This is a genomic window from Kitasatospora humi, assembly GCF_020907985.1.
Classification (GTDB): Bacteria; Actinomycetota; Actinomycetes; order Streptomycetales; family Streptomycetaceae; genus Kitasatospora; species Kitasatospora humi.
Window position 1 is genome coordinate 56,004 of the sequence record NZ_JAJJPA010000016.1, and the last position, 93,686, is coordinate 149,689.

Genomic DNA, 93,686 nt, shown 5'->3' on the forward strand with positions numbered 1-93,686 from the left:
TCCTTGGAGCGCCAGTACTGCACCACGTAGTAGGCGCGCGGCGATCCGGTCAGCAACTGGTAACCCAGCAGGCCGCTCTGCTCGTCGGCGCGCAGCTCGCGCAGCATCCGGGGCATCGACGCCAACACCGGTAGCCAGTGGTGCGGCGCCCAGAAGTGGTTGATCCGCATGCCGATCAGGAAGACGACGAGGTCGCCTTCGGCCGCAGCGGTGGTGCGCCCGCCATACGGTTCGGCGGACCTGGTCGGATTGGCGAACATCGGCTGCCCCCAGGGCCCGTGGCGTCGGCGCGTGGTGCCGTGACTGGAGCGCCGCGCCCGTCCATGATGGGATAGTGGCACTAACCAATGAGGGGCACAAGAGGATGCGCTTGGCCGAGCTGAGCGAGGCGAGTCAGGTCTCCATCGCGACCATCAAGTACTACCTGCGCGAAGGCCTGTTGGCGCCCGGACGGCGGGTCAGCGCCACCCAGGCCGAGTACGACGAGTCGCACCTGCGCCGGTTGCGGCTGGTGCGTGCGATGATCCAGGTCGGGCGGATCCCGGTGGCCACGGTGCGCGAGGTGCTGCGGCAGATCGACGACGAGTCCTTGGGCCGCACCGTCCGGCTCGGCGCCGCGCTCTGGGCGCTGCCGAGGGCCGGTGATCCGGAGCCGGCCGACCCCCATGTGCGCACTGCCGCAGCCGAAATCGACCGGATGCTCGCCGAGGTCGGCTGGTCGCACGCCGCCGAACTCAGCCGGCTCTCGCCGGTCTACCGGGAGTTGGTCGCCGCAGTGGCCTCGCTCGGCCGGCTCGGCTATCCCCTGGACGCGGCCGAACTGGCGCCCTACGCCCGGCTGATGGAGCAGACCGCGACGCACGACCTGGACCGGATGGAGCAGCAGGGCGGCGAAGTGGCGCAGGTCGAGGCCGCGGTCGCAGCCGCGGTGCTCTTCGAGCCGGTGCTGCGCTGCCTGCGCCGGCTCGCCCAGGAGCAGGAGGCCATCCGGCGGTACGGGCTCTGAGCCTCGCCGACCGGGCGGCACGACGGCGGGCCGCCCGGGCCGCGCAGAGCGGCCGCACCAGTCGTCATGTCGTCCGGAGTGTGCGGCCTAGGATGGTCGGCATGAGCGAGGGCGGGCAGGTCTTTGGTGCGAACCACGTGCGGCAGCCGGTCAGCGACGAGCAGTTGGACGTCGCGGCCGGGATCCTGGCGCTGCTCTCCGACCGGACCAGGCTTGCCCTGCTGCACCGGCTCGGACAGGGCGAGGCCGATGTCAGCACGCTCACCGAGGCCGGCAGCGCTGCCCGCACATCGGTCAGCCAGCACCTGGGCAAGCTGCGGCTGGCCGGGCTGGTGACCGCGCGCCGGGACGGCCGCCGGGTGGTCTACGCGCTGAAGCACGGGCACCTGCGCCGCTTGGTGGACGAAGCGCTGAACGTGGCGGACCACGAGATCGGCCACCTGCCCTCGCACGACTGAGCCCGGAACCGCCCGGCCGACGGGCCGACTTCCGTTTACATGTGCGCAGGTGCGCACTCATTGAGCTATCCTCGTGCTGCTGCCACGCCCGCCGACCCAAAGCGGTCATGCCCCGGTCGGCCGGGCAGTCATGCCGTCGACCCCGCCGAGGTCAGCCATGCTCGCGCTCCTGCGCCACCGCGCCTACCGCCACCTCCTCGCCGCCCAGGTCATCGCACTGCTGGGCACCGGCCTGGCCACCGTCGCACTCAGCCTGCTCGCCTACGACCTGGCGGGCGCGCGGGCCGGCTCCGTGCTCGGCACCGCGCTGGCGATCAAGATGGTCGCCTTCGTCGCGCTCGCGCCGGTGGTCGGAGCTTGCGCCCACCGGCTGCCGCGACGGGTGCTGCTGATCGGTGCGGACCTGCTCCGGGCCGCCGTGGCACTCGCCCTGCCCTTCGTCACCCAGGTGTGGCAGGTCTATCTGCTGATCTTCGTCCTCCAGGCCGCCAGCGCCTCCTTCACCCCGGCCTTCCAGTCGGTGATCCCCGAACTGCTGCCCGAGGAACGCGAGTACACCCGCGCGCTCTCCCTCGCCAGCCTCGCCTACGACCTGGAGAGCCTGGTCAGCCCGGCGCTGGCCGGCGCACTGCTCACCGTGATCGGCTACCACCAGCTGTTCTTCGGCACCACGCTCGGCTTCCTCGCCTCCGCCACGCTGGTGGCCTCCGTGGCGCTGCCCGATCCGGCGCGCGCGGTGCCACCGGGCGGGGTCCTCGCCCGGGCGACCCACGGGACGCGGCTGTTCTGGCGGGTGTCACGGCTGCGCGCACTGCTGGCACTCAACCTCGTGGTGGCCTGCGGGGGAGCGGTGGTCTTCGTCAACACCGTGGTCTACGTGCGGGACCAGTTGCACCGCGGCGCCGCCGACGTGCCGTTGGCGCTGGGTGCCTACGGTGCCGGGTCGATGACGGCGGCCCTGCTGCTGCCCCGGGCGCTGGAACGGGTGCCCGAACGCGCGGTGCTGCTCGGTGGCGGCTTTGCGATCACGGCCCTCTTCCTGCCCCTCGCGGCCGTGACCTGTGCCCCGCCGGCCGCCTGGAAGTGGCCCGCGCTGCTGGCCACTTGGGCCGCCCTGGGCGCCGCCTGCGCGGTGGTCAACGCGCCCGCGGGCCGCCTGATCCGCGGCGCCACCGCACCGGAGCACCGGGCCGACGCCTTCGCCGCGCAGTTCTCCCTCTCCCACAGCTGCTGGCTGCTCACCTACCCCGTGGCCGGCTGGCTGGGCGCCACGGCCGGCCTGCCCGTCGCCCTGGCGGCCCTCGGCGCACCGGCGTTGCTGGCAGCCGTCACGGCGGCCAGGACCTGGCGGGTGGACAGCCGCCGGGGAATGGAACACCCCGTCGAGGTTCCGGCGCCGACGCGATCGGCGGTCCGCTGACCGGGTGGCCCTGCCGAGGCTTCGGAGAGGAACCTCCAACCTCGCCTGCCGAGCGGCGATCATCAATCGGCACGCGATAACCCCCGTTGTCCGGAGGGAACATGACTTACCATCAGTTGGTTGTCCCGTGTTCCGCACCCTGCGGGAGCGAACCCGCCCCGCTGGTGGCCGCGGTGGCCCGTCGCTCCGGCTTCGGCGGTGTGCGGAACCTGTGCGGCCCCTTCCGCCGGATCGCGGGGACCACCCGTCCGCCTACCGCGAGGCGTTCGGCGAGAGGCCCTGACGCGTCCTCCCCTGGCCCAGCGCGGAGCGGTGGGCCGAGGGTGTGGTGCCGTACCGGGCCTGGAAGGCCTGGCGCAGCGTCTCGGTGGAACGGAACCCGCAGCGCCGGGCGATCACGGTAAGCGGCAGCGCGGTGGTCGTCAGCAGGGTGGCGGCGGCCTCGGTGCGGGCGGTGCGGACGTACCGGGCGGGTGGTTCGCCGAGCCGGTCGAGGAAGAGGCGTGACAGGTGCCGCTCGCTGACGTCGCTGCGGGCGGCGAGGGCGGCGGTGGACAGGTCGGCGTCCAGGTGGCCGGCGATGTACCGCACCACCTGGCGCAGCAGTCGGTGGGTCGGCGGGGCGTCCTGCACGTAGGGCGACAACTGCGCCTGGTTGCCCGGCCGTTGCATGTAGGTGACCAGCCAGCGGGCGATCGAGCGGGCGAGGTCGGGGCCGTGGTCGTCCTCGACCAGGGCCAGCGTCAGGTCCAGGGCACTGGTCACCCCGGCCGAGGTGCAGACTCCGCCGTCGACGACGTACAGCGGGCGCGGATCGACGGTGACCCGGGGGTACCGCTCGGCGAGCTTGCGGGCGTACGCCCAGTGGGTGGTTGCCCGCCGCCCGTCGAGCAGGCCGGCGGCGGCCAGCACGCTCGCGCCGGTGCACACCGAGGCCACCCGCCGGCTGGCGGCTGCCAGTCGGCGCACCTGCTCCAGCAGCGGCTGGTCGGCTGCGGCGTCGAGGTGGCCGGGGCCGCCGGCGACCACCAGGGTGTCGAGCGGGCCGCGGAGCTTCTCGAGGGCGGCCTGGCTCACCAGCGCCAGCCCGCCGGCCGAACGCACCGGGCGGCCCTGCATCGAGGCCAGCCGGACCTGGTAGCCGGGCTCCGCGCCGAGCCGGTTGGCGGCGTCCAGGGTGTCGCTGACGCAGGCGACGTCGAGGAGTTCGGACTGGTCGTAGCCGATGATCACGACCTGCCGGGTGGGGGCTGTCATGGCCGTCAGCCTATGGCCTGTCGGTCCGACGGACAGGGATCACAGGATTTCGGACATGGCGCCCGGCTCCGGCCCCGAGCGGAGCGCGGCGTGGGTGACGGTGAGTCGGGCGGCAGCACGAGCCGCCCCATCCAGCAAGCCGCATCGACACCAGGAGTCGAACCCCATGTCCCAGACCCTGACCGGAGCGAGCGCGGGCCCCGCCACCCCGATCCGGACCATCGCCTTCGTCGCCTACCCGGGCATCACCCTGCTCGACCTGGCGGGCCCGCTGCAGGTGTGCTCCGCGCTGCAGGACCTGTCGCCGGACTTTCGCACCGTGGTGCTCGGCGAGCGGATCGAGCCGATGGGCACGGACACCCCGCTCACGGTGCGACCGAGCCACACCTTCGACCAGGTCCCCGAGCCCTTCGCCCTGGTGGTCCCCGGCGGCCTCGCGCCGACGCTCACGGCACTGGCCGACGAGCACCTGCTGGACCGCCTGCGTCAGGCCGCGAGCCGGGCCCACCTGGTCGGCTCGGTCTGCACCGGTTCGCTCCTGCTGGGCGCCGCCGGCCTGCTGGACGGCCGCCGCGCCACCACCCACTGGTGGTACCGCGACCTGCTGACCCGCTTCGGCGCGACGCCGGTGGCGGAACGCTGGATCGAGGACGGCCGCTACGTCACCGCCGCCGGTGTCTCGGCCGGCATCGACATGGCGCTGCAACTGGTCGCCCGGGTGGCCGGCGAGGAGATGGCGCGCGAGATCCAGCTGCTCATCGAGTACGACCCGCAGCCGCCGTTCGGCCCGATCGACTGGGCCGGCACGGACACCGCGAGCTACCGGCCGCTCGCCCGGCAGGTGCTCGCCGGCGCCCTGGCCGGCCATCCCGAGCTGCTCGCCCGCCTCGCGGACTGAGCGGATCCAACCAGCCGGTCTCCCAGAGCTTCCGCGATCTTCGGAAGCGACTTCCCGGGCCCTGAAGGGACGGTCACGGGCGGCTCAGCTCCGCGTGACCTGGGGCCCGGGATTCGGTCGGCCCGCACGTCGGTGCCGCGTCCGGGTCAATGTCCCGGGTTTCAAGGGGCACAGCGCTGTCCGGGTGCGTCGCACTGGTGACGGGTGCGTGCGGTGGCATGGGTGTCCGCGCCGCCAGTGTCCTCGTCAGCCCTGGGAGGCGTCGGTCGCCCGGTCCGGCCCCTGCGCGCGCAGCCGCCGCACTCGCTCCAGTGATTCGCGCAACTCCCCGAGCCAGTCCTCCGAGTGCCGCTGCACCAGCTTGACGCACCAGCCGAGCGCCTCGCTGCGGCTGCGCGCCACGCCGGCTTCCACCAGGGTGTCGAGCACCTGCCGCTCGGGCTGGCGCAGCCTGGTCATCACCGGCGCCGCGACGGTGGTGAACAGCGCCCTGGCCCCCTCGCACTCGGCGCCCCAGGAGACCTTGCGCCCGAACCGGTGCTCGGCCTCGCGCGCGACGGCCATCCGCTCGCCCCTGGTGCGCTCGCGGAACTCGGCGACCCGCCCCTCCACCGCTGCCGCCCGTTCCGCCTGCGACACCTCGCCACCGATCTCGGGCCCGGGGATCCGGCCGACGACGGTGATCTCCTCACGATCCACGGCCACCTCGACCAACTCGGTGAAGAGCCCGTCCGGGAGGCGGCCAGTGAACCAGCCACGTACTGCTTCGTGATCTGATGTAATCATGTAATCAACATTACGCCGCATTTGAGCAACGGCAAGGGCGCAGCGGCCAGTCGTTCGCCCGGCGGCACCCGACCGCTTGTGCGGCGGCGAGGACCAGGCCGGTGCGGCGGCCGGGTCGCCTCGCGCCCCGACGCGGCCAACGGGTAGGCGGCCGCGCAGCGCACCCGTGGGACCGCTTCCCCGCCGTCCGTCCACCGCCGTTCTGTCGCAGAATCGTCACAACCAAGGCCTGATGGCTGACTGAGGACCACGAACTCGTGTTCTGCGCCTACTCTCCTTCCCGGCCCGTCGAATTCGTTGACGGGGCCTCACCAGGGCAAGGGGGAGCCTGTGCAAAGAGGTGCCAAGGTCGGGATAGGCGTCGCGGTGGTCTGTGCGGCGATGTTGGCGGGAGCCGGCTTCGCGGTGTCGGACGTCTTCGGCGGGGGCGGCAGCACGTCCACCACTGCCACCACGCCCGACGGCAGTACGACCGCGGGCGGGGCCACCACGCACACTCGGCGCACGGTGGTGAGCACGCCGCCGGCGCCCGCCCGGGCGAACGCCGCCGCCAAGGCCTTCCTGGACGCCTGGTCGAGCGGGAACCTGGCGCAGGCCGCCGCGTTGACGGACGATCCGGCCGGCGCGACCAGCGCCCTCCAGAGCTTCCACGACAAGCTGCAGCCCAGCGCCATGAGCTTCACGGCAGCCGCCCCGGGTGCGACCCCGCTGCCGACCTCCCCGGTGCCCTCCGCCACCGGCGGCTCACCCGCCACCGGCACCGTGCCGACCGCCGCCCCGGACGTCCCGCTGCCGGCCGGCGCCGTGCCCGTCACGTTCCAGGCCGGCATCCAGTTCGCGCAGGCCGGCTCCCCGTGGGTGTACAACGGGTCGCTCGGGGTCGAGCAGATGAGCGACGGCAGCGCGCTGGTGCACTGGGACCCGACGGTGATCAATCCGCAGCTGCGGCCCGGCGCCACGATCACCGTGCAGCCGCTGCCCGCCCCGGCGTCCGGCGTGACCGACCGAAACGGCAAGTCGCTGGCCGGCTTCGCGTCGCTGGCGCCGCTGATGGACCAGTTGAAGGCGGCGGCTCCGCCCGGCTCGGGCACCCCGGGCAGCGCCGTCGAGATGACCGTCCCGGGCCAGTCCGCGCCCGTCCCGCTGTTCACCATCACCGCACCGAAGCCGCAGCCGGCGCTCAAGCTGACCCTGGACGCCACCCTGCAGGCCGCGGCCGAGCAGGCCGTCAAGACGCAGTCCAAGGGCGGCACGCTGCCCGCCTCGCTGGTCGCCGTCGAGCCGAGCACCGGCAACGTCCTGGCCATCGCCAACGCCCCGGCCAACGGGCCCAACAACGCCTTCCTCGCCACCAACGCCCCCGGATCCACGATGAAGGTCATCACCTCCGCCGCGCTGCTGGAGGCCGGGGACACCCCCGCCACACCCGTCGCCTGCCCGCCGTCGACCATGGTCACCGGCAAGAAGGTGGCCAACGACTTCACCGACGCGCGGCCGGGCAACCTGCTCAAGGACGACTTCGCGCAGTCCTGCAACACCGCCTTCATCGACGAGGGCAACCGGCTGCTCAAGCCGAACACCCTGCCCGACGAGGCGAAGGACGTCTTCGGGCTCGGCCTGGTCTGGAAGACCGGTCTCACCGACTACGACACCACGATCCCGGTCGAGCCCAACGCGGCCGCCGCCGCCACCGAGTTCTTCGGGCAGGGCAACATCCTGACCAATCCGCTGGGCATGGCCTCGGTCGCGGCCACGGTGCAGAGCGGCACCTTCCGGCAGCCGGTCGTGGTGCCCGGCCTGCCCCAGGTCCAGGCCGCTCGCCGGCTCCCCGCCAACGTGCTGGACGAGCTGCGCTCGCTGATGTACGGCGCGACCCGCGATCCCGCGGGCACCGCCCACGACATCCCGGGCATCACCCCGGACGTGGCGTCCAAGACCGGCACCGCCGAGGTCGACGGCAAGACCGCCAACAGCTGGTACATCGGCTTCCGCGGCAACCTCGCCGTCGCCTGCGAGGTCCAGGGCGCCGACTTCGGCGCCGAGGCGGCCGGCCCGGCGGCGGTGCAGGTGCTGGAGACCGGCAACAACTAAGGTGCGGGGGCCGCGGCGGCGGAGCGCGGTGACCCGCTCGACGCCTCACCGCCGGCGGCCCGCCGGCAGCACCGCCGTCGGCGGCACGTTCTTCGTCCTGGCCCCGGCACTCACCGCCGGTGCGACGGTCACCCTCCGGGTCCGCCGGGGAACCCGCCCGGCCCGCCAACTCGCCGCCCTGGCACCGGCGAACAGCTACCTCACGCCGCCGCAGCTGCGGGCCGCCCTGGCCGGCGGGGCGCGGTTCGGCGGCCGGGTCCGCACCGGCTCGGCGCCTGCCGACGCGGCGCTGCCGCACCGGGTCGGGCGGCCGGTGCGGCGCAGGCGTGGGGCGTCCACGCGCTGACCGAGCTGTTCCCGGCGCCCCTCCGTACCAGCGCGACGACGCCGTGCGCCGGGTGCCGGCGGCGCACGGGGAGCGGTGCGGATCGTGCACCTGCCCGTCCGGGCGGCGACCTGGGCGGCCCGGGCCGGCCGGGTGCCGGGGCTGACGCCGTACGCCGTGGAGCAGGTGGCCCGAGGGGGCGTGCTCGACACCACCCGCGCCCGCGCCACCGGTTGGGAACCGCGCTGGGAGCCGGACGCGGTGCTCGGGCTGTGACGACGCGTCGGGCATCCGCGCTGCGGCCGTCACGCGTGCGGGACCGGCTCCCGCGGCAGGGGCGGAAGTGCCCCCGCCCGGTGGACAGGGGCACTCGCCGCTACGACGACTGGAGAGCCGACCGACGTGCAACTGTCCGACTGCCGCAGTTGCACAGCGCCGCGACGGCTCCCCGATCAGCGGGTGTCAGATCCAGACCTGCTGGATCGTGGCCGTGGTCGGCATGGCCGACAGCGTGGCGGCGTTGTTGAAGGTGATCTTGGTGGTGGCAACGCCGGGCTGGGCGCAGACGGTCTCCTGGATCCCCAGGAAGGTCGAGCCCGCGAACAGGTCCAAGCCGGCGCAGTTCGGCCCCCAGAGCCCGCCGTCCGGCATGCTGGTCTCGAGGTAGCCGGAGAGCTGGTAGCTGGTGCCACCGGTCGGGCAGACCGTGATCTGGCCGTCGCCGTAGCTGTTGGAGGCGGTGAAGGTGGCGCAGGACGAGGCCGTCGTGGTCGAGGTCGCCGCCAGCGAGGCCGGGGCGGCCAGCAGGGTCAGCGAACCGGCGGCGGCGGCCACGGCCAGCGAACGAGCAAGGCGCTTCAATTGTGCTCCTTGATGTGTTTCGAGTGGGAAGGCCCGGGAGGCACCCGCCCCGCGGGGGCGTCACGGAACCTGACGCGTCATCTACTGTCCAATGACAGCGCCTCGTTGACGTAATCACTGCCACGTCGAAAATCGCTAGGGAATGCCGTCGGCGTGTTTCTGAACACCCGTGGGGAATCCAGCCCGTTGGTGCACATCCATTGCCACAGGATGTGGGAACGGTCATTTTGGAAGGTTGTGCTTTCGGCGACCGTGGTAGAGGTTGGTCGGAGGTGTCGGATGAGCGGCATGCGGCTAGGTCTGGACGCGGGTGGCACCAGGACCCGTGCGGTGCTGGTCGACGGCGTGGGCGAGGTGCTCGGCCGCGGTACGGCCGCGGGTGCGAATCCGGCCGGCTCCGACCCGGACGCCGCCCTGGCCACGCTGGCGACGGCCGTCACCGCAGCGTTGGCCACGCGGGACCCGGCGACGGTGACGGGCTGCCTGATCGGCCTCGCCGGCCACCGATCGCTGCCCGACCCCGCCGAGTTCGCCGACCGCTGCCGGGCGGCCCTCCAACTGCGGTGCCCGGTACGGGTGGTGCCGGACGTCGTGCCCGCGCTCGCGGCCGGCGGGGTGCCGGACGGCACCGGCACGGTGCTGATCGCCGGCACGGGCTCGATCTGCGTCCGGCTCGCCGGGCACCGGCCGCGCACACAACGCGGTGGACTGGGCTGGCTGCTCGGCGACGAGGGCAGCGGCTTCTGGCTCGGGCGCGGGGCGTTGCGTGCGGCGATCGAGTACCCCGCTGGTGCGCTCGCCGCCGCCGTGCGCCGGGAGTGCGCGGCCGACTCGCCGCGGGAGCTGGTGCGTTGGGCCTACGCCGGGCCGCCGCGCCGCCTGGCCGCCCTCGCCCCGCTGGTCTCGGCGGCCGCCCTGGACGGCGACCCCGCAGCCGTCGCGCTGGTCGAGACCGCCGCCGGGGAGCTGGCCGCCCTGGTCCGCGCCACCGCCGTGTGCGGTGAACCGCTGATCCTGGCAGGCTCGGTGGCCGCGGGCCCGGGGCCGATCCGCGAGCGGCTGCTTGGCGGGCTGGCCGACCTGGCACCGCGGCTCCCGGTGATCGACGCGGCCACGGCTGCCGCCCGGTTGGTGGGTGTCGGCTGACGCTCCTGCCTCCGCTGAGCGCCCGCGCCCTGCCTGCCGCCGCCCGGCCGTCGGGGGCTACTCGACGCCTGCCTCCGTCAGCGCCACGTCCAGTCGCCGGGCGCCCTCGGCCAGTTGCTCCAGGCTCTCCGCGTAGGCGTATGTCAACCGCAGGTGCGGGGCCGGCGGTTCGGCGGTGAAGTACGGTCCGCCGGGGGTCACCGCCACCCCCGCGCGCAGGGCTGCGGCGGTCAGCACCTCCGGGGCGAGCCCCGGTGGCAGGCGGACCCACAACTGATAGGCGCCATGGGCCATCTGCTGCGGCACCAACTCCGGGCGCAACCGGGTCAGCGCGGTGGCCAGCGCGGTGCGCCGTTCCCGCAGCGCCACCGCCAGGGCGCGCAGGTGCTGCGCCCAGGCCGGGGCGGCGACCAACTCCAGTGCGGTCTCCTGCAGTGGCCGGGGGACGAAGAAGCTGTCCACCGTCTGGACCGCGCGCAGTCGGGCCAACGCCGGACCGTGAGCCGCCAGCGCCGCAACCCGCAGGTTGGGTGAGGTCGGCTTGGTGAGCGAGCGGATGTGGACCACCACGCCGTCCGGGTCGGTGGCGGCCAGCGGCGCGGGCAGTGGCGGTGCGTCAGCGTGGACCAGCCGCCGTGCGTAGTCGTCCTCCACCACGAACGCCCCGGCTGCCCGGGCGATCCGCAGCACCTCCAGGCGGCGGTCGTCGGCGAGCACGGCGCCGGTCGGGTTGTGGAACAGCGGTTGACAGACGAACAGTCGGGCGCCGGTGGCGGCGAAGGCGTCGGCGAGCAGGTCGGTGCGCACCCCGTCCGCGTCCACCGGTACCGGGACCGGTCGCAGCCCGGCTGCCCGGGCGATGGCGAGTATGCCGGGGTAGGTCGGCGACTCGACCAGTACCGGCGCCCCGGGCGCGGCCAGTGAGCGCAGTGCGGTGTTGAGCGCGCTCTGCCCGCCGGCGGCGATCAGCACCTCGGAGGCGGTGAGGTCGTCGGCGATGTCCCGGGCGAACCAGGCCCGCAGCTCGGGCAGCCCCTCCACCGGCGGCCTGCTCCAGGCCCCCGGCCGCCGGCCGGCCCGGGCCAGCGCGGCCGCCAGGGCACGTTCCGGTTGGAGCGAGGGGTGCAGATAGCCGCTGTTGAGGTCGACCACCTCGGGCGGCGCCAGCGACAGGGTGCCGAGCACGCCGGTCGCGTCGGCCACCCGGGTCGGCGGCACGCCCGCCTCCGCGCTGAGCGCCACCTCCTGCCAGGAGGTGTCCCCGGCCGCAGGCGTTGAACGCGGCGCCTCGGCACGGAACACCCCGGCGCCCGGCCGGGAGACCACCAGCCCCTCGGCGACCAGGGTGGCGATCGCCCGCGAGACCGTCACCGGGCTCACCTGGTACTGCTGCATCAGCTCCCGGCTGGGCGGCAGCTTCTCGCCGGGAGAGTAGCGGACGAGCTCGCGCCGGAGGGCCTCGGCAAGCTCGGCCACCGTGGTTCGGGCCATGCGTGCCCCCATCCTTGACTGCTACGCTTGTTTATGAAGGCAAATGATAGCGCTATCTTCGCTCGATCGATAGCGGTCGGCGGCACCGCACTGGCCGCCCTGGGCGTGCTCTGCTTCTCGTTCACCTTGCCCGCCACCACCTGGGCCCTCGACGGCTTCGGGCCCTGGACGATCACCGGACTGCGGGGAGTGCTCGCAGCAGTCCTGGCCGGCGCCTGCCTGGCCGTCAAACGGGTGCCGGTGCCGGCCCGCTCCGACTGGCCCGCCCTGCTGGCCGTGGCGGCCGGCTGCGTGGTGGGCTTCCCGCTGCTCAGCACCCTGGCGCTGCGGACCTCCTCCACCGCCCACTCCGCCGTGGTGATCGGCATGCTGCCACTGGCCACCGCGGTGATGTCCGCACTGCGCACCGGCGCCCGGCCGCCCCGGCTGTTCTGGTGGGCCGCACTGGCCGGGGCCGTGGTGGTGCTGGCCTTCACCCTCCAGCAGAGCGCGGGCCGGCCGAGCCTCGCCGACGGCTACCTGTTCGCCGCCCTGCTGGTCTGTGCCGCCGGCTACGCCGAGGGCGGCCGGCTGGCCCAGCGGATGCCCGGTTGGCAGGTGGTCGCCTGGGGCGTGCTCGCGGCGTTGCCCGCCACCGTACTGACCTGCGCCCTCGCCCTGCCCACCGAGCCGGTCCGACTGACCGTGCACGGCATGGTCGGGCTGGGCTACCTCGCCGCGGTCTCCCAGTCCGGCGGGTTCGTGGCCTGGTACGCGGGCATGGCCGCGATCGGCGTGCTGCGCGCCAGCCAACTCCAGCTGGCCCAACCCCTGCTCACGCTCTGCTGGGCCGTCCTGGTCCTCGGCGAGCGGCTACCGCCGGCGGTGGCGGTGACCGCGCTGGCGGTGATCGCCTGCATCGCCGTCACCCAGCGGGCGCGGACCTGACCGTGCGGTGCCGGCCAGCCGGCCGGCATGCCGGCGCATCCGGGTGCCGAACGTGCGTCGGTCAGTGCTGCTTCGAACAGGTGTCGGCCCAACTGCTGAGGCATTGACCGGTGTTCTCCGATTCATCGAGGGCTGCGAAAGACCAGTGCCGCCTCGGACGGCGGTGGCCTCGCCAGTGTCCGCTGGGGCGACCCCGCCGCCACACGGGGCTTGCCCGTTCATGCGCCCTTCGGTGTCGTCGGCAGCGTGCCGGCGCCGCCGAGGGGCATGGCGCCGCATCAGAACTCGGTGCGCACATCGCTCCGTTCGTCCCCCGACACCAGATGGCTGTCGTAAAGACCCGAACGTGCCTTCCTGCGCCACGGGCGGGCCAAGCGCAGGGCCATCGCGACATCGGGGTCCGGCCTCTCCAGGTCGAGGGTGGCCAACGCGAGGCCGGGGCGGCTGTTGCCTGCGCAACTCGCCAGCTGCCGGCCTCCCGGCGCGATGATCCTCGCTGGCGCGGTGGTGCCGAACTGGGCCGGGACGGCGTAGCCGACCCAGTAGTTGTGGAGGATCGCATAGGCCTGGGCCAGCGCAGCCAGCCCGGCATCGTCGGCCATCGCGGACAGCAGGACGCAGTCCACGTCCAACTTCTCGTACTCGGCGAAGAGTTCGGGGAAGTTGGCTTCGATGCACAGGGCGACCCCGAACCGGATGCCGTCGATCTCGAAGACGAGTGGATCGACGCCAGGCGTGTAGAGGTACGAGAGTTCGCTGTGCGACAGGTACCGCTTGTCATAGCGGCCGACGAGCTCACCCTTGTCCGATACGACGTACAGGCTGTTGTGCGGGCGGTGCGGCGGTGTCAGCGGATGGATCGATCCGAAGGCCACCCACAGCCCCAGTTCCCCGGCGAGTCGAGCGACGGCCTCGGCCTCGGCTCGGACCACGTCCCAGGCGACCCGGCCCCAATCCGCCGCGGCGAGCGTCCCGCCGGCGCCGGATGACATCACCTTCTTGTCGGGGTAGGTGATCGCACCCTCGGGGAACTGCACCAACCGCGCTCCGCCGGCCTGCGCCTCGCGCATCAGCCGGCGGACCTCGGTGCCGCTCGCACGGAGGTGCTCGGGGTTGGTGGGATCCTCCGTCACGCTGCTCTGCGCGACCGCCCAACGCAATGTCCTCGGCATCAGCCCACGGTATGGCCGGTGCTGCGGGAGCACAGGCTCGTTCCCGGCCATTCCGTGATCGAAAACGCCCGGCGGCTCGTAGGGCGGCGTGGGACGGTTGATCACGCCCGTGACCAATCCCTGGCCGGCTGGACCGGCCCCGCAGCAGCGGCTCGATCGCGAGCACCTGGAAGAGCCGCCGTCAGGGCCCCTCGTGGTGGTCGAGGCCGACCGGATCGTCTACACCGAGCACTGGTTGCGGCGCGAGGGCTTCGCACCGCGTCAGGTCTGGCGCCGGCCGAAGCCGAGTCTGACTGGGCCTCAGCCTCTCGCCGCGCAAGGGGGGCTGGCCCCGGCTGCGGTGGTCCTGGTGCCACCGTCAGCTGAGGATTTCCCAGTACACCGTCTCGGTCGGGGCCGTTGCGTTCTTCAGCTGGTCGCCGAAGTTGCAGTCGGCTGTGGCGAGCTGCCCCGCCGACACCGCTTCGCCGTAGACCCAGTACGGCGTGCCGGCGTGGACGCACTCGATGTCGGCCCGGTAGTTGGCGTATCCGGGGCAGATCACCTCACCGCTGCTGTTGGTCCAGGACCGCTCACACGGCGGCATGGCTGCCGCCGGCCCCGCCAGCGCCAGTTGGGTGAGCCCGGTGGCCGCGAGCATCGCTCCCGCCGCGAGCAGGCCGGCAGCCCGTTTCCGAAGTGCCATCTCGTCACTCCCTTGCAGTCGTGAGCTGATGTGAATGGTTATGGAACAACGATGTACCTGAGTTGAGCCAGCGTCAATGGGCCGGCGGGAGCTCTCGGCCTCGCGCCGATGACCGGGGCCGGGACGGGCCAGATGGCGAGCGTCCGGACGAGGTGCCGAGCGTCCCTGCGCCGCGCGGTGCGGCGCAGCCAGGAGCCGATCCGCAGCGAGACCGTCTCGATCCGGCTCCTCGCAGGTTCAGCGATCCGCGGTCACCGCCGGCTCGTCCCGACCGCACGACAGAGTCCCTTGCAGCAACCGGAGTCCGATCTCGCCGGTCGATCCCGGTGCAGCACTGTAGAGCAGCAGCCAGTGACCCGAGCCGTCGGCCGGCTGCAGGGTCTCGAAGTCCAACTCCAGCGGGCCGACCACCGGATGGTGGAAGGACTTGCGGCCACTGGTGCAGTTGGCGACCGACTGCTTGGCCCAGAGTGCCGCGAACTCCTCGCTCTTCAGCAGCAGTTCGCCGGTCAGCTCGGCCAACCGCCGGTCGTCCGCATGACCGCCGGCCGCCAGCCGCAGCGAGGCCACCGCGCGCCGGGCCTCCGTGGCCCAGTCGGGATACAGCTCGCGCGTGTGCGGGTCGAGGAAGAGCATCCGCTGCAGGTTGGGCCGGTCGTCGGGGCGTTCCGGCGCGCCGCGGTCCAGGTGGCCGGCCACCAGGGCGTGCCCGAGCGCGTTCCAGGCGAGCACGTCGCGACGGCGGTCCAGCACCACGGCCGGGACCCCGTCCATCGCCTCGATCAGCTGGCGGGTCGCCGGCCGCACCTGCTGCGGACGCTCCGCCGGGCGGCGCCTGGCCCGTTGCGGGCGGGCCAGATTGCGCAGGTGGGCGTGCTCGTCCGGGGTCAACCGGAGCGCCCGGGCCAGGGCGTCGAGCACCGCCTCCGAGGCGTTGCCGCTCTGCCCCTGCTCCAGTCGCGTGTAGTACGCCGCGCTGACGCCCGCGAGCTGCGCCAACTCCTCCCGGCGCAGCCCCGGCACCCGCCGCCGGCCGCCGAACCGGGCCAGCCCGACGTCCTCCGGTCGCAGCCGGGCCCGGTGCGCCCGCAGGAACTCTCCGAGATCCGTGTCCATGCGGACGAGTATCGCGCGAACCGGCTCCCGCAGCCTGACCCTGCCAGTGGTACCAACCGCTCGGGGATGGCTGTCCTCGACGCCCCGCCAAAGACTTCCGGTGATCACAAATCCGGAGGGACTTCACGACATGGCAGTACTCGACAGGACGTCAGCCGCAGCCGCCGACCGGCTCACCAGCCGCTCCCGGTTGGTCCTGACCGTCCTACTGGTGGCCCAGTTCACCCTGGCGGTGGACTTCTCGATCCTGAACGTCGCATTGCCCGCGATCGGCCGGGGCCTGGGCTTCTCGCTCGGCCAACTCCAGTGGGTGGCGACGGCATTCGCACTCGCGGCAGCCGGATTCACCCTGTTCTTCGGCCGGCTCGCCGATCTGGTCGGACGCCGCCGGCTGTTCCTGCTCGGCCTGGCACTGCTGGGCGCGGCCTCACTGCTGGGCGGCTTCGCGGTGAACCCTGCGATGCTGCTGACCGCCCGGGTCGCCCAGGGGCTGGCGACCGCGGCGGTCACCCCGGCCGGCCTGGCGCTGCTCACCTCGGCCTTCCCGGAAGGTCCGCTGCGAGAACGGGCGTTGGGGCTCAACGGCGCATTGATGTCGGCCGGGTTCACCACCGGCGCGGTGCTCGGCGGTGTGCTGACCGACCTGCTCAGCTGGCGGTGGGCCTTCCTGCTCAACGTGCCGGTGGTGCTGGCCGTGCTGCTGATCGCGCCCCGGGTGCTGACGGAGAGCCGCGGCACGCGTGACCGGCTGGACCTGTTCGGCGCGGTCACCGTGACGACCGGCCTGCTGGCCCTCGTCACCGGACTGACCACACCTGCCCTGCGCATGGCGGGACTGTTCGCCGGATCGGTGCTGCTGGCAGCCTGCTACCTGATCGAGCGCCGGACCGCGCGCCCGCTGGTGCCGGTGCGGATCCTCCACCGACCAACTGTGCTGTGGGGAAACCTGATCGGATTGCTGGCCTTCGCCACCGAGACCTCGCTGGTCTTCCTGCTCACCCTCTACCTGCAGCGGGTGCTCGGCTTCGCGCCGCTCGCCGCCGGCCTCTGCTTCGCCGTGCTGGGCCTGGGCACGGTGACCGGCGGGGTGACGGCGGCCCGGGTGATCGGCCGGCTCGGCACCACCCGGGCGCTGGTGCTCGGCGGTGCGGTGCAGGCGCTGGCCACGGCGGCGCTGATCACGCTGGGGGAGGGGCGCGGGTGGCTGGGTCTGCTGCTGGCGGCCACCTTCGTCGGCGGCGTCGGCAACATGCTGGTGATCGTGGGGTTCATGGTCACCGCCACCTCGGGCCTCCCGGCCGCCGACCAGGGCACCGCGACCGGGCTGGCCACCATGACCCAGCAGATCGGGATCACCATGGGCACGCCCGTGATGAGCGCGATCGCGACCGCCGGTCTCGGTGGCCTGGCCGGCACGGCCGCGGTGCTGCACGGCGTCGCTACCGCCATCGCGGCCAATGCGGCACTGGTGGTCGTCGGCATCCTGGTGGCCGGGGTCGCGCTGCGCAGGCGGTAGCCAACGGCGCCGGTGGACACGGTGGTTCACCGGTACGGTGGCGGTGCGCGGGCGGTAGCCAACGGCGCCGGTGGACGGGGTGGTTCACCGGCACGGTGGCGGTGCGCGGGCGGTGGCCGATCGGGCCGGTCGACGCGGTGGTCCAGCGCAGCGGTGGCCGACCGGTTGCCGGCCGGGGCCGACCAGCAGCCCGTCACCCGACGGTGGGCCGCGCGCCCACCACCGCCACCGCCTGCGCGCCGGCCGCACACCCCGCTGCCAGCGCCCGCTGCTGGTCCGCCCCGGCCAGCAGCGCCGCCAGGTACCCGCCGGCGAAGGCGTCACCCGCCCCGGTGCTGTCCACCGCCGCGGTCGGCACCCCGGCCGCGCGGGCGACCACCGCACCGGCCCGGGCGGCGATGGCACCCGCCGCCCCGAGCTTGACCACCGCGGTGCCGGCCCACTGGCTGAGCGCGATCGCCGCCGCCTCCGGTTCGGCCTCGCCGCTGAGTAGTCGGGCCTCCTCCAGGTTGGGCAGCAGCACGTCGATCCCGGTCACGGCCGCACGGAACGCCGGCACCCCCAACTCCCCCAGGAAGCCCGTGGAGGCCGGGTCCACGCTCACCGGCACCCCGGCGGCCCGCGCAGCCGCGATCGCCGCCCGTGCCAACTCCCGTCCGGCGGGCGGAAAGAGCAGGTAGCCGGAGAGATGGAGGCGGCCGACTCCCGCCAGCAGCCCCGGATCCCAGTCCGCCAGCCGCAACCCGGACGCGGCCCCGACATCGGTCACCATGCTGCGCTCGGCCGTCTCGTCCACCAGCGCTATCACCACCCCGGTCGGCTGCTCCGGCGCCACCACCAGTTGCGCCGTCACTCCGGCGGCCGCCAGCGCGGCGCGGTGCCAGTCGGCCGAGTCGGCCCCCACCCGGGCCAGTACCCGCACCTCCCGAGCTCCCGAACGCGCCGCCCAGGCAGCGGTGTTGCCCGCCGCGCCACCGGGCATCAGGGTGATCCGGGCGGGCGTGTCGGTGTTCGGCGCCAGCGGCCCGCGATGCCGGGCGACCACATCGGTGACCACGTTGCCGATCACCAGGAGGCCGTTCACGCGCCCGCCCAGGCGGCGGCGATCCGGGCCGCCAGCCGGACGTTGCCGCGCACCGCGGCGAGATTGGCTTCCAACGAGGCGCCCTTGGTGTGCTCGGTGAGGTGGGCGAGCAGGAACGGGGTGACGGCCTGCCCGGTGACGCCCTGCCGAGCGGCGGCGGCGAGCCCGTCGGCCAGCACCCGGTCGTGCAGCAGCGGATCCAACTGCTCCTCGCGTGGCACCGGATTCGCCACCACCAACGCCGACTCGGGCCCGCCGAGGGAGTCCTGGGCCCGCATCACCGCGGCCACCTGCGCGGGCTCGTGCAGCGTCCAGTCCACCGGGTTGCCCGAACTGCTCAGGTAGAAGCCCGGGAACTCGTCGGTGCCGAAACCGATGACGCCGACTCCGAGGGTTTCCAGGCGCTGCAGGGTCGCCGGGACGTCCAGGATCGACTTCACGCCCGCGCAGACCACGGTGATCCGGGTGCGGGCCAGCAGCCCCAGGTCGGCCGACTCGTCCTGGGTGGTGGTCCAGTCCCGGTGCACGCCGCCCAGTCCGCCGGTGGCGAAGACCCGGATCCCGGCCCGCGCCGCCAGGAAGGCGGTGCCGGAGACGGTCGTGGCACCGCTGGTGCCGGTGGCCAGCGCGGGCGCGAGGTCGCGGAAGCCGAACTTGCGCAGGCCCTCCTGGTTGGCCACCCGGTCCAGCCCGACGGCGTCCAGGCCGATCCGGACGGTGCCGTCCAGCACCGCGATGGTGGCGGGCACCGCGCCGTTCGCCCGGACCAGTTCCTCCAACTCGCCGGCGACCTCCCGGTTGCGGGGGCGGGGGAGACCGTGCGCGATGATCGTCGATTCCAGCGCGACCACCGGCGCGCCCCGGTCGAGTGCGTCGCGGACCTCGGCTGAGTACTGGTGCGTGGTTGGCGTCATTCCGGATACCTGGCGTGGCGCACCGCCGCTCAAACCTGGCACTCATGCAACGGCGATCGCATGCGCACAGAAGCAATCACGAACAAACAGATTGATCGCGTGGGCACGAGTGCTTGTGTGGACTCTTGTCGACACCCTGTCAGTGCAATATCGTATGGCACTGCCGCCCCACCTGGCGGTGCGGCTGCAGCCGCGCAGTCTCCCCCATGCAGTGCCTCGTCGACGGCACCTCCCCGAGTGCTGCCCTCGTGTCCCCCACCGCATTTCCTTGCCCCCGCCCGATGCCGTCCGCGGTCGAGCCGGGTGCTTTCGCGACCCCAGAAGGAATGTGACACGTGCTCAGACATCGAGCCGGCCTGCTGCTGCGCAGTAGGCGAACCCTGATGGTCGGCCTCGCCGCCGGCCTGGCCGCAGCCGGGCTGGCGAGCCCGCTGGCCGCGATGGCCGACCCCCACCCCGCCACCCACGGAACCGTTCAGGCCCAGGCCAGGCCGGACACTCCCACCGCCCAGGGCCCGCACAAGGCCGCGGCCTTCAAGCCGCGCGCCGCCAAGACCGGACCGATCGCGACCGCCGGCAAGGGTGGCGGCAAGGTCACCCCGCAGACCGCCGACGGGGCCGACCCCGGTCCGCAGGGCGACGGCTCGGTGGCCAACGAGTACGACCTGCAGATGACTTACAAGGGCGCGCAGGACTCGGCGGGCATCGTCACCGGCCCGCCCAAGGTCTACCTGGTGCTGTGGGGCTCCCAGTGGGGCACGCCGTCGACCAACTCCAGCGGTGACGTGGTGCCCTCCGGCGACCCGGACGGCGCGGCCGCCTACCAGCAGGACTTCTTCAAGGGCCTGGGCAGCGCCGGCGACGGCTGGAGCGCCGTGCTGACCCAGTACTGCGAGGGGATCCAGGCGGGCAGCATCCAGTGTCCCGCCAGTGCCGCCCACATCCAGTACCCGCAGCCCGGCAGCGTGCTGGCCGGCGTCTGGGTGGACAACGCGGCCGCGGCCCCGCAGGCCGCCACCGAGCCCCAGCTGGGTGCCGAAGTGCTCGCCGCCGCCCAGCACTTCGGCAACCTCACCGAGGCTCAGAACCGCAACGTGCAGTACATCATCGACTCGCCGCAGGGCACCAACCCGGACAAGTGGAAGGACCTGGGCTACTGCGCCTGGCACGACTTCCAGCACACCCAGTACGGTTCGCTCGCCTACACCAACATGCCGTACCTGCCCGACGTGGCCGGCTGCGGCGCCAACTGGTTCGGTGAGAACACCGCGCGCGGCAAGCTGGACGGCTACGGCATCATCGGCGGCCACGAGTACGCCGAGACGCTGACCGACCCCAACACCCCGGGCGGCTGGACCGACGCCACCGGCCAGGAGATCGCGGACAAGTGCGCCTGGATCCCCCAGGGCGCCAACGGCGGGCTGTTCTTCGAGAACCTCTCCACCGGCTCGTTCCCGCTGCAGACGCTCTGGTCCAACAGCGACCACCTGTGCCAGTCCTCGGACCCGATCGTGACCGGGCCGACCCTCACCCTGAGCGTGATGTGCGACCGGACCGACGCTCCCAACTCCCCGGTCAACATCGGCGCGGTGGCGGCGGACAGCTCCGGCGCGACGGTCAGCTACAGCGCCACCGGACTGCCGAACGGCCTGAGCATCAACTCCGGCACCGGTGCCATCACCGGCACCAGCTCCGGCACCAACGGCTGGCAGCGGATCACCGTCAACGCCACGGACGCGGGCGGCCGCACCGCCAGCACCGGCTTCTGGGAGAACATCGGTTCCGGCCAGACCGGTTGCACCGGCGGCCCGGAGCAGCTGATCGACCCGGGCTTCGAGAACGGCTCGGCCGACGTCGACCACACCGTGATGACCGACGCGTGGAGCCCGTCCGGCTACAACATCGTCACGCCGTCCAGCCTGCACTCGGCGCACACCGGCATGTGGTACGCGTGGCTCGGCCAGAACGGCAGCGGCGCCGACGACTCGATCACCACCTCGCTGAACACCTACCCGGGCTACCGGAGCGCCAACTTCTCGTTCTGGTTGGACACCGAGTCCAGCAACACCACGGGCGGCAACCCCGACACCCTCCAGCTGATCGCCTACTCGCAGTACGACGGCCATGAGCTGGGCGTGGTGAAGACCTGGAGCAGCGCGGGCAGCCAGCCGGGCTACCAGCAGCAGTCCGTCGACCTGGCCCCGTACATCGGCCAGGTCGGCTGGGGCACGACCATCACCCTCAAGTTGGTGTCCCACGAGAGCGGTTCGACCCCCACGACCGCCTTCCTGATCGACGACGCCTCGGCTCACGAGGGCTGACGCCGCGTCAACTGCCCCTGGTCAGGCCGGTCCGGCGGCCGGCCTGACCAGGCCACCCCCACTCACTCCACTTCTGGAGCCCCCCCACATGCGTGTTCCGCTGAAACAACTCGCCGGTGCACTGGCCACCATGGCGCTCGCCGCCTCCGCCCTCACCACCCTCACCCTCGGCAGTGCCACGCCGGCGGCGGCACTCGGCAACGGCCTCGCCCTCACCCCGCCGATGGGCTGGAACTCCTGGAACTCACTCGGCACCGACGTGACCGAGCAACAGGTCCAGCAGACCATCGACTTCATGTCCGCCAACGGCCTGGTGCAGGCCGGTTACAACACCGTCACCATCGACGACGGCTGGTCGGTGGGCCACCGCGACGGCCAGACCACGGACTTCGTCAAGAACTCCTACGGTGACCTGCAGCTCTACGACGCCAACGGCAACCCGGTGTCGGGTACCGACGGCACCGGCAACGACCCCACCTCCGGTCACCTGATCCCGAACGACAACTTCCCCTCGCAGACCGTCAACGGCCAGACGATGAACGGGATCCAGTACCTGGCGTGGTACGCCCACAGCAAGGGCATGAAGTTCGGCGTCTACGCCACCGACACCTACACCACCTGCCAGGGACACCCCGGCAGCCTCGGCCACGAGACCACCGACGCGAGCGACTTCGTCTCCTGGGGCGTCGACTTCGTGAAGTACGACGACTGTCCGTACGGTCCGGCGATCACCGGACCCGACGGCCACAACTACGGCACCCAGGGCCAGGGCAAGGAGCTCACCCAGTCGATCTACGCCCGGGTCCAGACCTTCCAGCACGCGCTGGACGCCGCCTCGGCCGCCCAGGGCAAGCCCCGGGTGCTGCTGTCGGTCTCCGCCCAGCCCGTCCACACCGGCGTGCCGTACCTGCTGAACGCCAACGACCCGGCCCGCACCGACCCGGTGATCGTCGCCGCCGGCACCCCGCAGTACCAGGCGCCCGGCTATTCGCCCACCGGGGTCTGGTGCGGCCAGGTCGCCAACATGTGCCGGATCGGCGGCGACCGCGACAGCGAACTCGACGGGGTGCTCTACAACGGGCAGTTGCGGACCGCGCTGCAGTACGCGGGCAACGTCCGGCCCGGCGGCTGGAACGACCTGGACATGAGCTTCGCGGGTTGGCAGGACACCTCCGGCGTGTGGGGGGTCACGGACACCTGCACCTGCCACAAGCCGTTCACCGACGACGAATCGCGCACCGAGCTCTCCATCCTCGCCATGATGGCGGCCCCGCTGGTCTCCGGCGCCGACCTGCGCACCGCCGCCGACTCGCAGCAAACCGACAGCGGTTACACCTGGTCGACCGGCATCAACGCCTCCTCGCTGGCGATCCTGAAGAACTCCGACATGATCGCCATCGACCAGGACGCCCTGGGCAAGCCGGCCGGCCTGGTGGGCAGCGCCCCCGACTCGCCGACCGCACCAGTGATCCTCAAGCGCCAACTGGCCAACGGTGACACGGCCGTGGCCCTGGTCAACCAGGACCCGAGCAACTGGGCGATGCCCAGCACCACCCTGAGCGCCCTCGGCCTGACCGGCTCCAGCTACAGCTACAAGGAGATCTGGAGCGGTGCCACCGGCACCACCACCGGGACCATCGGCGGCAACTGGATCCCCGCTCACGGGGTGGCGCTCTACCGGCTCAGCGCGAGCGGTGGCAGCGGCGGCACCAACGGCCAGCCGCCCATCGTCGGCGACGGCAGGTACCACACCATCGCGGCGGGCGGCACCGGCGGCCAGGCACTGGAGGTGCAGGGTGGCTGCGCCGCGCCGGTGGACGGCAACACCGACATCAACGCCTACCAGAGCGGCAACCCGGCCCAGCAGTGGCTGTTCACGCCCAACGCGGACGGCACCGTGCACATCACCGACAACTGCACCACCTCGGCCCAGACGCACGCCGTGCTCTCGGCGGGCGCCCAGGCCGGCAACACCGCCTACCTGCTGAACGACTACCCGGGCAACCCCTGGCAGAAGTGGAAGGTGCAGCAGAACACCGCCGGTGCGCTCACCATCACCAACGTCGGCAACGGCATGGTGCTGGACGTCAGCGGCAGCACCGCCGGTTCGGCCGTGGTGACCAACCCGGGCAACTCCTCGGCACCGGGCCAGAGCTGGACCGTCACCGCCTGATCGGACATCGGCAGTGGTCGCGGCCGGATTCGCTGTGGCGGGTCCGGCCGGGCTGCTGATTGGATCACGGTATGAGTACTGAACTGCCTGACGGCTACGAGATCTCCACCGACCCGGCCCGGCTGGACGCGGCGCAGATCCACCGCTGGCTGTCCGAGGACGCCTACTGGGCGATCGGCCGGTCCCGGGAGAAGCAGGACAGGGCGATCGCCGGCTCGCTCAACTTCGGTGTCTACGACGGCTCGTCCGGTGCTCAGGTGGCGTTCGCCCGGGTGGTCACCGACCACGCCACCTTCGCCTACCTCTGCGACGTCTTCGTGGACCCTTCGGTGCGCAGCAAGGGGATCGGCACGGCGCTGGCCACGGCGGTGCGCGACCACCTGCTGCCGCTGGGCCTGCGCCGGATCGTGCTGGCCACCGGCGACGCGCACGGCGTCTACGCCAAGGTGGGCTTCGAGCCGCTGGCCGACCCCGGTGCCTGGATGGTCCTGAGCACGCGGTAGCAGGTCGGCGCCGGGGCGCTGCGGGGACGCGGGTGGCGCGGCATAACCAAGCGCTTGCTCGCCCCGCTCATCCTCGCCCCGCTCATCCTTGCCCCGCTCCCACTTGAGCCGTCACCCGTCGTTCAGCCGTCACCCGTCGTCCAGCCGTCACCCGCCGTCGTTCCCGCCGGCCAGCCCCAACAAGCGCCGCACCTCCTGGTCGCTGGTCTGGTCGAAGTCGTCGTAGAACTGCCCCACCGCCATGAACCCCTGCGGTGCGCTCAGGCAGACCAGGTCGTCGGCCAGCGGCCCGAGCAGCCGCAGTGCCTCCGGCGAGGCCACCGGCACCGCCAGCAGCAGCTGCTCGACCTCGCGCCGCCGCAGTACCGCCATCGCCGCCCGCACGGTGGCGCCGGTGGCGATCCCGTCGTCGACCAGCAGCACGGCCCGGCCGGTGGGATCCAGCGGCGGGCGGTCGCCGCGCAGCCGCCCGGTCCGGTCGGTCACCTCGGCGGCGGTCTCGTCGGCCAGCCGCTCCAGCCGCTCGGCGGAGATGCCGAGCGCGGTGATGATGTCGTGGTTGAACAGCCGGATCCCGCCCTCGCCCACCGCGCCCAGGGCGAGCTCGGGCTGCCCGGGCGCGCCGATCTTGCGGACCACCAGGATGTCCAGCGGCGCCTCGATCGCCCGGGCCACCTCATAGGCCACCGGAACCCCACCGCGTGGCAGGCCCACCACGATCGGCTGGTCGGCGGCCCAGTCGGCCACCCGCTTGCCGAGCAGCCGCCCGGCGTCCGCGCGGTCGCGGAACCTCATCTGGTGCTGGCCATGCGCATGGAAGACGGTCATCGCTCTCACCCACTCTCCAGCCTGCCACGGCCCCGTCACCACGGCCCTGCAACCACGGCCACGTCGCCGGGCCGGGCCCTGCCGGACCGAGCCCGGCCCGGAACGCCGAGCACCCGGCAGCGCCGAACTCACGGGGACGCCGAAGTCCCACCCACCCGGGCGGGTGGACGGGACTTCGAGCACGGGCCCGGCGAGGCCGGTCAGCCCGCCTGGGCGGGCCGGCTGCCGCGCTTGTCCAGCGAGGCGAGGTAGGCGTTGTAGGCGGCGAGCTCGGCGTCCCCGTCGCGGTCCGCCGCGCGGTCGGTGCGGGTCGCCTGCCGCTGCTCCGACTTGGCCCACTGGAAGACCAGCGCGACCAGCACCACGGCGGTCGGAATCTCACCGAAGGCCCAGGTGAACCCGCCGGCCATCTTCTGATCGGCCATCAGGTCGGTGCCGGGCGGCGCGGTGGCCATGTTGAAGGTGGTCACCAGCTGACTGGTCGCCATCATCACGGCCACCCCGAAGAAGGCGTGGAACGGCATGCCCATGAACAGTTCGAGGATCCGCATCACATGGCCGGGGCGGTGCGGTCCCGGGTCGACGCCCATGATCGGCCAGAAGAAGAGCAGCCCGACGGCCAGGAAGTGCACCATCATCGCCAGGTGCCCGATCCGCGACTGCATCAGGGTGTCGAACAGCGGCGTGAAGTAGAGGCCGTAGAGGCTCGCGATGAAGAGCGGGATGGTGAAGGCCGGATGCGAGATCACCCGCACGTACCGGCTGTGCAGCAGCGCCACCAGCAGCTCGCGCGGGCCGCGCGGCCGCCCCTTGCCGGCCGGTCGCAGCGCCCGCAGCGCCAGCGTGATCGGGGCGCCGAGGAGCAGCAGGATCGGCGACAGCATGCTGAGCACCATGTGCTGCATCATGTGGGCACTGAACAGCACCATGCCGTAGTCGTTCAATCCCGAGCAGGTGACCGCGAGCACCGTGAACAGTCCGAGCAGCCAGGCCACCGTGCGGCCCACCGGCCAGCGGTCACCGCGCCGGACCAGCCGGACCACCCCCGCACCGTACAGGCCGAGCGCCACCAGGCAGCCCACCAGGAACGGCCAGTCGGGGGACCAGGTGAGCGCCGAGTCCAGCGAGAACGGCCCGAGCATCCCGCCACCGTGGTGGTGCATCCCCGTCATACCGTCCATCGGCGGCCCTGCTTTCCTTCGTGGCGGTGGACCCCGGTGCCTCCTCAGGTCCGGTTCGTCCGTTTTTCATCGGCTCCCACAGTACGGGCGCCCGCCCGCGCCACGGTCACCGGGGTGGCCGCCTCACCGGTCGCCCGGCTCCACGGGCTGCCCGGCCACCAGGACCGCGATGTCGTCGCTCGCCGTGGTGCCGTAGGCCACCAAGTCGCTGTGCAGCCGGTCGAGCAGCGCCCGGGACGGCAGTCCGGTCCAACCGGTGATCCGCTCCAGCAGCGGATAGAAGGTGCCGGTGCGGTCCCGACTCTCGCTGACGCCGTCGGTGTAGACCAGCAGCCGGTCGCCGGCAGCGAACGGGACGGTGTCCACCGGGTGCTCGTCGCTCAGCAGCCGTGAGAGGTTCAGCGGCAGGGCGGCGGCGCTCGGCTCCAGCAGTCGCACCCCGTCGCCGCGCAGCAGCAGCGGCGGCGGATGCCCGCAGTTGACCAGGCGGGCCACCGGCTGGTCGGGCGGCACCTCCAGCAGCACGGCGGTGGCGAACCGCTCGGCGGTCTCCGACTCCGGCAGCCGCTCGGAGTAGCGGCGCATGCTGGCCTCCAGCCGGTCGACCAGACCGGGGAGGTCGGGCTCGTCGTAGGCGGCCTCGCGGAAGGAGCCCAGCAGCACCGAGGCGGCCTCCACCGCGGCCAGCCCCTTGCCCTGCACGTCGCCGACGATCACCCGTACCCCGTGAGGAGTGTGCAGTGCCTCGTAGAAGTCGCCGCCGATCCGGGCCCGGGCGGCCGCGGCGGCGTACAGCAGATCGAGGTCCACTCCGGCCAGGCGCGGCGGCAGCGGACGCAGCAGCACCTGCTGCGCGGTGTCGGCCACCGCGCTGATCTCGGCGAGCTCGCGCTCCCTGGCCTGGCGCACATGGCTGGCGAAGCAGGCCGCCAGGGTGACGGCCAGGATCACCAGCAGCCCGGTGAACATCGGGGCCAGCCGCACCGGGCCGCCCCGGGTGAAGCTGAGCAGCACCTCGAATGCGGCGGCCAGCGCGCCGAACGCGGCGGTGGCGGGCACGTTCCAGGTGGCGGCGGCGAGCGCCGGAGCGGCCGACAGCACCCGGTCGAACCGCTGCGCACCCGGCGTCGACACATCGACGACCACCGCCAGGGCGATCAGGATGAACGGGGACCAGCGTGTGATCTCTCGGGAGGAGCCCGCCCGGTGGTGGCCGGCCGGCCCGCCCCGGGGAGAGTTGCGCACCGGGTCAGGCTACCGGCCGGTCCGCCACGCGTGGCGCACCGTGCGGGCGCGCCACGCGTGGTGACGGAACGTCAGGAGCGGAGAGCGGCGGTCTCAGCTCTCGATCCAGTTGTGCTGCCGGCCCAGGCCGACCAGCGCCTTGCGGATCGCCAGGATCTGGGTGCCGGTCAGCGTCGGCGCGACGCCCAGCAGCGTCTCGGTCAGCTCCTGCTGGAACTCGGCGGTCGACAGGACGTCGCACAGGCCGTCACCCGTGGTCTCCTCCCGGGTCGTCCACGGCGGGATGACGGGGGCCGGCGGTCGCTGCACCCCGATGCCCTCCCGGGCCGGCTGGTCGACCAGTCGTACGCGCGAGGCCTTCATGCCCCGCTCGCCCTGCTCCGCCTCGAACGAGACCGCCAGGCCCGCGCGGAAGAGGTGCTTCTCCCCGAGCAGGTCGTTGGCGTGCATGAAGAGATCCTCACCCCCGCCGTCGGGGGCGATGAATCCGTACCCGCGAACCTCGTCGAACCGCAGAATGTGCCCTGTAGACGCCACAATGACCTCAATCGCCTCAGTAGACCCACACCTCAAAAGCCGCCGGCGCCAAGCTTGCCGGCGCGTGGCCCACTGTAGCGTGGCGGATGTCCCCGGGTCAGGAGATCGGGAGCACGCGGCGCCCGGGCCGGGCACTGAGCGGCCCGGGCGTGTCGTGGAGTCGACGGCGCGTCAGATGACGGTCTCGGCCTCGGTGTAGCGGTCGGCGGGGACGGTCTTCAGGTCGGCCACCGCCTCGCCCAGCGGCACGAGGTTGATCTGGGTGCCGTGCAGCGCGGTGATGTGACCGAAGGCGCCCTTGTGCGCGGCCTCCACGGCGTGCCAGCCGAACCGGGTGGCGAGCACCCGGTCGTAGGCGGTGGGGGTGCCGCCGCGCTGGGTGTGGCCGAGGATGACCGGGCGGGCCTCCTTGCCGAGGCGGTGCTCCAGCTCGTGGGAGAGCTGGTTGGCGATGCCGGTGAAGCGCTCGTGGCCGTAGATGTCCTTGGTGCCCTCGTCCCACCGCATGGTGCCGGGCTCCGGCTTGGCGCCCTCGGCGCAGACCACGATGGCGAACTTCTTGCCGCGCTCGAACCGCTCGCGGACCACCTCGGTGAGCTTGTCGATGTGGAACGGGCGTTCCGGCACCACGATGGCGTGCGCACCGGCCGCCATGCCCGCGTTGAGCGCGATCCAGCCGGTGTGGCGGCCCATCACCTCGACCACCATCACCCGCTGGTGCGACTCGGCGGTGGTCTTCAGCCGGTCCAGTGCGTCGGTGGCCACCGAGACGGCGGTGTCGAAGCCGAAGGTGACGTCGGTGCAGGCGATGTCGTTGTCGATGGTCTTGGGCACGCCGACCACGGGGAGGCCGGCGTCGCTCATCAGCTTGGCGGCCTTGAGGGTGCCCTCGCCGCCGATCGGGATGACCGCGTCGATGCCGAGGTCCGCGCAGTGCCGCTTGGCCCGCTCCACGCCGTCCCGCAGGTGGCTGGGCTGCACCCGGGAGGAGCCCAGGATGGTGCCGCCCTGGGCGAGGATGCCGCTCACCGAGTCGAGGGTCAGCGGTCGGTGGACGCCTTCGAGCAGTCCGCGCCAGCCGTCCTGGAAACCGATGATCTCGTCGCCGTGGTCGACCACGCCCCGGTGGACCACCGAGCGGATCACGGCGTTCAGACCGGGGCAGTCGCCGCCGCTGGTCAGCACTCCAATACGCATAGTTCTGCAACTCCCCTTGGGGGCTCCGCCCAGCCCCGAGGCTGGGGGAGGTTCCGGACGGCCGGACTACCACCTTTGGAAGGTCGAAGGTCAGAATCGGACAATTCTGCCGAAACTGATCGTAGCGGCCCCCACCTCCGGCCGGGCGGGAGCAGGCACGGGGGCGGCGTCGTCGGCGCGCCCGCGCGATGGTGCCGGTTGCCGAGGAGGGTTGCATCCGACGGTGCACATTGTCCTACGTTCGCGAGCCGACCGTTCGCGCCGCCGGATGCTGGACATCCGGCGGCCGGTGAACGTTCATCTCGCGGGAGCCGAGGCCCGTCAGCTCCCGATCAGGCGCCCTGGCCGACGGCGGAGATCCGTTCGGCGCGCAGCGCGTCGTACCACGTGGTGTCGGCCGCCGGCAGGGCGTTCACGTCCAGTGCCAACTTGATCAGCATGTCGGCGACCGCGGGGTTGCGGGCCAGCACCGGGCCGTGCAGGTAGGTGCCGAAGACGGTGTCCCGCCAGGCGCCCTCGGTGCCGCTCCCGTCGCCGTTGCCGTTGCCGACGGTGACCTGCGCCAGCGGCGACACACCCTGCCCCAGGTGGGTCACGCCCTGGTGGTTCTCGAAGCCGGTCAGGGTCGGCAGGCCCAGCACCGGGTCGGACTCGGCCAGCACGTCGCCGACGCTGCGGGCGCCCTCGCCGCGGGTGGACCAGACGTCCAGCAGGCCCAGGCCCGGCTCGCGCTCGCCCAGGTCGTTGATGAACTCATGGCCCAGGATCTGGTAGCCGGCGCAGACCGAGAAGACGATCGCCCCGTTGTCCACCGCGCGCGGCAGGCCGGAGTCGGCGCGAAGGCGCTCGGCGGCCAGCCGCTGCGGCCTGTCCTCACCGCCACCGATCAGGTAGATGTCACCACTGGTCGGGATCGGCTGGTCGGAGCGGATGTCGATGCGCTGCACGTTTAGCCCGCGCTGCCGTGCCCGGCGCTCGACGACCAGGGCGTTGCCCCGGTCGCCGTAGGTGCTGAGCAGGTCCGGGTAGACCCAGACCAGCCGCAGGCTGCTGTCGCTCATCCGAGAAGGCCTTCCGTACTGCTGCTGCTGCTGCTGGTGCTGCGCAGGCTGGTGCTGCGCAGGCGGCTGCGGCGGCGCCTGGTAGCCGGGCTGCGGCGGCTGCTGCTGGTAGCCGCCGCCCGGCCCGCCCTGCGGCCGGCCGTAGCCCGGGGGCATCGGCGGCTGCTGGTGCATGGGGGGCTGCTGCCCGTGACCGGGCTGCACCGGCGGCTGCTGGCCGTGGCCCGGGTGGCCGGGCTGCCGGCCGTGGCCGGGGTGCACCGGGGGCTGCTGCCCGTAGCCCGGCTGAACCGGGGGTTGCTGACCATAGCCCGGCTGCACCGGGGGCTGCTGACCATAGCCCGGCTGCCCGCCGTGGCCGCCGTAACCGGGAGGCGTGCTCATCCGGCCGCCACCACCTTTCGCAGCTGCTGGAACGCGGTGTAGTTGGCGATCGCCTCGATCCGGCCGGGCGGCGCCATCCGGACCGCCTCCTCCGCCGAGTCGACCACCTGGAACTGCAGTCCGGCCACCTCCAGGCGGACCGCCAGGTCGAGCTTGCGCTGGCCCATCACGAAGATCGGGTGGCCCTGGAGACGCTCGTAGTCCACGTCCCAGAGCCAGGAGGTGTCGGTGCCGTCGGCGTCCAGCGCGTTGACCGAGAGGATCACCGGTGCCGGCGGCCCGTCGATCAGCGAGAAGGTCTCCAGCCAGCCGGCCGGGTTCTTGGCCAGCAGCAGGCGGACGTCACGACCCAGGTAGTTGACCACGTCATAGCGGCCGGCGACGGCCGTCACCGACTGCATCCGCTCCAGCGCCACCTGCGGCGCCACGCCGAAGACCGCGGCGACCGCGGCCGAGCTGGTGGCGTTGGCCAGGTTGGCGCGGCCCGGCAGCTGCAGCTGGATCGGCCAGGCCGAGCCGTTCGGGTCGATCACATGGGTGCCCTGCAGCGCCCAGTGCGGCTGCGGGCGGCGGAAACCGCACTCCTGGCAGTACCAGTCGTCCCCGGGACGCTGCATCACGCCACCGCAGGACGGGCAGGACCAGGCGTCCTCCTTCCAGGCCTGCCCGGCGGCCACCCAGACCACCCGCTGGCAGGAGGAGGCGGCCCAGGTCACCAGCGGGTCGTCCGCGTTGGCGATGATCACCGCATCGGTGTGCTGCAGGCCCTCGCGCCACTTCTCGGCCATCATCCGGGTCTCGGCGGCCCGGTCCAGCTGGTCGCGGGAGAGGTTGAGCAGGGCTATGGCCTTGGGGCTGGTGTCCCGGGCGACGCCCGCCAGGTACTTCTCGTCCACCTCGATGACGCCGTACCGGGCGTCCGAGCCGCCGGCCAGCGCGGAGGTGATCCCGGCCGGCATGTTGGCGCCCAGCGCGTTGGAGACCACGGGCCCGGCGGCCCGCAGCGCCTCGGCGATCAGCCGGGTGGTGGTGGTCTTGCCGTTGGTGGCGGAGACCAGGACCACGTCCAGGTGGTCGGCGAGCCGGGCGAGCAGGTAGGGGTCGAGCTTGAGCGCGACCTTGCCGCCGATCACCGAGCCGCTGCCGCGGCCGATCGACTTCGAGGCGGCGGCAGCCATCCGGCCCGCGGTGACGGCGAGCTTGGATCGGGCGGGCAGTGAGGAGTCGCGCGCGCCGGTGGCCGCGGCCTCCGAATCGGTGCCTGGCATGCTCAGGGGTTCCTCCTCTGACTGACGACCTCCCGGGGACCGCGGGCCGGGTCGGACCGGCGGGCCGTCGGAAGGCTGGGACGGGGCCAGCCTAACGGCTCATCGGGACCGCGGTGAGCCGCGGGCCCCGGTCGTGACTGCTCAGCGCCCTGACGGTGGCTCGAGCCGGCCCGTCCGTCCGCCGGAACGCGCGGTGGCCGCCCCGCGCGTGCGGGGCGGCCACGGTGGTGCTGCCGGGTGCTCGCGCCGGTGCGCGCTCAGGGGCGGCCGGGCAGGCTCGGCCACGGGTCGGGCAGCTGGTCGGCCGCGCCCGCCAGGTGCGCGGTGATCACCAGGGTGCCGTCCTCCACCTGGTAGTCCAGCGGGATCCCCAGCCGCTGCATGGCGCCGATCAGCGCGGTGTTGCCGGCCTGGGTGACGGCGTAGACGGTGGCCACGCCCGCCTCGGCCGCCAGCGCGGCCATCCGGCGCAGCAGGTCGACGCCCAGGCCGCGGCGCTGCCAGGCGTCCTCCACCAGCACGGCGAGCTCGGCGCTGTCGTCGTCCCAGAGCAGGTGGGCCAGGGCGACCAGCTCGTCGTCGGCGGTCTCCACGGCGAGGGTCTGGCCGTGCCGCGGGTCCAGCAGGTGGCCCAGGTAGCGGTCGGCGTCCGCCACCGGGCCGTGGTAGCGGCGGCGCAGCGTCTCGGTGGAGCAGCGGTGGTGCATGGCCAGCGCGGCGGCCCGGTCCTCGGGCACGGCCCGGCGCACCGTCAGTTCGGTGCCGGCCGGGCCGCGCAACCGGTCGGCCACCTTGGGCACCCGCGGGCCGAGCACCCCGTCCAGGTCGATCAGGGCCTTGGCCCGGGCGAACTCGGTGGGCGTGAACGGCAGGTGCGGCCGGGAGAGCTCGATCAGCGCGCCGTCGGGCGTCGGCAGCCGCATCAGGTGGCCCGCCAGACCGGGTGACGGCTCCTCGCCGGCGCGGCGCGGGAAGTGCCGCACGGTCAGCCGGCCGAACAGCTGCCGCAGCGCCACCGGCAGTTCGGCGGCGTCCAGCGCGGTGCGGGTGGCCAGGCCCAGCACGTGGGTGGGCACGTCGACCAGGTCGTGGGCGTCGGCCGGGTCGGTCCAGATCTCCCGGCCGCCGGCCAGCGCCACCGCCTCGGTCAGCCCCGCGCGGGGCAGCTCCCGCGGGGCGCGCAGCAGGAACTCGTCCACGGTGCCCTCGGGCAGCGGATGGGTCTGCAGGGAGATGATGCTGACCCGCAGCGCGGCCAGCGCGGTGCAGACCGCGGCCAGGCTGCCGGGCGCGTCCGACACGGTCGTGCGCAGCCGCCACAGCATGGTCCCGGCTGGCGGGCCGGCCTCGCCCTCCGGCGTGGGCGGCGGCGCTCCATGGGGATGGCGATGCGCCCACCAGGCGTGGAACACGGCCGTGGCGAGCAGCGCCAGCGCCGAGGCGATCAGCAGTACCGGACCGTCGTGGCCGTGCACGACCACGTTGGCGGTCAGTTCGGCGGTGGCCACGGCGAGGAAGACGGCGGCCAGCTCGACGGTCGAGTGGCGCCAGCGGGCGCCTCTGGCCTGCCGCCGCTGGGCTCGGGACCGGGTCGTGGTGGGGGACTGGGCAGTCGAAGGCGATTCAGTCATGCCCCCACCATGACGGACCGGTGTTTCACGATCACGAATCCGTCGTGACCGCGCGGTTAATGTCTGCGAGTGCGTCCCGGGACTCGGCCAGGTCTACTGCCGGGCTGTCAGTTCGGCTGCCGCGCACCGGACTTCGTCCAGCAGGACGGTCAGATCGGCCTCGCTGGTGGCGGCGTTGATCAGGCACGCCCGGAGCGCCTCCCGGTCACCGAGCAACGTGCCCGTCACAAAGGCCCGGCCGCGCCGCTGGACGGCGAGCGGCAGCGCCCGGTTGAGCGCGTTCAGCTCGGCCTCGGCCAGGCCGGCGGGCCGGGCCCGGAAGGCGACGACGGAGGTGTCCACCGGCGCCAGCAGCTCCAGTGCCGGATCGGCGGCCACCAGCTCGCCGAGCCGCCGGGCCAGCCGGGTGCAGTGCGCGACGTCGGCGGCGATCCCGTCCCGGCCGCGGTGCGCGATGGTGGCCCACACCTTGAGCGAGCGGAACGGGCGGGTCTGTTCGATGCCGTACTCCGAGAACCAGCCGAGCCCGCCCTCCTCGTCGCGCAGGTAGGACGGCACCAGGCTGAAGGTCCCCCGCAGCTGCTCCGGGTCGCGGACCAGCGCGCAGCCGCAGTCCACCGGCACGCCCAACCACTTGTGCGGGTCCAGGGCGAGTGAGTCGGCCCGGTCCAGTCCCGCGTAGCGGTGCGCGATCGCCGGGTCGAGCACCCCGAAGGCGCCGTACGCGCCGTCGACGTGCAGCCACAGCTCCTCTTCGGCGCACAGGTCGGCGATCGGCTCGAAGGCGTCCACCGCGCCGGTGTTGACGGTGCCGGCCGAGGCGACCACCAGGAACGGCAGCCGGCCGGCCGCCCGGTCGGCGGCGACCTCGGCCCGCAGTGCGGCCGGGTCGATCCGGCCCTCGGCGTCGGCGGGCACCGCCCGCAGCTGCCGGCTGCCCAGGCCCAGCAGCTCGGCGGCCTTGCGGACGCATGAGTGGGTCTCGCCGGTGACGTAGCCGACCAGCGGCGGCAGCCCCGCCAGCCCGTCGGCCCGCACGTCGTGGCCGACCCGTGCGGCGGCCCGGCCACGGGCGGCGGCCAGGCAGACGATGGTGGCCATCGAGGTGCCGGAGGTGAGCAGGCCGCCGCCGGGACGGTGGGGGAATCCGACCAGCTCGGCGATCCAGCGCACCACCGCCCGCTCCAGGTGCACGTCGGCGTGGTCGCCGCCCGCCGAGCTGGGGTTCATCGCGGCGGCGGCCAGGGCGGCCAGCACACCGGCGGGGGCGGGGGCCGAGTTGACCCAGCCGAAGAACCGCGGATGCCCGTTGCCCATCGGGGCCGGGAGGACCTGCCCGGCGATCACGGCCAGCAGCTCCTCCAGCTCCTGGCCGGTGGGCGGCAGCGGCGCGTCCAGCAGCGCCTGCCGGGCGGCCGGGTCCATCGGCTGCCAGACCGGGCCGGCCGGCACCGCGGCCAGGTAGTCGGAGACCAGCTCGGCAGCGGCACGGGCGGCGGTGCGGAAGTCGGACATGCGGCCGATGGTATGACCGCGGGGTGCGGGTCAGCCGGGCCGTTCCACCAGGTGGTCAGTCGAGCGAACCCGACAGGTGGGCGGCCGACCGGCAGTAGCGGGCGATCTCCTCGGTGGTCAGCTTGGCGCAGAGCCGGCCCGCCGCCCCCGGGTCGGTGTAGTTGACCGTGTAGTAGCTGACCAGCCCCTCGGTGCAGGCCTTGCGCTGCCAGCCGTCGGCCGCGGTGGCGCACTGCTGGCCCGCCCAGTCCTCGCGGTCCAGGTTGTACTTCATCAGCCGCGAACCGAGCCCGCGGCTGCAGTCGTTGGCGCCGCCGCTGGCCTGCGCGTTCAGGCACCACTTGAGCGTCTGGCCGTAGATCTCCGGGTGGTTGGGGTAGTCGTGCGAGGACAGGTAGAGGGTCGGCGCGTAGAAGAAGCACGCGGACTGGAAGAGCGCGGGCTGCTGCGGGCACGGGTAGAGGGAGGCGTACAGCTTGTCGAGCGGGACCAGCGACTTGGCCTTGGCGTCCTCCTCGTCCGGGGAGAAGAGCTGCATGAACAGGCCCTCGGAGCAGGTGACGATCCGGCTCTGGCTGCCGAACTCGCTGCACAGGTCACGGGCCTTGGGCACGTCCTGGTTGGTGACGTAGATGGTGCCGTGGCCCACGCCGTGCACGCACGGCCCGCTCATCTGCGGCTCGCAGAGCTTCAGCAGGTCGTGGCTCGGATCGCTGGAACCCGCCAGCATCTCCTCGACGGCACCGTGCAGGTAACCCGCCGCGCAGGTGTCGTGCGGGAACGAGAGCACCTTCTGGAAGTCGTGGTTGTAGCGCTTCACGGCGGCGTGGCCCAGTTCGTGCGCGATCGGGTGGCAGAACCGCACGGTGTACGGCTTCTGCTTGGTGATCTTGTCCAGGTCGGCCAGGGCCACACCGGGGTCGGTCGCCTGCATCTCGGCCATCAGCTTGTTCCGCAGCGTGCTGCGGGTCCACACGGCCGGGTCGCCGGTGGGGGAGGCGGCGGCGGTGCCTCCGGCGCCGACCGGGCGGATCGCGCCGGCGGCGGGGGCGGTGACCGGCACCCACTGGGTGACGGCGGCCGCGCCGAGCCCCAGGGCGCCGATCAGGACGGCGGTCACGATCGCGAAGAAGCGCGGCTTCATGGTTGGCGGACCCCTACCGTTCTGCTGCGTACGGTTACCGTCCCATCCTTACCGTGATCGGGTGGCCACTCATCGGGGAGCTGGGCCGTCCGGGTGGCCACCGCGTGTGGCACGATGCCCGGGACACCGTGGAGATCGAACCGCCGAGGAGCCCGCCATGGTCACCGCCGCCCCCGATCTGGCCTTCCGCACCGCCACCGCGGCGGACGTCCCCGCCCTGGTGGAGCTGGTCGAGTCCGCCTACCGCGGCGAGAGCAGCCGGTCGGGCTGGACCACCGAGGCCGACCTGCTGGACGGGCAGCGCACCGACCCGGAGTCGCTGGTCGCCACGCTGGCCCGACCCGACACCGTGGTGCTGCTCGCCGAGCGGGACGGCGCGCTGCTGGCCTGCTGCACGCTGGAGCGCCGCCCCTCGGGCGCCTACTTCGGGATGTTCTCGGTCCGCCCGACCCAGCAGGGTGGCGGGGTCGGGCGTGCCGTGCTCGCCGAGGCCGAGCGGTTCGCCGGCGCCGAGTGGGGCGCCACCGAGCTGGAGATGACGGTGATCGTGCAGCGCGAGGACCTGATCGCCTGGTACGAGCGGCGCGGTTTCCGGCGCACCGGCGAGCTGTCGCCGTTCCCGTACGGCGACGAGCGGTTCGGGCTGCCCAAGCGCGACGACCTGGCCTTCGAGAAGCTGGTCAAGGCGCTCTGACGCAGGTCAGGCCTGCGCGACCAGCTCGGCGGCCGGGGTGAACGGGCGTCCGTCCAGCGTCCAGTGCGAGTCCGGGACGATGTCCAGGGCGGTGAACACATGGGCCGCCACGTCCACGTGGCGGACCGGGAGCACCGCGCCGCCCGGCACCAGGCCGGGCCCGCAGGCGGCCACCCAGGCGGTGCGCTCCTCGGTGCTGCGCCCGCCGTGGCCGCCGGCGTCGACGTGGCCGTGGTCGGTCACCACGATCACCGTCCACTCCTCGTCGGCGTACTCCGGGCGGGCCCGCAGTGCGGCCAGCAGCCGGCCGAGCCGGGCGTCCGCCGCCTCGATCGAGCGGCGGTACTCGGCACCGCAGCCGAGGAAGTGCGCGGTCTCGTCCACCGCGCCCAGGTAGACGAAGCTCGCCTGCGGGTCGTCGTCCCCGGTCAGCACCTCGACCGCCGCCGCGGTGACCCGCTCGTCGCAGACCTCCCAGTCCTCGGGGGTGTCCGCCAGCGGGGCTATGTAGGACAGCCGGCCGGGGGCGGCGAACATCGGGCCGCCCTGGCGGGCCAGGAAGAGCGGCTCCCAGCCCCCGGCGGCGAAGGTGCGGCGGCCGTGGTCGGCGGCCAGTCGGGTGGTGAAGTCCGGGAAGACGTCCAGCCGGTTGCCGCTCAGCTGGTTGCCCCACACGCCGTGCTTGGCCACCGTGACACCGGTCGCGATGGTCGCCCAGCACGGCCCGGACATGGTCGGGGTGGCGTCGTCCACCTCCACCGGGGCGAGGAAACCGGCTGCCGCCACCGCGTCGAGGTGCGGGGTGTTCAGTTCCGGCAGCAGGTCGAGGCGGACGCCGTCGATGCCGACCACCAGGACACGTCGCGGTCCGGCGGGCCAGCGGTTGGACGAGGACACGGGGGCTCCCATCAAGTTGTACGGACAACTACCTGCCCGCACCCTAACGGGACCGGGCCGGGCCAGTCGCCCCCCAACTGGCCGGATCCAGGCATCCCTTGGGGCCCGACATCGAGAATTCGCCCCGATGTCACCCGTTTTTCGCCGATTGCGGATCGATGGCCGCGCCCTCCGGATCGATGTGCGGGAGCACGCGGTCCAGCCAGCGCGGGGTCCACCAGGCGTGGCGTCCCAGCAGCACCATCACCGCCGGGACCATCAGCAGTCGCACCACCGTGGCGTCGATCAACACGCTGACCGCGAGGCCCAACCCGAGCATCTTGACCACGATGGTGTGGCTGAGCAGGAACGCCGCGAAGACGCTGATCATGATCAGCGCGGCGCAGCTGATCACCCGGGCGGTGATCCGCAGGCCGTGCGCGACGCTGTCGTGCTCGTTGTGGGTGCGCAGCCAGAACTCGTGCACCCGGGAGAGCAGGAAGACCTCGTAGTCCATGCTCAACCCGAAGACGATGGCGAACATGATCATCGGCACGTAGCTCTCGATCGGGACGTTCCCGGAGACGCCCAGGGCCGGGCCGCCCCAGCCCCAGTAGAAGACCGCCACCACCACGCCGTAGGACGCGGCGATCGACAGCAGGTTGAGCACCGCGGCCTTGACCGCCACCAGCAGGCCGCGGAAGACCGTCAGGATCACCAGGAAGGCCAGGCCGACCACCACCGCGATGATGCCCGGTAGCCGACTGGTCATCAGCTCCACGAAGTCCAGCTGGGCGGCGGTGGTACCGGTGATGTAGCCCTTGGCGGGGGTGCCGGCCAGGGCGTGCGGCAGCACCTGCGTGCGGAGCAGGTTGTACAGGCTGGTGGTGGACGCGTTCTGCGGCCGGCCGACGGGAACGGCGGTGGCCACCAGCAGCTGCCCGTCTGAGGTCGGCTGCGGCGCGCTGATGCTCGCCGCGCCGGGCACGTCGGTGAGCGCCTGCTGCACCTTGCCGGCCAGCGCCTGGCGGTCGCCGGTGGCCACCCCGCTCTGGTCGACGACGATGGTCAGCGGGCCGTTGGTACCGGGTCCGAAGCCGGTGGAGATCAGGTCGAAGGCCCGCCGGTCGGTGAAACTGGTCGGGTCGGCGCCGTCGTCGATGTGGTCGAGCCGGATCGAGAACAGCGGGATCGCCAGCACGCCCACCACGACGAGGCCGGCGGCCAGGAACCACCACGGGCGGTCGGCGACCTGCTGCGCGTAGCGGGCCAGGCCGTCGGACGGGACGGCCGGCTCCGCGTCGTCCGGCCGTTCGGGCTCCTCGGCGACCGCCCGGCGCACGGTGAACCGGTCGATGTGCGGGCCGAGCCAGCCGAGCAGCGCGGGCACCAGGGTGAGCGCGCCGAGGACCGCGGTGACCACCGTGACCGCGGCGGCCACACCGAGCTTGCCGATGAAGGCGACCCGGGAGACGTACAACCCGGCCAGCGCGATGATCACGGTGCAGCCGGAGACCAGCACGGCCCGGCCGCTGGTGCTGGTGGCGCGGGCGGCCGCCGTGACCGGGTCCCGGCCGTCCATCAGCTGCTGGCGGTGGCGGGTGATCAGGAAGAGCGCGTAGTCGATCCCGACCCCGAGACCGATCATGGTGGCCAGCGTCGGGGAGACGGTGGCGAAGGTGAAGGCGATGGCCAGCAGGCTCAGGCAGCTCAGGCCGACGATCACGCTCACCAGCGCGCTGACCAGCGGCAGACCGGCCGCGAGCACGCTGCCGAAGCCGATCAGCAGCACCACCACCGCGACCCCGAAGCCGATCGCCTCGCTGGCCAGGTCGGTGGCCTTGGGCCTGGCCAGTTCGCCGAGCGGGCCGCCGTACTCGACTTCCACGGAGGCGTTCCGCAGCGGGGCCACCGCCGTGTCCACCTGGCTCAGGTACGACTTGCCCAGTGAGGTGGGGTTGGTGTCGAAGTGCATCGTGACGTAGCCGATGTGTCCGTTCTGGGAGACGGTGGGGCCGGTCGCGGAGAGCACGTGCGGCAGGTGCTGGAGATTGGTGACCACCTGGCTGGTCTGCCCGGACACCGCGGAGAGCGGGGCCTGGGCGTCGTTCAGCACCACCTGGGCACTCGTGCCGCCGGACGCGGGCGCGTGGACCTTGAGCAGGTTCAGACCGGTGTCCGACTGGGTGCCCGGGAGGTTGAAGTTGTCGGCGTACGTGCCGCCGATGCTGTTCTGCAGGACGTGCAGGCCGGCCAGCGCCAGCAGCCAGCAGACCACCACCAGGACGAAGTGGCGGGCGCACCAGGCGCCGAGTCTGCCCAGCCGGCCGGCCGGGGGTTGCTGCGGGCTGGTCATGGAACCCCTCCGGGGGCGGTCGTCGGGTGCTGGTCCGTGCCGTGCCGGGCCGGTCAGTCGCCGAGCACCACGGTGTTGGCGAGCTTGTCGGCGAACGTCTGTTTGCGGTGGTCCCAGAGCGGCCAGAGCCAGCCCAGGAAGCAGGGGACGCAGTCCAGCAGGTGCGCCAGGTCGCGGAGGAAGGCGTGCAGCATCCCGGTCGGCCGCCTGCCCGCCGCACCGCTCAGCTCGATCTCCATCAGCTGCCGTCCCCAGCTCTGCCCGGTGCGTCCGGCCCGGTGCCAGCGGTTGTAGGCGAGCAGCAGGACCGAGAGCGGCAGCATGGCGATCTGCACCGCGTCGTCGCCGGGGTCGGCCGCGCCGGCGATGATGTTCGGCGCCAGGCAGGCCAGCATGTCGATCAGGAACGACACCGCGCGTACCGACCAGTGGGCGTAGCTCACCGCGACCGCACTCCGTTCCGACGGGCCTGCCCCCGGTCCAGCCTGCCAGCGGGGAACGGCCGCGCAACCGCCGTTGCTCCGACCGGCTGACCTGCCGTCAGGATGTGCACCGCGGCCGAGCTGCCGTCAGGACGTGCGCGCGGCCGACCTGACGGCAGGACGGTCGCCCAGGCGGTTGCCCTCGGGCGAGTCGTCGTCAGTAGCCGGCGGCGGCCCGGCTGGGCGGGCCGGCCAGCAGCTCGCCCAGATCAGCGGCCTCCGGGACGCCGAGATGACGGGCCAGCTCCAGCGCGTCCTGCAACTGCCCGGTGCCCTCGGCGTGGCGGCCGGTGCGCAGCGCGTGGCGGCCCAGGCCGGTCAGCGCGCGCACCTGCTCCAACGGGGAGCCGACCGCCCGGGCGCCGTCGAGCGCCGCCGTGAACTCCCGGTGCGCCGCGTCCGGACGGCCGGTGGCGGTCAGCAGGCGGCCCAGGATGTTGCGCACCTCGGCCTCGCCGCTCCGGTCGCCGCGGTCCTGGCAGAGCGCCAGCGCGGCCCGCAGGTGCTCCTCCGCCGCGGGGCACTGGCCCAGGGCGAGCAGCGCGTCGCCCAGGTAGGCCAGGACCCGGGACTCGCCGTGCCGGTCGCCCTGCTCGCGGTAGAGCGCCAGCGACGCCCGCAGGTTCTCCGCCGCCGCGGCTGGCCGCCCGGTGGCGAGCCGCAAAACACCCAGGTAGGCCATGGTGTTCATCCGCCCGCGTGCCTCGTCCAGTTCGTGGTACATCGCGCTGGCCTGCAGCAGGTCCTGTTCGGCGCTCTGGTACTGGCCGATGACCAGGCGCACCGCGCCGAGCGCCATCAGCCCGTTGGCCTCGCCGATCCGGTTGCCCAGGCCCCGGTAGAGGGACATCGCCTGGCGGTGCGTCGCCTCGGCCGCCTGGTAGCGGCCGCTCAGCTGCTGCAGCGACCCCAGGCTGGCCAGCGCATAGGCCTCGCCCGGCCGGTCGTCGCGGGCCCGGCACAGCTCCAGCGCCTGGTGCAGGCTCTCCTCGGCGGCCGGCAGGTCGCCGGTGAGCTGCTGGATCAGGCTCAGCTCGCTGAGTGCGGCGGTCTGCCCGGTCCGGTTGCCCAGCTCCCGGAAGAGCAGCAGCGCCCGGGTGGTGTGCGCGGTGGCCTCGGCGTACTCGCCGGTGATCCGGCCCAGGATGCCCAGCTGGCTGAGCGCCTCCGCCTCGCCGGGGCGGTCGGCCGCGCCGCGCGCCAGGTCGAGCGCCTCGGCGAACTGGTCGCGGGCCCGGGTGTTGCAGCCGAAGGTCCGTTCCAGGGCACCCAGTTGCACCAGTGCGGCCGCCTGCCCGGACGCGTCCTCCAACTGCTGGAAGAGTTCCAGTGCGAGCCGCAGATGCTCGGCTCCGGCCTCGTGCTCACCGGTGAGCCGCTGGAAGGTGCCCAGGTGGGTGAGCGCCTCGGCCTGACCGAACCGGTCGCCGGTGGCGCGGGCGGTCGCCAGGGCGATCCGGTGCAGCTCGCGGGCCTGGTTCCAGTGCCCCTGGGTGCGCAGGAAGTCGTGCAGCGCGGCGGGCAGCCGGATCGCGTGGTCGGGGTGCCCGTTGGCGGCCGCGTACTCGATCGCCGCCCGCAGGTTGCCCCGCTCGGCGCGCAGCCAGGCGGTGGCCGCCTCCTCGGTGGGCAGCTCGGCCCCGGCGATGCGTTGGGCGGGCACCCAGCGGTTGTGGCGCACTGCCAGCCGGCGGCCCGCCTCGATCACGGTGGCCAGGTAGGAATCCAGCAGCCGGCCCACCGCGGCGTGCCGCACCGAGGGGTCGTCCATCGTGCCCAGGGCCCGGGAGTGCTCGCGGATCAGGTCGTGCATCCGGTAGCGGCCGCGGACCGGCTCGTCCACCAGGTGGTGGTCCTCCAGCTCCTCCAGCAGGCGGCGGGCGGTGGCCACGTCGGTGCCGTCCAGCGCGGCGGCCGCGCGGGCGTCGAAGTGGTCGCCCGGGGTGAGCCCGAGCCGGCGGAACAGCCGGCGCTGGGCGGGCATCAGGTCCCGGTAGGAGAGGTCGAAGGCGGCGGCCACCGAGACGTCCTCGGCCCGCAGCGCCGCCAGCCGGCCCGCGGCGGCGGCCAGGTCGGGCACCAGGTCGGCCACCGACCAGGCCCGCCGGTGCCGCAGCCGGGCGGCGGTCAGGTGGATCGCCAGCGGCAGGTAGCCGCAGAGCTCGACCACCTCGACCACGGCAGGCTGGTCCGGGGCCAGATCGGGCCGCTGCGCGGTGGCGGTGAACAGCTCGGCGGCCTCGTCGGGCGGCAGCACGCCGAGCGTCATCGGCACCGCGTCGCCCAGCGCCGGCAGCCGGCGGCGGCTGGTGACCAGCACCAGACAGCCGGGGGAGCCGGGCAGCAGCGGGCGGACCTGCTCGCTGCTGCGGGCGTCGTCGAGCAGCAGCAGCACCCGGCGCCCGGCCAGCCGGCTGCGCCACAGGTTGGCCCGGGCGTCCAGGTCCGGCGGGATCTGCTGCGGCGCCACCCCGACGGTGAGCAGCAGGGCGGCCAGCGCGTCGGCCGGCTCGACGGCCGGGGTGCAGGGGGTGTGGGCGTGCAGCGGTAGGAAGATCTGCCCGTCCGGGAAGTCGGCAGCCAGCCGGTGCGCGGCGTGCACGGCGAGGGCGCTCTTGCCGACCCCCGGCATGCCGTCCAGCGCCAGGATCCGCACCGAACCGTCGGGGCGGTCGGTGCGGCAGGCCGCCAGCAGCCGCTCCAACTCCTCGTAGCGGCCGGTGAAGCCGGCCACGTCCCGCGGCAGGCCGGCGCCCGCCGCCACCGCCGGCAGCTCGGCGTCGTCCTGCACCCCGGCGGCCTGCTGCTCGGCGCGCAGGATCTCCTGGTGCGCGGCCCGCACCCGGGGACCGGGCTCGATGCCCAGCTCCTCGACCAGGGTGCGGCGCAGCCGCTGGTAGCTCGCCAGCGCCTCGGCCCGCTGGTCGGTGCGGTGCAGGGCGACCATCAGCTGGCGGTGGAAGGCCTCGCGCAGCGGGTGCTCCGCCGTCAGCCGGTTCAGCTCCGGGATCACGCCGTGCGGTCGGCCCAGCTCCAGTTCGGCGTCGAACTGCCACTCCAGGGCCTGCAGGCGCAGCTCCTGGAGCTGCTGCACATGGGGCAGTGCCTCCTCGGCCAGCGAGGGCAGGTCGGTCAGCGGGGTGCCGCGCCACAGCCGCAGCGCCTCGGCGCAGCGGTCGCTGACGGCCTGCCAGTCGCCGGCCCGGCGGGCGGCACGGGCCGTCTCCAGCAGTTCGCTGAAGACCGCGCTGTCCAGCTCGCCGGCGCCGACTTCGAGCAGGTAGCCGGGGGCGGCGGTGCGCAGCCGGCGCGGGCCGCCGGGGCCGAGCAGCCGGCGCAGCTGGACCACGTGGTTGTTGAGCGAGGTGGGTGCGGTGGCCGGGGGATGCTCGCCCCAGAGCGCCCCGGTCAACCGGTCGCGGGACACCACCCGGCCGGGTTCGAGGAGCAGCACGGCGAGGAGCGCGCGCACCTTCGGCGAGCTGACGCGCAGCGCCGCACCGGCGGCGTCATGGACCGTCAAGGGCCCGAGCAACCCGAATCGCAGCCCTGCGACAGGCTCGTCCGCGGTGGTCGGGCGGCCCTGCCGGGGCCCCTGTTGATGGTCCATTATCGGGATGTTACCCGCCCGTGAGCGGCCTGCGGCAGGCTCATGACGACCGAGCCGGACTGGGTCGGTGCCGAACAGGGGAGGGCACCGATCCAGTCGGCCTGTCGCCGCACGACGCGCCGCACGAGGGAGGACACCGCATGACCGTCAAGCGTGACACCTCCTGGACCTGAGCGTCCGCCGCATGCCCTTCGGACAACACGCCGACGTCCCGCCAGGGTGTCGCGTCGGACGGTGCAGGTCGGGTAAGTGTTGGAGACAGCAGGGGCCGCCGGGGTCCCGCAGCTGTGAGGGGTGAGGTCATGACCGACAACGCCACTGATTACGCCGTCGACGTCCGTGACGCCATGGACGACCCGGAGGACCTGGAAAGCGGCAGCGACGAGCAGCCCACCCCGCGTGCCGACCTCACCCTGGACGCCGCCGCCGACGTGGCCGACGCGGTCGAGCAGACCCGTCAGGTCCCGGTGGACGACGACGAGTACCCGCGCTGACCGGCGCCCCACCGCCGGTCAGCGCGTAGCCCGGTCCGGAGCCGGCCGCAGCAGCGCGAGCGGGGCCCGGCAGCGGCTCCTCACCCGGGCGACCACGTCGTCCGGCGGCGGCTCGGCGGCTGCCGCCCGCCGCCCCCGGCAGGCTCTTCGCCCGCCGCCCCCGGCAGGCTCTTCGCCCGCCGCCCCCGGCAGGCTCTTCGCCCGCCGCCGAACGTCTTCTCGCCTTCGGGATCCACCGTCCTGGAGACCCATCGCCTTCGGTGCCTCCCGCTTTCGGGGCCTCTCGCTTTCGGGGTCTCTCGTCTTCGGGATCCGTCGCCCTCGGGATCCGTCGCCCTGGGATCTCTCGCGCACCCGCCGCGCTGCGGGCCGGCGCGGCCGGCCGGCGCCCGTCCCCCTCCAGCGCCATCGGCCGGGCGCCACCGACCAGGCCGGGCCCGAGCGCCCGGGCCGTCGGCCGTTTCCGCTGGTCAGCCCGGGGCAAGGCGGCCCGGAGGGCTGCGCCGCACCTTCGGGCGTAGCGTGGAGCCAGAGCTTCCGGGAGCGGCCACCCGCCGCTTCCCTCGGGAACCCTCCGGTGAGGGCCGTCATGCACCAGTGGAGGCCGTCATGAAACTGCAGAACGAACTTCCCGTGGACCACCGCCTGGCCCTGGTCTACCGCTACGGCGCCGGCTTGGCCGGGCTGGCGCTGCTGATCTGGGGCTGCTTCGGGCTGGCCGGCAACGTCGGCTTCTCCAGCGTCCACGGCAAGGACATCGCGGGCATGTCCAGCAACGGCGCGCTCGGCGTTCTGTCGATCATCTTCGGCGGCATCCTGATGATCGGCGCCGTGGTCGGCGGCAACTTCGCCTCCTGGCTCAACATGATCGTCGGTGTGATCTTCTTCCTGGCCGGCTTCGTCGGGCTCATCGCGCTCGACAGCAGCTGGAACAGGCTGGCCTTCCGGATGGAAAACGTGATCTTCAGCTTCATCTTCGGGCTGGTGATCGCCACCTTCGGCATGTACGGCAGGGTCAGCGGCCGTCTACCGCACGACAACCCCTACTGGCAGCACCGGCACAGTGGGGATCACGAAGAGGAGGAGGAGATCGCCGGCCGCTGGTACGTCCCGGCCTTCAAGACCGTGCTGCGCCCGACGGTGCATCATTAGGCATGACTGATCAGCACACCGCACGGCGGGCCGAGATCGGAGTCATCGGCGGCTCCGGCCTCTACGCCCTGCTGGACGACGTCACCGAGATCACCGTCAGCACCCCGTACGGTGCGCCCAGCGACTCGCTGTTCCTCGGCGGGATCGGCGGGCGCACCGTCGCGTTCCTGCCCCGGCACGGCCGCGGGCACAAGCTGCCACCGCACCGGATCAACTACCGGGCCAACCTCTGGGCACTGCACTCGCTCGGGGTCCGCCAGGTGGTCGCGCCCTGCGCGGTGGGCGGGTTGCGCCCCGAGTACGGCCCCGGCACCCTGCTGGTCCCCGACCAGTTCGTGGACCGCACCTCCGGCCGGCTGCAGACCTACTACGACGGCCTGCCGCTGTCCGACGGCACGCTCCCGGAGGTGGTGCACGTCTCGATGGCCGACCCTTACTGCCCCGACGGCCGGGCTGCCGCGCTCGCCGCCGCCCGTTCCCAGGCCTGGGAGCCGGTGGACGGCGGCACGCTGGTGGTCATCGAGGGTCCGCGGTTCTCCACCCGGGCCGAGTCCCGCTGGTTCACCGCCAGCGGCTGGTCGGTGGTCGGCATGACCGGTCACCCGGAGGCCGTGCTCGCCCGCGAACTGGGGCTCTGCTACACCTCGCTCGCTCTGGTCACCGACGTCGACGCCGGCGTGACGGCCGGTGAAGGGGTCACCCACGCGGAGGTCCTGGAAGTCTTCGCGCGGAATGTCGACCGGCTGCGCGGGGTGCTCTTCAAGGCGGTCGAGGCACTGCCCACCGCCCGCGACTGCGTCTGCTCGCACGCCTTGGACGGCGTCGCGACGGGCCTGCTCGGGGTTCCGGAATCCTGAGCCCGCCGCTGGGGCCCCCGGCGATTAGGAAGGTCCGAGCCGGGGCACCAGCGGGATACAACGCCACCAGAAGGTCCAGAGGTGAGGAGGCGGGGATCATGGAGGGTCCGGCTCTCTCCCCGCGCGAACAGCAGCTCCTTGAGGAGATCGAGGCCGATCTGCGGACGGACTCCGTCCTGGACACCGAGCTGTCCAGCATGCGGGTCATCCGGATGCGCCGCCTGCTGAACCTGCTGACGCCATGGCGCCGCCACCGTCGGCCGCCGCGGCGCCCGGAGGTCGGCGGGCCCCCCGAGGCCGACGGCGGCCCGCCGCCGCTACCGGGGCAGCCCGCGTAGACCGGCCCCGGGGCCCGTCGCACTGCCACTGCGCGGACGGTCACCCATCACTGACTGCCGCTCCGCGGATGGTCACCCATCACTGCCGGCCGGTCCGCGGACGGTCACCCATCACTGACTGCCGCTCCGCGGACGGCCACCCATCACTGCCGGCCGGTCCGCGGACGTCGGCCCCCGGGGGCCCGTGGCGGGCACGGCCGTGCCGCGCCGAGGAGTCGGCGCGGCACCCGCGGGGGTCTCAGCGCGGCGGGTCCTCGAGGCGGAAGCCCACCTTCACGGTCACCTGGAAGTGCTCGATCGCACCGTCCGCCACGTTGCCCCGCACCTGCGTCACCTCGAACCAGTCGACGTGGCGCAGGGTCTGCGAGGCGCGGGCGAGCGCGTTGCGGACCGCGGCGTCGGTGCCCTCGTGGGAGGAGCCGACGATCTCGGTCACCCGGTAGGTGTGCTCGGTCATGGAAGCCTCCTGGGGATCCTCGGGCTGCTTTCACTCCACGGTGGCCCAAGCCGCGCCCGGCCGCGCGCCGAAGGAGCTGCCAAGGACCGAGGGAGCGAAGGCGAAGCCAACGGACCGAGGGGCCGTGCGGGTTCCCCGAGTGGCTCATCTTCACTCGAACTATTGATTGGTGAAGAACGTCCGGACGCCGCACACCGGTGCTGCCTAGCGTCGACACCGTCACGCACCGCACCTGCCCCGGGGGGACCAATGGAGCACGACACCGCGCCGACCGCGGACGGCGGCTTGACGCGTCGCCGCCTGCTGGCCGGGTCCGCCGCGCTCGGCGGGGCCGCCTGGCTGCTGCACGGCGTCATCACACCCGACCGGGCGCGGGCCGACGCCGGTCCGCTGCTCCCCGCGCCACCCGCTTTCCCCGCCGGCATCGAGGTCTACCGCCAGGTCTTCGAGAACTGGGCCGGCGAGATCCACGCCGACCAGTTGTGGACCTGCGCCCCCGGCACGCCCGAGGACGTGGTCACCCTCGCCAACTGGGCGCACGCCCAGGGCTGGCAGCTGCGCGCCCAGGGCTTCCGGCACACCTGGGCGCCGCTCACCGTCACCGACGGAACGCCCGCCGCCGCCACCGTGCTGCTGCTCGACACCACCCGCCACCTCACCGCGATCAGTCGGGCGGGCAGCACCGCGGCGCCCGCCGTCCGGGCCCAGACCGGCGCCGCCATGGAGCGGCTGCTCGCCGAACTGGCCGGCGACGGCCTCGGCATCAGCCACTGCCCGGCACCCGGCGACCTCACCCTCGGCGGGGTGCTCGCCATCGGCGGCCACGGGACCGCGGTGCCGACCGCCGGCGAACCCCCGGCCCCCGGGCACGGATTCGGCTCGGTGAGCAATCTGGTCACCGAGCTCACCGCCGTGGTCTGGGACGCCACCGCCGGTCGGTACGCGCTGCGCACCTTCGACCGCTCCGACCCGGACTGCGCGGCCCTGCTGGTGCACCTGGGCCGGGCGTTCGTCACCGAGGCCGTGCTGCGCGTCGGGCCGGACCAGAACCTGCGCTGCCTCAGCCGGATGGACATCCCGGTCAGCGAGCTCTTCGCCGCCCCCGGCACCGCCGGCGCCCGCACCTTCGCCGGGCTGATGGATCGGAGCGGCCGGATCGAGGCCATCTGGTTCGCCTTCACCGACTTCCCGTGGATCAAGACGTGGAGCGTCTGCCCCACCCGGCCGTTCGGCTCCCGGGCCGTGGACCAGCCCTACAACTACCCCTTCTCGGACAGCATCCCGGCTCCGGTGGCCGAACTGGCCGGCGAACTGGTCGCCGGCTCCTGGGCGTTGGCGCCGACCTTCGGCGAACTGCAGGCGCTGATCGCCCGGTTGGGCCTCACCGGGGACCTCACCGACGTGCTGCTGTCCGGCACCCTGATCCGCGACGTGCTCACCCTGGACGTGGTCACCCACCTGCTCGCCGACGGCCTGCGCTCCGATCTCTGGGGCCCGTCCCGCACCGTGCTGCAGTACGTCCGCCCGACCACCCTGCGGGTCACCGCCAACGGTTACGCGGTACTGGCCCGGCGTGCGGACGTCCAGTGGGTGGTCAGCCAGGTCACCGGCGCGTACCAGCGGCTGCTGACGCAGTACCAGGACCGCGGGCAGTTCCCGGTCAACGGCGCCGTGGAGATCCGGGTGACCGGCCTGGAGGACCCTTCGGCCAGCGGGGTCCCCGGTGCCCAGCCGCCGCTGCTCTCGGCGATCCGGGCCCGCCCCGACCACCCCGAGTGGGACGTGGCGGTCTGGTTCGACGTGCTCACCCTGCCCGGCACGCCCGGACTGCACCAGTTCGGGCGTGACCTGGAGCAGTTCCTGATCGCCACCTTCGACGGCACCCGGGCCGGCCTGCGGGTCGAGTGGTCCAAGGGCTGGGCCTACACTGCCGACGCCACCTGGGCCGATCCCGAGGTGCTCGGCCGGGTGATCCCCGACAGCCTGCGGGCCGGCGGCGGCCCCGGCTGGGACGCCGCCGTCGCCACGCTCGACCGCCACGACCCCCACCACGTGTTCAGCAACCCGTTCCTCGATCGACTGCTCCGGTAGGCGGCGGTCCGCCGGCGGTGCAGGCCGGCAACGGTGGTCACCCACACGGCCCAGCACCGGGAAATACCGCGGCGCCCCGGGGAGCTGTGATCCGTGGAGGTGGAGTCATGAGTACCCAGCAGGGTGAGTCCCGAATCGAGCACGACTCGGCGGGGGAGTACCGGATCGAGCACGACTCGATGGGGGAGGTGCGGGTCCCGGCCGGTGCCAAGTGGCAGGCGCAGACCCAGCGCGCGGTGGAGAACTTCCCGGTGTCGGGCCTGCGGCTGAACCGGGCCCACATCGAGGCCCTGGCCCGGATCAAGGCGGCGGCGGCCAAGGTCAACGGTGCGCTGGGGATCCTGGACGCCCCGGTGGCCGAGGCCATCCAGCAGGCCGCCGCCGAGGTGGCCGACGGGCGGTGGGACGACCAGTTCCCGGTCGACGTCTTCCAGACCGGCTCCGGTACCTCGTCCAACATGAACGCCAACGAGGTGATCGCCACCCTGGCCGGTGAGCGGCTGGGGCGTCCGGTGCACCCCAACGACGAGGTCAACGCCAGCCAGTCAAGCAACGACGTGTTCCCCTCCTCGATCCATGTGGCCGCCACCGCCGCCGTCACCGCGGACCTGCTGCCGGCGCTGGCCCGGCTGGAGGCGGCGCTCACGGGCAAGGCCGAGGAGTTCGCCGACGTGGTCAAGGCCGGCCGGACGCACCTGATGGACGCCACCCCGGTCACCCTCGGCCAGGAGTTCGGCGGTTACGCGGCCCAGATCGCCTACGGCCAGGAGCGGCTGCGCGCCGCCCTGCCCCGGGTGGCCGAGTTGCCCCTGGGCGGTACGGCGGTCGGCACCGGCATCAACACCCCGCCGGGCTTCTCCGCCGCCGTGATCGCGGAGCTGGCCGGCAGCACGGGCCTGCCACTGACCGAAGCGCGGAACCACTTCGAGGCGCAGGGCGCACGGGACGGCCTGGTCGAGCTGAGCGGCCAGCTGCGGACCATCGCGGTCGGCCTCACCAAGATCGTCAACGACCTGCGCTGGATGTCGTCCGGTCCGCGCACCGGCCTGGCCGAGATCAACCTGCCCGATCTGCAGCCGGGTTCGTCGATCATGCCGGGCAAGGTCAATCCGGTGGTCCCCGAGGTGGTGGCCATGGTGGCGGCCCAGGTCGTGGGCAATGACGCGACCGTGGGCATGGCCGGCGCGAGCGGCAGCTTCGAGCTCAACGTGATGCTCCCGGTGATCGCCCGCAACGTGCTGGAGTCGATCCAACTGCTCGCCTCGGCCGCCCGGTTGCTGGCCGACCGCACCGTCGGCGGGATCACCGCCAACGTCGAGCGGGCCCGTGAGTACGCCGAGTCCTCGCCGTCCATCGTGACCCCGCTCAACCGCTACCTCGGCTATGAGGAGGCCGCCAAGGTGGCCAAGCAGTCGCTCGCCGAGGGCAAGACCATCCGTCAGGTGGTCGTGGAGCGCGGCTACCTGTCGCGAGGGCTGCTCACCGAGCAGCAGTTGGACGAGGCGCTGGACGTGCTGGGGATGACCATGACCAGGCCGTAGCGCCACCGGGACACGAGCGCGGTGCCGGCCCACGGCGCAGCGCGGCGCTCGCCGGGCGCATCCGTGCGACGTGGGCGTGCTCCGGGTACGGTCGGACCAGGCCGGGCAGGTCGGTGCTCGGCAGCGAGGAGGCGGGTGCGATGACCGAGCCGGCGGCGGCGAAGGGGGCTGTGGTGCGGTGCGTGCCGGCCCTGCCCAGCTGGGTGAGCCTGACGGTCAGCGACCTGGACGGCGCCATGGCTTTCTACGGCGAGTTGCTCGGCTGGACCTTCAGTCGCGGTCCGGACCGCTGGGGCCCCTATGTCCGAGCGTTGGCCGGAGGCGTCGCGGTGGCCGGCATGAGCGCCTCCGAGCTGTACCTGCCGGTCGCCTGGACAACCTTCTTCGGCACCGAGGACGCCGACGCCGTCTCCGAGCGGATCCAGGCCCGTGGTGGCACGGTGGCGATCGGCCCGCTGGGGTTCGACGCCGGGCGGATGCTGATCGCCTCCGACCGGTCCGGCGCCCCCTTCGGCGTCTGGGAGGGCGACACCACCACCGGAGCCGTCCTCAGCTCGCTGGCCGGTGGACCGGTCTGGATCGAGCTGCGCACCAAGGACGCCTTCGACTCCGCGCTCTACTACGGGGAGGTGTTCGGCTGGGACGACCGCAAGTCGGGCGTCTTCGACGTGCGCTGGGAGCACGAGCGGGTGGTGCTGCGCTCCACCGAGCGGAGCGTGGCAGCCCTGGTGACGGCGACCGACCCGGAGGCCCGGCCCAGCTGGAACGTCTACTTCTCGGTGGCCGACGCCGATGAATCGGCGGAGTTGGCCGAGCGGCTGGGCGCCGATGTGCTGGGCGAGGTCAAGGACAGCCCGTACGGGCGGTGGGCCGATCTGCGCGACCCGCAGGGCGGCCGGTTCTGCGTCCAGGGCCCGCGGCCCGAGGACGACTGACGCACGGCACCGGCGGTCGGGCCCGTCCGTCACTCCCGGTCCACGACCGCCCCGCAGCGCCGGCAGACGGTCGGCGGCCGCTGCTCGGCCAGCGCCCCGCACTCCGCGCAGACCAGGTGGAGCAGGCAGGCGCTCTCGCCGCCCACCCGCTCCGGCTCGGCCGGCTCGCCCACCCGCTCCGGCTCGGCCAGCTCGCGCGGCCGCTCCGGCTCGGCCGGCTCGCGCGGCTGCTCGAGCTCCGCTGGCTCTGCCGCCTTGACCGGGTCCGGGTCGGCCGACGGGTGCGTTTCACCCCTGGAGTTCGGATCTGCCATAGCCCGAGGCTACTTGTCCGCTATCCGAGCGAACCATTCGGCGGGCTCGTTTGATCACCAAGCCCCCGGGTACCGCTGGCTGCTAGCTGCAGGAATCCCGAGCCGAGGAGGTCACGATGGAACGCGAGATCAACACCCCGGGCGAGCCCCCCACACACGCCGAGCAGGCGCAGCGCCGATTGCTGGAGGAAGAGGCGGCGGCCGACTCCTTCGAGCACAGCGACGTCGAGTGGTACGCCGTACTGGGCGAGGACTGAGGCCAGGCCGCACGGGACCGGCCGGACCGTGAGGGCCGCCCCCTCGTGGGCCGGACCGTGCGCCCCGCCCAGCCTCCCGACCCGGCCCGGATCTCGGGCCGCTCAGGCGATCCAGACCGTGGTCGCGTTGCAGAACTCCCGGATGCCGTGCCCGGACAGCTCGCGCCCGTAGCCCGAGCGGCGCACCCCGCCGAAGGGCAGTGCCGGGTGCGAGGCGGTCATCCCGTTGAAGTAGACCGCGCCGGCCTGGATGTCGCGGACGAACCGCTCCTGCTCCTCGGGTTCGGTGGTCCACACATTGGAGCTGAGACCGAACGGAGAGTCGTTGGCAAGTTCCAGGGCGTGGTCCAGGCTCTCCGCCCGGTACAGCGCGGCGACCGGGCCGAACGCCTCCTCGCGGTGGATCCGCATCCGTCCGGTGATCCCGCTGAGCACGGTCGGCGGATACCACCAGCCCTCGCCGAGCTCGGCCGGTACCTCCACCTGGCACTCCACCCGCGCGCCGAGCGCCTGTGCGTCGGCCACCAACTCGCCCAGGTCATCGCGGCCCTGGGCGGTGGCCAACGGCCCGATGTCGGTGGACTCCTGCATCGGATCGCCGATCCGCAGCGCCGCGATCCGCTCCACGAAGGCGGTGCGGAACTCGTCATAGACCTGCTCGTGCACGATGAACCGCTTGGCGGCGATGCACGACTGCCCGTTGTTCTGCACCCGGGCGGTGACGGCGATCCGGGCCGCCTCGGCGATGTCGGCCGAGGGCAGCACCACGAACGGGTCGCTGCCGCCCAGCTCCAGCACCGTCTTCTTGACCTCGTCGCCGGCCACCGACGCCACCGACCGTCCGGCCCCTTCGCTGCCGGTCAGGGTGGCCGCCGCCACCCGGGGGTCGCGCAGCACGTCGGCGACGGCGGCGGAGGAGATCAGCAGGGTCTGGAAGCAGCCCTCGGGGAAGCCCGCGCCGCGGAACAGGTCCTCCAGGTAGAGGGCGGTCTGCGGCACGTTGGAGGCGTGCTTGAGCAGGCCGACGTTGCCGGCCATCAGCGCCGGCGCGGCGAACCTGATCACCTGCCAGAGCGGGAAGTTCCACGGCATCACGGCCAGCACCACGCCCAGCGGGCGGTACCGGACCAGCGCGCGGGAGGCTCCGGCGTCGGTCACATCGACCGGCGCCGGGTGCTCGTCGGCGAGCAGCGCGGGCGCGCGGTCCGCGTACCAGCGCATCGCCTTCGCGCACTTGGCCGCCTCGGCGCGGGCCGCGGTGAGCGTCTTGCCCATCTCGGTGGTCATCAGGCGGGCGATGGTCGCCCGGTCGGCGTCCAGCAGTTCGGCGGCCCGGTGCATCAGCTGGCCCCGCCGCGCGAAGTCCGTCAACCGGTACTGCGCGAAGGCCTGCTCGGCGCGGACCAGGCGCTCCTCGACGGCGGCCGCCGAGTAGGGCTCGAACGTTCGCAGGGTCTGCCCGGTCGCCGGATTCACGGTCGCGATGGCCATCGGTCGCCTCCTCGACAGACGGGAAGTGCCGCCGCGGGTGCCCGGCACTGCCGCTGACCCTAGGGGCAACACCTCGTCCGGGTCCGGTGCGACAGGCGGCGCGCACCGGTGGTTGCGCCGGCTGGGTGCATGCTGGGGGCATGCCCGAGGGTGACACCGTGTTCCGGACCGCCGCGCAGCTGCACCAGGCGCTGGGCGGGCGGGTGCTGACCGCCGCCGACCTGCGCGTGCCCGCATATGCCACCGCGCGACTGACGGGGCGTCGGGTGCTGGAGGTGTGTCCGCGCGGCAAGCATCTGCTCATCCGGCTGGAGGGCGGGCTGACGCTGCACACCCATCTGCGGATGGACGGCCGGTGGCAGGTCTATCGGACCGGGGAGCGGTGGACAGGCGGGCCGGGGCACCAGATCCGGGCGGTGCTGGGCAATGCCGAGCGGACGGCGGTCGGGTACCGGCTGCCGGTGGTGGAGCTGCTACCGACCGGGGCGGAGGCCGACGTGGTCGGGCACCTCGGGCCGGACCTGCTGGGGCCCGACTGGTCGGCCGAGGAGGCGCTGCGTCGGCTGAGCACCGCGCCGCAGCGCCCGACCGGGGAGGCGTTGCTCGATCAGCGCAACCTGGCGGGGATCGGCAACGTGTACGCCAATGAGCTGTGCTTCATGGCGGGCGTCACGCCCTGGACGCCGTTCGGTGAGCTTCCGGCGCCGGAGCGGGTGCTCGCCAAGGCGCAGCGTCTGCTCTACGCCAATCGGATGCGCCCGGGGCATCCGACCACGGGTGAGTTGCGGCAAGACCGCAGCCACTGGGTCTACGGGCGGGCGGGGCGGCCGTGCCGGCGTTGCGGTGCGGCGATCCGCACCGCGGTGCAGGGTGTGGCGCCGCAGCAGCGGGTGGCGTTCTGGTGCCCCGGGTGCCAGCGCGGGCCGGGGCCCGAGTAGCCCGGGGCGGCTCAGGTCGGGGAGCCGGCCGCGGCGCCGGTGGCCGGCGACTGGCTGGACGACACCTTGGCGACTCCGGCCGCTGAACCTCTGAGCCGGGACCACCACCCTGGCCGGCTGCCGGCGCGGCGGGCGACCGGCCAGGTGCGCCCGGTCATCGCAGCCGTCCCGGGGCGGTGCCGCTGCCGTCCCAGGCGGCGTTCTACGGCCGGTCGACCCGCTCGCGGTGGTCGGCACACCTGTCGGGGCGGTCACGCCACGACGGCAGACGGCGAACGGGCCCCGGGCCCGTTCGTCCCGAGCGGTGGGCGCGACGCACCGACCACCTTGCGGGCTTCCCTCACCCGGCCGGTTCCCGGACCCGATGGTCACCGAGGCCAGCCCGGCGATCACCGCTCGGTCGGTCGCTTGCTTGTCTCGGCGACGACGTGCACCTCGTGAACGGCGTTTCGGTCTCCGGTCAGCGGCTGGACGCGTCCGGCGGAGTCGGTGGCCCGGCAGCGGATGCGGTGGGGTCCCGGCGCGAGGTCGTACCGGAGGCGGAAGCGCTGCCAGGCGGGGTCCGGGCCACGCAGGTCCAGCACGGCAGGCTGCCAGTCGGCGTCATCCACGGCGATCTCGACGGACGTCACCTCGGTGGAACTCCAGGCGTAGCCCGCCAGTTCGCATTTTCCGGCCGGGACGGGGCGCCCGTCTCCGGGGGTGAGCAGCTTGCTGCTGACGTCCTTTTCGCGGACCGGCCGGGCCTCGCTCTCGCCGGGCAGGACGCGGGTGTAGAGGCGCGTGGTGAAGAGGTGGTCGGGACGGTCGGCGGCCAGCACGATCTGGCTCAGCCACTTGACCGAGTTGGTGCCGAACATCCGGGGCGCCACCGCCCGCAGCGGGTAGCCGTGGTCGGGGCGCAGCGGTTCGCCGTTCATGGTGTGGGCGAGGACGACCTCGGCACTCGCCTGGTCGAGGGGCAGGTCCTTGAGGTAGTTCAGGCCGCTCTCCCCTGCGAAGTCACCCGAGTCGGCGCCCTCCAGCCAGACGTGCCGGGCCTGCGGAAGCGGGCCCGCGAGCTCCAGTACGGCGGTGAGCGGCACACCGGCCCACTCCAGGTTGGTGACGGCGCGGGTCGGCACGTCGGGGCGCAGTGGGTTGCCGAAGCATTCGTGGACGGCGGTGAAGCGGATCTGCGGCAGGCCCTGGATGGTCGGGAAGTCCAGCCGCAGGGGCCGCTCCACCAGACCCTCGACGGTGAGCGACCAGGTCTCGGGGTCCAGCCGCGGGTGCGGTCCGAGGTGGTTGCGGATGAAGACCTCGTCGACCGGCGTGATGAAGAGGTCGGGTGTCTCCGGATCGGTCCTGATCATTTGTCACGTCCCCCGTGTCGAGCTCGCCATGGCCGTGCGATCGACAGTACAGGGAGCAACTGACACCGCTCAGGAGCGACTCCTGGCTCCGTACGGCTGGGAACGCCCGGGCCTGCTCAGACCGCGGGGGGCCGCGCGTCGAGGATCGCGTCGATCTCGGCCAGTTCGTCGGGGGTCGGCACCCACTGCCCGGCGGCGGCGTTGGCGCGCACCTGCTCGGCACTGCTTGCCCCCGCGATGACCGAGCCGCAGCCGGGCCGTGCGGCGAGCGCACCCACGCCGATCTCGAGGACGCTCCGGCCGTGCTCCTCCCCCCAGGCGGCGAGGCGTTCGACCGCGTCGAGGCCGGCCTCGGTCACCCGCTCGTGCCGCGACGCCAGGCGCGAGCCCGCGGGCACGCCCGTGGCACGGCGCACCTTGCCGGTCAGCATGCCGTTGGCGAGCGGGTAGAACGGCAGCACGCCGAGACCGTAGTGCAGCGCCGCGGGCACCACCTCCCGCTCCGCGCCGCGTTCGAGCAGCGACCACTCGTTCTGGGCCGAGACGAACGGCACGGCTCCGGTCTCCCGGGCGACGTGCGCGGCCTCGGCGATCTGCCAGCCGGCGAAGTTGGAGTGCCCGAGGTAGCGCACCTTGCCCTCGCGTACCAGCTCGCTGAGCGCGGCGAGCGTCTCGGCGATCGGAGTGCGCGGGTCGGGGGTGTGCAGCTGGTAGAGGTCGATGTGGTCGGTCTGCAGGCGCCGCAGCGACTCCTCGACCGCGCGCCGGATGTAGGCCCGGCCGCCCTTGGCCCCGGCCGCGGAGCCGTATCCCAGGTCCGCCCCCTGGTAGCCGAACTTGGTGGCCAGCACGACCTCGTCGCGCCGGCCCTTCAGCACCTGGCCGAGCAGCGTCTCGGAGCCGCCCCCGCCGCCGTAGATGTCGGCGGTGTCGAAGAGCGTCACCCCGGCGTCGAGTGCCGCATCGACCACCGCGCGCGTCTGCGCTGCGTCGAGACGTCCGCCGAAGTTGTTGCAGCCGAGTCCGACGACGGATACGAGGAGTCCGCTGTTGCCGAGCGTTCGATATTCCATTGCGCCACTCTAGTTCCGGCACGAGGTCTGTCACGCCGACAAGACCCGCGGCCCGCGGCCTGCAAGGGAGGCGTCCAGGGTCAGCTTGAGCACCGGCTGCGGCCTCGGCGCGGTGACGGTGAACAGCGGGACGGTCGCGCTGGCCGGGGACGGTCACCTCGAAGGCGCTGCTCGGGGTGCCGCCCGAGCCGGGCGGGGCCGCCGCCTTCAGCTTCTCTCTCAGCGACGCCCCCGGGAGGAGGGCGGGCATAGAGCATGAGTTCGCGGTCGTCAGTCCGCCGCCGGGCTTGCATTGTGACATTGCCTTCCTGCCGCCAGCTGTGTGACTCGGCGCCATGCGCAGTATGGGCGTGGCTGGGGCGGGGAAATCTCGTGCGGTGAAGAGGGAAATCACCGTACGGGTCGACGGGATCCCGCGTCGGCTGAGCATCGACACGCGCATGACGCTGCTCGACGCCCTGCGCGAACGGCTCGGGGTGACGAGCCCCAAGAAGGGCTGCGATCACGGGCAGTGCGGCGCGTGCACGGTGCTGTCCGGCGGGCGGCGCGTATTGAGCTGTCTCACGCTCGCGGTCACCCAGGACGGCGCCGAGGTCGTCACCGCCGAAGGGCTCACCGCCGAAGCGGCCACCCCCGACGGACGGCACGCCGGCCGCGACCTGCATCCGGTGCAGAGGGCTTTCATCGACTGCGACGCGCTCCAGTGCGGCTACTGCACCCCGGGGCAGGTGGTCTCCGCGGTCGGGGCACTCGACGAGTTCGAGAAGGGCTGGCCGAGTGCCGTCACCAAGGGCCTGGGCGCGCCGCGACTGGACCGCGCCGAGGTGGCCGAGCGGATGAGCGGCAATCTGTGCCGCTGCGCGGCCTACGTCAACATCGTGACCGCCGTGCAGCAGGCGGCCGGGGCGGCCGCGGCGCAGCGGACGGCCGAGACGGAGGTGGCGGGGTGAAACCGTTCGACTACCGCAGCCCCGCCGACGCTGCGACCGCCGTGCGCATCGTCGGCGGGGATCCGGGCGCAGTGTTCCTGGGCGGCGGTACGAATCTGGTGGACCATCTGAAGCTGGGTGTCGTCGAACCCGGACTGGTCGTCGGCGTCGCCGGCCTCCTGCCGGCCGAGGTCGAGGAGCTCGGCGGCGGTGCCCTCAGGATCGGCGCGGGTGTCAACAACAGTGAACTCGCCGCGGACCCGCGGGTGCGCGAGTGGTTCCCGGTGCTGTCGCAGGCGCTGCTGTCGGGCGCGTCGGGGCAGTTGCGCAACATGGCATCCGTCGGCGGCAACCCGCTGCAACGGACCCGCTGCGTCTACTTCCAGGACGTCACGACACCGTGCAACAAGCGGAAGCCGGGCTCGGGCTGTTCCGTCGTCGGGGGTTGGACCCGTCACCACGCGATCCTCGGCGCGTCCGAGCACTGCATCGCGGTCCACCCGTCCGACATGGCCGTCGCCCTGGCCGCGCTCGAGGCGCGGGCGCGGGTGCTCGGTCCGGACGGCGAGCGCACGATCCCCTTCGTCGACCTGCACCGGCTGCCCGGCGACGCTCCCGATCGCGACACGGTGCTCGAACACGGTGAGCTGATCACCGCGATCGACCTGCCGGCGCAGCCCATCGCCCGCCGATCGGCCTACCGCAAGGTGCGCGACCGCGCCTCGTACGCGTTCGCCCTGGTCAGCGTGGCCGCGGCGCTCGACGTCGCGGATGGCGTGATCGTGGACGCGCGCGTCGCGTTCGGCGGCGTCGCGCACGCGCCGTGGCGCGCGTACCGGGCCGAGGAGGCGCTGCGGGGAGCCCCGGCGTCGGACAGGAGCTACCGGGCCGCCGCGGACGCGGAACTCGCCGATGCCCGACCGGCCGAGGGACTGGACGGCGGCAACGCGTTCAAGATCCCCCTGCTGCGCCGCACCCTTGCCGCCACCCTGCGCGACCTGGTCGGAGAGGACGCCCGGTGACGTTCCCGAGCGAACCGGACGCCGTCGGCCGGGACCTGCCCCGCCGGGACGGGGCCGCCAAGGTCCTGGGCACCGCCACCTACGCCTACGAGACGCCGCTGGCGAACGCCGCCTACCTGCACGCCGTCCAGGCCACGATCGCCCGGGGACGCGTCACGGAACTGGACACAACCGCCGCCGAGGCACTCGACGGCGTGGTCGCGGTGCTCACCCCCAGCAGCGCGGAGCGCCTGGCTTCCACCGAGGACCGGGAGCTGGCGGTCCTGCAGGACGAGGAGGTCGCCTTCCGGGGCCAGGTCGTCGCCCTGGTCGTTGCCGACAGCTCCGAGGTGGCGCGGCACGCAGCCGCTCTCGTCCGGGTCAGCTACGCGCAGGTGGCACACGACGCCGAGCTTCGGGCCGACCGCGAGGACCTGTACGCGCCCGAGACGGTGAACCCGGGCCTTCCCACTGACACCGCCGAGGGCGACGTCGACGCCGCGATGGCAGCCGCGGAGGTGACCGTCGAGGAGACGTACACCACCGCCATGTACCACAACAACCCGATGGAGCCGCACGCCACGACGGCCCTGTGGGACCCGGCGGGTGACGGCTTCCTCACCCTGTGGGACTCCACACAGGGCGTCCATGCGACGCGTGCCGCCATGGCGTCGGTGTTCGGTCTCGATGAAGCGCGGGTCCGGGTCGTCTGCCCCTACGTCGGAGGAGGGTTCGGGTCCAAGGGGCAACCGCACGTCAACGTGGTGCTCGCCGCGCTGGCCGCACGCGCGGTCCCCGGCCGGCCCGTGCGGCTGGCCCTGACCCGGCAGCAGATGTTCTCCCTCGCCGGCTACCGCACGCCGACCATCCAGCGGTGCCGCCTCGGTGCCGACCGGGACGGCACGCTCACCGCACTCGCGATCGACGTGGTCGAACAGACGTCACGCATCAAGGAGTTCGCCGAGCAGACCGGTGTCCCCGCGCGCATGATGTACGCCTCGCCGAACCGGCGGACCACGCACCGGCTCGCCGCCCTCGACGTCCCGGTGCCGTCCTGGATGCGCGCCCCCGGCGAGTGTCCCGGCATGTTCGGCCCCGAGGTGGCCATGGACGAGCTGGCCGAGTGCCTGGGCATCGACCCGATCGAACTGCGGATCCGTAACGAGCCCCGCGTCGAACCCGGCTCGGGCAAGCCGTTCTCCACCCGCAACCTCGTCGGCTGCTTGCGGGAGGGCGCCGTGCGGTTCGGCTGGTCGGAACGCGACCCGCGGCCCGGCGCGCGCCGCCGCGGCGATTGGCTGGTCGGCACGGGCGTCGCCACCTCCACCTACCCGGTCGCCCGCATGCCGAAGTCGACTGCGACGATCCGGCGGGAAGGGGACCGCTACGTCGCCGAGATCGGTGCCGCCGACCTCGGAACCGGTACGTGGACCACGCTGCCGCAGATCGCCGCGGACGCGCTCGGCGTACCGGTGGATAGCGTGGACGTGCGAATCGGTGACACCGACTACCCGATGGCGTCGGTGGCCGGGGGTTCCTCGGGAATGACGACGTGGGGCTCGGCCGTTGTCGAGGCCGCGCGCGCCTTCCGCACCAAATACGGGACCGCGCCGCTGGACGGGGACGAGGCGTCCGGCACCGTCGGCCCGCCCGACGACCGCTACGCGATGCACGCCTTCGGGGCGCAGTTCGCCGAGGCGCACGTCCACAGGGACACGGGCGAGGTGCGGGTGCCGCGCCTGCTGGGCGTGTTCGCCACCGGCCGGATCATCAACCCGCGCACGGCGCGGTCGCAGTTCATCGGCGGGATGACCATGGGACTGTCGATGGCGCTGCACGAGAAGAGCGTGCTCGATCCCCGCACCGGTCATGTCGTCAACCACGACTTCGCGGAGTATCATATTACGGCCAACGCGGACGTTGACGAGATTGAGGCGCACTGGCTCCCCGAGCACGATCCCCACGCCAACGCCATGGGCTCCAAGGGCATCGGGGAGATCGGCATCGTCGGCACGGCCGCCGCGGTGTCGAACGCGGTGTGGCACGCCTGCGGCGTGCGCGTACGAGACCTGCCGATCACGCTGGACAAGGTCCTGCACGCGTTGGAGGCGCAGTCCGAGCGATGACCCCGCCGTCCGGGTCCTGTGAGGTCCCCCTGCGCGCACGCCGCCATGGGTACGGCAGTCACCGCGAGCGAATCCGCGGACGCGGGTTCCGCGGCCCGCCGGGGGCGGCGCGGGCGCGAGGCGCTCGGCGCGACCAGAATGGGTCGCATGACCGACCGGGCCGGCAAGCGCGAGCTTCAAGTCGGCACCTGGCAGTACGGCGTCTCGGCGCCAAGGTGGAGTGACGCCGGTGCAGGGTGTGGCGCCGCAGCAGCGGGTGGCGTTCTGGTGCCCCGGGTGCCGGCGCGGGCCGGGGCCCGAGTAGGCCGGGGCTGCTCAGGTCGGGGAGCCGGCCGCGGCGCCGGTGGCCAGTTCGGTGCCCCAGCGGTCGATCGCGGCTTGCAGGTCCAGTGCCCGCATGCCGCCCTGCTCGTCGCCGGTGGGCCAGTCCTCGCGCGGCACCCGCCACATCACCTCGAACTCGTTGCCGTCCGGGTCCTTGGCGTAGAAGGACTTGGAGACGATGTGGTCGGTGGCGCCGACCAGCGCGCCGCGCTCGGCCAGCTCGCGACCGATCTCGGCCAGCTCGCCGAGGGTGCCGACCTCCCAGGCGAGGTGGTAGAGGCCCACCCGGCCGGGCTGCGGCCCCGGAGCGCCGGCGCCGATCGCGAACAGCCCGAGGTCGTGGTCGTTGAGGGTCTCCTCGGCGCTCAGGAAGGCGGCTCGCCCGGGGATCTCCACATCGACCTTGAAGCCGAGCACCTCGGTGTAGAAGGCGACGGAGGTCGCGATGTCGCGGATGTAGAGCACCGCGTGGTTCAGGCGGCGAACGGGCATGTCGGTCTCCTTGCCGGATGGGCTCGGGCGGTGCCGGATGGGTCGGACGTCAGATCTAGTTCAAATTTGAACCTCGACTCCTTGACCATACCCTGTCGTTCGAATTTGAACAACGATGGTGACGACAGCACTGATGCCAGGGTCTCGCGGTCAGAGGGCGCCGACCAGCAGGGCGGCGGCGGAGCCGAAGAAGAGCAGCATCACACCGATCCAGAACACGGTGAGACCCTTGGCCACCAGCGCGGCGCGGCCCGGATGGGTGATCCGGGCGAAGTCCGGTCCCAGGCGGCAGCGCGCCGCCGTCAGCAGGGACAGCAGGCCGGCGCAGAGCACGGCCAGCGTGATGCAGAACCCCATCAGGTACCCGGCCACGCCGGCGGTGTCCGGTTGGCGGCAGTCGTGCGCCCGGCAGAGCACCTGCACGCTCTGGTCGGGCGAGTAGGAGCGGGGCATCTCGTCGAGCCGGGCCGACCAGTCGCCCCGGTCGGCGTGGACCGTCCCCCAGCAGCTGGTCGTGAAGGTCCTGCCGTCCTTGGAGGTGACGCACCTCTGCACCTGGAACGTCGCCTCGTCGCCGACCAGCCCCGCGTCCAGGACCGCCTGTTGGACGCAGAACGCGCTGCCGAGCCCGCCGACTCCGGTGGCCAGGGTCCCCGTGGCCGCGTACTTGAGCCCGGCAGCCGCCCCGCCGTCCCGCGATCCCATTGCCCCGTACCCCGCTCATCCGTGCCGCTGGATCAACGGAGGGTAGCGCGGCTCCGGTCTGCGCAGGGGTGCGGGGGTTGACACCGCCGCAGCGGTGGCACGCACTCCCGGGCACCGGCGGCGGGCAATCAGGCGTAGGCGTCGCCCCGCTCGGCGCTGCACCCCTCGCGAGCGGGACGGAAGCGGGGCTGCGGTGCTGCGGGCGGCGCTGTCCCGGCGGACGTGCGCCGCGCCGGGCGCGCACCGGTGCCCGCACGCACCGCACCGCCGCCGGTCCGGGTGGATCCGGGGTCGGCGGCGGTGCGGTCGGGTGTGCGGTCAGGCCAGGGTCAGTGGTCGTCCCAGTGGCCCGCGTGGGCGGCGTGGCGGTGCCCGTCGTGCACGTAGTCGACATGGTCGCCGTGCGGGACGGCCGTGTGGCCGCAGCCCTCGCCGTGGCGGTGGGCGTGGCCGGCGTGCTCGACGTGGGCCGGTGCCTCGCACTCGTCGACGTGACCGTCGTGGACGCGGTGCAGGTGGCCGTCGTGCACGTAGTCGACGTGATCGGCGTGCGGGACGGCGGTGTGGCCGCAGCCCTCGCCGTGCTTGTGGTCGTGTGAGCCGTGGGTCTGGTGGTCGACTGGGGTGCTCATGGTGTCCGCCCTCTCCTCCCTCTCCTCTACTGCTGACAAAGCTAGTCATTCTGGACGAAAACGGTCGACGAATCGCCGGTGATCGTCCTGAGCGGAGCGGGAGGCGGCAGTTCGCTTCAAATTTGAACGGCCGACTACAGTGGCCCCCATGGCAGAGACCCGCTGGCTGGACGAGGTGGAGATGGCGGCCTGGCGCGGCTTCGTGGCGGCGAGCAACCTGGTCGCGCGCCGGTTGGAGCAGCAGCTGAAGGACGAGGCCGGGCTGTCGCACCCGCAGTACGAGGTACTGGTGCACCTCTCGGCCGCCCCCGAGCGTGCCATGCGGATGACCGAGCTGGCCGACCGCCTGATCACTTCCAAGAGCGGTCTCACCTACCAGATCGCCCAGCTGGAGAAGGCGGGTCTGGTGGGTCGGCGGTCCTGTGCGAGCGATGTGCGCGGGGTGTTCGCCTACCTCACCGACCGGGGGATGGCCGTGCTGCGCGAGGCGGCACCCGGACACGTGGCGGCCGTGCGGGAGGCGCTGATCGATGTGCTGGACCGCGAGCAGCTCACGGTGCTGGCCGAAGCACTGGGCCAGGTGGCCGGCCGGCTGCGCTGAGCCGGACGAGCCAAGGTGACAGTCCGTCAGCACGACTCCATCCGTGCGGCGTTGTCGCTCCACCCTGGGGTGGAGATTCGCGGCTCCACCCGCCGGGTCGATCCCTCCGGCTTCCCGGTCGCGCATGCTGGAGGCAGCTGAGGACCAGTCAGGTCCTCCCGGTCCCCGATGCGAAGGGGGAGTGCGCCATGGTCCGTACGGCCATCGGCAGGATGACGGGAGCGGTGGCCGCCGCGGTCACGCTGCTCGTGGGCGGCCTGGTCGGCGCCGCCAGCCCCGCTGCCGCCGCTGACGGCGGCGGGTTCGCGAGCCCGGCGAGCGCCCGGGCCTGCCTCGCCCGCACGGGTCTCGGGCGGGTGCAGGGCGTGGCCAGGGGTGCGGTCTGCGCCTACCTCGGCGTGCCGTACGCGGCGCCGCCCACCGGCGCCCGGCGGTTCCGGCCTCCCGCCCCGCCCTCGCCCTGGCCGGGCACGCTGGCGGCGAGCACGGCCAAGCCGGGGTGTCCGCAGGACCTGAGCGTCGGCAGTGGCGTCGGCGTGGAGGACTGCCTGTACACCCAGATCTGGCAGCCGCGCACCGGCGGCGGCCGCAAGCCGGTCATGGTGTTCCTGCACGGCGGCGCCGACGAGTTGGGCGCCGCGAACGAGCCGGACTTCGACGGCTCGGCGCTGGCGGCGCGCGGGGACGCGGTCGTGGTCAGCGTCGACTACCGGCTCGGGTTGCTCGGGTGGACCGAGCTCGGCGGCATTGACGCCCGCTATGCCGGCTCCGGCAACAACGGGCTGCGCGACGAGGTCGCGGCCCTCACCTGGGTGCGGCAGCAGATCGCCGCGTTCGGCGGCGATCCGGGGCGGGTCACCGTCTTCGGGCAGTCGGCGGGGGCGATCTCGATCTCCGCCATGCTGGCCGGCGACCACCCCGAGCGGCTGTTCCAGCACGCGGTCGTGGAGAGCGGGCCGGGCTACCTGGTGCACACCCGGCAGTACGCGCAGGACGCCGCCGCACACGTGCTGGCCGCCGGAAACGTCACCGGCGTGGCCCAGTTGGCGGCGATGAGCACCGATCAGCTGCTCCAGCTCCAGCAGAAGGCCCAGCAGGGCGTCTCGGGTCCGGCGGACGCGCTCTTCTTCGGCCCGTACATCGACGGCACGCTGATCCCCGGCCCGGTGGTGGACCGGATCGCGGCCGGCAGCGCGCGCCGGGTCGACGTGATGCTCGGCACCACCGAGAACGAGACCGACTACTGGGCGCTCTTCGACCCCCGGGTGTTGGACCTGCCGCTGTCCGCCTACCGCAGCTTCCCCGCCGTGCTGGCCGACCGGAAGCAGCAGATGTACCAGGTGTACGCGGCCGACCGGCCGGGCCTGCCCCCGGGCCGGGTGGTCAACGCGATGCTCACCGACCAGGTCTTCCGAGTGCCCACCCTGCGGATGGCCGAGGCACAGGCCCGTTGGCGGCCCACCCACGTCTACCGGTTCGACTGGCACGTCCCGTACGTCGCGGGGCTGCCCGAGGCCCAGAACCTCGGCGCCATGCACACCGAGGAGGTGCCGTTCGTCCTCGGCAACCTGGAGCTGGGCGCCTACCCGCGCGGTGCCGCGACGCTGGCCGCCGAGCGGAGTCAACTCACCGCGCTCTCCCAGGACATGATGGATGCCTGGGCTGCCTTCGCGCGGACCGGTTCGCCGGGCTGGCCGAGCTACACCCCGGCGGCGCGGACCACCAAGCTCTGGGACGTGCCCGAGCGGCTGCGGAACGCGCCGCAGGACAACGAACGCGTGCTGTGGGACGACTACTCCTTCCCCGCTTGGAGCCTGGAGCCCTGGGCGGCGCAGGGCTGATCGACGGCCGGGCACGGGCCCGTGCCCAATGGGCGCCCGCCCGAGGGGCACGGGCCCGCCGCACCGGGTGCGCGTCCGAGGGGCACGGGCCTGCCGCACCGGGTGCGCGTCCGAGGGGCACGGGCCCGCCGCCCCACCGGGCATGCGCCGGGTGCCGTGCTGCGCGGGGGCCGGTCCGGCGGGGTCCGAGGAGGAGGAAGCGGTACGACGGCGCCCGCAGCACCAGGAGCAGCAGGACCACCGGCACGGCGCAGACGGTCATCACGACCAGGGCGCGCGGCTCCGCACCCCTGGTCAACGGAGTGAGGACCGGAGTTCTCATCGAACGGGATTTCGGACGATGCCGCCCGCTCCGCCGGATGGGCTCGCGCCATCGGGTGAGCCGACGGACTGTCGGCACGGCTCGGCGGGTCGGGCGGACGACGATCGGCGCAGGCCGGGCCCGCCCTCCCTCCTTGCGGGCGGCCGGGAGGTTGGTATGCGAATCCTGCTCGTCGCGTCGGCGTTCAACAGTCTCACCCAGCGCACCTTCGCTGAACTCGCCGACCGGGGGCACCAGTTGGAGGTTGCGACACTGGCCGGCGATGCGGCCCTGCGCGATCGCGTGCTGCGCGCCGCCGTGGCGCGGCACCGGCCCGACCTGGTGGTCGCACCGATGCTGAAGAGCGCGCTGCCGGCGGACGTCTGGTCGCGGCACACCTGTCTCATCGTGCACCCGGGGCCGCCGGGCGACCGCGGACCGTCCTCGCTGGACTGGGCGATCGAGGAAGGCGCGTGGGGTTGGGGGGTGACGGTCCTGCAGGCCAACGCCGAGATGGACGCCGGTGCCGTCTGGGCGTGGGCGTCCTGTCCGGTGCCGCCGGTCGGCAAGAGCGACCTGTACCGCAACGAGGTGTCGGACGCGGCGCTGCGGGCCCTGCTGCTGGCCATCGACCGCTACGCCGCCGGGGACTGGGAGCCCCACGTGCAGCGGGCCGAAGCGGCCGTGGTGCGGCCGTACTTCGACCAGACGCGCCGTCGGATCGACTGGCAGCACGACCCGACCGAAGTGGTGCTGCGCAAGCTGCGCGCCGCCGCCTCCCAGCCAGGTGTGCTGGACCAACTGGCAGGTCGTGAATGGTACTTGCACGGCGGTCATGCGGAGGACGAACTAAGGGGAGCGCCAGGGGAGTTGCTGGCCACCCGGGCGGGCGCGGTGTGCCGGGCGACCAGCGACGGCGCGGTCTGGATCCCGGAGCTGCGGGCCCGGCGGCTGCCCGGGGAGCCGCCCTCGGTCAAGCTGCCCGCCACCGTGGCGCTGGCCGACCGGATCGCCGGGCTGCCGGCCTGCCCGGTGCCGCCGGACGCCCCCGACGGGCGCTGGCGCGACATCCGCTACCGCGAGCACGGCCCGGTCGGGGTGCTGTCCTTCGCCTTCCCCGGCGGCGCGATGAGCACCGACCAGTGCCGCCGGCTGCTGGCCGCCTACCGGCAGGCGTGCACCCGGCCGACCACGGTGCTGGTGCTGGGCGGTGAGCGCGACTTCTTCTCCAACGGGATCCACCTGGGAGTGATCGAGGCCGCCGCCGACCCGGCGCAGGAGTCCTGGGACAACCTCAACGCCATGGACGACCTGGTGGAAGCCGTGCTGACCACCACCGACCGGCTGGTGGTGGCGGCACTGGGCGGCAATGCCGCGGCCGGCGGCGTGATGCTGGCGCTGGCGGCCGACCAGGTCTGGTGCCGCGACGGCGCGGTGCTCAACCCGCACTACCGGCTGATGGGGCTGTACGGCTCGGAGTACTGGACGTACCTGCTGCCGCGCCGGGTGGGTGCGACCACGGCGACCCGGCTGATCGACCAGGCGCTGCCGGTCAGCGCCGCCGGCGCACAGCGGCTCGGGCTGGCGGACGAGCTGGTGACGTGCGCGCCGCAGGACTTCGCCGCCGAGGTGGTGGAGCGCGCGGTGCGGCTGGCCGGTGCCGACTCGGTCGTCCGGGCCCGGATCGCCGCGAAGAAGGCGGTCCGCGAAGCCGACGAGTCGGTGCGCCCGCTGGCCGCCTACCGCGCGGCGGAGCTGGATCGGATGCACCGGATCTTCTTCGATCCGGCCGCGTCCTACCACCAGCTCCGGCGGGCCTTCGTCCGGAAGGAAGCGCGCGGCGCGGCACCGGTCGGGCAGCGGATCTCGTCACCATCGGTGGCCGGCGTCCCCGGATCGGCTGCGTTCGGTGACGCATCGAAGCCCGGTGTGCCCAAAGCTGGTGGGGACACCCGCACACTCGTCTCCCACCTCCCCGAGGAAGCCACTCCATGACCGACCCGACCACGGCGCCGACCGCCACCGAGGAGCCGGTGATCCACGTCCTCTGGATCAACGCCGGCCTGAGCTGCGACGGCGACTCCGTCGCACTGACCGCGGCCACCCAGCCCAGCATCGAGGAGATCGCCCTCAGTGCGCTGCCGGGCCTGCCGAAGGTCGCGGTGCACTGGCCGCTGATCGACTACGAGTGCGGTCCGGTGCAGGGCGCCGACACCTTCATCGAATGGTTCTTCAAGGGCGAACGCGGTGAGATCGATCCGTTCGTCCTGGTGGTCGAGGGGTCGATCCCCAATGAGTCGATCAAGGAGGAGGGCTACTGGTGCGGGTTCGGTGACGACCCCGCGACCGGCCAGCCGATCACCACCAGTGAGTGGCTCGACCGGCTGGCGCCCAAGGCCCTGGCCGTGGTGGCGATCGGCACCTGCGCCACCTACGGCGGCATCCACGCGATGGCCGGGAACCCGACCGGCGCCATGGGCGTGCCCGACTACCTGGGCTGGGACTGGAAGTCGAAGGCGGGCATCCCGATCGTCTGCGTGCCCGGCTGCCCGATCAAGCCCGACAACTTCGCCGAGACGCTGACCTACCTGCTGCACCAGGCCGCCGGGTCGGCCCCGATGATCCCGCTGGACGAACAGCTGCGCCCCACCTGGCTGTTCGGCGCCACCGTGCACGAGGGCTGCGACCGGGCCGGCTACTACGAGCAGGGCCAGTTCGCCGATGCCTACGACTCGCCGCAGTGCCTGGTGCGACTGGGCTGCTGGGGCCCGGTGGTGAAGTGCAACGTCCCCAAGCGCGGCTGGATGGACGGCCTCGGCGGCTGCCCCAACGTCGGCGGCATCTGCATCGGCTGCACCATGCCGGGGTTCCCCGACAAGTTCATGCCGTTCATGGACCAGCCACCCGGTGCCACCGTCTCCACCGGTGCCAGCACCGCCTACGGCACGCTGATCCGCAAGCTGCGGTCCGTCACGGTCGACACGTTGGACAAGGAGCCCAAGTGGCGCCACGCCGGCGAGAAGCTGACCACGGGTTACGGCAAGCCCTGGTGAGCAGGCCCGTGAAGCACCGGCGCGGGACCTCGACCCGGCTTCCCGCGCCGTCCCCCGTACGACTCCGAGCTTGAGGAAAGGGCACGGCAGACACGATGGCACCGACGACGAAGGCGGCCGGAAACGGCAGCGGCCTGGTGGAGATGTCCTGGGATCCGATCACCCGGATCGTGGGCAGCCTCGGCATCCACACGAAGATCGACTTCAAGCAGAAGCGGGTTGCCGAGTGCTACAGCACCTCGTCGGTCTTCCGGGGGTACAGCGTCTTCATGCGCGGCAAGGACCCGCGCGACGCGCACTTCATCACCAGCCGGATCTGCGGCATCTGCGGTGACAACCACGCCACCTGCTCGGTGTACGCGCAGAACATGGCGTACGGCGTGAAGCCGCCGAACCTCGGCGAGTGGCTGATCAACCTCGGCGAGGCGGCCGAGTTCATGTTCGACCACAACATCTTCCAGGAGAACCTGGTCGGGGTGGACTACTGCGAGCGGATGGTCAAGGAGACCAACCCCGGCGTCCTGGAGCTCGCCGAGCGCACCCCGGCCCCGCACGCCGGCGACCACGGATACAAGACCATCGCCGACATCATGCGCTCGCTCAACCCCCTGGAGGGCGAGTTCTACCGGGAGGCGCTGCAGGTCAGCCGCTACACCCGGGAGATGTTCTGCCTGATGGAGGGCCGCCACGTGCACCCCTCCACGCTCTACCCCGGCGGCACCGGCACCATCGCCTCGGTGCAGCTCTTCACGGACTACCTGAGCCGGCTGATGCGCTACGTCGAGTTCATGAAGCGGGTGGTGCCGCTCCACGACGACCTGTTCGACTTCTTCTACCAGGCCCTGCCCGGCTACGAGGAGGTCGGCCGCCGGCGGGTGCTGCTCGGCTGCTGGGGGGCCCTCAACGACCCCGAGTACTGCGACTTCACCTACCGCAACATGACCGACTGGGGCCGGCGGATGTTCGTCACCCCCGGCGTGGTGGTGGACGGCAAGCTGGTCACCAACGACCTCACCCGGATCAACCTGGGCATCCGGATCCTGCTCGGCAGCTCCTACTACCAGGACTGGGAGGGCAAGGAGCAGTTCGTCACCCACGACCCGCTCGGCAACCCGGTCGACCCGCGCCACCCGTGGAACCAGCACACCATCCCGGCCCCGCAGAAGCGGAACTTCGACGACAAGTACAGCTGGGTGATGTCGCCGCGCTGGTTCGACGGCAAGGACCACCTGCCGCTGGACACCGGCGGCGGCCCGATCGCCCGGCTCTGGTCGACCGCGCTCTCCGGCCTGGTGGACATCGGCTACGTCAAGGCGACCGGCCACAGCGTGGTCATCAACCTGCCCAAGACGCTCACCAAGCCGGAGACCACCTTCGAGTGGAAGATCCCGCAGTGGAGCAACGCGCTGGAGCGCAACCGGGCCCGCACCTACTTCCAGGCCTACACGGCCGCCGCCGCACTGCACTTCGCCGAGAAGGGGCTGGCCGAGGTTCGGGCCGGACGGACCCGCACCTGGGAAAAGTTCGAGGTCCCCGAGGAGGGTCTGGGCGTCGGCTTCACCGAGGCGGTCCGCGGCGTGCTCTCGCACCACCTGGTGATCCGCGGCGGCAAGATCGCCAACTACCACCCGTACCCGCCGACCCCGTGGAACGCCAGCACCCGCGACACCCTCGGCACCCCGGGCCCCTACGAGGACGCCGTGCAGAACACCCCGATCTTCGAGGAGAACACCCCGGAGAACTTCAAGGGCATCGACATCATGCGGGCCGTGCGCAGCTTCGACCCCTGCCTGCCCTGCGGGGTCCACATGTACCTGGGCCAGGGCCGCACCGTGCGGGCCGAGCACGTGCCCACCGGCCTGAGCGGGCTGGGCGGATGAGCGCCCCCGTCCAGGCCCGGGTGGACCCGGTACGGACCGCGCGACGGATCGAGGACTTGCTGGACCGGCTGTCCGGCGACCCGGAGGTGTCCGCAGTCGGCGATCAACTGGTGCGCGCGCTCATGGAGTTCTACGGTGCCGGACTGGCCAGGATCGTTCAACTGGTCGGCGCCGCCACGGTGAGCCGCACCCTGGTGGACGACGAGCTGGTGGCGCACCTGCTCGCCCTGCACGACCTGCACCCGGAGGAGCTGCCCGCCCGGATCGCCCGGGCGCTGGCCGGCCAGGGCGTCGAGGTGCTGGGGTTCGACGGGGGCACCCTGCGGATCCGCGCCGGCGGTGGTGGTTGCGGTTGCGGCAGCACCGCGGATGCCACCCGCGAGGCGGCGCTGGCCGCACTGGCCGGCCTGGCACCGGAGGTGACGGCGGTGGATCTGGCGGCCGAGCCACCAGCGCTCCTGCAGATCGGCACCCGCCCGCCGGGCAGTGGCTCATGACGGCCGGGCTGCGCCGCTTCCTGGCGCCCCGCGCGCCCGAGCCGGAGCGCTGCGGGCTGTGCGCCGCCGTGCTGGCCGAGCACGGACACCGCCACCTGGTCGACACCGAGCGGCGCTCGCTGGCCTGCGCCTGCACCCCGTGTGGCCTGCTCTTCGAGCAGTCCGGCACGCGGCACGGCCGCTACCGGTTGGTGCCCGACCGCTACCTGACGGACAGCCGACTTGAGGTGAGCTGGGAGCGGCTGCAGATCCCGGTCGGCGTGGCCTTCTTCTTCCGCAACAGCAGCCTGGACCGGCTGGTCGCGCTCTACCCGGGTCCGGCCGGGGCCACCGAGAGCGAGCTCGACCCGGACACCTGGCAGGCGGTGCTGGCCGGGACCAGGCTGGCCGGCCTGCTGGAGCCGGACGTGGAGGCCCTGCTGCTGCGCCGCACCCGCGACGGCATCTCCTGCCACCTGGTGCCGATCGACGTCTGCTACCAGCTGGTTGGACGAATGCGCCTGCACTGGAAGGGATTCGACGGAGGCGCGCGGGCCCAGGCCGAGCTGGCCGACTTCTTCGGCCACGTCGCCGCCCGGGCCAAGGTGCTGGAGGAGGTGGCATGACGCAGTTCGGTTTCCGCTGCACCGGAGTCCGGGCCGACCGCTATGCCGCCGGACCGACCCTGGTGTTCCGGCTTCGGATCACCGCCGAGCCGCAGGCCCGGGTCCACGCGATGGCCTTGCGCTGCCAGCTGCGGATCGAACCGGCCCGCCGCGGCTACCGGGAGGACGAGGAAGCCGGCCTCGCCGACCTGTTCGGCGACCGGTCGCGCTGGGCCACCACGCTGAAGCCGCTGAGGTTCGCCGACATCGCGCTGATGGTCCCCGGGTTCACCGGGGAGGGCGAGGCGGACCTGGTGGTGCCGTGCAGCTACGACCTGGACATCGCCGCCACCCGGTACTTCGACGCGCTGCGCCGGGGCGAGCTGCCACTGCTGCTGCTCTTCTCCGGCACCGCGTTCACCGGTGCGGGCGGCTACCGGATCGAGCCGGTGCCCTGGGACCTGGAAACGCGCTGCGCGGTGCCGGTCGCGGTCTGGCGCGAGATGATCGACCAGCACTTCCCCGGCTGCGGCTGGCTGCGGCTGCCCCGGGCCACCATGGACGACCTGCTGGCCTACCGCTCCCGGCAGGCGCTGCCCGGCTGGGAGTCGACGGTCCGGCAGCTGCTCACCGACGCCGACGCGGCCCAAGGAGCCCTACGATGACCGCCTCCATGCTCACCCCGCAGATCGAGGCCCGGTTCGCCGCCGTCCGGCAGCTGGCCGACGCTGTGCTCTTCGAGGGGTACGTGCTCTACCCGTACCGGGCCTCCGCCGCGAAGAACCGGCTGCGCTGGCAATTCGGAGTGCTCGCACCGCCCAACTGGGGAATCGGGCACGGCGAGCACAGCAGCCAGCGCACCGAGTGCCTGCTGGAGCCCTGCGGTGACGCCATGCTCTTCGCGGAGCTGCGGTTCCTGCGCGCCCAGCGGCGCACGGTGCAACGCGCCGAATCCTCCGGCGAGTTCACGACGGTGGACGAACTGGAGCTGCCCGACCGGGTGTTGACACCCTGGGACGAGGGAGTCGAGGAGCACGTCCAAGTCGCCCTGCCGGTCGCCGACCTGGCCGATCAGCCGCGGATCCTGCCGTTCTCCCGGCCCGCCGGGGAGGAGACGGAGGAGGTCCTGGACGGGGACGGCCGGCCGGTCGGGCGACTGGTCCGCCGCCGCGCCGAACTGACCGGCGAACTGCGGATCAGCTGCGTGGAACTCCCCGGTCCCTACGGCGTGCGGAAGTTGACCGTCGAAGTGGCCAACACCGCGGCCTGGCAACCGGATCCGGACGCCGACCGGGAAGCGGCCCTGCCGCGCTCACTGGTCTGCGCCCATCTGCTGCTCGGCCTGGACCGCGGCCGGTTCCTGTCACCCACCGACCCGCCCGAGTGGGCCAGGCCCGCCACCGCCGACTGCGCCAACGCCCACACCTGGCCGGTGCTGGCCGGCGAGCCGGGCAGTGACGACCTGCTGCTCTCCGCCCCGATCATCCTGGAGGACCACGCGGCGATCGCCCCGGAGAGCCCCGGCGTGCTCTACGATGCGCTGGAGATCGACGAGATCCTCACCCTGCGCACCGCGGCGCTGACCGACCGGGAGAAGCGCGAGGCCCGGGGCACCGACGCCCGCGCCGCCGCGGTGATCGAACTCGCCGACACCCTGCCTCCCCAGGTGATGGAGCGCCTGCACGGAGCGGTCCGCTCGCTGCGCGAGACCACCGAGCCGGCGGCGGCAGCCGACCCGGAGGGCGCGCTGGAGCGGCTGCTCTCACCCGACACTCCCTGGTGGGACCCGGAAGCCGACGCCGGCGTCGACCCGCAGCGGGACACCGTGCTGGTGGACGGCCAGGCGATCGGAGCGGGCAGCCGGGTGCTGCTGCGGCCCGGTCAGCGGCGCACCGACGCCCAGGACCTCTTCCTGCAGGGCCGCAGCGCCCTGGTCGAGGCCGTGCTGCACGACGTGGACGGCGGCGTGCACCTGGCCGTCACCGTCGACGGCGACCCCGGCGCGGACATCCGCCGCGAACAGGGCCGCTTCCTCTACTTCCAGCCGGACGAGGTGGCCCCGGTGGTGGAGACATGACCGGGGCGGCAAGGATCCTGATCGCCGGGGTCGGGAACATCTTCCTCGGCGACGACGGCTTCGGCGTCGAGGTGGTCCGCCGGCTGGCGGCCGAACCGCTGCCCGAGCACGTGGAGGTGGCGGACATCGGAGTCCGCGGAGTGCACCTCGCCTACCAACTGCTGGACGGCTACGACACGCTCGTCCTGGTCGACGCGACCGCCCGGCGCGGCGAGCCCGGCACGCTCTACCTGATCGAGCCGGACGGCAGCGCCGCCGTCGGGCCGTACGCGGCCGTGCTGGACGGCCACCGGATGACCCCGGACGCGGTGCTGGGGTTGATCGCCTCATTGTGCGCGGGCACCGGCACCGCGCCGCCGAGGCGCATCGTGGTGGTCGGTTGCGAACCGGCCTGCCTCGACGAAGGCCTGGGGCTCAGCGCGCCGGTCGCGGCGGCGGTGCCGGGCGCCGTCGAGCTGGTCCACCGGCTGCTCGCGCCCGACGCGGCCGCAACCCCGCCTACCCAGCTCGCGACCGGTGCGGCCGCCGACGGTTGAGAGGAGGAGAACCGATGATGAAGTGCACGCTCAAGGCGCTGATCGTGGCCGGTCTGGCCTGGGCCGCCGTCCAGCTGGCGCCGGAGGTGAAACGCTACCTGCGGATCCGCGCCATGTGACGGGGCGTCAGGAACGGGGCGCCGCCTGGTACGAACGGGCTACGGTGCGGCGCGGCAGCCGCGCGGCGACCGTCCTGGAGTCCTGTAATGGTTCCCGCGCGGCCCCTGGAGCAGCCGGCCGCGCGGGAAGGGCACGATGCACGAGATGTCGATCGCCATGGCCGTCGTCGGCCAGGTGGAGGAGGCCGCCCTGGCGGCCGGCGCCACCGCCGTCCGGTCGGTGCTGCTCCAGGTCGGTGAACTGGCCGGCGTGGTGCCGGGGGCGCTCGACTTCTGCTTCCACCTCGCCTGCGCCGACACCGTCCTCGCCGACTGCGAGCTTGCCATCGAAGCGGTGCCGGGGCGGGCCCGGTGCGCCCCCTGCGCCCGCGACTGGCCGGTCGGCCTGCCGCCGAGCCTGAGCTGCCCGCAGTGCGGCACGCCCACCGCCGAACTGCTCGCCGGCCGCGAGCTGCAGATCGTCAGCGTGCGGTGGGAGGACGGCGCCGCACCCACCGACACCCCCGAGCCCGCCCTCCAGGAGCGCTGAACCATGTGCCGTGTGGTCGACCTGCAGCAGGCTGTCCTCGCCAAGAACGACATCGCCGCGCGGCGGTTGCGCGACCGGCTGGCGGCCCGCGGCACCACGGTCGTCAATCTGCTCTCCAGCCCGGGGAGCGGCAAAACGGCCCTACTGGAAGCCGAGTTGACGGCGGCCCGGCAGCGCGGCATCAAAGTGGCGGCCCTCACCGCCGACCTCGCCACCGAGAACGACGCCCAGCGCCTGGCCCGCTCCGGCGCGCCCGTCAAGCAGGTGCTGACCGACGGGCTCTGCCACCTGGAAGCCGAGATGCTGGCCGGCCACCTGGACGGCTGGCTGCCCGACGGCACCGCGCTGCTCTTCGTGGAGAACGTCGGCAACCTGGTCTGCCCGGCCTCCTACCAACTCGGTGAGTCGCTGCGGGTGGCGCTCGCCTCGGTGACCGAGGGCGAGGACAAGCCACTGAAGTACCCGACCGCGTTCGGGCTGGCCAACCTGGTGGTGGTCACCAAGACCGACATCGCCGAGGCGGTCGGCTTCGACGAGGCCGCCTTCCGGGCCAATGTGCAGCAGATCAACCCGGGGGTGGAGGTCCTGCTGACCGCCGCCCGGACCGGTGCGGGCGGCGGCCTGCTGCTGGAGCGCGCACTCGCGGTGCACGCGGGAGGCGAGGTGCACCTGCCGGCGCTGGCCCGCACCACCCACCCCGGTGAACCGGCCGGCAGCCACGGGCCGCACGAGCACCACGGTCACCCGCACCCCGCCGAACCGGCCGGCAGCCACGGGCCGCACGAGCACCACGGTCACCCGCACCCCGCCGAATCGGCCGGCAGCCACGGGCCGCACGAGCACCACGCCGCCCACCCGCACCCCGCCCCGGCGCCGCTGAGGTGACGGCCGTTCGGCCCACCGCCGCGGCGACGGTGGAACGCCGCCGGGTCACCGTCCAGGGGGTGGTGCAGGGCGTCGGCTTCCGGCCCTTCGTCTACAGCCTCGCCACCGGCCTGGGCCTGGCCGGACAGGTCGAGAACACCGGCGAGGGCGTGCTCGCCGAGGTCGAGGGACCACCCGAGGTCCTGGGCCGGTTCTGCGCCCTGCTCGCCGACCAGGCGCCGCCGCTCGCGGTGGTCGACACCGTCCACTACGAGACCCTGCCGCCGCGCGGCGGCGCGGGTTTCGCGATCCTCGCCTCGGAGCACGCCGGGCAGGCCCGCACCCTGGTGGCACCCGACACCGCGACCTGCGCCGACTGCCTGGCCGAGCTCCGAGACCCGGCCGACCGGCGCCACCGGCACCCGTTCATCACCTGCACGCACTGCGGTCCGCGCTTCACCATCGTCACCGGCCTGCCCTACGACCGGGCGATGACCACGATGGCCGGATTCCCGATGTGCGAGGCATGCGCCCGCGAGTACGCCGATCCGGCTGACCGGCGCTTCCACGCCCAGCCGATCGCCTGCCCGGACTGCGGGCCCCGGCTTCGACTGCTAACCGCCCTGGGAGAAGCGGTCGTTGACGATCCGATCGGCGAAGCCAGGCGCCTGCTGGGTGCCGGAGCCATCCTCGCGGTCAAGGGGCTGGGCGGCTACCACCTGGCCTGCGACGCCCGCGATCCGGACGCCGTGGCCCGGCTGCGCCACCGCAAGGCGCGCGGTGCCAAGCCGTTCGCGCTGATGGCCGCCGACCTGGCCGAGGTCGCCGAGCTGGTCCACCTCGGGCCGGAGGAGACCGCGCTGCTCACCGGGAAGGCGCGGCCGATCGTGCTGCTGCGGCGGCGAGCCGGCACCCCGTCGACGCGGCTGGAGGCCGTCGCCCCCGGCAGCCCCGACCTGGGCGTGATGCTGCCGTACACCCCGCTGCACCACCTGCTGCTCGGCCTGCCCGGCGACCCGCCGGCGCCGCGGCTGCTCGTGATGACCAGCGGCAACCTCTCCGGCGAGCCAATCGTCACCGACGACGCCGAAGCGCTGGAACGCCTCGCCGGGCTGGCCGACGCCTGGCTCACCCACGACCGGCCGATCCACGTGCCCTGCGACGACTCGGTGGTGCGGGTGTGCGACGGGCAGCAGCTCACGCTGCGCCGCTCCCGCGGCTATGCGCCGCTGCCACTGACCCTGCCCTTTCCCGTCCCGGCCACCCTGGCGGTGGGCGGGGACCTCAAGAACGCCTTCTGCCTCGGCCAGGGGCACCGGGCCTGGCTCTCCGGCCACATCGGCGACATGGACGATCTCGCCACCCAGCAGGCCTTCGCCCGGGCCGAGGAGCAACTGGAGTCGATCACCGCCGTGCGGCCCGAGCGGCTGGCGGCCGACCGCCACCCCGGCTACCGCTCCACCGGTTGGGCCAGGCGGCAGGCCGGTGAGCGGCCGCTGCGCCTGGTGCAGCACCACCACGCGCACCTCGCGGCCGCGATGGCCGAGAACGGGCTCGGCGCGGCCGAGCAGGTGATCGGCGTGGCCTTCGACGGCACCGGCTACGGCGACGACGGCGCAGTCTGGGGTGGCGAGTTCATGCTGGCCGGCTACCACCGGTACCAGCGGCTCGCGCACCTCGGCTACGTTCCGCTGCCGGGTGGCGATGCGGCGGTGGAGCGCCCGTACCGGATGGCGCTGGCCCACCTCTGGGCGGCCGGCCTGCCCTGGGATCCGGAGCTGCCCGCGGTTCGCGCCTGTCCGCCCGACGAACTCCGGCTGTTGAGAGCGCAGTTGGATCGCAGCCTGAACTGCGTGCCGACCTCCAGTATGGGACGGCTGTTCGACGCGGTCGCCGCCCTGGCCGGGGTCTGTCAGCGCGCCGGCTACGAGGCGCAGGCCGCCGTCGAGTTGGAGGCCGCGGCGGTGCGCGTCCCGGCAGCCTCGGGCTACGCCTTCGCCTTGCGCGCCGGAGAACCGGTGGTCGCCGACCCCGGGCCGCTGATCGCGGCCGTGGTCGCCGACCAACTGGCGGGTACGGCAGCCGAATTGATCGCCGCACGGTTCCACGAGGCAGTGGCCCGGCTGGTCCGGGCCGTCTGCGTCGACGCCCGCGAGCGCCACGGCCTGGATCAAGTCGCGCTCAGTGGAGGGGTGTTCGCCAACGCGGTGCTGACCTCCCGGTGCGCCGAGCTGCTCCAGGCCGACGGGTTCACCGTACTGCGCCACAAGACGGTGCCGCCGAACGACGGCGGACTCGCGCTGGGCCAGCTGCTGGCGGCGGCTCCGGTGCCACCGGAGCACTGAAAGACCACGGACGACAAGGGAGAGGCCCATGTGCCTTGCGGTGCCCGGCAGAGTGCTGCGGATCGAAGAACGGGACGGCACCAAGATGGCCGACGTCGACTTCGGCGGTGTGATCAAGGAGGTGTGCCTGGAGTACCTGCCGGACCTGGAAGTGGGTGAGTACGCCATCGTCCACGTCGGGTTCGCGCTGCAGCGGCTGGACGAGGAGTCGGCCCGGCGGACGCTGGAGTTGTTCGCCGGACTCGGCATCCTCCAGGAGGAGTTCGGGGACCCGTGGGAGGCGGCCGTGGCCATGGGCCGGACCGCCGGCGGGGCCGAGACCGGAGTGGAAGAGGTGCGGCGATGAAGTACATCGAGGAGTTCCAGGACCCCGAGCTGGCCCAGCGGCTGCTCGACGACATCCGGGCCACGGTCACCAGGCCGTGGGCGCTGATGGAGGTCTGCGGCGGCCAGACGCACACCATCATCCGCCACGGGATCGATCAACTCCTGCCTGACGAGGTGGAGTTGATTCACGGCCCGGGCTGCCCGGTGTGCGTCACCCCGTTGGAGGTGATCGACAAGGCGTTGGAGATCGCGAGCCGGCCCGAGGTGGTCTTCTGCTCCTTCGGGGACATGCTCCGGGTGCCCGGAACCGACCGCGACCTCTTCCGGGTGCGCGCCGAGGGCGGCGACGTCCGGGTGGTCTACTCGCCGCTGGACGCGCTGCGGTTGGCCCAGCAGAACCCGGACCGCGAGGTGGTCTTCTTCGGCATCGGCTTCGAGACCACCGCACCGCCCAACGCCATGACGGTGTACCAGGCGCGGAAGTCGGGCATCCGCAACTTCAGCATGCTGGTCTCGCACGTCCGGGTGCCGCCCGCCATCGAGGCCATCATGCGGTCCCCCGACTGCCGGGTCCAGGGCTTCCTGGCCGCCGGTCACGTGTGCAGCGTGATGGGGGTCGGTGAGTACCCCGAACTCGCCGAGAAGCACCGGGTGCCGATCGTGGTCACCGGTTTCGAGCCGCTGGACATCCTGGAGGGCGTGCGCCGGGCCGTGCGCCAACTGGAGGCCGGCACCCACACGGTGGAGAACGCCTACCCCCGTGCCGTCCGTCCGGAGGGCAACCCCGCGGCGCAGGCGATGCTGGCCGACGTCTTCGAGGTCACCGACCGGTCCTGGCGCGGCATCGGGGTGATCCCGGACAGCGGCTGGCGACTCTCCGGGCGCTACCGGGAGTTCGACGCCGAGCAGCGGTTCGCGGTCGGCGGCATCCAGACCCGCGAGCCGGCCGCCTGCCGGGCCGGCGAAGTCCTGCAGGGCCTGCTGAAGCCGCACGAGTGCGAGGCCTTCGGCACCATCTGCACCCCGCGCACTCCGCTGGGCGCCACCATGGTCTCCAGCGAGGGCGCCTGCGCCGCGTACTACCTGTACCGCCGGCTGGAGCTTCCGCAGGCCCGCGTCAACGCCGCGGCGGCCGGGGAGGCGAGCCCCGTTGTCTGACACCATCGAGAGGCCGCCGGCCGAACAGCCCGATCTCACCGCCTGGACCTGCCCGTTGCCGTTGCGCGACCAGACCCGCGTGGTGATGGGTCACGGCGGCGGCGGGGTGATGTCCGCCGAACTGGTCGACCACGTCTTCGCGCCCGCGTTCGGCGGCCCGCTGCTGGCCGGGCTCGGCGACAGTGCCGTGCTGGAACTCGGCGGTGCCCGGCTGGCGTTCTCCACCGACTCCTTCGTGGTGCGCCCGCTCTTCTTCCCCGGTGGCAGCATCGCCGACCTCGCCGTCAACGGCACCGTCAACGACCTGGCGATGAGCGGTGCCCGAGCGGCCTACCTGTCCTGCGGCTTCATCCTGGAGGAGGGGCTGGAGCTGTCGGTGCTGGGCCGGCTGGCCGAGGCGCTGGGCGCCGCCGCGCGGGCCGCCGGAGTCGAGGTGGCCACCGGCGACACCAAGGTGGTGGAGGCCGGGCACGGCGACGGGCTCTACATCAACACCGCCGGGATCGGTCTGCTGCCGCCCGGTGTCGACCTGCGGCCCCAGCGGGTCGTCCCCGGCGACGTGGTGATCGTCAGCGGCGCGATCGGCCTGCACGGGGTGGCGATCATGAGCGTGCGCGAGGGACTGGAGTTCGGCGCCTGCGTGGAGAGCGACTGCGCGCCGCTCGGCGGCCTGGTCGAGGCGATGCTCGCGGTCACCACCGATCTCCATGTGCTGCGCGACCCGACCCGCGGCGGCCTGGCCGCGGCACTCAACGAGATCGCCGGTGCCGCCGGGGTCGGTGTGGTCGTGCAGGAGCGCCGGGTTCCGGTACCGGCACCGGTGGCCGGTGCCTGTGCCATGCTCGGTCTGGACCCGTTCTACGTGGCCAACGAGGGCAAACTGGTCGCCTTCGTCCCGCGCGAGCACGCCGAGGCGGTGCTGGCGGCGATGCGTGCCCATCCGCTGGGTGCCGAGGCGGCCGTGATCGGCGAGGCGGTCGAGGCGCACCCCGGCATGGTGGTGGCGCGCACCGGGCTCGGCGGTACCAGAGTGGTCGACCTGCCGCTGGGAGAGCAGCTGCCGCGGATCTGCTGAGGCACGTGCCGAACTCGCTCAGGGCAGCGGCCTCCCGGTACGGGGGCCGCTGCCCTTTCGTGCACTGATCTTTGCCCGGGCGCTCAATGGCGGTCCGACAAACCGACGTGGATATAACTTGTATGACACAACATCAGCTGTGCGCCGGAGCACACCGGAGAGTCCTTGAGGGCGCGTCGGGCGGCGCATACTGTGGAAGCGTCAACTGTTGACACGGACATGGTGTAGGAACACGAATGGTGGGGGAGTGGTGTGTCCAGGAGATCCTGTGCACCACTTCCATTCTTGAGTCCCACCCTGCGCGCTCCACACCCGCGGTCGCTGTCAGCGCTGGATGTCGCTCAGCTCACCGCTGACGTTGAGTAGTTCGTGACACTGGGTCGCCTGCTTCCCCGAGGCGGGCGTGCCCGGCAGCTGGCAGGTCACGGTTGCCGTCACAGTTTGGTCCTCGGGGACCACGATGGGAGTCACCCAGTGGTAGTCCTGGTTGCGGAACGTCTCCAAGGCGATGGTGGTGATCGTCTGATTGCCGAACTTGATGGTCAGCAGGCCCTGGTCGCCCTGGAAGTTGGCGGCGACGATGTCGGTGATGCCGAAGACCTTGCCGTGCGGCACCTGGTAGGTGCCCGTCTTGGTGGCGCCGGCGGCGGTCTGCACGTCGACCGTGCTGGAGCTCTGCAGGCCGCTCCCCGGGACGGCCTGGCCCGGGGCGGCGCCGAGGCCGCCGTTGCCGCCGCCGTTGCCGCCCGTGCCCCCGCTCGGCTGGCCGCCTCCCGGTCGGCCGCCTCCGGGGCTGCCACCGCTGGGAGCCGGAGCCGGAGCGGGCGCGGCGGTCGGGCCGGCAGTGGCCGCGGCGGCCTGCTGGGCGACCGCCTGCTGGGCGGCCTGCTTGGCGGAGCTCTGCACGGTGGGCCGCACCAGCAGGAACCAGAGCAGCAGCAGCGCCAGCAGCGCCGCGAGCAGCGCGAGCAGCCACTTGGGGAAGATCGAGAGTTGGATGAACTGACCGTCCAGCGTCTGCCGTTGGTCGCCGCCCTGGTCGTCGGCCGCGCCCTCCCGGCTCACCGCGACCTCGAAGTCCCTGGTGACGGGCTTGCCGAACCAGATCAACCGGCGGGTGCGGACCCGCAGTCGGGTCTCGGCGGACTCGCCGGGCTCCAGCCGCAGCCGGTCGGGGGCGACCCCGAGCCGCAGCTCCTCGCCGGCCTGTCCCGGAGTGAACAGCGCGGTGGTGGCCGCGTTCCCCAGGTTGCGCACCGACAGGCGGTAGCGGGCCCGGAGCCAGCCGCGGCGGCGCCGGGGTGCCAGCGCCGCACGCAGCTCGTGGAACGGCGTGACGGTGACCACGCTCTCGGGGACCGCCACCAGCTCGGGACGCTCGGCGGGCAGCACCCGGATGCCGAGCGGGAACTCGCCCGCCCGCACCTCGGGGGAGCGGGCGGGCGCGAGCCGCACCGTCACCGTTCCGGACGTCCCCGGGTAGAGCGAGACCCGGTTCGGCTCGACCGTCGTCCAGGGTGCGCAGTCTCCGACCACGTCCAGCGAGTACGCCTCGACGATGTCCGTCTCGTTGCGGATCGTCAGGGTCGTCGTCGCCACACCTCCGGGCGACACCGTCAGCGCGGGATGGCCGAGTTCGGCGCGTGTGCTCATGCCGCGACGGTAGGGCCGGCGGCCGTCCCGGCGAGAGAGACCGGCGGGCAAGTCGCGGGCACACGCCTTGCCCGCACGAACCACCGGGAGCTGCCCGGAATTGATCCGTCACACACCGGCGTTGCCCAAGAACGGCCCCGAACCGCGGCGGCCCGTCAGCACGTACACGTCCATTGACGCCGCAGAAGGAGAACGGAGCGGTAGATGACGTCGATCGAGACTACCCATGAGGCTGTCGCGGCACCGCGGATCGTCCGGGCGCGGGTACCCGGGCCTTCGGTCGCCGCCGAGCTGCGCGTCAAGCCGAGCAGGGTGCAGGTGGCGGTGTACGCGGAGGACATCGTGCTGCACACCGGCATCGTCCAACAGCTGCGGCAGCGCCCGGAGGTGGAGCTGCTCACGGACGACGAGGCAGCGAAGGCGCAGGTCGCGCTGCTGGTGGTGGACCGGCTGAACGAGACGGTGGCCGAGACGCTGCGCGGCCTGCGGCTCAGCACCTCCAGCCGGACCGGGCTGGTGGTCGGCCACTTCGAGGCCGGCGGGCTGCAGACCATCATCGAGTGCGGCGTCGCGGCCGTGCTGCGCCGGTCGGACGCCGACCAGGACCGGCTGGTGCACCTGGTCACCGCCCTGGCCAACGGCGAAGGAGTGATGCCCGGGGACCTGCTCGGCAAGCTGCTCGACCGGGTCGGGAACCTGCAGCGCGCGCTGCTCGACCCCCGGGGGCTGAGCCTGTCCACACTGACGTCCCGCGAGGCGGAGATGCTCCGGCTGGTCGCCGACGGCTTCGACACCAGCGAGATCGCGGCGCAGACCTCCTACTCCGAACGGACCGTCAAGAACGTGCTGCACGAGATCACCACGCGGCTGGGGCTGCGCAACCGCGCCCATGCCGTGGGCTACGCCCTGCGCCACGGCCTGATCTGACGGTCCATCGGCCGCTGCCCTTTGGGACACCGGCCACTACCCCCGGCTCGGGCATCCGGGCTCTGTCCCCGAGCGGTCGGGCCGGGGAGACTGGCACGAGCACCGGTCGTGCCAGTCTGTGAGGTTGAGTGTCTGTGAGATCGCACCTGTTGGGCGCTCGCGGGTTCCCCCGGCCGGCCCTGGCCATGCTGCTGGCCCTGGTCGCGGTCGTGCTGACCCTCGGCGCCACGGCCTCCGGCGGCCCGGCCGCGGGCCCGGTCCGGCCGACGGCCGCGCCCGCACCGGACGTCGGCCGGGTCGTCTTCGCCGGTACGGACCACCGCAGCCTCTCCCGGGTCACCGGCGCGGGGACGAGCGCTCCGCTCTTCGGGCCGGGCCCGAGGCACTTCGACACCGATGCCTCGGCCCGCGGCGACCAACTGGTCTTCACCAGCCTGCGGGACGAGCCGCAGCCGCAGGTCTACCTGCGCGACCGGGCCGGCGCCGTGCACAAGCTCACCACCGGCATGGACACCGCCGACCCGACGCTGACCCCCGACGGAAAGGCCGTGGTCTTCGACGCGCTGGAGCCCGGCGGGCGCGGCGGCGCGCTCCAGCGGGACTTGTGGGCGGTCAACTCCGACGGCTCCGGGCTGCGCAGGATCGCCGACACCTGGGCCAACGAAACGACCCCGACGGTCTCGCCCGACGGCCAGTGGATCGCCTACGCGTGCGACGCCGACCCGATGCACACCCAGGTCTTCCTGATCCGCTTCGACGGCACCCAATCGCACCAACTCACCCATGTGACCACCGGCAGCGCGATCGACCCCACCTGGAACCCGATCGACGACGCCGCGCACCGCGACCAGATCGTCTACACCTGGGACCAGGGCGGCACCGTCGGCCCCCAGCTGACGCTGACCTCGCCCACCGGCGGCGACAAGCCGTTCTTCCCCGGCACCGGCTCGACCTGGCAGACCTCGCAGGCCGCCTGGCTGCCCGACGGCAGCGGAGTGCTCTTCATGAGCCCCGGGCCGCCCACCAGCACCCAGAGCGCCGGGCCGGCGGCCGCCACGGCCCCGCTGAACCTCTACCGCGCGCCGACCTGCTCCTGCACCCCGCCCCAGCTGCTGTACAGCTGCCCCCGGGCACCGCAGCGGCCGACCTGGCTGGGGGCCCCGGCCGACGGCGGCCCAGTGGTGGAGGAGACCAGCTCCGCCGCCCTGCACACGGCCGACGTGGAGGACGTCCGCGCCGACGGCACGGACCCGCGCGACCTGGGCATCAGCGTGCTCAACGAGGATCCGGCAGCCGACACCGACACCAACCCCGGGGACGACCCGCTGTTCAACCCCCATCCGGGCTTCGACCCGTGGTTCGAGCGGCAGGGCTACACCCCGGACGGCCGCGGGCTGGTGGCGACCCGCTTCGAGGACTCGCCCGCCGGCCGGATCGAACGGATCTGGCTGGCCGGCGCCGACGGCTCCGACCCGCAGCCGATGAACCTCGCCGGGCGCGGCCCGAACGACTGGGACACCGACCCGGCCTTCTCCCCGGATGGCACCCTGATCGCCTTCACCAGGACGTCGCCCGGTGGGGTGGGCACGGCCTCCGGGCCGGGCCGGATCGTGATCGCACGGGTGTCGACGGGCGAGATCGTCGGCACCATCGAGCCGCCGGACGGTCAACCGAGCGCGTCCGAGGGCGAGCCCTCCTGGTCGCCGGACGGCAAGCTGATCGCCTTCACCAGGACCGAGGTGATCGACGGCAACGGCGGCAACCGGCACATCATCACCGTGCCGGCCGGTGCGCTGGACCAGCAGACCGACCTGAGCGCCACCGCCTGTCCGGGCAGCTGCGACGTCATCGACGACAGTCCCGTGATCTCGCCGGACGGCCGCCGCATCGCCTTCAACCGCAAGGCCGGCGACGGCGGGGTCAACGACCAGAACGGCATGGTCGTCACCTCGGTCGACGGCACCGGCTGCACGGTGATCCTGCCCGCCGGGCTCGGCCGGGACGCCTGCCGGCAGCCCATGCCGGACACCTCCGACACCGGCCCTTTCCAGCCCCGCGACGCCGCCTGGACGGCGGACGGCAGCCGGCTGGTGCTGACCTCCCGACGGGCACTGCCGGCCACCTCGCCGGAAGGGCTGTCGACCTACGACTTCGCGACCGGCAAGCTCACCGCGCTCGACTGGCGGCTGCCCGGGCGTCAGAAGGAGCCCGCCGTCCAGCAGTCGGTCGACCTGGCGCTGAGTGCGCCGGCCACCACGCCCCCGATGCTGACCGGCGGGAGCACGACCGTGCCCGTCACCGTGACCAACCGCGGACCGGCCCCCTCACCGGGGACCGTGCTCACGGCGTCGGTGCCGGCGGGCGCCCGGCTCGGCGAACTGACCGCCTCGACCGGGCAGTGCGACGCCGCGGCCCTGCGCTGCGACTTCGGCACCCTGGCCCCCGGCACCAGCGTGCGGGTGACCGCCACGGTCATCGGCACCCAGGTCGGCGACCAGCAGCTCGGCTGGTCCCTCGCCGGGACGGTGGTCGACTCCGACCCCGGCGACAACGCCGCCCAGACGGTCGTTCCGGTCGTGCCCCCCTTCACCCCGCCCGCGTCGGCACCACCCAGCGCGGTGCCGCCCACGTCGGCACCGCCCACGTCGGCACCGCCCGCCTCGGCACCGCCGGGTCCGCCGGCACCGTCGGCCCCGGCCGGCCCGGGCGTGTCGATCAGCGCCCAGCCGGATCCCGGCTACGTCGGCGGCCATGTGACGGTCAGCTACACGGTGCACAACAGCGGGCAGGCGCTCGCCACCGGGCTCACCCTGAACCTCGGCCTGCCCGCCGGCGTCCCCACCGAGCCGCTGCCACCCGGCTGCCCCGGCGGCACCTGCCAGTTGGGCGACCTGACGCCGGGCGGCAGTGAGGTGGTGCAGGTGGTGCTGTCGCCGAACGCGGCGCTGCGGACCACCATCACCGCGACCCTCACCACCACCGGCACGGACGCCAGCCCGGGCCCGCACACCGCGAGCACCCCGCTGCAGGTCCTGCAGCCGCAGATCGTCGCGGTGCCGCCGATCGGCAAGCCAGGCTTCGTCACCTCGGTGCGCGGCAAGGACTTCCCACCGGGCGTGCCCGTCCGGTTCACCTGGCAGCCCGGCATCACCGCCGCCGCGGCGCCCACCTACCCGGCCGCCGACGGGACCTTCGCCGGCCAGCTGCTCATCCTGCCCAAGGACGAGCTCGGTCCGCGCACCATCACCGCCGCCGGACCCGGCTTCTCCCCGGTGACCTGCCCGTTCCTGGTGGTGACCGGCACCATCGGCCCACCGGAGGAGGTGCAACGGCGGTGATCCACGAAGTCGACGAGGCGCTGCGACTGCTGCTCACCGAGAGCGGTCTGCCCGAACGCGGAGTGGAGGTGGTCTTCGACCCGCCCACCCGGGACTGGGCCGCGCGGCGCAACGCCCCGACGGTCAGCGTCTTCCTCTACGGGATCCGCGAGGACGTGGCCCGCCGACTCGGCGGGGACGTCGAGGAACACGACGGGGACGGTGTGGTGGTGGCCCGGCACAGCGCGCCCCGCTGGTTCGAGCTGGCCTACCTGGTGACGGCCTGGACCAACCGGCCGCAGGACGAGCACCGGCTGCTGTCCGAGGTGCTGCGGTGCCTGACGTCGACGGACGCGCTGCCCGCCCGGCTGCTCACCGGGACCCTCGCCCAGCTGGGGCTCACCGTCGGGCTCGACACCGCCGGTCAGGGAGACGGCATGCCGTCGGTCTCCGACGTGTGGTCCGCGCTCGGCGGCGAGTTGAAGCCCTCGGTCGACCTGCGGGTGCGCGCGCCGCTGGCCGGCGAACGCAGCCCGGCCGGACCACCGGTCACCGAGGGGCTGGTGGTGCGGGCCGCGGACACCGCGCAGGGCGCCGACCGGGAGCGCCGGCTGCGCTACCGCGAGACGGCCGATCCCGGCCCGAACGGGTTCGCGGCGCCCCGGGAGCGCCCGCTGCCGCCCGGCCGCCGACGACGCGGCGGGGCGGCACGATGACCCTCCTCGACGCCGGGCCGGCCCCGGGCCTGGACCAGCTGTGGGACCGGCTGCGCCGGCTGGAGCAGCGGGTCAGGGCCGCCGTGCGCGAGCGCCGGGCCGGTGACCCCGACCCGGACGACCCGTACCGCGGCCAGTACCTCACCCCGGAGGGGGCGGAGCGGCTGCTCGCCGCGCCGGCCGCCGCGGGCCGCCCGGGCCTGGACCTCGGCGAACCGGCGGCGCCCGCGCCCGGATCCCGACTCGCACGGCTCGCCGACGGCTTCGGCCTGCTCCCCGTCGACCTCGAACTCCTCCTGGTGGCCCTGGCCCCCGACCTCGACACCCGGTTCGAACGGCTCTACGGCTACCTCAATGACGACCTGACACTGCGCCGGCCGACCATCGGCCTCGCGCTGGAGCTGTGCGGGCTGCCGGGAGCCGGTGCCGGTCGCTTCCGCTTCGCCGCGCGGGCCCCGCTGATCACCGGCGGACTCCTGGAGATCACCGATCCGGAGCGCCCGCTGCTCTCCAGGGGCCTGCGGATGCCCGACCGGGTGACGGCCCACCTGCTCGGCGACGACCAACCCGACAGCGCGCTGCTAGGCCTGGCCCACCACGGCCAGGGCACCGGCGCCGCCGGTGAAACGGCCCGCCGGATCCGCGCCGCCGCGGCGACCGGCAGCGCACTGGTGCACCTGCTGGACCGCGGCGGCGGTGCCGTCCGGACGGCGGTCGACGCACTGGCCGGGCTCGGCCGGCCGCCGCTGGTCGTCGACGCCACCGCACTCGCCGCCCGTCCCGTCGACACCCTGGTGCGGGTGCTCGCGCGGGAGGCGAGGCTGAGCTCAAGCGGCGTGGTGCTCGGTCCGCTAGACCCACTCGAACTCGAACGCCCCGAGCGCGCTCGCCAGTTGCGCGAGATCTGCGCGGAACTGGCCGGTGTGCCACTGGTCGTGCACGGCAGCCGGCCCTGGGATCCGTCCTGGGCCCGGGAGAGCCCGGTGGTGATCACCCTCCCGCCGCCCGACCCGGGCCGGCGCACCGAGCAGTGGGTCCGCGCCCTGGGCGGGCCGTTGGACGACGAGCTGGCCGGGGCGGTCGCCCCCTACCAACTGGACGAGGAGCAGGTGGCCAGGGCCGCCGCCGTGGCGGCCAGGACGGCGGCGGCCGAGCACCGCCCGGTGAGCGCCGACGACCTGCGCACCGCGGTGCGCACGCAGAACGGCGCGGGCCTCGGTCGCCTCGCCCGGCGGATCGAACCAGCCGTCGGCTGGGACGACCTGGTGCTGCCCGAGCTGACGCTCGACCAGCTCAAGGAGCTCGCCCTGCGGGTGAAGCACCGCGACCGGGTGCTGGGCCAGTGGCGGATGCGGCCGGGTGGCGGACGAGGACGCGGAGTGATCGCGCTGTTCGCGGGCGAATCGGGCACCGGGAAGACCATGTCGGCCGAGGTGGTCGCCGCCGAACTCGGCATGGACCTCTACGTCGTGGACCTCTCGACCGTCGTCGACAAGTACGTCGGTGAGACCGAGAAGAACCTCGAACGCATCTTCACCGAGGCGTCCCGGGTGAACGGCGTACTGCTCTTCGACGAGGCCGACGCGATCTTCGGGAAGCGCTCGCAGGTCAAGGACGCCCACGACCGCCACGCCAACCTGGAGTCGGCCTACCTGCTGCAGCGCATGGAGTCCTTCGACGGGATCGCGGTGCTGACCACCAATCTCCGCGCCAACCTGGACGAGGCGTTCACCCGACGACTGGACGTGATCGCGGAGTTCCCGGTGCCCGACGAGGAACAGCGGCGTGCCCTCTGGGAACGCTGCCTCGGCCCGCGGGTGCCCCGCGGCGACGACCTCGACCTGGCTTTCTGCGCCCGGCACTTCGAGCTGGCCGGCGGATCCATCCGGGCCTGTGCGGTGACCGCCGCCTACCTGGCCGCCGAAACCGGCCGCCCGCTGGACATGGTCCAGCTGCTGACCGCCGTGCGGCAGGAGTACCGCAAGCTCGGCCGCCTGGTGCTGGAGAGCGAGTTCGGACCCTGGCTGAGCGCCCTCGGGGAGCGGCCGTTCGGCTGATCGGGCCTGATGGCGGGTACCCGCGGGGTGCCCGCCGGGGCAGCTTCTCTGCCCCTGGTCCGGGACCTGAGGACATGTCGGGGGCGACCGACCGGGCAGCAGACTCGGGAGGCGAATGACGGGCCAGCAGAAGGAGTGAGCATGCCGTCGTACCTCACCCCGGGTGTGTACGTGGAGGAGGTCCAATCCGGTGCTCGGCCGATCGAGGGCGTCGGCACAGCCGTCGCCGCCTTGGTCGGATTCACCGAGACCGGTCCCTTCCACGAGCCCACCCTGGTGACCAACTGGGACCAGTACGTACGGCAGTTCGGGGGGTTCAGCGAGGGCACCTACCTGCCCCACGCGGTCTACGGCTTCTTCGCCAACGGTGGTGGCGCCGCCTACGTGGTGCGGATCGGCGACCCGGCCCGGGCGAACGCCGGCACCGGTGCGCCCGCCCCCGCCCCTGCCCCCGCGCCGACCGCGATCGGCGGGTTCCTGATCTCGGCGCTGCCCGGTACGGGCGGCGATGTGTCCGTCGAGATCGCCGACGCCGAAGGGGAGAACGTCCCGGAGGACCGGTTCCGGCTGGTGGTCCGCAAGGGCGGCGCGGTGGTCGAGGCCTATGACGTCTCGACCCGCAAGAACACCAAGGGGTACGTCGTCACCCAACTGCGCGAGTCCAAGCTGGTCACGGTCACCGAGCAGGCCGGCACCGCGCCGAGCCGGCCGCAGAGCCAGACCGTCGCGCTCCCCGCCGCCGCCCCGGCCGCCGCGCCCGCCGGAGGTGCCCGCCGGGTCGACCCCGCCGAGTACGTGGGCGACTCCGCGGCCCGCACCGGCTTCGCGGGCCTGGAGGCGATCGACGAGATAACCATGGTCGCGGTGCCCGACCTGATGAGCGCCTACCAGCGCGGTGAGATCGACGAAGAGGGCGTGCGGACGGTGCAGTTGGCGGTGATGTCGCACTGCGAGCAGATGGGCGACCGGATCGCCGTGCTGGACGCCCCGCCCGGCATGACCGCCCAGCGGGTGCGCACCTGGCGCAACGACGAGGCGGGCTACGACTCCCGCTACGCCACGCTGTACTACCCCTGGATCAAGGTGTTCGACCCGGCGAGCGGCCACAACGTGCTGGTGCCGCCGAGCGGGCACATCGCCGGGGTGTGGGCGCGCAGCGACGCCGAACGCGGAGTGCACAAGGCACCGGCCAACGAGGTGATCCGCGGTGCGGTCGACCTGGAACTGCGCCTCAGCAAGGGCGAACAGGACCTGCTGAACCCGATCGGCGTCAACTGCGTGCGCGCCTTTCCCGGGCGCGGCATCCGGATCTGGGGCGCGCGCACCCTCTCCTCGGACCCGGCCTGGCGCTACCTCAACGTGCGACGGCTCTTCAACTACCTGGAGGAGTCCATCCTGCTGGGCACCCAGTGGGTGGTCTTCGAGCCCAACGACGACCGGCTGTGGTCCAGCATCCGCCGCAACATCACCGCGTTCCTGACCGAGGAGTGGCGGCGCGGCGCCCTGTTCGGCCAGTCCGCCGCGGAGGCCTTCTACGTGAAGTGCGACCGCGACAACAACCCGCAGGAGTCCATCGACCTCGGGCAGGTCATCTGCGAGATCGGGGTCGCTCCGGTGAAGCCGGCCGAGTTCGTGGTGTTCCGGCTGTCGCAGTTCTCGGACAGCACCAGCCTCGTCAACGAGTGATCCGGCAAGGGCTCCAGCAGCAAGTGACCGGCACGGTCGGAACTGGATGACCCGTGTGGTCACCACTAGCAACGGGAGGTGAGCAGCGGCCATGGCTGAAGGCGATCCGCTCTCCACACACATATTCGGCGTCCAGCTCGGCGGGTTCAACGTCGAGTACGTCAAGGAAGTCAGCAACCTGACGGTCGACCAGGACGTGGTCGAGTACAAGCAGGTGAGCCAGCAGGGCAAGTTGATCGTCCGCAAGCAGCCCGGTGCACGGCTGCCCGGCGAGGTGACCATCACCCGCGGTCTCGACAAGAGCTCCGCGTTCACCAAGTGGATCAACGAAACCCTGAACAACGGTGCCATCAACGCCGCGCGGCAGAACCTGACCATCGAGATCAAGGACACCACCGGCGCCACCCTGCGGCGGATCCAGCTGATGAACGCCTGGGCCAGCAGGTGGGAGGGGCCCACCCTCACCGCCGGTGAGTCCGCCGCCGCCACCGAGACCGTGACCATCGTCTTCGAGGAAATCCACGTCGAATGAGGCGGAAGATCGGTCTTGAGGAACTCCTCGAGCAGGCACCGGCGTCGGCCGCGCAGCAGTCCAGCGCGCCACCGCCGGTGCGGCCTCGACCGGCCGCACTGCACACGGAGTTCGAGTTCGAGTTGCCGCGCGGGTACGTCGACGCGGACGGCGTCGTGCACCGGGACGGCGCCATGCGCCTGGCCACCGCACGGGACGAGCTGATGCCGCAGATCGACCTGCGGGTCAAGGAGAATCCCGCGTACCTGAGCGTGGTGCTGCTCAGTCATGTGATCACCCGGCTGGGTACCGTCACGGACATCCACGCCGGCGTGGTCGAGGGCATGTACGCCACCGATGTGGCGTTCCTGCAGGACTTCTACCAGCGCATCAACAGCGAAGGCCACACCCGCGCGGCGGTCACCTGCCCGCACTGCGACGGGGCGTTCGAAGTCGACCTCGCTGGTGGGCGCCTGGGGGAATCGTGACGTACGCGGCCACTCGGCTCTACGAGGAGGTCGCGTACATCGCCTACCACTTCCACTGGCCGCGGGAGTCCGTTCTCGACCTGACCCACCGCGAGCGGGCGCAGTGGGTGCGGGAGATCGCGCGGATCAACACCCGCGTCAACGAGGGCGGGTGAGTCGGGTGGGGTGGCTACGGGACCGGTTCGGTCGGGCTCGGGGCGGGGCGAGCGGTGGAGCCGGTGTCGCGGGCGGCTCGGCGTCCGGTGAGGGTGTCGCGGTCGGCTCGGCGTCCCGTGAGGGTGCCGCGGTCGGCTCCGCGTCTGGTGAGACGGGCGCGGGCGCAGGCGCGGGCAGTGCGGTGAGTGGCGGAGGAGGCTCGAGCGGTGGAGCGCCCGCAGGGCCCGGGGTGGGCAGCGGGGTCGGCGGTGCGGGGGGCTCCGGCGTTGCCGGGGACGGGGGTTGGCGTGCGGTGGCGCCCATGACGCCCACCATCATGCGGACGATGAACGGGGTCAGCGACGGGCTCCGGTTCCGGTCGCGGCTCGCCGCCTGGCAGAACCCGTCGCAGACCGGGAGCCTCGGGCACGCGGTGCTGCCGTCGGCGCCCGTGGGGATCCTGCGGGCGGTGGCGCGGCCGGTGGTGCCGGGTGTCGGGACGGCCGGGGGCGGTGGCCCGGAGCTGCGGTACGCGGTGCCTCGTGCGGAGAACGCGGGCGGGGCGGGGGAGTTCGGGACGTCCGGAGAGCTTGCGGTGTCCGCGGTGCCTGCGGAGCCTGCGGGCTCCGGGGCGGTGCAGGGCGGTCGGGCGGTGCGCCGGGTGCAGCGGGCGCAGGGGGCGCGGCGGCGGTTGCGGGTTGCTGCGGTGGGTTCGGCGCGAGAAGCCGGGCGGCGCAGGTCGCCGGTG

The 93,686-nt window shown here is 73.0% G+C and carries 85 protein-coding genes and 2 pseudogenes (1 of these 87 only partly in view); 54 read left to right on the forward strand and 33 right to left on the reverse strand.

What is annotated here, in order from left to right; all coding sequences use genetic code 11:
• Positions 1-260, reverse strand: partial view of a DUF4188 domain-containing protein gene (locus LN042_RS17390; RefSeq protein ID WP_230052146.1) — the start only. Its footprint begins 262 nt before the window's first position; only the first 260 of its 522 coding nucleotides appear in the window; its start codon is at positions 258-260; the stop codon falls past the left edge of the window.
• Positions 261-364: 104 nt separating this feature from the next.
• Between LN042_RS17390 and LN042_RS17395 the strand changes: the two genes are divergently transcribed.
• The 3 genes from LN042_RS17395 to LN042_RS17405 all read left to right on the forward strand — a co-directional run bounded on the left by LN042_RS17395 (position 365) and on the right by LN042_RS17405 (position 2,884).
• Complete coding sequence (locus tag LN042_RS17395) at positions 365-1,006, forward strand: MerR family transcriptional regulator (RefSeq protein WP_230052230.1); 642 nt, start codon at positions 365-367, stop codon at positions 1,004-1,006.
• Between the two features lie 101 nt (positions 1,007-1,107).
• Positions 1,108-1,464, forward strand: coding sequence for an ArsR/SmtB family transcription factor (locus LN042_RS17400; protein WP_230052147.1), 357 nt, complete (start codon positions 1,108-1,110; stop codon positions 1,462-1,464).
• Between the two features lie 157 nt (positions 1,465-1,621).
• The gene (locus tag LN042_RS17405; protein ID WP_230052148.1) at positions 1,622-2,884 is read left to right on the forward strand and encodes an MFS transporter; all 1,263 of its coding nucleotides are present in this window, start codon (positions 1,622-1,624) and stop codon (positions 2,882-2,884) included.
• Positions 2,885-3,136: 252 nt separating this feature from the next.
• On the opposite strand, the gene LN042_RS17410 is transcribed toward LN042_RS17405, so the two are convergent.
• On the reverse strand, positions 3,137-4,141 hold the full coding sequence (locus tag LN042_RS17410) for a GlxA family transcriptional regulator (RefSeq protein WP_230052149.1): 1,005 nt from the start codon (positions 4,139-4,141) through the stop codon (positions 3,137-3,139).
• Positions 4,142-4,307: 166 nt separating this feature from the next.
• On the opposite strand from LN042_RS17410, the gene LN042_RS17415 reads away from it, so the two are divergent.
• The gene (locus tag LN042_RS17415; protein ID WP_230052150.1) at positions 4,308-5,039 is read left to right on the forward strand and encodes a DJ-1/PfpI family protein; all 732 of its coding nucleotides are present in this window, start codon (positions 4,308-4,310) and stop codon (positions 5,037-5,039) included.
• A gap of 246 nt (positions 5,040-5,285) precedes the next feature.
• Here the strand turns inward: LN042_RS17415 and abmR are convergent, their stop codons facing one another.
• Positions 5,286-5,825: an ATP-binding transcription factor AbmR gene (gene abmR, locus LN042_RS17420; protein WP_230052151.1), complete on the reverse strand. Its 540-nt coding sequence runs from the start codon at positions 5,823-5,825 to the stop codon at positions 5,286-5,288.
• Between the two features lie 330 nt (positions 5,826-6,155).
• Between abmR and LN042_RS37740 the strand changes: the two genes are divergently transcribed.
• From LN042_RS37740 to LN042_RS17435, 3 genes are all read left to right on the forward strand, one after another.
• Complete coding sequence (locus LN042_RS37740) at positions 6,156-7,916, forward strand: penicillin-binding transpeptidase domain-containing protein (protein WP_230052152.1); 1,761 nt, start codon at positions 6,156-6,158, stop codon at positions 7,914-7,916.
• A gap of 28 nt (positions 7,917-7,944) precedes the next feature.
• Positions 7,945-8,262: a hypothetical protein gene (locus tag LN042_RS17430; RefSeq protein WP_230052153.1), complete on the forward strand. Its 318-nt coding sequence runs from the start codon at positions 7,945-7,947 to the stop codon at positions 8,260-8,262.
• A 75-nt stretch (positions 8,263-8,337) separates the two neighbouring features.
• Complete coding sequence (locus LN042_RS17435) at positions 8,338-8,517, forward strand: hypothetical protein (RefSeq protein WP_230052154.1); 180 nt, start codon at positions 8,338-8,340, stop codon at positions 8,515-8,517.
• A gap of 186 nt (positions 8,518-8,703) precedes the next feature.
• Here the strand turns inward: LN042_RS17435 and LN042_RS17440 are convergent, their stop codons facing one another.
• Positions 8,704-9,102 (reverse strand): hypothetical protein, encoded by a 399-nt coding sequence (locus tag LN042_RS17440; protein WP_230052155.1) that lies wholly within the window; start codon positions 9,100-9,102, stop codon positions 8,704-8,706.
• Between the two features lie 288 nt (positions 9,103-9,390).
• Between LN042_RS17440 and LN042_RS17445 the strand changes: the two genes are divergently transcribed.
• Positions 9,391-10,248, forward strand: coding sequence for an N-acetylglucosamine kinase (locus tag LN042_RS17445; RefSeq protein ID WP_230052156.1), 858 nt, complete (start codon positions 9,391-9,393; stop codon positions 10,246-10,248).
• A 57-nt stretch (positions 10,249-10,305) separates the two neighbouring features.
• Here LN042_RS17445 and LN042_RS17450 read toward each other — a convergent pair whose 3' ends face one another.
• Positions 10,306-11,739 (reverse strand): aminotransferase-like domain-containing protein, encoded by a 1,434-nt coding sequence (locus tag LN042_RS17450; RefSeq protein WP_230052157.1) that lies wholly within the window; start codon positions 11,737-11,739, stop codon positions 10,306-10,308.
• A 33-nt stretch (positions 11,740-11,772) separates the two neighbouring features.
• On the opposite strand from LN042_RS17450, the gene LN042_RS17455 reads away from it, so the two are divergent.
• On the forward strand, positions 11,773-12,666 hold the full coding sequence (locus LN042_RS17455; RefSeq protein WP_230052158.1) for a DMT family transporter: 894 nt from the start codon (positions 11,773-11,775) through the stop codon (positions 12,664-12,666).
• Positions 12,667-12,944: 278 nt separating this feature from the next.
• Here LN042_RS17455 and LN042_RS17460 read toward each other — a convergent pair whose 3' ends face one another.
• A complete protein-coding gene (locus tag LN042_RS17460; protein WP_230052159.1) occupies positions 12,945-13,838 on the reverse strand; it encodes a carbon-nitrogen hydrolase family protein in 894 nt (297 codons plus the stop codon).
• Between the two features lie 166 nt (positions 13,839-14,004).
• Between LN042_RS17460 and LN042_RS38035 the strand changes: the two are divergent.
• Positions 14,005-14,115: pseudogene (locus LN042_RS38035) on the forward strand (pyridoxamine 5'-phosphate oxidase family protein); the annotation flags it as partial.
• A gap of 81 nt (positions 14,116-14,196) precedes the next feature.
• Here LN042_RS38035 and LN042_RS17465 read toward each other — a convergent pair.
• Both LN042_RS17465 and LN042_RS17470 read right to left on the reverse strand, forming a co-directional pair.
• Positions 14,197-14,523, reverse strand: coding sequence for a hypothetical protein (locus tag LN042_RS17465; protein WP_230052235.1), 327 nt, complete (start codon positions 14,521-14,523; stop codon positions 14,197-14,199).
• Between the two features lie 237 nt (positions 14,524-14,760).
• The gene (locus tag LN042_RS17470; protein ID WP_230052160.1) at positions 14,761-15,639 is read right to left on the reverse strand and encodes a helix-turn-helix domain-containing protein; all 879 of its coding nucleotides are present in this window, start codon (positions 15,637-15,639) and stop codon (positions 14,761-14,763) included.
• A gap of 130 nt (positions 15,640-15,769) precedes the next feature.
• Here LN042_RS17470 and LN042_RS17475 point away from each other — a divergent pair, with 130 nt between their 5' ends.
• Positions 15,770-17,155: an MFS transporter gene (locus LN042_RS17475; RefSeq protein ID WP_230052161.1), complete on the forward strand. Its 1,386-nt coding sequence runs from the start codon at positions 15,770-15,772 to the stop codon at positions 17,153-17,155.
• A 193-nt stretch (positions 17,156-17,348) separates the two neighbouring features.
• Here the strand turns inward: LN042_RS17475 and LN042_RS17480 are convergent, their stop codons facing one another.
• Together LN042_RS17480 and LN042_RS17485 are read right to left on the reverse strand one after the other, a co-directional pair.
• Complete coding sequence (locus LN042_RS17480; RefSeq protein WP_230052162.1) at positions 17,349-18,239, reverse strand: carbohydrate kinase family protein; 891 nt, start codon at positions 18,237-18,239, stop codon at positions 17,349-17,351.
• The gene (locus LN042_RS17485; RefSeq protein ID WP_230052163.1) at positions 18,236-19,153 is read right to left on the reverse strand and encodes a pseudouridine-5'-phosphate glycosidase; all 918 of its coding nucleotides are present in this window, start codon (positions 19,151-19,153) and stop codon (positions 18,236-18,238) included. Before LN042_RS17485 ends, LN042_RS17480 begins: the two co-directional genes overlap by 4 nt.
• A gap of 335 nt (positions 19,154-19,488) precedes the next feature.
• Here LN042_RS17485 and LN042_RS37745 point away from each other — a divergent pair, with 335 nt between their 5' ends.
• The 3 genes from LN042_RS37745 to LN042_RS17500 all read left to right on the forward strand — a co-directional run bounded on the left by LN042_RS37745 (position 19,489) and on the right by LN042_RS17500 (position 24,150).
• Positions 19,489-21,474, forward strand: coding sequence for an Ig domain-containing protein (locus tag LN042_RS37745; protein WP_230052164.1), 1,986 nt, complete (start codon positions 19,489-19,491; stop codon positions 21,472-21,474).
• A gap of 88 nt (positions 21,475-21,562) precedes the next feature.
• Entirely contained in the window at positions 21,563-23,647 is a 2,085-nt protein-coding gene (locus tag LN042_RS17495; protein WP_230052165.1) for an alpha-galactosidase, read from the forward strand.
• A 71-nt stretch (positions 23,648-23,718) separates the two neighbouring features.
• Positions 23,719-24,150 carry a GNAT family N-acetyltransferase gene (locus tag LN042_RS17500; protein WP_230052166.1) on the forward strand — a complete coding sequence of 144 codons (432 nt, stop codon included), beginning with the start codon at positions 23,719-23,721 and terminating at the stop codon, positions 24,148-24,150.
• Between the two features lie 147 nt (positions 24,151-24,297).
• Here the strand turns inward: LN042_RS17500 and LN042_RS17505 are convergent, their stop codons facing one another.
• The 6 genes from LN042_RS17505 to LN042_RS17530 form a co-directional block, all read right to left on the reverse strand.
• Complete coding sequence (locus tag LN042_RS17505) at positions 24,298-24,978, reverse strand: phosphoribosyltransferase (RefSeq protein WP_230052167.1); 681 nt, start codon at positions 24,976-24,978, stop codon at positions 24,298-24,300.
• Positions 24,979-25,178: 200 nt separating this feature from the next.
• A complete protein-coding gene (locus tag LN042_RS17510) occupies positions 25,179-26,141 on the reverse strand; it encodes a cytochrome c oxidase assembly protein (protein WP_230052231.1) in 963 nt (320 codons plus the stop codon).
• A 141-nt stretch (positions 26,142-26,282) separates the two neighbouring features.
• A complete protein-coding gene (locus tag LN042_RS17515) occupies positions 26,283-27,404 on the reverse strand; it encodes a PP2C family protein-serine/threonine phosphatase (protein WP_230052168.1) in 1,122 nt (373 codons plus the stop codon).
• Between the two features lie 93 nt (positions 27,405-27,497).
• Positions 27,498-27,941: a cold-shock protein gene (locus LN042_RS17520; RefSeq protein ID WP_230052169.1), complete on the reverse strand. Its 444-nt coding sequence runs from the start codon at positions 27,939-27,941 to the stop codon at positions 27,498-27,500.
• A gap of 171 nt (positions 27,942-28,112) precedes the next feature.
• A complete protein-coding gene (locus LN042_RS17525; RefSeq protein WP_230052170.1) occupies positions 28,113-29,138 on the reverse strand; it encodes a 6-phosphofructokinase in 1,026 nt (341 codons plus the stop codon).
• A 332-nt stretch (positions 29,139-29,470) separates the two neighbouring features.
• Entirely contained in the window at positions 29,471-30,199 is a 729-nt protein-coding gene (locus tag LN042_RS17530) for a type 1 glutamine amidotransferase (protein ID WP_230052232.1), read from the reverse strand.
• A gap of 189 nt (positions 30,200-30,388) precedes the next feature.
• Here LN042_RS17530 and LN042_RS17535 point away from each other — a divergent pair, with 189 nt between their 5' ends.
• Positions 30,389-30,625, forward strand: a complete 237-nt coding sequence (locus tag LN042_RS17535; RefSeq protein ID WP_230052171.1) for a hypothetical protein — start codon at positions 30,389-30,391, stop codon at positions 30,623-30,625.
• On the opposite strand, the gene LN042_RS17540 is transcribed toward LN042_RS17535, so the two are convergent.
• The 4 genes from LN042_RS17540 to LN042_RS17555 form a co-directional block, all read right to left on the reverse strand.
• Positions 30,580-31,851 carry a MurT ligase domain-containing protein gene (locus LN042_RS17540; RefSeq protein WP_230052172.1) on the reverse strand — a complete coding sequence of 424 codons (1,272 nt, stop codon included), beginning with the start codon at positions 31,849-31,851 and terminating at the stop codon, positions 30,580-30,582. The genes LN042_RS17535 and LN042_RS17540 overlap by 46 nt on opposite strands.
• Before the next feature lie 257 nt (positions 31,852-32,108).
• Positions 32,109-33,482, reverse strand: a complete 1,374-nt coding sequence (locus LN042_RS17545; RefSeq protein WP_230052173.1) for a GNAT family N-acetyltransferase — start codon at positions 33,480-33,482, stop codon at positions 32,109-32,111.
• A gap of 93 nt (positions 33,483-33,575) precedes the next feature.
• Positions 33,576-34,997 carry a pyridoxal phosphate-dependent decarboxylase family protein gene (locus tag LN042_RS17550; RefSeq protein WP_230052174.1) on the reverse strand — a complete coding sequence of 474 codons (1,422 nt, stop codon included), beginning with the start codon at positions 34,995-34,997 and terminating at the stop codon, positions 33,576-33,578.
• Positions 34,998-35,052: 55 nt separating this feature from the next.
• Positions 35,053-36,141, reverse strand: a complete 1,089-nt coding sequence (locus LN042_RS17555; RefSeq protein ID WP_230052175.1) for a hypothetical protein — start codon at positions 36,139-36,141, stop codon at positions 35,053-35,055.
• A 157-nt stretch (positions 36,142-36,298) separates the two neighbouring features.
• Here LN042_RS17555 and LN042_RS17560 point away from each other — a divergent pair, with 157 nt between their 5' ends.
• A complete protein-coding gene (locus tag LN042_RS17560) occupies positions 36,299-36,835 on the forward strand; it encodes a GNAT family N-acetyltransferase (RefSeq protein WP_230052176.1) in 537 nt (178 codons plus the stop codon).
• Between the two features lie 6 nt (positions 36,836-36,841).
• On the opposite strand, the gene LN042_RS17565 is transcribed toward LN042_RS17560, so the two are convergent.
• The 4 genes from LN042_RS17565 to LN042_RS17580 all read right to left on the reverse strand — a co-directional run bounded on the left by LN042_RS17565 (position 36,842) and on the right by LN042_RS17580 (position 44,159).
• Positions 36,842-37,732 (reverse strand): alkaline phosphatase family protein, encoded by an 891-nt coding sequence (locus tag LN042_RS17565; protein ID WP_308191821.1) that lies wholly within the window; start codon positions 37,730-37,732, stop codon positions 36,842-36,844.
• Between the two features lie 130 nt (positions 37,733-37,862).
• Entirely contained in the window at positions 37,863-40,067 is a 2,205-nt protein-coding gene (locus LN042_RS17570; protein WP_230052177.1) for an MMPL family transporter, read from the reverse strand.
• 53 nt (positions 40,068-40,120) lie between these two features.
• A complete protein-coding gene (locus LN042_RS17575) occupies positions 40,121-40,510 on the reverse strand; it encodes an RDD family protein (RefSeq protein ID WP_230052178.1) in 390 nt (129 codons plus the stop codon).
• 196 nt (positions 40,511-40,706) lie between these two features.
• The gene (locus LN042_RS17580) at positions 40,707-44,159 is read right to left on the reverse strand and encodes an AfsR/SARP family transcriptional regulator (protein WP_230052179.1); all 3,453 of its coding nucleotides are present in this window, start codon (positions 44,157-44,159) and stop codon (positions 40,707-40,709) included.
• Positions 44,160-44,461: 302 nt separating this feature from the next.
• Here LN042_RS17580 and LN042_RS17585 point away from each other — a divergent pair, with 302 nt between their 5' ends.
• The 4 genes from LN042_RS17585 to LN042_RS17600 all read left to right on the forward strand — a co-directional run bounded on the left by LN042_RS17585 (position 44,462) and on the right by LN042_RS17600 (position 47,000).
• On the forward strand, positions 44,462-44,653 hold the full coding sequence (locus LN042_RS17585) for a hypothetical protein (protein WP_230052180.1): 192 nt from the start codon (positions 44,462-44,464) through the stop codon (positions 44,651-44,653).
• Between the two features lie 609 nt (positions 44,654-45,262).
• Positions 45,263-45,805, forward strand: a complete 543-nt coding sequence (locus tag LN042_RS17590) for a DUF4383 domain-containing protein (protein ID WP_230052181.1) — start codon at positions 45,263-45,265, stop codon at positions 45,803-45,805.
• A 2-nt stretch (positions 45,806-45,807) separates the two neighbouring features.
• Positions 45,808-46,662 (forward strand): S-methyl-5'-thioadenosine phosphorylase, encoded by an 855-nt coding sequence (locus tag LN042_RS17595; RefSeq protein ID WP_230052182.1) that lies wholly within the window; start codon positions 45,808-45,810, stop codon positions 46,660-46,662.
• Between the two features lie 98 nt (positions 46,663-46,760).
• On the forward strand, positions 46,761-47,000 hold the full coding sequence (locus LN042_RS17600) for a hypothetical protein (RefSeq protein WP_230052183.1): 240 nt from the start codon (positions 46,761-46,763) through the stop codon (positions 46,998-47,000).
• A 238-nt stretch (positions 47,001-47,238) separates the two neighbouring features.
• On the opposite strand, the gene LN042_RS17605 is transcribed toward LN042_RS17600, so the two are convergent.
• Complete coding sequence (locus LN042_RS17605; RefSeq protein WP_230052184.1) at positions 47,239-47,457, reverse strand: dodecin; 219 nt, start codon at positions 47,455-47,457, stop codon at positions 47,239-47,241.
• A gap of 249 nt (positions 47,458-47,706) precedes the next feature.
• Between LN042_RS17605 and LN042_RS17610 the strand changes: the two genes are divergently transcribed.
• The 3 genes from LN042_RS17610 (at position 47,707) to LN042_RS17620 (ending at position 52,024) form a co-directional block, all read left to right on the forward strand.
• Positions 47,707-49,548, forward strand: coding sequence for a cholesterol oxidase substrate-binding domain-containing protein (locus LN042_RS17610; RefSeq protein WP_230052185.1), 1,842 nt, complete (start codon positions 47,707-47,709; stop codon positions 49,546-49,548).
• Positions 49,549-49,655: 107 nt separating this feature from the next.
• Complete coding sequence (locus LN042_RS17615) at positions 49,656-51,089, forward strand: class II fumarate hydratase (RefSeq protein ID WP_230052186.1); 1,434 nt, start codon at positions 49,656-49,658, stop codon at positions 51,087-51,089.
• Between the two features lie 140 nt (positions 51,090-51,229).
• Positions 51,230-52,024, forward strand: coding sequence for a VOC family protein (locus LN042_RS17620; RefSeq protein ID WP_230052187.1), 795 nt, complete (start codon positions 51,230-51,232; stop codon positions 52,022-52,024).
• Between the two features lie 29 nt (positions 52,025-52,053).
• Here the strand turns inward: LN042_RS17620 and LN042_RS17625 are convergent, their stop codons facing one another.
• Positions 52,054-52,338: a hypothetical protein gene (locus LN042_RS17625; protein WP_230052188.1), complete on the reverse strand. Its 285-nt coding sequence runs from the start codon at positions 52,336-52,338 to the stop codon at positions 52,054-52,056.
• Between the two features lie 116 nt (positions 52,339-52,454).
• Between LN042_RS17625 and LN042_RS17630 the strand changes: the two genes are divergently transcribed.
• The gene (locus tag LN042_RS17630; protein ID WP_230052189.1) at positions 52,455-52,595 is read left to right on the forward strand and encodes a hypothetical protein; all 141 of its coding nucleotides are present in this window, start codon (positions 52,455-52,457) and stop codon (positions 52,593-52,595) included.
• Positions 52,596-52,697: 102 nt separating this feature from the next.
• On the opposite strand, the gene LN042_RS17635 is transcribed toward LN042_RS17630, so the two are convergent.
• Entirely contained in the window at positions 52,698-54,086 is a 1,389-nt protein-coding gene (locus tag LN042_RS17635) for an NADP-dependent succinic semialdehyde dehydrogenase (RefSeq protein ID WP_230052190.1), read from the reverse strand.
• A gap of 140 nt (positions 54,087-54,226) precedes the next feature.
• On the opposite strand from LN042_RS17635, the gene LN042_RS17640 reads away from it, so the two are divergent.
• On the forward strand, positions 54,227-55,024 hold the full coding sequence (locus LN042_RS17640; RefSeq protein WP_230052191.1) for a DNA-formamidopyrimidine glycosylase family protein: 798 nt from the start codon (positions 54,227-54,229) through the stop codon (positions 55,022-55,024).
• 389 nt (positions 55,025-55,413) lie between these two features.
• Here the strand turns inward: LN042_RS17640 and LN042_RS17645 are convergent, their stop codons facing one another.
• Both LN042_RS17645 and LN042_RS17650 read right to left on the reverse strand, forming a co-directional pair.
• The gene (locus LN042_RS17645) at positions 55,414-56,379 is read right to left on the reverse strand and encodes a molybdopterin-dependent oxidoreductase (RefSeq protein WP_230052192.1); all 966 of its coding nucleotides are present in this window, start codon (positions 56,377-56,379) and stop codon (positions 55,414-55,416) included.
• Positions 56,380-56,495: 116 nt separating this feature from the next.
• A complete protein-coding gene (locus LN042_RS17650; protein ID WP_230052193.1) occupies positions 56,496-57,452 on the reverse strand; it encodes an aldo/keto reductase in 957 nt (318 codons plus the stop codon).
• 377 nt (positions 57,453-57,829) lie between these two features.
• Between LN042_RS17650 and LN042_RS17655 the strand changes: the two genes are divergently transcribed.
• Genes LN042_RS17655 through LN042_RS17665 form a run of 3 tightly spaced genes read left to right on the forward strand, consistent with a single transcriptional unit; the run spans position 57,830 to position 61,508 of the window.
• Positions 57,830-58,402: a (2Fe-2S)-binding protein gene (locus LN042_RS17655; protein WP_230052194.1), complete on the forward strand. Its 573-nt coding sequence runs from the start codon at positions 57,830-57,832 to the stop codon at positions 58,400-58,402.
• On the forward strand, positions 58,399-59,403 hold the full coding sequence (locus LN042_RS17660) for an FAD binding domain-containing protein (RefSeq protein ID WP_230052195.1): 1,005 nt from the start codon (positions 58,399-58,401) through the stop codon (positions 59,401-59,403). Before LN042_RS17655 ends, LN042_RS17660 begins: the two co-directional genes overlap by 4 nt.
• Positions 59,400-61,508 (forward strand): xanthine dehydrogenase family protein molybdopterin-binding subunit, encoded by a 2,109-nt coding sequence (locus LN042_RS17665; protein ID WP_230052196.1) that lies wholly within the window; start codon positions 59,400-59,402, stop codon positions 61,506-61,508. The genes LN042_RS17660 and LN042_RS17665 overlap by 4 nt, the downstream gene beginning before the upstream one ends.
• 315 nt (positions 61,509-61,823) lie before the next feature.
• On the opposite strand, the gene LN042_RS17670 is transcribed toward LN042_RS17665, so the two are convergent.
• The 3 genes from LN042_RS17670 to LN042_RS17680 form a co-directional block, all read right to left on the reverse strand.
• Positions 61,824-62,324 carry a VOC family protein gene (locus LN042_RS17670; RefSeq protein ID WP_230052197.1) on the reverse strand — a complete coding sequence of 167 codons (501 nt, stop codon included), beginning with the start codon at positions 62,322-62,324 and terminating at the stop codon, positions 61,824-61,826.
• Between the two features lie 150 nt (positions 62,325-62,474).
• Entirely contained in the window at positions 62,475-63,029 is a 555-nt protein-coding gene (locus LN042_RS17675; protein WP_230052198.1) for a hypothetical protein, read from the reverse strand.
• 329 nt (positions 63,030-63,358) lie between these two features.
• On the reverse strand, positions 63,359-63,661 hold the full coding sequence (locus tag LN042_RS17680; RefSeq protein ID WP_230052199.1) for a hypothetical protein: 303 nt from the start codon (positions 63,659-63,661) through the stop codon (positions 63,359-63,361).
• Positions 63,662-63,809: 148 nt separating this feature from the next.
• Here LN042_RS17680 and LN042_RS17685 point away from each other — a divergent pair, with 148 nt between their 5' ends.
• From LN042_RS17685 to hypE, 17 genes are all read left to right on the forward strand, one after another.
• On the forward strand, positions 63,810-64,262 hold the full coding sequence (locus LN042_RS17685; RefSeq protein ID WP_230052200.1) for a MarR family winged helix-turn-helix transcriptional regulator: 453 nt from the start codon (positions 63,810-63,812) through the stop codon (positions 64,260-64,262).
• Between the two features lie 188 nt (positions 64,263-64,450).
• A complete protein-coding gene (locus tag LN042_RS17690; protein ID WP_230052201.1) occupies positions 64,451-66,103 on the forward strand; it encodes a carboxylesterase/lipase family protein in 1,653 nt (550 codons plus the stop codon).
• A 478-nt stretch (positions 66,104-66,581) separates the two neighbouring features.
• Positions 66,582-68,399 carry a hydrogenase maturation protein gene (locus LN042_RS17695; RefSeq protein ID WP_230052202.1) on the forward strand — a complete coding sequence of 606 codons (1,818 nt, stop codon included), beginning with the start codon at positions 66,582-66,584 and terminating at the stop codon, positions 68,397-68,399.
• Entirely contained in the window at positions 68,396-69,457 is a 1,062-nt protein-coding gene (locus tag LN042_RS17700) for an NADH-quinone oxidoreductase subunit B family protein (protein ID WP_230052203.1), read from the forward strand. Before LN042_RS17695 ends, LN042_RS17700 begins: the two co-directional genes overlap by 4 nt.
• Before the next feature lie 95 nt (positions 69,458-69,552).
• Positions 69,553-71,337, forward strand: a complete 1,785-nt coding sequence (locus LN042_RS17705; RefSeq protein WP_230052204.1) for a nickel-dependent hydrogenase large subunit — start codon at positions 69,553-69,555, stop codon at positions 71,335-71,337.
• Positions 71,334-71,834, forward strand: a complete 501-nt coding sequence (locus tag LN042_RS17710) for a NifU-related iron-sulfur-binding protein (RefSeq protein ID WP_230052205.1) — start codon at positions 71,334-71,336, stop codon at positions 71,832-71,834. The genes LN042_RS17705 and LN042_RS17710 overlap by 4 nt, the downstream gene beginning before the upstream one ends.
• Positions 71,831-72,439 carry a DUF5947 family protein gene (locus LN042_RS17715; RefSeq protein ID WP_230052206.1) on the forward strand — a complete coding sequence of 203 codons (609 nt, stop codon included), beginning with the start codon at positions 71,831-71,833 and terminating at the stop codon, positions 72,437-72,439. Before LN042_RS17710 ends, LN042_RS17715 begins: the two co-directional genes overlap by 4 nt.
• Positions 72,436-73,083, forward strand: a complete 648-nt coding sequence (locus tag LN042_RS17720; RefSeq protein ID WP_230052207.1) for a DUF6084 family protein — start codon at positions 72,436-72,438, stop codon at positions 73,081-73,083. Before LN042_RS17715 ends, LN042_RS17720 begins: the two co-directional genes overlap by 4 nt.
• Positions 73,080-74,495, forward strand: a complete 1,416-nt coding sequence (locus tag LN042_RS17725) for a hypothetical protein (RefSeq protein ID WP_230052208.1) — start codon at positions 73,080-73,082, stop codon at positions 74,493-74,495. The genes LN042_RS17720 and LN042_RS17725 overlap by 4 nt, the downstream gene beginning before the upstream one ends.
• Positions 74,492-75,031 (forward strand): hydrogenase maturation protease, encoded by a 540-nt coding sequence (locus tag LN042_RS17730; protein WP_230052209.1) that lies wholly within the window; start codon positions 74,492-74,494, stop codon positions 75,029-75,031. Before LN042_RS17725 ends, LN042_RS17730 begins: the two co-directional genes overlap by 4 nt.
• A 14-nt stretch (positions 75,032-75,045) precedes the next feature.
• The gene (locus LN042_RS38040; RefSeq protein ID WP_372495761.1) at positions 75,046-75,150 is read left to right on the forward strand and encodes a DUF6893 family small protein; all 105 of its coding nucleotides are present in this window, start codon (positions 75,046-75,048) and stop codon (positions 75,148-75,150) included.
• Between the two features lie 136 nt (positions 75,151-75,286).
• Complete coding sequence (locus LN042_RS17735) at positions 75,287-75,679, forward strand: hydrogenase maturation nickel metallochaperone HypA/HybF (RefSeq protein WP_230052210.1); 393 nt, start codon at positions 75,287-75,289, stop codon at positions 75,677-75,679.
• 3 nt (positions 75,680-75,682) lie between these two features.
• Entirely contained in the window at positions 75,683-76,564 is an 882-nt protein-coding gene (gene hypB / locus LN042_RS17740) for a hydrogenase nickel incorporation protein HypB (protein ID WP_230052211.1), read from the forward strand.
• Positions 76,561-78,888, forward strand: coding sequence for a carbamoyltransferase HypF (gene hypF / locus LN042_RS17745; RefSeq protein ID WP_230052212.1), 2,328 nt, complete (start codon positions 76,561-76,563; stop codon positions 78,886-78,888). Before hypB ends, hypF begins: the two co-directional genes overlap by 4 nt.
• A gap of 28 nt (positions 78,889-78,916) precedes the next feature.
• The gene (locus LN042_RS17750; RefSeq protein ID WP_230052213.1) at positions 78,917-79,234 is read left to right on the forward strand and encodes a HypC/HybG/HupF family hydrogenase formation chaperone; all 318 of its coding nucleotides are present in this window, start codon (positions 78,917-78,919) and stop codon (positions 79,232-79,234) included.
• Positions 79,231-80,373, forward strand: coding sequence for a hydrogenase formation protein HypD (hypD, locus tag LN042_RS17755; RefSeq protein WP_230052214.1), 1,143 nt, complete (start codon positions 79,231-79,233; stop codon positions 80,371-80,373). The genes LN042_RS17750 and hypD overlap by 4 nt, the downstream gene beginning before the upstream one ends.
• Positions 80,374-80,458: 85 nt before the next feature.
• Positions 80,459-81,448, forward strand: a complete 990-nt coding sequence (gene hypE / locus LN042_RS17760; RefSeq protein ID WP_230052233.1) for a hydrogenase expression/formation protein HypE — start codon at positions 80,459-80,461, stop codon at positions 81,446-81,448.
• A 324-nt stretch (positions 81,449-81,772) separates the two neighbouring features.
• Here the strand turns inward: hypE and LN042_RS17765 are convergent, their stop codons facing one another.
• Positions 81,773-83,101, reverse strand: a complete 1,329-nt coding sequence (locus tag LN042_RS17765) for a COG1470 family protein (RefSeq protein ID WP_230052215.1) — start codon at positions 83,099-83,101, stop codon at positions 81,773-81,775.
• A 204-nt stretch (positions 83,102-83,305) separates the two neighbouring features.
• On the opposite strand from LN042_RS17765, the gene LN042_RS17770 reads away from it, so the two are divergent.
• The 9 genes and pseudogenes from LN042_RS17770 to LN042_RS17810 all read left to right on the forward strand — a co-directional run.
• Complete coding sequence (locus LN042_RS17770; RefSeq protein ID WP_230052216.1) at positions 83,306-84,028, forward strand: helix-turn-helix transcriptional regulator; 723 nt, start codon at positions 83,306-83,308, stop codon at positions 84,026-84,028.
• 185 nt (positions 84,029-84,213) lie between these two features.
• A complete protein-coding gene (locus LN042_RS17775; protein ID WP_230052234.1) occupies positions 84,214-87,366 on the forward strand; it encodes a DUF11 domain-containing protein in 3,153 nt (1,050 codons plus the stop codon).
• Positions 87,363-88,061, forward strand: a complete 699-nt coding sequence (locus LN042_RS17780) for a Pvc16 family protein (RefSeq protein WP_230052217.1) — start codon at positions 87,363-87,365, stop codon at positions 88,059-88,061. Before LN042_RS17775 ends, LN042_RS17780 begins: the two co-directional genes overlap by 4 nt.
• Positions 88,058-90,118, forward strand: a complete 2,061-nt coding sequence (locus tag LN042_RS17785) for an ATP-binding protein (protein WP_230052218.1) — start codon at positions 88,058-88,060, stop codon at positions 90,116-90,118. Before LN042_RS17780 ends, LN042_RS17785 begins: the two co-directional genes overlap by 4 nt.
• 141 nt (positions 90,119-90,259) lie before the next feature.
• Positions 90,260-91,804: a phage tail sheath family protein gene (locus tag LN042_RS17790; RefSeq protein WP_230052219.1), complete on the forward strand. Its 1,545-nt coding sequence runs from the start codon at positions 90,260-90,262 to the stop codon at positions 91,802-91,804.
• Between the two features lie 91 nt (positions 91,805-91,895).
• On the forward strand, positions 91,896-92,336 hold the full coding sequence (locus LN042_RS17795; RefSeq protein ID WP_230052220.1) for a phage tail protein: 441 nt from the start codon (positions 91,896-91,898) through the stop codon (positions 92,334-92,336).
• On the forward strand, positions 92,333-92,803 hold the full coding sequence (locus LN042_RS17800) for a hypothetical protein (protein ID WP_230052221.1): 471 nt from the start codon (positions 92,333-92,335) through the stop codon (positions 92,801-92,803). Before LN042_RS17795 ends, LN042_RS17800 begins: the two co-directional genes overlap by 4 nt.
• Positions 92,800-92,958 (forward strand): DUF6760 family protein, encoded by a 159-nt coding sequence (locus LN042_RS17805; protein WP_180356310.1) that lies wholly within the window; start codon positions 92,800-92,802, stop codon positions 92,956-92,958. The genes LN042_RS17800 and LN042_RS17805 overlap by 4 nt, the downstream gene beginning before the upstream one ends.
• Positions 92,959-93,260: 302 nt before the next feature.
• A pseudogene (locus LN042_RS17810) lies at positions 93,261-93,686 on the forward strand (hypothetical protein); the annotation flags it as partial.

Excerpts from the sequence above, each read along its gene's own strand:
- LN042_RS17395 (WP_230052230.1), top strand. The coding sequence starts at position 365 with ATGCGCTTGGCCGAGCTGAGCGAGGCGAGTCAGGTCTCCATCGCGACC.
- LN042_RS17400 (WP_230052147.1), top strand. The coding sequence starts at position 1,108 with ATGAGCGAGGGCGGGCAGGTCTTTGGTGCGAACCACGTGCGGCAGCCG.
- LN042_RS17405 (WP_230052148.1), top strand. The coding sequence starts at position 1,622 with ATGCTCGCGCTCCTGCGCCACCGCGCCTACCGCCACCTCCTCGCCGCC.
- LN042_RS17410 (WP_230052149.1), bottom strand. The coding sequence starts at position 4,141 with ATGACAGCCCCCACCCGGCAGGTCGTGATCATCGGCTACGACCAGTCC.
- LN042_RS17415 (WP_230052150.1), top strand. The coding sequence starts at position 4,308 with ATGTCCCAGACCCTGACCGGAGCGAGCGCGGGCCCCGCCACCCCGATC.
- abmR (WP_230052151.1), bottom strand. The coding sequence starts at position 5,825 with ATGATTACATCAGATCACGAAGCAGTACGTGGCTGGTTCACTGGCCGC.
- LN042_RS17445 (WP_230052156.1), top strand. The coding sequence starts at position 9,391 with ATGCGGCTAGGTCTGGACGCGGGTGGCACCAGGACCCGTGCGGTGCTG.
- LN042_RS17450 (WP_230052157.1), bottom strand. The coding sequence starts at position 11,739 with ATGGCCCGAACCACGGTGGCCGAGCTTGCCGAGGCCCTCCGGCGCGAG.
- LN042_RS17455 (WP_230052158.1), top strand. The coding sequence starts at position 11,773 with ATGAAGGCAAATGATAGCGCTATCTTCGCTCGATCGATAGCGGTCGGC.
- LN042_RS17460 (WP_230052159.1), bottom strand. The coding sequence starts at position 13,838 with ATGCCGAGGACATTGCGTTGGGCGGTCGCGCAGAGCAGCGTGACGGAG.
- LN042_RS17465 (WP_230052235.1), bottom strand. The coding sequence starts at position 14,523 with ATGGCACTTCGGAAACGGGCTGCCGGCCTGCTCGCGGCGGGAGCGATG.
- LN042_RS17470 (WP_230052160.1), bottom strand. The coding sequence starts at position 15,639 with ATGGACACGGATCTCGGAGAGTTCCTGCGGGCGCACCGGGCCCGGCTG.
- LN042_RS17475 (WP_230052161.1), top strand. The coding sequence starts at position 15,770 with ATGGCAGTACTCGACAGGACGTCAGCCGCAGCCGCCGACCGGCTCACC.
- LN042_RS17485 (WP_230052163.1), bottom strand. The coding sequence starts at position 19,153 with ATGACGCCAACCACGCACCAGTACTCAGCCGAGGTCCGCGACGCACTC.
- LN042_RS17495 (WP_230052165.1), top strand. The coding sequence starts at position 21,563 with ATGCGTGTTCCGCTGAAACAACTCGCCGGTGCACTGGCCACCATGGCG.
- LN042_RS17500 (WP_230052166.1), top strand. The coding sequence starts at position 23,719 with ATGAGTACTGAACTGCCTGACGGCTACGAGATCTCCACCGACCCGGCC.
- LN042_RS17505 (WP_230052167.1), bottom strand. The coding sequence starts at position 24,978 with ATGACCGTCTTCCATGCGCATGGCCAGCACCAGATGAGGTTCCGCGAC.
- LN042_RS17510 (WP_230052231.1), bottom strand. The coding sequence starts at position 26,141 with ATGCACCACCACGGTGGCGGGATGCTCGGGCCGTTCTCGCTGGACTCG.
- LN042_RS17525 (WP_230052170.1), bottom strand. The coding sequence starts at position 29,138 with ATGCGTATTGGAGTGCTGACCAGCGGCGGCGACTGCCCCGGTCTGAAC.
- LN042_RS17530 (WP_230052232.1), bottom strand. The coding sequence starts at position 30,199 with ATGAGCGACAGCAGCCTGCGGCTGGTCTGGGTCTACCCGGACCTGCTC.
- LN042_RS17540 (WP_230052172.1), bottom strand. The coding sequence starts at position 31,851 with ATGCCAGGCACCGATTCGGAGGCCGCGGCCACCGGCGCGCGCGACTCC.
- LN042_RS17545 (WP_230052173.1), bottom strand. The coding sequence starts at position 33,482 with ATGACTGAATCGCCTTCGACTGCCCAGTCCCCCACCACGACCCGGTCC.
- LN042_RS17550 (WP_230052174.1), bottom strand. The coding sequence starts at position 34,997 with ATGTCCGACTTCCGCACCGCCGCCCGTGCCGCTGCCGAGCTGGTCTCC.
- LN042_RS17555 (WP_230052175.1), bottom strand. The coding sequence starts at position 36,141 with ATGAAGCCGCGCTTCTTCGCGATCGTGACCGCCGTCCTGATCGGCGCC.
- LN042_RS17560 (WP_230052176.1), top strand. The coding sequence starts at position 36,299 with ATGGTCACCGCCGCCCCCGATCTGGCCTTCCGCACCGCCACCGCGGCG.
- LN042_RS17570 (WP_230052177.1), bottom strand. The coding sequence starts at position 40,067 with ATGACCAGCCCGCAGCAACCCCCGGCCGGCCGGCTGGGCAGACTCGGC.
- LN042_RS17580 (WP_230052179.1), bottom strand. The coding sequence starts at position 44,159 with ATGGACCATCAACAGGGGCCCCGGCAGGGCCGCCCGACCACCGCGGAC.
- LN042_RS17585 (WP_230052180.1), top strand. The coding sequence starts at position 44,462 with ATGACCGACAACGCCACTGATTACGCCGTCGACGTCCGTGACGCCATG.
- LN042_RS17590 (WP_230052181.1), top strand. The coding sequence starts at position 45,263 with ATGAAACTGCAGAACGAACTTCCCGTGGACCACCGCCTGGCCCTGGTC.
- LN042_RS17595 (WP_230052182.1), top strand. The coding sequence starts at position 45,808 with ATGACTGATCAGCACACCGCACGGCGGGCCGAGATCGGAGTCATCGGC.
- LN042_RS17600 (WP_230052183.1), top strand. The coding sequence starts at position 46,761 with ATGGAGGGTCCGGCTCTCTCCCCGCGCGAACAGCAGCTCCTTGAGGAG.
- LN042_RS17605 (WP_230052184.1), bottom strand. The coding sequence starts at position 47,457 with ATGACCGAGCACACCTACCGGGTGACCGAGATCGTCGGCTCCTCCCAC.
- LN042_RS17610 (WP_230052185.1), top strand. The coding sequence starts at position 47,707 with ATGGAGCACGACACCGCGCCGACCGCGGACGGCGGCTTGACGCGTCGC.
- LN042_RS17615 (WP_230052186.1), top strand. The coding sequence starts at position 49,656 with ATGAGTACCCAGCAGGGTGAGTCCCGAATCGAGCACGACTCGGCGGGG.
- LN042_RS17620 (WP_230052187.1), top strand. The coding sequence starts at position 51,230 with ATGACCGAGCCGGCGGCGGCGAAGGGGGCTGTGGTGCGGTGCGTGCCG.
- LN042_RS17625 (WP_230052188.1), bottom strand. The coding sequence starts at position 52,338 with ATGGCAGATCCGAACTCCAGGGGTGAAACGCACCCGTCGGCCGACCCG.
- LN042_RS17630 (WP_230052189.1), top strand. The coding sequence starts at position 52,455 with ATGGAACGCGAGATCAACACCCCGGGCGAGCCCCCCACACACGCCGAG.
- LN042_RS17635 (WP_230052190.1), bottom strand. The coding sequence starts at position 54,086 with ATGGCCATCGCGACCGTGAATCCGGCGACCGGGCAGACCCTGCGAACG.
- LN042_RS17640 (WP_230052191.1), top strand. The coding sequence starts at position 54,227 with ATGCCCGAGGGTGACACCGTGTTCCGGACCGCCGCGCAGCTGCACCAG.
- LN042_RS17645 (WP_230052192.1), bottom strand. The coding sequence starts at position 56,379 with ATGATCAGGACCGATCCGGAGACACCCGACCTCTTCATCACGCCGGTC.
- LN042_RS17650 (WP_230052193.1), bottom strand. The coding sequence starts at position 57,452 with ATGGAATATCGAACGCTCGGCAACAGCGGACTCCTCGTATCCGTCGTC.
- LN042_RS17670 (WP_230052197.1), bottom strand. The coding sequence starts at position 62,324 with ATGCCCGTTCGCCGCCTGAACCACGCGGTGCTCTACATCCGCGACATC.
- LN042_RS17675 (WP_230052198.1), bottom strand. The coding sequence starts at position 63,029 with ATGGGATCGCGGGACGGCGGGGCGGCTGCCGGGCTCAAGTACGCGGCC.
- LN042_RS17680 (WP_230052199.1), bottom strand. The coding sequence starts at position 63,661 with ATGAGCACCCCAGTCGACCACCAGACCCACGGCTCACACGACCACAAG.
- LN042_RS17685 (WP_230052200.1), top strand. The coding sequence starts at position 63,810 with ATGGCAGAGACCCGCTGGCTGGACGAGGTGGAGATGGCGGCCTGGCGC.
- LN042_RS17690 (WP_230052201.1), top strand. The coding sequence starts at position 64,451 with ATGGTCCGTACGGCCATCGGCAGGATGACGGGAGCGGTGGCCGCCGCG.
- LN042_RS17695 (WP_230052202.1), top strand. The coding sequence starts at position 66,582 with ATGCGAATCCTGCTCGTCGCGTCGGCGTTCAACAGTCTCACCCAGCGC.
- LN042_RS17700 (WP_230052203.1), top strand. The coding sequence starts at position 68,396 with ATGACCGACCCGACCACGGCGCCGACCGCCACCGAGGAGCCGGTGATC.
- LN042_RS17705 (WP_230052204.1), top strand. The coding sequence starts at position 69,553 with ATGGCACCGACGACGAAGGCGGCCGGAAACGGCAGCGGCCTGGTGGAG.
- LN042_RS17710 (WP_230052205.1), top strand. The coding sequence starts at position 71,334 with ATGAGCGCCCCCGTCCAGGCCCGGGTGGACCCGGTACGGACCGCGCGA.
- LN042_RS17715 (WP_230052206.1), top strand. The coding sequence starts at position 71,831 with ATGACGGCCGGGCTGCGCCGCTTCCTGGCGCCCCGCGCGCCCGAGCCG.
- LN042_RS17720 (WP_230052207.1), top strand. The coding sequence starts at position 72,436 with ATGACGCAGTTCGGTTTCCGCTGCACCGGAGTCCGGGCCGACCGCTAT.
- LN042_RS17725 (WP_230052208.1), top strand. The coding sequence starts at position 73,080 with ATGACCGCCTCCATGCTCACCCCGCAGATCGAGGCCCGGTTCGCCGCC.
- LN042_RS17730 (WP_230052209.1), top strand. The coding sequence starts at position 74,492 with ATGACCGGGGCGGCAAGGATCCTGATCGCCGGGGTCGGGAACATCTTC.
- LN042_RS38040 (WP_372495761.1), top strand. The coding sequence starts at position 75,046 with ATGATGAAGTGCACGCTCAAGGCGCTGATCGTGGCCGGTCTGGCCTGG.
- LN042_RS17735 (WP_230052210.1), top strand. The coding sequence starts at position 75,287 with ATGCACGAGATGTCGATCGCCATGGCCGTCGTCGGCCAGGTGGAGGAG.
- hypB (WP_230052211.1), top strand. The coding sequence starts at position 75,683 with ATGTGCCGTGTGGTCGACCTGCAGCAGGCTGTCCTCGCCAAGAACGAC.
- LN042_RS17750 (WP_230052213.1), top strand. The coding sequence starts at position 78,917 with ATGTGCCTTGCGGTGCCCGGCAGAGTGCTGCGGATCGAAGAACGGGAC.
- hypD (WP_230052214.1), top strand. The coding sequence starts at position 79,231 with ATGAAGTACATCGAGGAGTTCCAGGACCCCGAGCTGGCCCAGCGGCTG.
- hypE (WP_230052233.1), top strand. The coding sequence starts at position 80,459 with ATGGGTCACGGCGGCGGCGGGGTGATGTCCGCCGAACTGGTCGACCAC.
- LN042_RS17765 (WP_230052215.1), bottom strand. The coding sequence starts at position 83,101 with ATGAGCACACGCGCCGAACTCGGCCATCCCGCGCTGACGGTGTCGCCC.
- LN042_RS17770 (WP_230052216.1), top strand. The coding sequence starts at position 83,306 with ATGACGTCGATCGAGACTACCCATGAGGCTGTCGCGGCACCGCGGATC.
- LN042_RS17775 (WP_230052234.1), top strand. The coding sequence starts at position 84,214 with ATGCTGCTGGCCCTGGTCGCGGTCGTGCTGACCCTCGGCGCCACGGCC.
- LN042_RS17785 (WP_230052218.1), top strand. The coding sequence starts at position 88,058 with ATGACCCTCCTCGACGCCGGGCCGGCCCCGGGCCTGGACCAGCTGTGG.
- LN042_RS17790 (WP_230052219.1), top strand. The coding sequence starts at position 90,260 with ATGCCGTCGTACCTCACCCCGGGTGTGTACGTGGAGGAGGTCCAATCC.
- LN042_RS17795 (WP_230052220.1), top strand. The coding sequence starts at position 91,896 with ATGGCTGAAGGCGATCCGCTCTCCACACACATATTCGGCGTCCAGCTC.
- LN042_RS17800 (WP_230052221.1), top strand. The coding sequence starts at position 92,333 with ATGAGGCGGAAGATCGGTCTTGAGGAACTCCTCGAGCAGGCACCGGCG.